This window comes from Nonomuraea phyllanthi (genome assembly GCF_006334985.2).
GTDB lineage: Bacteria > Actinomycetota > Actinomycetes > Streptosporangiales > Streptosporangiaceae > Nonomuraea > Nonomuraea phyllanthi.
In genome coordinates this window covers 115344-230686 of the sequence record NZ_VDLX02000014.1, presented here as the reverse complement: position 1 = coordinate 230686, position 115343 = coordinate 115344, and the positions used below count along the sequence as shown (strand labels likewise).

Below are 115343 nucleotides of genomic sequence, written 5' to 3'. Positions count from 1 at the left end.
GATCATGGGGCGTGACGGCGACTACGACCGTTACCTGCGCGACCTGGCCAGGCCGGGCGCGCTGACCGCCGGGCTCAACTGGTACCGCGCCAACCGCTCGCCCGCCGCCGAGCTGCGCCCGGCGCGGCCGTTCCCGCCCGTGCTCGCGCCGACGCTCGGCATCTGGGGGAGCGGGGACAAGGCGCTGCTGGAGGAGGGCATGACCGGCTCCGGCAAGTTCGTCAAGGGCCCCTGGCGGTACGAGCGGATCGACGGCGCCGGTCACTGGATCCCGCTCGACGCCCCCGACCAGGTCAACAAGCTGCTGCTCGGCTTCCTCGGCACGGAGCGGCCCGCGCACGAGGAACGGCGACCGCGGCGCCGCTTGTAGGGGCGCCGCCGCGAAGGGAGTTGGACGTTTGATGCTCGGCTATCTCTTCCCCGGGCAGGGGACGGTTCGCGTCGGGATGGGCGCGTGGATGCGCCGCAGGCCCGCCGCGCGGGAGCGGCTCGACCAGGTCGACGCGCTGCTCACGCGGCCGATCACCCCGCTGTGCGCCCGGGGGCCGCTCGACCGGCTGGTCGCCACCGAACACGCCCAGGTGGCGGTGACGGCCTGCAACCTCGCGGCGCTGGCCGTCCTGGAGGAGGAGGGGTACGAGCCCGCCGTCGTGGCCGGGCACAGCGTGGGCGAGCTGACCGCGCTGCACGCGGCCGGCGTGCTCGACCTCGCCGCGACCGTCCGGCTCGTCGAGACCCGCGCCCGGCTCATGGCCGGCGTCGGCGCGACGGGCGGCATGCGGGCCGTGATGGGCCTGCCGGTCGAGCGGGTGGAGGAGCTGGCCGAGGCCGCCTCCGCGCCCGGCGAGCCGGCCGTGGTGGGGCTGGAGAACGCTCCCGGCCACGTCGTCGTCTCCGGCGCGCCGCCCGCGCTCGACCGGGTGACCGCGCTCGCCACGGACGCCAACAAGGTCGTGCCGCTCCAGGTCGGCAACGCCTTCCACTCGCCGCTCATGGCCGACGCCGTGCCCGGATGGGCCCAGGCGGTACGGGCCGCGCCGATGCGGGCGCCGCGCGTACCCGTCGTGCCCAACGTCACCGGCGAGCCCACCACCGACCTCGCCACGCTGCGCGAGGCCCTGATCGCCCAGCTCACCGGGCGGGTGCTGTGGACCCGTACGGTCGCCGCGATCGAGGCGTGCGCGCCCGGCGTGGAGGTGGGCGACAGCAAGGTGCTCACCGGGCTCTCGCGCCGCGCGGAGGCCCGCTGCCTGAGCATGTCCGACCCCGGCACGCTGCGCCGCCTGGCCAAGGCGGTCGCCGCGTGAACCGCTGGGGCAGCGCCATGGTCGGGTACGCGGGCCTCACCCGGCCGCGGGACCTGCTCGAAGGCGCGTCGCTGGAGCAGGTGTTCACCCGCGCCGAACGGGTGCGGTCGGCGCGCGGGCGCACCCTCCAGCACTGGGCGGGGCGGCTGGCCGGCAAGCGGGCGGTGCTGCGCCTGCTCGGCCTGGCCCCCACCGCCGAGCGCCTCGGCCAGGTGGAGGTGCTGCCGCGGCCCACCACCGCCTGCCGGGGGGACGCGGCCTGCCTCGACGGGCACCCGCCGGCCGTACGCCTCACCGGTGAGCTGGCCGGCCTGGCCGGACCGGGCGGGCAGATCCGGATCTCGCTCAGCCACACCGCCCAGCGCGCGCTCGCCGTGGCCCTGCGCGCCCCGCGGCTTCCGGACGCCGGGACGCGGTCACCCTACGACGAGGACGGATGACGATGGACGCGAGGAAGCTGGCGGAGGAGCACCTGCAGGCGTGGCGCGACGGCGACGCAGGCGCGGTCGCCGCCACCGCCGCCACCTACGCCGACCCGGACACCGGGGGCGTGCTCTCCGGACCCGCGCTGGCCGCCCACGCCGCGGCGACGCTGGCCCGGTTCAGGAACCCGCGCTTCGAGGTGGAGCGCGTGGCCGGCGACCAGGACGCGGCCGCCGTCTTCTGGACGCTCCGCGCCGACCACCGTGACTCCTACCTGGGCATGCCCGCCACCGGCGGCGAGGTCACCGTGACCGGCACCGACCTGGTGACGGCCGGCCCGGACGGGGCTCACGTGCGGCGCGCGTTCGACCGGCTGGCGCTGGCCGGATCGCTCGGCTACACCGCCAGGTTCGTGCCGGAGGCCGACGAGGTACGCCAGTTCGGCGTCAGCGCCAGGGCCTCCAGCGGGCGCACCGAGCGTCCCGGCGCGCTCGTCCTGACCTGGCTGGAGGTCCGCGACGACGCCGAGGCCGCCGAGGTGGACCTGCTCAGCGTCGAGGTCGTCAAGTCGCTGCGCGCCGCCCGGGGCTTCCTCGGCGTGACCACCTTCGACCTCGGCGACCGCAAGTTCACGCTGAGCGCGTTCGACCGGCCCGAGTCGGTGCGCGCCATCCACGCCCGGCCCCACCAGCGGGCCATGCGCCGCTTCTTCAAGGGCGGGCTGTGCACGCGGGTGCACACCAGCGTCTGGCGTCCCATCAGCGCCCGCGACCTCGCCCGCTGCCCTGACTGCTCGGCCCTCGTCCAGGTGGGCACGGACGCGGCCTGCGACTGCGGCTGGAGCCCGGCCGCCGAACCCACCCTCTGACCCCGCCCTCTGACCCCGTCCCCGACCCCGGCCCGCTTCCTCTGACACGACCCGAGCAACTGGAGACCTGATGATGCGATTCACCGCCGAGCACGTGCCCGGCGACGGCAGGCCGGCCGTGGTGTTCATGTCCGCGCTGTTCGCCGGTGGCTGGATCTGGGACCACCCCTTCCACCGGCTGGCGGCGGACGGATGGCCGGTGCTCCGGACGAACGAGGCGATCTGCGCGCTCGACCGCCAGGTGGCCGGGTCGATCGAACGGCTCGGCGACGCGCTGCTGCGGGCCTGCGACGAGGCCGGCGTGTCGGACGCGGTCGTGTGCGCCAACTCGCTGGGCGGCCTGGTGGCCATCGACCTGGCGGGCCGCCGCCCCGACCGGGTGCGCGGGATCGTGGTGAGCGGCGCGCCCGGCCTCACCCCCGACCCGGACGTGGGGCTGAGCTTCGACCGGCGCGGAAGCGTGCGGCCGTTCGGCGACGAGTTCGGCGAGCGCATGGTGGCCGCCCTCTTCCACAGCGGGCGCAGCCACTTCGCGCCCGAGCGGATGGCGGAGGCCGGCGCCATGCTGCAGCGCCCGGAGTCGATGGTGAGCATGGCGCGCAGCATCAAGGCCACCCGCAGGTATCAGGTCAGGCCGGCGCTGGACCGGGTCACCTGCCCGTCCCTGTACGTCTGGGGGCGCCACGACCGGATGACCCCGGTGGACCCCTGGCTGGAGCTTCTCACGAAATATCCGGACAACGAGGTCCTGGTGGTCGAGGAGAGCGGCCACATCCCCATGGTGGAGTGCGCCGAGCGGTACACCACGGCCCTGGAGTCCTTCGTCACCCGCTGCGCCGGAGCCCTCACATGAGCGCCCCGGCCGTCCTGATGGGCGTGAACCCCGGCGTCCTCATGGGCGTGGAGTCCGCCGTCCTCATGGGCGTGGACATCGTGGAGGCCGACCGGCTCGCCAGGGCGGCGGAGCGCGGCGGCGAGGTGTTCGCCCGCCACGTCACCACCCCCGCCGAGCGCGCGTTCGGGCCGGGCCTCGCGGCGTTCTCCGTCAAGGAGAGCCTGATCAAGGCGGTCGGCGTGCGCCCGCCCGGCTTCACCTGGCAGGACTTCGAGGCCGTGGCGGACGCGCCGTCCGGCTGGCCCGCCGGACTGCTGGACGAGGCGGCGGAAGAGCTGAGCGCGTCCACGGGCGTCTCCATGACCGGCGGCACGACGTACGCCGTGCGCGGCGCCAGCGCCCGGGCCGCCCTCCAGCAGCTCCGGGCGGGCGCGAAGGAGGCGGCGGGCGCCGCCAGGTGGGGGGAGGGCGGCGGGCTGTTCGTGTCGCTGGCCGTCGTCTACGCCGTCGATGCCTCCCTCGATGCCTCCCTCGAGGCCTCCCTCGAGGCCACCGTCGAGGCCACCGTCGAGGCCACCGTCGAGGCCACTGTCGAGGCCACTGTCCGCGTCGAGGAGGAGGGGAGCCCGTCATGATGAGACCGGTCGCGCCCGGGGAGTCGATCCAGCGGGCGCTGGACGAGGCAGGGCCGGGCGCGCGGATCGTGCTGGCCGAGGGCGTGCACGCGGAGAACGTCTGGATCCGGCACCCCGGCGTGACGCTGACCGGCGCGGGACCCGGCAGGACCGTCCTGGTCCCGGGCGAGGGCGTGCCGTCCGGCGTGCCCAGCCTGCACGACGCGCCGGACGACGTGGTCAGCGGCGTGACCGTCTACGGCGAGTCGGTGTCCGACGTCCGGATCCAGGGGCTGACGGTGCGCGGCTTCACCGGCGCGGGCGTCTACGCCCACTCGGCCGACGGCGTCACCGTCCACGACGTGACGGCCGAGGACAACGCCGTCTGGGGCGTCTACCTGCGCGAGTGCGTCAACGGCCGGATCACCGACTGCCGCGCGAACGGCAGCCAGTACGGCGGCGCCGCTTTCAGCTTCTGCCCGCTCTCCGACCACCTGCTCGCGGGCAACGAGACCCACGGCAACGCGTTCGGCGTCTTCATCGACAACTCCTCCGGCGTCAAGGCCGTGCGCAACACCTGCCACGGCAACGCGATCGGCATGATGCTGCTGAACCAGGTCTACGAGGGCGAGCCCGAGGGCGGCGTCACCGACTGCCTGGTGGCGGCCAACGACTTCTACGACAACGGCCTGGTGGCCGGCGTCGAGCCGGACGGGCTGGGCGCGGCGGGCCCGCCGATCTCCGGCGTCGGCCTCGCGCTGATCGGCACCCACCGGGTCAGCGTCGTGGACAACCACATCCACGACAACCACCCCGGCGGCGAATCGGTCATGGGCGCCGCCCTCGTCATCAGCTCCTCCAGCGGGTGGGGCGGCGACCACGCCCTGGACAACCACGTCCTGTGGAACCGGGTCTACGGCAACACCCCGCTGGACTACCAGTTCGACGCGGACCTGGACCGGCAGACGCTCGCCGCCAACACCGCCGACAAGGGCGATCCGCCCGACGCGCGGGGGTGGCGCCGATGACCCCGCCGTCCATCTCCCCGCCCGCCATCACAGAGACCGCCATCACAGGGCCCGCCATCGCCGCCCTCGCCTGCGAAGGGCTGAGCAAGCGGTACGGCGAGCTCGTCGCGGTCGAGGACGTCGGCTTCGCCATCGCCCCCGGCCAGGCGTACGGGCTGCTCGGACCCAACGGCGCGGGCAAGACCACCACGATCTCCATGCTCGTGGGGCTGCTGCGCCCGGACGCGGGCACCGTCACGGTCGGCGGCGTGGACCTGGCCGAGGACCCGATGCGCGCCAAGGCCGGGATCGGCTACGTGCCCCAGGAGATCGCCCTCTACCCGGAGCTGACCGGGCGCGAGAACCTGCGCTTCTTCGGCCGCCTCTTCGGCCTGCCCCGCCGCGAGGTCGCCGGGCGGATCGAGGAGGTGCTCGACCTGGTGGGGCTCACCGGCCGCGCCGACAGCAGGCTCAGCACGTACTCGGGAGGGATGCGGCGGCGCATCAACATCGGCGCCGCGCTCCTGCACCGGCCCCAGGTGCTGATCCTGGACGAGCCCACCGTGGGCGTCGACCCGCAGAGCCGCAAGGCCATCCTCGACGGCGTGGAACGGCTGGTGGAGGAGGGCATGGCGCTGCTGTACACGTCCCACTACATGGAGGAGGTCGAGCGGGTCTGCGACCGCGTGGCGATCATCGACCACGGCCGGATCATCGCGGACGGCACCCGCCAGGAGCTGATCTCCCTGGTCGGCAGCGCCGACAAGGTGGAGCTGTCGCTCGACGGCGACGTCGACACCGCCCTGGCCAAGCTCCGCGTGGTCGAGGGCGTCATCGAGGCGGCCAGGACCGGCGCCACGTCCATCCGGCTGATCACCGAGGGCGGCAGGTACCTGCTGCCCTCGCTCATCACCGCCGTGGACGGCTGCGCCACCGTGACGGCCACCCAGGTGGTCGAGCCGGACCTGGAGGCCACGTTCCTGCACCTCACCGGCAGCACCCTGCGGGACTGACCATGTGGAGAGCACTCGTCGCGGTGAGCGCGCTGGAACTGCGCACCCGGCTGCGCGACGGCACCGCCCTGGTCATCGCGCTGCTCGTGCCCGTCACCCTGGCCACGCTGTTCAGCCTCGCGCTCGGCGGCGACGACCCGCCGCTGCGGGCGACGGTCGGGTTCGTGGACCTGGACGGCGGCGAGTTCCCCGCCGGCGTGCGCCGCGAGGTGCTGGCCTCGGAGGAGCTGAAGGGCAGCGTGACGCTGCGCGACCTGCCCAGCAGGGAGGAGGCGGCCCGCGCGCTGGACGCCGACGAGATCGGCTCGGCGATCGTCTTCCCCGCCGGTTTCAGCCGGAACGTGGGGGACGGCCGGGGCGGCGACGTGGCCGTGCTGACCTCGCCCAGGTCACCCCTCGCCGGGGTGGTGGCGCGGGCCATCGTGGACCGCATCTCCGCGCTGGTGGACGCCAGGACGCTGGCCGTACGCGCCGTGCTGCTCGCCGGGGTGCCCGGTGACGAGGTCAAGGAGCTGGTGGAACGCAACGGCGCGGCCGGGCCGGCGCTGACGCTCTCCGACGACCCGCTGTCCGGCGGCAAGGTCGACCTGGCCGTCTACTACGGCTCCGGCATGGCGGCGCTGTTCGCCTTCTTCGTGGTCGGCGCCTCGTTCCGCGGCCTGCTCACCGAGCGCAAGCTCGGCACGCTCGACCGGATGCGCGCCGGGCCGCTGGCCCCCTGGGTGCCGTTCGCCGGCAAGGCGGCCGTGGGCTTCACGCTGGCCCTGGTGAGCGTCTGCGTCACCTGGGCGGCCTCCGTCCTGGTCTCCGGCGCGACGTGGGGAGACCCCCTCGCGGTGTTCGCGGTGCTGCTGGCGCACGTGCTGGCAGCGACGGCGATCACCATGCTGGTGGCCGGCCGCGTCAGGACCGACGCCCAGGCCGACGGCGTGATCATGGTGATCTCGTTCGTCATGGCGTTCCTCGGCGGCAGCCTCGTGCCGATGCACAACCTGCCCGAGGTGCTCCAGGGCGTCGCGCTGCTCACCCCCAACGGATGGACATCGACGGCGCTGACCGAGCTGGCCGGATCCGGCGCGGGCCTGGCCGCCGTGGCCGGGCCGATCGCCGTCCTGTGCGCGATCGCGCTGGTCGCGGGCGGGCTCGCGGTGATCGGGCTGAAGAAGGGAATGCTGCTGTGAGCGCGACTCCACGGCCCGTCCTGGCGCTGGTGGCGGCCAACCTGCGCCGCCACGCCCGCGACCGGGTCGGCCTGTTCTTCATGGTCGTCATGCCGTTCGTCTCCATCGTCTTCGTCGGGATGGCCATCGGGAACGTCTCCGACCGGCTGCCCGTCGGCGTGGTCGCCCACGGCTCCGACCCCGTCACCACCGCCCTGCTGGCCGAGCTGCGCCGCCGCCCCGACCTGGAGGTCAGGCCGGTCGGCTCGGCGGCCGAGCTGCGGTCGGAGGTGCGCGCCGGCTCGCTGGCCGCCGGCCTGGTGATCCCGCCGGGCTCGACCCGGCTCGACCTGGTGGTGACCCAGACCAACGGCAGCGGCCTGGCCGCCCGCAGCGCCATCGACGTCGCGGTGGGCCGCGCCGCCGCCGTCCAGGAGGCCACCAGGGCGGCCGTGGCGGCGGGCGCCACCCCGGCCCAGGCCGCCGAGTACGTACGGCGCGCGCAGGCCGAGTCCGGCCGGGTCGCGGTTCGGGACTCCGCCGCCGCCACCGCCGACCCGCGGGGCTTCGCCTACACCGCGCCCGCCAACCTGCTGCTCTTCACCTTCATCAACTCCATGGCCGTGGCCGCCGCGCTGGTCGAGAGCCGCCGGCTCGGCATGCTCCAGCGGGCGCTCACCGCCCCCGTACGCCGCCGCTCCGTGCTGCTCGGCGAGGCGCTGAGCCGCTTCCTCGTGGCCCTCGCGCAGGCCGTGCTGATCGTGGTGGTCAGCGCGCTCGCGTTCGACGTCTCGTGGGGCGACCCGCTCGGCGTGGCGGCCGTCGTGGTGGTGTTCTCGCTGGTGGCCACCGGCGCCGCGCTCCTGGTCGGCACGCTGCTGCGCTCGCCCGACCAGGCGCCCGCGATCGGCCCGCCGCTCGGCGTGGTGCTGGGCATGCTCGGCGGCTGCCTGTGGCCGCGCGAGTCGTCCGGCGAGGTCATCAACGCCATCGGCCACCTCTTCCCGCACGCCTGGGGGATGGACGCGCTGCTGACGCTCGCCCAGCCCGGCACCGGCCTCGTCGAGGTCCTGCCCCAGCTGGCCGTGCTCGCCGGGATGGCCGTCCTGCTGCTGGGCGGCTCGCTGGCCCTGTTCGGCCGCCGCGCACTGACCGCCGTCTAGAAAGGAGGGTTCGCGATGAAGGGCATCCTGCTGGCCGGGGGAAGAGGCACCCGGCTGCTGCCCACCACGCTCGCGGTCTCCAAACAGCTCCTGCCGGTCAACGACAAGCCGCTGGTCTACTTCCCGCTGTCGGTGCTCATGCTGGCCGGCATCACCGACATCCTGGTGATCACCACGCCCGAGGACCGCCCCCAGCTCCAGCGGCTGCTGGGCGACGGCTCCCAGCTCGGCCTCGCCCTGTCGTACGCCGAGCAGCCCGAGCCGAACGGCATCGCCGAGGCCCTGGTGATCGGCGCCGACCACGTCGGCGGCGAGCCGGTCGCGCTCGTGCTCGGCGACAACGTCTTCCACGGCTACTCCTTCCAGGAGCTGCTGCGGCAGGAGTGCCGCGACGTGGACGGCTGCGTGCTGTTCGGCTACCCGGTCAGCGACCCCCACCGGTACGGCATCGCCGAGGCCGACGCCGACGGGCGGCTGCTGTCCGTCGAGGAGAAACCCGACCATCCCCGCTCGAACCTGGCCGTCGTCGGCCTCTACCTCTACGACGGCGACGCCGTCGACATCGCCAAGAACCTCACCCCCTCGGCCCGCGGCGAGCTGGAGATCAGCGACGTCAACCGCGCCTACCTGGAACGCGGCAAGGCGAAGCTGGTCCACCTCGGCCGCGGCTTCGCCTGGCTGGACGCGGGGACGCCGGAGTCCCTCCTGCAGGCCGGGCAGTACGTCCAGCTCCTCGAACAGCGGCAGGGCGTCCGGATCGCCTGCCTGGAGGAGATCGCCCTGCGCATGGGCTACATCGACGCCGAGACCTGTCACCGGCTCGGCGCAGCACTCGGGAATTCCGCCTACGGCCAGTACGTGATGTCGGTGGCCGAGCAGTTCGGGAACAGATAGCAGGAGGCACGACCATGACGTTGACGACGTCGTCCACGGGGGAGTTCACGGGCCGCTCGTCCGCGGACGGGGACCATGTGACGGACGTGTACCGCTACGCCGCCCGCAAGGGCGCCATCGAGGCGATCGAGGTGGCGGCGGCGGATCTCGGGATCGGAGCCGCTGAGGTGCGGGAAGCGGTGCGGCACCTGGTGGAGAGCCGCCTGTTACGGCTCGACCACGGGCTGGGCGAGCGGTACGTGCCAGTCGATCCCGAGCTGGCGGCCGCCTCGCTCGTCTCCACGGTGGAGCGGGAGATCTACCGGCGCCGGGAGCTGATCGACCAGATCCGCGCCCGCATCGGGCTCTTCGGGGGCGAGGGCGACGGCTCCGACCGCACCACCGTCGAGTACCTGGCGGGCACCATGGAGGTGCGCGGCTTCCTGAAGACGGCCTCCGACGCCTGCCGCGACGAGGTGCTGGTGCTGCAGGCCGGCGGCGTGGTCGAGGACCTGTCGGAGACGTACATCGCCCTGGTGGCGAGGGGCGTGACCGTGCGCGTCATCTGCCAGCACCGCAACCGGGCCGACGTGCCGACGCGGATGCGGATGAAGCGGCTGGCCGACGCGGGGGCGGCCGTCTACACGGTGAGCCACGTGCCGAGGTCGGCGATCGTCTTCGACCGGTCGCTGGTCGTGCTGTTCGGCGTGGAGGACGCGGAGGCCAACGTGGCGCGCGTGCACAACCAGGGCATCGCGCAGTTCTTCCTCGACCTGTTCAACCACCTGTGGGAGATGGCCACGCCGCTGGAGGGCATCGACTTCGGCTACGCGGGCGTGGCCGACGACCTCCAGCAGTCCATCGCCGCGCTGATGGCCAAGGGCTACACCGACGAGGTGGTGGCCAGGAAGCTCGGCATGTCGGTGCGGAGCTGCCGCAGGCACATCGCCACGATGATGCGCGACCTCGACGCGACCAGCCGCTTCCAGGCCGGGGTGCAGGCGGCCAGGACCTTCCTCCGGACCGGCTGAGCGCCGCGGCACGCCGGGCACCGCGCGGCACGCCGGGTGGACGACGTGCCGCGCGGTCCCGTCATGGGTGGGTGCCGTCCCGTCATGCCAGGGCGCGGTCCCGTCATGCCTGCCCCGGTGTCGCGACGGCGACGCCGGACAGGTCGCGGGCCCGCTCGACCAGCGTCTCGACGCCGAGCACCAGGTCCTCGAACGGCATGCGGGGGTTCAGGCAGATCCGGATCGAGCTGTTGGCGTCCTCGGCCGAGCAGCCGATGGCGGTCAGCACGTACGAGGGCTCCTGCGAGCCGGAGTTGCACGCCGACCCGGTGGAGACCGCGACCGACCGCAGGCTGGAGACCAGGCTCTCGCCGCGCACGCCGGGCAGCACCACGTTCAGCACGTGCGGCACGCTCGCGGCGGGGTCGCCGTTGACCCGCAGGCCCGGGATGCCGGCCGCCAGGATGTCCAGCGCCGTGGCGCGCAGCTCGCGCACCCGTCGCCACTCGGCGTCCAGCCGCCGCGCGGCCAGCTCGCACGCCTTGCCCAGCCCCACGACCAGGTGGGTGGGGATGGTGCCGCTGCGCAGCGCGTGCTGGCCGCCGCCGAACATCACCGGGCGCAGCCGGTGGCGGATCTCGGGACGCACGTAGAGAGCACCGACGCCCTTGGGGCCGTGGATCTTGTGCGCGGAGACGGACAGCGTGTCGATCCCCGCCTCGCGCACCTCGATCGGGATGCGGCCGGCGGCCTGGGCGGCGTCCACGTGCAGCATGGCGCCCACCGCGTGGCAGAGCGCCGCCATGGACGCCACCGGCTGCACGGTGCCGATCTCGCTGTTGATCCAAGCGGCCGTGGCGACCCGGGTGTTCAGGTCGAGCCGCCCCGCCAGGTCGTCCAGGTCCACCTGGCCGCCGCGCCGTACGCGCATGGTCCTGGCGTCGACGCCGCGGGCCGCCAGCGCCTGACCGACGGCCAGCGAGGACTTGTGGTCGATGGGGCAGAAGAAGCCGTTGACCGGGGCGCGGTCGTCGTGGGCGAACATCCCGAGCAGCGCGATGTTGTTGCTCTCGGTCGCGCCCGAGGTGAACACGACGGAGCCGGGGTCGGCGCCGATGAGCGCGGCCACGGCGTCCGTGGCGTCGTCCACCGCGCGCCTGGCCCGCTTGCCCATGACGTGGGGGGAGGACGGGTTGCCGTACTCGTCCCGCAGGAACGGCAGCATGGCCTCGAGCACCTCGTCGTCCACCCGGGTGGTGGCGCAGCCGTCCAGATAGATGACCTTCATCCCGTCACCGCCTGAACGTGCTGACGTTGACCAGGTTGCCGTAGATCTCGTCGGCGGACATCTCGCCGCTGCCGCCGGGGTCGGCGACGACCACCCGCATGCCGGGCAGGTCGTAGAGGTTGAGCGCGATGTCCACGCCGGTCTCGACCGGCATCATGCACTCGCCGGGCGCGAAGATCAGCAGGTTGGTGTAGCCGGCGCGGTGCACCTCGGAGACCATCTCCGTGATCTCGCCGGCGCAGCCCGTGATGCCGCAGCTGATCAGCGTGCGGTAGTTGCCCTCGGCGTCCAGGAAGGACACCTCGGTGTCGCGGGGTCCCGAGTCGAGGTAGCGCTTCTCCAGCCGGCCCTCCTTGACGAAGCGGTCGGCCGCCTTCTGGAAGCGGTACTTCAGCCAGGTCTCGGGGAACGCGATCGGGTGCTTCCTGCTCGGCAGCACGCTGTCCTGCGACAGCCCGGCCTCGCACAGCACCTTCTCGTACGACGCGGGCAGGGTGCCGAGGCCGGCGAAGAACTCCGCGCGGAGCTCGCTGGCGGGGCGGCCCGCCGTGGGCACGTACTGCCAGTCGTTGATCAGCAGCAGCAGCCGGACGTCCACGCCCGCCGCCGCGTACTCCTGGAGCAGCTCGACCGACATCCGCCAGGTGTAGCCGGGGAAGACGCCCACGCGGCCGGCGACGCGGCGGCGCATCTCCTCGTCCTGCTGCTCCTCGATGACGCCGGGCGTCAGCCGGCCGGACGACGGGTCCTCGAACAACATGAAGTGGCCGCCCATGATGACCAGGTCGCCGAGATCGGCGCCGGGCAGCTCGCGGGCGATCACCTGGCGGAGCTCCTGCTCGGAGCCGACCAGACGGCGGCTCTTGACCACCTGGCCGGTGAGGGCGTGGTTCATGATGCGTTCACTCCCTGTTGCTTGGGACTGGCTATCTGGTGGACGGCGCCCTCCGGTCGAGGGGACAGCCGGGAGGCCAGCGCGGCGAGCGGCGCCGGGCCGGCGAGCTGGTGCAGGGTCAGCCCGTCCCAGCCGCGCCCGCGCAGCTCGGCCAGCACGCGCGGGATGCGCAGGGCCTGGCCGCCGGCGAGGACGTAGCTGTCCGAGGGGTCGACGTGGGGCAGGTCGTGCGCGGCCCGTACGGCCTCGACCAGCGCCCGCACGGCCGCCTCCGAGGCCGCGGGCGCCGCCGGGGGGCCGGACGCGACGCTTGGGTTCAGGGGTGGGAAGGGGGCGAGCCGGGCCGCCTCGCTGATCCGCAGGCCGGCCGCCGGGTCGTCGTGCGCGAGCACCAGCGCCTCCATGCCGCGCAGGAACAGCTCGACCGCCCCGGCGTCCATGACCGGGGACGCGGCGTGCAGCGAGAGGGAGACCGCGTCGCCCCACTCGTCGACCCGCAGGTAGGTGTCCAGCTCGCAGCGCGCCCACGACTCGGGCGCGGGATTCCAGGTGAAGGTGGTGCGCCTGCCGCCGTACCGCTTGCCGCGCTGCTTGATGAAGTTGACCTCGGACCCCAGCCGCACCTCACCGCCGCGCCTGGACCCCTCGCGCGACACGGTCTCGACGACCTTGTCGTACGGCAGGTACGAGTGCGCCTCGGCCCGCTCGAAGCCCTCGGACACCCGCCGCAGCAGCTCGCCGAACGCCGGGTCGTCCGCGCAGTCCACGCTCACCAGCATCGGGGAGAACATGCAGGTCAGCACGTCGGGGTACGGGTGCGAGCCGCGGTTGCCGCCGAACGCCAGATAGCCCACGGTGCCCTGACCGGTGTAGAGGGCCGCCATGGCCGTGTACGCGGCCATGTGCACGGTCGACGGCCACACGCGGTGCCGGGCCGCCACCCTGCGCGCCGCCTCCAGCAGCGCCGGCGAGATGAGCGTCGCGTGCCGGGCCGCCGGCGATCCGGCCCGCGGCTCGGCCGGGCCGCGCCGCCGGGCGAACGGGTCGAGCGGCAGCCGCGCCGCCTGCTCCTGCCAGTACGCCATGGCCCGCGCCGCCGCGATCGCCGCGTCCGCCGACGCCTCGTGGCGGGCCAGGTCCGACGGCCGGTGGCGGACCGGCGGCAGCGCGGCCGGGCGGCGGGCGGCCAGCCCGGTCACCTGCGCCTGCAGCTCCCGCTTGAGCTCGCCCAGCGTCCAGGCGTCCACGGCCAGGTGGTTGAAGACCAGCACGCACTGCCGGGGCGCGCCTCCCGTGGTGATCAGGCAGGCCCGGACCGGCCACTCCCCGGCCAGGTCGAACGGCCTGCGGCTCAGCTCCTCGACCACCTCGGCGGGACCTGCGGTGCCGTCCCGCTCGGTGGTGACCTCGACCACCGCGAGCGGGCGCGGCGGCTCCACCCGCTGCTCGCCGGCGTGGTCGCCGTCGAGGTGGCCGTCGAAGTGGTATGTCGTGCGCAGGATCTCGTGCCGGCGGGCCAGCTGGGTGAGCAGCGCCCGGCCCTGCGCGACCGTGATCCCGGCGGGCACCTCGAAGCGCATCACGACATGGGTCTCGTGCTGATGGGCCGGCGGCAGCTGGTGGATGCGCAGCCACATATATCGCTGCCCCCAGCACAGGCTCGCGGATTTCATCAGGCATTCACCCCAGCGGATCTCGCGATATCCGAATACCATTTGAGAATCCGGCCTCCTCGGCCGCCGGGGCAACGGGTGGCCAATGGCAGGATCGGCGTGGCACAACCTGCCAGCGGGCGCCGCTTGACCGTGGTCCTCGATTTTCGGCAGCCTCGACGCGAAGGGAAAGATTTCGCGAGAGGGGGCAGCGCCGTGCTGGACATACCCGACGGTTTTCAGGGCCTTTTGCGGGCGCATTTGCCGTACGCCGATGCGGGGCGGCTGACCGCGCACGACGAGCTCGGCGCTCTCGGGCTCGACTCGATGGGCGTCGTGCGGCTGGTGGTGGACGTCGAGCAGGCGTACGGGGTCGAGCTGCCCGACGAGCTGCTGAACGAGACGACCTTCGCCACGGTCGGCTCCCTCTGGCAGACGCTGTCCGGCCTGTGGCCGCCGCTGCGCTGACCCGTAGGGCGAGCGCCGATCCGCGCGGCGGGCGCTGATCCGTACACCGGCCGCGGTTCCTCAGCTGTGGAGGGCCGCGGCCGTCGCGCGCCGGTCCACCTTGCCGTTGGCGTTCAGGGGCAGCTCGTCCAGGAGGGTGACCGAGCGCGGCACCATGTAGCCGGGCAGCAGCGCCGCGACCCCCTTGAGCAGCGCCACCGGGTCCAGGCCCGCGCCCGTGCAGGCGGCCTCCAGCGCCGGCTCGCCGTCCTCGCCGGGCACCGCCAGCACCACCGCCTCGTGCACGCCCGGCTGGTCGCGCAGCGCGGCCTCGACCTCGCCCAGTTCCACCCGGTGACCCGAGATCTTGACCTGCTGGTCCAGGCGGCCCAGGTGCACCAGCAGGCCGTCACGCCAGGCCACCCGGTCGCCGGTCCGGTACCACAACTCCGGTGGCACGCCGTCCCCCGTCCGTGGGGGCGCCGCCACCTGGCCGTCGAAGCGGACGAACCGGCCCTCGTTCACCCCGGGGTCGGCGTACCCGGGGAAGCGCTGCACGCCGCGCAGGCACAGCTCGCCCTCGCCGGCGGGCCGTCCCTCGCCGTCCAGCACCAGGTGCTCCACGCCCGGGTACGGCAGCCCGATCGGCACCGTGCCGTTGGCGGTGCGCGGCCAGCGGTCCCGGTCGGCCGGCAGCCGGTACTCGGCGCAGCTGATGGTCAGCTCCGTCGGGCCGTACAGGTTCTCCAGCACGCTGCCCGGCGCGGCCAGCGCCCACGCCCGCGCCTGCCGCAGCGTCAGCGGCTCCCCGCAGAACAGGCTCCAGCGCAGCGACGGCATCGACCCGGGCGCCAGCCTGCGCAGCCGCATCGCCAGCGACACCACCGACGGCACGCTGAACCAGTGGGTCAGCCGCTCGCGGTTGACGAACGCCACCGGCTTGACCAGGTCGTACGCGCCCGGCACGACCAGCGTGGCGCCGCTGCCCCACGCGGCGAACATGTCGAACACCGACAGGTCGAAGGTCAGGTCGAAGGTCTGCGACAGGCGGCACCCGGGGCCCAGCTCGTAGCGGGGGATCACGTGGCGCAGGTACGCGTCCACGCTGCGGTGGCGCAGCGGCACGCCCTTGGGCACGCCGGTGGAGCCCGAGGTGAACAGCACGTACGCCAGGTCGTCGGGGCGGGCGGCGAGCGTGTCGGGCATGCCGCGCGGCGGCTCGTCCAGCCGGTCCAGGCGGAGCGCCAGCGTGGCGGCGGGCAGCACGGGCGGCCGGAGCGCCGCGTCGGCCAGCACGAGGTCGAGCCCGGCCGCCTTCGCGATCGCCCGGTTGCGCGCGTCCGGCGCGGCCGGGTTCAGCGGTACGACGGTCGCGCCGAGCCGCTGGACGGCCAGGTAACCGGCGTAGGCGAGGACGCTGCGGGCGGCGTACAGCCCCACCCTGCCCGGCGGCTCGCCGCACGCCGCCACGATCTCGGCGGCCAGCCGACGGGAGAGCGCGTCGAGCTCGGCGTAGGTGTGCCGGCCGCCGCCCACCTCCAACGCGACCCGCCCGCCGTGACGCGCGGCGGAGTCGGCGAACCACTGGTAAAGAGTGCGTTCCACGGCCTTCTCCACAGGACGGCCCGGCCACCGGCACGGCGACTCGGGCAAGGGAACTTCGACGGCGGCTCATGCGAGGCCACCGGACGCCTCATTCGGGTGACCATGGCGGTCGTCCCCGGCATGGGGCAACCACGGCAGGGCGCCTCGGACGGATGACCACGGCAGGCTTCCCAGGCGAGGGGCCACCACGGCGGGGCCTCAGGCGGGGGTGACCGTGGCGGGTGGCTCGGGCGGGAAGAGTGACGGCGGGGGTGCGGCGCCCGCGCTCCACAGGTCCTTCAGCGCGCGTCCCGGATCGCTCACCGCCAGCTGCACGCCGACCGCGAGCGTCCGCATCATGTCGGTCATCGCCTCGGCCGGCAGCACCTCGGGATCGGCCAGCATCAGCACGCTGGTACGGCCGCCGCGCACCTCCACCCGCACCCGGAACGCCTGCCCGTACTGCTGGGCCAGCGGGCTCCAGGCCAGCTCGGCCGGGCTCGGGTCGTGCGGGTCGCTGGGCCGGCGGTCCACCTGGATGTAGTTGAACCAGGCGCGGAACAGGTGGTTCATCCAGCAGCCGTGCTCGGGCCGCTCGCCGTGCGCCGCCGCCATGGCGGCGACCTGGTCGAAGTCGTAGCACGAGTGCCGGTAGGACTTGGCGCTCGTCCAGTGCAGGCGCTTGATGTGCTCGGCGAGCGTGGCGCGCATGTCCACGCCGGTGACGAACGGGATGAGCTGGTTCATCGTGCCCACGTTGTGCTGGTCCTCGGGGGCGAACCGGTTGGAGGACATCAGGCTCATCGTCACCCGGTCGGTGTCCAGGTGCCGGGCCAGGCCCGCGGCCAGCAGCGCCATCACCACCGCCGGGGCCGTCACGCCGTGCCGCTTCCCGGCCTCGGCCGCCCACCCACCGAGGGCGCGCGAGTGCAGCGTCAGCTCCAGCCGGTTGCGCTCCACCCTGGCCGGCAGCGTGGGCAGCACGTCCATCAGCCCGTCGTCCAGCACGCCGCGCCAGTAGCGCTCGGAGCTCTCCTGCCGGGGCCGCCAGGACTCCTCCCGCTGCCGCCGGGCCAGCTCGCGCGGTGCCGGCCCCATGGCCGCCACCGCCCGCGGGTCGGCCACCAGCGCCTTGAACTGGTCGTGCAGGTGGTGGATCGACCACAGGTCGACGATGAGGTGCGAGAAGGTCAGGGACAGGTAGACCGGGGCGCCGCCCGAGGCGACCATCCGGCCCCGCCAGTTGAGGTCGCCGCTCATCGCGAACGGCAGCGCGACCAGCTCCTCCTTGGTCCGCTCGTGCTCCGAGGGATCCTCGATCACCCGGTCGACCAGCTCGATCGGCAGCTCGACCGCCTCGTGGACGCGCTGGACCGGGCGCCCGCCGTCGCCGGCGTGGTAGGTGGTGCGCAGCGCCTCGTGACGGTCCACCAGCCGCCGCAGCAGCCCGTACGCCTGCTCGACGGAGAGCCCGCGCATGTCCCAGGTGCTGGCCAGGTTGGCCTCCGTCAGCCAGCCCTCCGGATACCGCTCCACTTCTCGCCAGCTGAAAAGCTGGCCGTGACTCAGAGGCGCCTCGACGGACATGTCATCCCCTTCGCAGCTTTCTCCGTCCGTCATTCATCGCGGACGGGATCGCCCCGGGTCAATAGCGTGGCCGGTGGCCGCCGGTGGCCACAAAGGGTGGCAACTATATGTCGGCGGCGCGGGCGTGTGCCGGTCCGGAAAAGGACCCTAAAGTCGCACTCACCAGGTAATAGCCGCGAACTCCACGGCTGTCGAGTAATTCCGCACGGCCGTCCGGAAGAACCGTCGGCGTCGTATTGACGATCCCCGAGGCTTGAGGTGGCGCATTGATGGCTGGTGAGTCGGCGCAGCGGGCCGTGAATGACGAGCGGGTGGCCGTCGCCGTCGTCGGCATGGCCTGCCGGCTCCCGGAGGCCGCCGATCCTGGGCGGTTCTGGCGGCTGCTGCGCGAAGGCGTGGACGCGGTGACGGAGGCCCCCGAGGGGCGCGGCGGGTCCGCGTACCGGCGGGGCGGCTTCCTCCAGGATGTGGAGGGTTTCGACGCGGCCTTCTTCGGCATCTCGCCCAACGAGGCCGCCGTGATGGATCCGCACCAGCGCCTGGCGCTCGAACTCGCCTGGGAGGCGCTGGAGAACGCCCGCGCCGTGCCGTCCGCGCTGCGCGGCAGCGCCGCAGGCGTCTTCCTGGGCGCCATCTCCAACGACTACGCCGCTCTCCAGGACCGGCTCGGCGTCGGAGAGCTCGGCCGGCACGCCTACACCGGCGCCAACCGCGCGATGATGGCGAACCGCGTCTCGTACGTCCTCGGCCTGCGCGGCCCCAGCCTCACCCTCGACACCGGCCAGTCGTCGTCGCTCGTGGCCGTCTGGATGGCCGCCGAGAGCCTGCGGCGCGGCGAGAGCGAGCTGGCCCTGGCCGGCGGCGTGAACCTGAACCTGCTGCCCGACACCACCACCGCGATCGGCAACTTCGGCGCGCTGTCGCCCGACGGCCGCTGCCACGTCTTCGACAGCCGGGCCAACGGCTACGTGCGCGGCGAGGGCGGGGCGCTCCTGGTGCTCAAGCGGCTGCAGGACGCGCTGGCGGACGGCGACGCCGTGCACGCCGTGATCCTCGGCGGGGCGGTCAACAACGACGGCGGCGGCGACGGCCTGACCGTGCCCAGCTCGCGCGCCCAGCAGGAGGTCATCACGCTCGCCTGCGAGCGCGCCGGGGTGCGGCCGGAGCAGGTGCGCTACGTCGAGCTGCACGGGACCGGCACCAAGGTCGGCGACCCGGTGGAGGCCGCGGCGCTCGGGGCCGCGTACGGCGCCGCCCGCCCCGCCGCCGACCCGCTGCTGGTGGGCTCCGTCAAGACCAACATCGGCCACCTGGAGGGGGCGGCGGGCGTCGCCGGGCTGCTCAAGGTGGTGCTGTCGCTCAAGCACCGGGAGCTGCCGCCCAGCCTGCACTTCGCGTCGGCGCCGCCGGAGATCCCGCTGGAGGAGCTGCGCCTCCAGGTCGTCAGCTCCGCCCGGCCCTGGCCCGGCGGTGACGACGGCGGGGCGGCGGTGGCGGGGGTCAGCTCGTTCGGCATGGGCGGCACCAACTGCCACCTCATCCTCGCCGCACCCCCCGAGCCGTCGGACTCCTCCGCGTCTGTTGCGCAGTCCCCATCCGTGGGCGTTTCTCTTCACGAGGCGCCGTGGGTGCTGTCGGCGCGGTCGGAGGGGGCGCTCCGGGAGCAGGCGGAGCGGCTCATGCCGCTGGCCGAGGCCGATCACGGGAACGACCCGGGCGCCGTGGCGCTGAGCCTGGTGCGCAGCCGGGACACGTTCGAGCGGCGCGCGGTGGTCCTCGCCCGGGACCGCGCCACGCGGCTGGCCGCGCTCGGCGCCCTGTCCGCCGGGCGGCCGCACGACGCGCTGGTGACCGGGACCGCCACCGGCGGCGGGCGGGCGTTCGTCTTCCCCGGGCAGGGCTCGCAGTGGCCCGGCATGGCCCGCGACCTGCTGGCCGTCTCACCGCTGCTCGGGGACCGCATGGTCGCCTCGCGGGTCTTCGCCGCCAGGCTGGCCGAGTGCGCGGACGCGCTGGCGCCCTTCACCGGATTCTCCCTCATGGACGTGCTCCACGAGCGGCCCGGCGCCCCCGGCCTGGACCGCGTGGACGTCGTGCAGCCCGCGCTCTGGGCGGTCATGGTCGGTCTCGCCGAGGTGTGGCGCGCCCACGGCGTCGAACCCGACGTCGTCGTCGGCCACTCCCAGGGCGAGATCGCCGCCGCCACCGTCGTCGGCGCCCTGTCCCTGTCGGACGCGGCCAGGGTCGTCGCCCTGCGCAGCCGCGCCATCGCGGGCATCGCGGGACACGGCGGCATGATGTCCGTCGCCGCCCCGTTCGACCTGGTGGAGCGGGCCATCGCCGGACTGTCCGAGCCCGTCACCGTAGCGGCCTTCAACGGGCCGCGCTCCGTCGTGGTCTCCGGCCCGCGCGAGGCGCTGTCGGAGCTGGCTGCCCGGCTGGGCGACCACCCCACCAAGATCCTCCCTGTCGACTACGCCTCCCACTCGCCCGAGGTGGAGGGCGTACGCGACGAGGTGCTGGCGGAGCTCGCCCCGATCAGGCCGGTGAGCAGCGCGACGACGTTCGTCTCCACCCTCACCGGCGAGCCGATGGACACCGCCGGGCTCGACGCCGACTACTGGTACCGCAGCCTGCGGCAGCCCGTGCGCTTCGCGCAGGCCGTACGGGCGGCGCTCGACGGGCGCTGCGAGCTGTTCGTCGAGTGCAGCCCGCATCCGGTGCTGGTGACCGCCGTGGAGGAGACCGCCGAGGCGGCCGGCCATGAGGTGGCCGCGGTCGGCACGCTGCGCCGCGGCGACGGCGGGCACGAGCGGGTGGTGCGGTCGTTCGCGCAGGCGTACGCGTGGGGCGCGCCCGTGGACTGGCCCGGCCTCTGTGCCGGGGACGGCACCGCCCGGCTCGTCGACCTGCCCACCTACCCGTTCCAGCGCCGCCGCCACGCCCCGAAGGTGACGGCAGGCCGGACCCCCGCGGGCGGCGGGGCGTCCGAGAGGCCCGCCGCGCGGCCCGAGGCACCCGCCGGGCAGGCCGATGGGCTTGGTGGGCGGGCCGAGGAGCCCGTGGCGGCACGCGCCTGGCCGAAGGAGGACCTCCGCGAGCTGGTGTCGTCCACCACCGCGCGGCTGCTCGGCTACGAGGACGCGGCCGACGTGGAGCCCGGCAGGACGTTCAAGGACCTGGGCCTGGAATCGGGGGGCGCCGTCGAGTTGCGCGACCGCCTGCGCGCGGCCACCGGCCTGCGGCTGCCGACCGGGCTGCTGTTCGATCACCCGACCCCCGACCGGCTCGCCGGCCACCTCCACGCCCTGCTGACCACCACGCCGGTGGGCCCTTCGGGCGGGGTATCGGACGATCAAATCGCGTCGGCCGGTGCCGCGACGGCGGGCACCTCGGGCGGGGTATCGGGCGATCGAACCGTGCCTGCTGGTGCCGCGACGGCGGGCACCTCGGACGATCGCATCGTGTTGGCTGGCGCGACGGAGAGCGACCCGATCGTGGTGGTCGGCATGGGATGCCGGTACCCCGGTGGCGTCGCCTCGCCGGAGGACCTGTGGCGGCTGGTCGCGGACGGCGTGGACGCGATCGGCGAGTTCCCCGCCAACCGCGGCTGGGACCTCGACACGCTGCTCGCCACCGGCTCCGACCGTACGGGCACCAGCGACACCAGGCACGGCGGGTTCGTCCACGACGCGGACCTGTTCGACGCCGCGTTCTTCGGCATCAGCCCGCGCGAGGCGGCGGCCATGGACCCGCAGCAGCGGCTGCTGCTGGAGATCTGCTGGGAGGCCCTGGAGCGGGCCGGGATCGACCCCGCCGGCCTGCGCGGCTCGGCCACCGGCGTCTTCGTCGGGGCCATGGCCCCCGACTACGGACCACGACTGCACCAGCCCACGGGCGTCGCCGACGGGCACCTGCTCACCGGCACCGCGCTCAGCGTCGTCTCCGGCCGCATCGCCTACACCCTGGGCCTGCGCGGACCGGCCATCACCACGGACACGGCCTGCTCGTCCTCGCTGGTCTCGATCGTGCTGGCGACGCAGGCGCTGCGGCGCGGCGAGTGCTCCATGGCGCTGGCGGGCGGCGTCACCGTGATGTCGAGCCCCGGCATGTTCGTGGAGTTCAGCAGGCAGGGCGGGCTGGCCGCCGACGGCCGGTGCAAGGCGTTCTCCGCCTCGGCCGACGGGACGGGCTGGGCCGAGGGCGCGGGCGTGCTCCTGCTCGAACGCCTCTCCGACGCCCGCCGCCTCGGCCACCCCGTGCTGGCCGTGATCAGGGGCGGCGCGGTCAACCAGGACGGCGCCAGCAACGGGCTCACCGCTCCCAGCGGCCAGGCGCAGCAGGAGGTCATCCAGCGCGCCCTCGCCGACGCCGGGCTCGCGGCCGGCGACGTGGACGCGGTGGAGGCGCACGGGACGGGGACGCGGCTGGGCGATCCGATCGAGGCGGAGGCGCTGCTGGCGACCTATGGTCGGGGGCGTCCGGCTGATCGGCCGTTGTGGCTGGGGTCGGTGAAGTCGAACATCGGGCACGCGCAGGCGGCCGCCGGGGTGGCCGGTGTCATCAAGATGATCATGGCGATGCGGCACGCCCTCCTGCCGAGGACCCTGCACGTCACCGAGCCCTCCCCGCACGTCGACTGGTCGACGGGTGAGGTACGGCTGCTGACGGAAGAGGTCGAGTGGCCCGGTTCCGTCAGGGCCGGAGTGTCGAGTTTCGGGGTGAGCGGGACGAACGCTCACGTGATCGTGGAAAGTGCGCCGGATCGGCCAGACCGGGAGGAAAGTCCGGAGGGCTCGGACGTCCTGGTGTGGGCGGTGTCCGGCAAGAGTGCGGGGGCGTTGCGGGCGCAGGCGGGCCGGTTGCGTGAGTACGCCGCGCGGCTCGTGGACGGGGAGCTGGCGGGGGCGGGCAGGGTGCTGGCGGGGCGGTCCGCGATGGCGCATCGGGCGGTGGTGGTGGCCGCGGACCGTGAGGAGTTGCTGGCCGGGCTCGACGCGGTGGCGGCGGGTGAGTCGCATCCGTCGGTGGCGTCGGGGGTGGCCGCTCCTGGCGGGGTGGTGCTGCTGTTCCCGGGTCAGGGGTCGCAGTGGCCCGGTATGGCCGTGGAACTGCTGGACGGCTCGGAGGTCTTCCGTGTGGCGGTGGAGCGCTGTGATCGGGTGCTGGGGCCGCTGACCGGGTGGACGGCCTCGGACGTGTTGCGGCAGGCCGGGGGCGCTCCGGAGCTGGAGGGCTCCGAGGTGGTGCAGCCGGTGCTGTGGGCGGTGATGGTGGGGCTTGCGGAGGTGTGGGCCGCGGCCGGTGTGGTGCCGCAGGTGGTGGTGGGCCAGTCGCAGGGGGAGATCGCGGCGGCGTGCGTGGCGGGTGTCCTGTCGCTGGAGGACGCGGCGCGGATCGTGGTGGTGCGCAGCCGGAGCCTGACAGCACTGGCCGGGTCGGGCGGGATGGCGTCCGTGGGCATGCCGGCCGATCAGGCGCGGGAGCTGCTGGAGTCCCGGTGGCCGGAACGGTTGTGGGTGGCGGTCGAGTCGGGTCCGTCCAGCTGCGTGGTCGCCGGAGACGGAGACGCCCTGGACGAGCTCGCGGAAGCCGTACGGGTGCGGCGGATCAAGGTGGATTACGCCTCCCACACACCGCACATGCGGAAGATCGCCGAAGACCTGGAGAAGGAACTGGCCTCGGTCCGGCCCGCAGAAGGAACGGTCGCGTTCTGCTCCTCGGTGGCGGGCCACCTCGTCCCCGCTGAGGAGCTGTCGGGACGGTACTGGGTGGAGAACCTGTGCCGGCCGGTGGTGTTCGAGCGGGCGGTCCGAGCGGCTGTGGCGGAGGTACCGGGCCGGGCGGTGGTAGTAGAGGCCAGTCCGCATCCGGTGCTGGTGGGAGACGTGGAGGAGATCTGCCCGTCGGCGGGGGTCTACGGCTCGCTGCGGCGCGGTGAGGGTGGCCCGCACAGGATGATGGCGTCCCTGGGGCAGGCGTGGGTGTCCGGTGCCCCCGTCGTGTGGTCGCGGGTGCTGGGGGACGGCCCGCGTCCGGCGGTCCTGCCTCCCACGTACGCCTTCCAGCGCGAACGCTACTGGCTCGACGCCGGCACCGGCGGAGCCGCCCCGTCCAGGCACCCGCTGCTCGACCAGGCCGTGCCGCTGGCCGCGGACGACGGGTTCCTGCTGACCGGCCGCCTGTCCCTGGCCACGGCCCCCTGGCTGGCCGACCACGCCGTGGACGGAGTCGTGCTGCTGCCCGGCACGGCCTTCGCCGAGCTCGCGCTGGAGGCCGCCGCCGCGGCCGGGTGCGACCGGATCGAGGACCTGACGCTGGAGGCGCCGCTCGTCCTGCCCGCGCCGGGCGCCGTACAGGTGCAGGTGACGGTGGGCGGGCCGGACGAGCAGGGCCGCCGCACCGTGGGCGTGCACGCCCGGCGGGCCGACGACGACCCCTGGACCAGGCACGCGAACGGCCTGCTCGGCACCGCGCCGGACGCCCCGCCCGAGCGGCTGACGTCCTGGCCTCCCGAGGGGGTCGCGATCGGCCTGGACGACGTGTACGACCGGCTGGCCGAGCGCGGCTACGAGTACGGCCCCGCCTTCCAGGGCCTGCGGGCCGCCTGGCGCGCCGACGGCCACGCCTACGCCGAGGTGGCCCTGCCCGAGCCCGTACGCGCGGACGCCGGACGCTTCACCCTGCACCCCGCGCTCCTGGACGCCGTGCTCCACCTGGTGGTGTCCGAGACGCACGACGACCAGGGCACCCTGCTCCTGCCGTTCGCCTGGAGCGGGGTGCAGGTGGCCGCGCTGGGCGCCGACACGCTCCGGGTGCGCGTCAGCGACCACGGCGACGACCGGATCTCGCTGGCCGTCTTCGACGGGGCGGGGGAGCGGATCGCCGGTGTCGAGAGCCTGGCCCTGCGCAGGACGCCGAGGGACGCGGCCCGCGCCGCCACCGCAGCCACGCCGTACACCGTCGAATGGATCGAGACCGCCACGAAGGACCCGGTCGAGCAGCGGTGGGCCGTGGTCGGGGCCGACGTGCTCGCCGACGAGATCGAGGCGGAGCTGGCGGCGGCGGGTGTCCACGCGCCGCGCTACTACGACCTGTTCTCCCTGGCCGACATGAGCGCCGGCGAGGTCCCCGGCCTGGTGCTGGCGCCCTGCCAGGCGGACCCCGACGACCTGCCGTACTCGGCGCACGAGGGTCTCCACCAGGCGCTCGACCTCGTGCAGGGCTGGCTCGGCGACGAGCGGTTCGCGAGCTCGCGGCTGGCGTTCGTGACCCGGCCGGGAGATCTGGCGGGCGCGGCGCTCCGGGGGCTGGTGCGGTCGGCGCAATCGGAGCACCCGGGACGGTTCGTGCTGGCCGAGGTGGCGGAGGGCTTCTCGGACTGGGGGCGGGTGGCGGCCGCGGTCGCGGCGGGCGAGACCCAGCTCGCGGCCACGCCGGACGCTCTCCTGACGCCCAGGCTCGCGCGCCGCGAGACCGCCTCCCAGGCGGTGGAGCTGCCGGGGACGGTGCTGGTGACGGGCGGGACCGGCGGCCTCGGCGCGCTGGTGGCGCGGCGGCTGGTGGAACGGCACGGCGTGCGCGACCTGCTGCTGCTGTCGCGGCGCGGCCCCTCGGCGCCCGGCGTCGAGGAACTGGTGGCCGGGCTGGAGGAGCTGGGCGCGCGGGTCACCGTGACGGCCTGCGACGTCTCCGACCGCGCCGCCCTGGCCAGGGTGCTCACCGCGACCCCGGATCTGTCCGGGGTGGTGCACGCGGCCGGGGTGCTGGACGACGCGCTGGTGGAGGACCTGACCCCGGACCGGATCGCCGGAGTGCTCGGACCCAAGGCGGACGCCGCCTGGCACCTGCACGAGCTCACCCGGGACCGGCCGCTGTCGGCGTTCGTGCTGTTCTCCTCGCTGGCGGGCGTGCTGGGCAACGCCGGGCAGGGCAACTACGCCGCCGCCAATGCCTTCCTGGACGCGCTGGCCGTGCACCGGCACGAACACGGGCTTCCCGCCGTCTCCGTCGCCTGGGGGCTGTGGGACACCGAGTCCGGCATGACCGGCGGCCTCAGCCAGGCCGACATCGCGAGACTCGCACGGGCCGGCATCGCCGCGCTCAGCGCCGAGCAGGGGCTGGAGCTGTTCGACGCCGCTCTGACCGGCGATGAGCCCGCCGTCGTGGCCGCCCGCTGGGACGGCGCGGGCCTGCGTACCAGGGCCGGGAACGGCGACCTGCCGCCCGTGCTCCGCGGCCTCGTCCGCGCGCCCCGCCGGGCCGCGGCGAGCCCGGCCACGGCCACGGGCGCGGGACCGGCCACGGGACCCGCCGCGGGGCCGGAGCTGGCCGAGCGGCTGGCGGTGATGCCCGAGCCGGACGCGCGGGCCCACCTCACCCACCTCGTACGCGGCCACGTGGCCGCCGTGCTCGCGCACCCCAGCCCCGACCAGGTGGATGTGGACCGCGCCTTCAACGAGCTCGGCTTCGACTCCCTGACCGCCGTCGAGCTGCGCAACCGGCTCAACACCGACACCGGCCTGCGGCTGCCCGCCACGCTCGTCTTCGACCACCCCACCGTCAGCTCCCTGGCCGGCTACCTGTTCACCTCGCTGGCCTCGGAGGGCCCCTCGCCCGAGGACGCCCTGCGCGCGGCGGTGGACCAGGCCGAGGCCACGCTGCTGGCCGCCAACGGCCAGGCCGACACCGTACGCCGCCAGCTGGTCGCCATCCTGCAGAGCGCGCTGGCCAGGATCGGCGCCACCGCGCCGGCCACCTCGGCCGCCGCGCGGAACGGCTCCAACGGAGCCGCGGAGGAGATTGTTTCCGCCTCTGACGAGGAGATCTTCGCCTTGATCGACAACCGAGCCATGACATCGACCTTGAGGACCTCGCTGGAAGGGCCCGGCCATGGCGAATGAGGACAGGCTGCGTGAATACCTGAAGCGGGTCGCCGTCGAGCTGACGGAGGCTCGCCAGCGGCTGGCAGAGGACGAGGACCGCCGGCACGAGCCGGTGGCGATCGTCGGCATGGCGTGCCGCTACCCGGGCGGCGTCGGCAGCCCCGAGGAGCTGTGGGAGCTGGTGGCGTCCGGGCGGGACGCCATCGGCGAGTTCCCCGCCGACCGGGGCTGGGACGTGGACGGCATGTACGACCCGGACCCCGAGTCGGTGGGCACGTCGACGACCAGGCACGGGGGCTTCCTGTACGACGCGGGCGACTTCGACGCGGCGTTCTTCGGGATGAGCCCGCGCAGCGCCCTGGCCACCGACCCGCAGCACCGGCTGTTCCTGGAGACGAGCTGGGACGCCCTGGAGCGGGCCGCGATCGACCCCGTGACGCTGCGCGGCGGCGACGTCGGCGTCTACGCGGGCAACATGTTCAACGACTACTCCTCGCGGTTCATGCACGGCGCGGTGCCCCCCGGCATGGAGGGGACGCTGCTGTCGTCCAGCACGCCGAGCGTGCTCTCCGGCCGCGTCTCGTACACGTTCGGCCTGGAAGGCCCCTCGCTCACCGTCGACACGGCCTGCTCGTCGTCGCTGGTGGCGATGCACCTGGCGGTCCAGGCGCTGCGGCGCGGCGAGTGCACGCTGGCGCTGGCGGGCGGCGTCACCGTGCTCGCCTCGCCGGACGCGTTCATCGAGTTCTCCCGCCAGCGGGCGCTCTCCCCGGACGGGCGGTGCAAGTCGTTCTCGGCCACGGCCGACGGGGCGGCGTGGGCCGAGGGCGTCGGGGTGCTGGTGCTGGAGCGGCTGTCGGAGGCCCGGCGCAACGGGCGGCGGATCTTCGCGGTCATCCGGGGCACCGCGGTCAACCAGGACGGCGCCAGCAACGGCATGACCGCGCCCAGCGGACCCGCGCAGGAACGGGTCATCCGCCAGGCCCTCGCCGACGCGCTGCTGGACACCCGGGACATCGACGTCGTGGAGGCGCACGGCACCGGCACCCGGCTCGGCGACCCGATCGAGGCGCAGGCGCTGCTGGCCACCTACGGCCGCAGGCGCCCGGCCGGCCGGCCGCTCTGGCTGGGGTCGGTCAAGTCGAACATCGGCCACACACAGGCCGCCGCCGGGGTGGCCGGCGTGATCAAGATGGTGATGGCGATGCGGCACGCCGTACTGCCGAAGACCCTGCACGTCACCGAGCCCACCTCGCACGTGGACTGGTCGGCGGGTGACGTGCGACTGCTGACCGAGCAGGCCGAGTGGCCGCGCGGGGAGCACCCGCGCCGGGCCGGCGTCTCGTCCTTCGGCATCAGCGGCACCAACGCGCACGCGATCGTCGAGGAGTACGTCCCCGACCCCGAGCCGCCGGTCGCCCCAGCCTTCACGGGACCGCTGGCCTGGACGATCAGCGCCCGCGGCCCCCGCTCGCTGGCGGCCCAGGCCGGGCGGCTGCACGAGTACGTCACCGCGGGCGAGGAGCACGACCCGGCCGACGTGGCGTACTCGCTGGCCGGCCGCCCCGCCCTCCCGCACCGCGCGGTCGTGCTCGGCCGCGACCGCGCCGCCCTCACCGAGGGCCTCGCCCGGTACGTGCGGGGCGAGCCCGGCGCGGACGTGGTCGAGGGCGTCGCGGGCGAGTCGCCCCGCGTGGCCTTCCTGTTCACCGGGCAGGGCGGCCAGCGGCCCGGCATGGGACGCGGGCTCGCCGCCGCCTCGCCGGTGTTCGCCGCCGCCCTGGACGAGGTGTGCGCGGCGCTCGACCGGCACCTCGACCGGCCGCTGCGCGACATCATGTGGGCCGAGCCCGGCACGCCCGGGTCGGAGGCGCTGGACGACACCGCCTACACCCAGCCCGCGCTGTTCGCCTTCGAGGTGGCCGCCTGCCGGCTGCTGGAGTCGCTGGGCCTGACGCCGTCGGTGCTGACCGGCCACTCGGTGGGCGAGTTCGCCGCCGCGCACGTGGCCGGCATCTGGTCGCTGGACGACGCGGCCCGCCTGATCGCCGCCCGGGGCCGCCTCATGCGGGAGCTGTGCGAGCCGGGCGCGATGGTGGCCGTGGCCGCCACCGCCGACGAGGTCGGCCCCACCCTCGCCGGGCTGGAGGACCAGGTCGGGATCGCCGCCGTGAACGGCCCCGCGAGCGTGGTCCTGTCCGGGGCCGAGGAGCCCTGCCTGGCCGTGGCCGAGCACTGGAAGCGGCTCGGCCGGCGCACCCGCAGGCTGGCGGTCAGCCGCGCCTTCCACTCGCCGCTCATGGAGCCGATGCTGGCCGCGTTCGCCGACGAGCTGAAGAGCGTGACGTTCGGGCAGCGCCGCCTGCCGTACGTCTCCGGCCTCCCCGGCTCCTGGAGCACCCCCGACTACTGGCTGGACCAGATCAGGCAGCCCGTCAGGTTCCACGCGGCGGTCACCGAGCTGGAGGAGAGCGGCGCCGGCGTCCTCCTGGAGGTGGGGCCCCAGGCCGTGCTCTCCGGCATGGCCCACGACTGCGTCACCGGCGAGGACACCACGATTTTGTCCCTGCACCGCAAGGACCGCGACGAGCCGGACGCGCTGGCCGCCTGCCTCGCCGGGGCCTGGACCGCCGGCGCGACCGTGGACCGGGCCGCGCTGTCGCGCCACGGCCACCGCCTCGACCTGCCGCCGTACGCGTACGAGCGAGAGCGCTACTGGCTCGGCGCGCCCGCCAGGGGCGCCGACCTGTCCGCCAGCGGCCTGCAGGAGGTCGGTCACCCGCTGCTCGGCGCGGCGGTCGAGCTCGCCGACGACGGCCCGATCGTGCTCACCGGCCGCCTGTCGGTCGCCGACGCCCCCTGGCTGGCCGACCATGCCGTCGCCGGGGCCGTCGTGCTGCCCGGCGCCGCGCTGGCCGACCTGGTCCTGGAGGCGGGCACGCGGGCCGGGCACGGCCTGGTGGAGGAGCTGACGTTCGAGGCGCCGCTGGTGCTGCCGGCGCGCGGCGGAGTGAGCGTCCAGGTCGTCGTCGACCCGCCGGACGGCTCCGGCTCGCGGCCGGTCCGGGTCCACTCCCGCCCCGACGACGACCCCGCCGCCGGATGGACCCGCCACCTGTCCGGCGCCGTCGCGCCGGACCGGGAGGGCGACGCCCGGCCCGGCTGGGCCGCCGCCTGGCCGCCCGCCGACGCCGCGCCCGTGGACGTCGCGGGCGGCTACGAGCGGCTGGCCGAGCAGGGCTACGAGTACGGCCCCGCCTTCCAGGGGCTGCGTGCCGTGTGGCGGCGGGGCGAGGAGCTGTTCGCCGACGTGTCGCTGCCCGACGACGTGGACGTGACCGGGTACGGCATCCACCCGGCCCTGCTCGACGCCATGTTCCACCCGCTGCTGGTCGCCGACGAGGCCGGGGGCCTGCGCCTGCCGTTCCAGCTGCGCGGGGTGCGGCTGCTCGCCGCCGAGGCCAGGACCCTCCGGGTGCGGCTGGTCAGGGACGGCGACGACGGATGCGCGGTGGAGGCCGCCGACGCCTCAGGGAGGCTGGCGTTCTCGCTGGCCTCGATCAGGACCCGCCCGATGCCGGCCGGCGCGCTCGGCCGCTCCGCCGGCCCGGCCTGGTACGGGCTGGACTGGGTGGAGGCGGCCGCCGAGCCCGGCGACGCTGACGCGGTCGTGATCCCGTGCGCGGGCGGGCAGGAGGACGTGCCCGCCGCCGTGCGGCGGCTCACCGCGCGGGTGCTGGACGCCGTCCAGGACCCGCACCTGGCCGACTCCCGGCTCATGTTCGTGACCCGGCCGGGGGATCTGGCGGGTGCGGCGGTGTGGGGCCTGGTGCGGTCGGCACAGTCGGAGCAGCCTGGCCGGTTCGTGCTGGCCGAGGCGGAGGAGGGGTTCGCTGACTGGGGGCGGATCACGGCGGTGGGCGAGCCGCAGGTCCGGGTGTGTGAGGGCCGGCTTCTGGTGCCCCGGCTGGCGCGTCGCAAGGCGGGCTCTCCGGTGGTGGAGTTGCCGGGGACGGTGCTGGTGACGGGCGGGACGGGCGGTCTGGGTGCGTTGGTGGCGCGGCGGCTGGTGGAGCGGCATGGCGTGCGTGACCTGCTGCTGGTGTCGCGGCGTGGCCCCTCGGCGCCCGGTGTCGGGGAGTTGGTGGCCGGGCTGGAGGAGCTGGGCGCGCGGGTCACCGTGACGGCCTGCGACGTCTCCGACCGCGCCGCCCTGGCCAGGGTGCTCACCGCGACCCCGGACCTGTCCGGGGTGGTGCACGCGGCCGGGGTGCTGGACGACGCGTTGGTGGAGGATCTGACTCCGGACCGGATCGCCGGAGTGCTGGGGCCGAAGGCGGATGCGGCCTGGCATCTGCACGAGCTCACCCGGGACCGGCCGCTGTCGGCTTTCGTGCTGTTCTCCTCGCTGGCGGGCGTGCTGGGCAATGCCGGGCAGGGTAATTACGCGGCGGCCAATGCCTTCCTGGACGCGCTGGCCGTGCACCGGCACGAGCACGGGCTGCCTGCCGTCTCCGTCGCCTGGGGACTGTGGGACACCGACTCCGGCATGACCGGCGAGCTGAGCCCGGCGGACGTCGCCAGGCTGGCGCGGGCCGGCGTGGCGCCACTGAGCGTCGAGCAGGGCCTGGAACTGTTCGACGCCGCCCTGACCGGCGCCGAGCCCGCCGTCGTCGCGGTCCGCTGGGACGGCGCGGGCCTGCGTACCAGGGCCGAGAACGGCGACCTGCCGCCCCTCCTGCGCGGCCTCGTGCGCGCGACCAGGCGGGCCGCGACCCAGACCGCCGGCGGCCAGGACTCGCTCATCTCCCGGCTCGCCGAGCTCACCAGGGAAGAGGGGCTGCGCCTGCTCACCGAACGGGTACGCGGCCACGTCGCCGTCGTCCTCGCCCACGGCAGCGCCGAGAAGATCAGCGTCGACCGGGCCTTCACCCAGCTCGGCTTCGACTCCCTGACCGCCGTCGAGCTGCGCAACCGGCTCAACACCGACACCGGCCTGCGGCTGCCCGCCACCCTCGTCTTCGACCACCCCACCGTCAGCTCCCTGGCCGAGTACCTGTTCAGCACGCTGGCCCCCGACACGCCCTCCCCCGAGGAGACGCTGCGCGGCGCACTCGAACGCGTGGGATCCATGCTCACCAGCGCCAAGGACGACGGCGAGGCCATCCGGGGCAAGCTCGTCGCCGTGCTGCAGAGCGGCCTGGCCATGTTCCGCGAGCCCCAGGGCACCCCCGACACCGTGATGGACAAGATCGACTCAGCCTCCGACGAAGAGATCTTCGATCTCATCGACAACGAACTGTGAAGTGGAAGGCCGACCGATGACGACCGAGGACAGGCTTCGCGACTACCTCAAGCGCGCCACCGTCGAGCTGGCGGAGACCCGCCGGCGGCTGGCGGAGGACGCCGGTCGCCGGCACGAGCCCGTGGCGATCGTCGGCATGGCGTGCCGCTACCCGGGCGGCGTCTTCGGACCTGAGGAGTTGTGGGACCTGGTCGTCTCGGAGCGGGACGCCATCGGGGAGTTCCCCGCCGACCGGGGCTGGAACCTGGACAGCCTGTACGACCCGGACCCCGAGGCCGTGGGCACGACGTACACGAGGCACGGGGGGTTCCTGTACGACGCGGCGGACTTCGACGCGGCGTTCTTCGGGGTCAGCCCGCGCAACGCGCTGGCCACCGACCCGCAGCACCGGCTCTTCCTGGAGACGTGCTGGGACGCCCTGGAGCGGGCCGAGATCGACCCGGTCACGCTCCGCGGCACCCGTACGGGCGTCTACGCCGGCAACATGTACGACTACTACTCCACGCGCTTCCTCGACGGGGCACCCGAATCCGTCGAAGGCACCCTGTTCACCTCCAGCGCCCCCAGCGTCCTGTCCGGCCGCGTCTCGTACACGTTCGGCCTGGAAGGCCCCTCGCTCACCGTCGACACGGCCTGCTCGTCGTCGCTGGTGGCGATGCACCTGGCGGTCCAGTCGCTGCGGCGCGGCGAGTGCACGCTGGCGCTGGCCGGGGGCGTCACGGTCATGTCGTCGCCGGTGCCGTTCGTGGAGTTCTCGCGCCAGCGGGCGCTCTCCCCGGACGGGCGGTGCAAGTCGTTCTCGGCCTCCGCCGACGGGGCGGCGTGGGCCGAGGGCGTCGGGGTGCTGGTGCTGGAGCGGCTGTCGGAGGCCCGGCGCAACGGGCGGCGGATCCTGGCGGTGATCCGGGGGACGGCGGTCAACCAGGACGGCGCCAGCAACGGCATGACCGCGCCCAGCGGACCCGCGCAGGAACGGGTCATCCAGCAGGCCCTCGCCGACGCGCTGCTGGACACGCGGGACGTGGACGTCGTGGAGGCGCACGGTACCGGCACCCGGCTGGGCGATCCGATCGAGGCGGAGGCGCTGCTGGCGACCTATGGTCGCGGGCGTCCGGCTGATCGGCCGTTGTGGCTGGGGTCGGTGAAGTCGAACATCGGCCACGCGCAGGCGGCCGCCGGGGTGGCGGGCGTGATCAAGATGGTGATGGCGATGCGGCACGGGGTGCTGCCCCGGACGTTGCACGTGACCGAGCCGTCCCCGCATGTGGACTGGTCGTCGGGGGGCGTGCGGCTGCTGACGGAGGCGGTCGAGTGGTCCGGTCCCGTCAGGGCGGGGGTGTCGAGTTTCGGGGTGAGCGGGACGAACGCTCACGTGATCGTGGAGAGCGCGCCCGAAGCCGGCGAGGAGCCCTTGAGCCCGGGGGGCTCGGACGTCCTGGTGTGGGTGGTGTCCGGCAAGAGCGCGGGGGCGTTGCGGGCGCAGGCGGGCCGGTTGCGTGAGTACGCCGCGCGGCTCGCGGACGAGGACCTGGCCGCGGCGGGACGCGCGCTGGCGGGGCGGTCCGCGATGGCCCACCGCGCGGTGGTGGTGGCCGCGGAGCGCGAGGAGTTGCTGGCCGGGCTCGACGCGGTGGCGGCGGGTGAGGCGCATCCGTCGGTGGTGTCGGGGGTGGCCGCTGCGGGCGGGGTGGTGCTGCTGTTCCCGGGTCAGGGGTCGCAGTGGCCCGGTATGGCCGTGGAACTGCTGGACGGCTCGGAGGTCTTCCGTGCGGCGGTGGAGCGCTGTGATCGGGTGTTGGGGCCGTTGACCGGGTGGACGGCCTCGGACGTGTTGCGGCAGGCCGGGGGCGCTCCGGAGCTGGAGGGCTCCGAGGTGGTGCAGCCGGTGCTGTGGGCGGTGATGGTCGGCCTGGCGGAGGTGTGGGCCGCGGCCGGCGTGACCCCTGACGTGGTCGTGGGCCAGTCCCAGGGCGAGATCGCGGCGGCGTGCGTGGCGGGTGTCCTGTCGCTGGAGGACGCGGCGCGGATCGTGGTGGTGCGCAGCCGGAGCCTGACAGCACTGGCCGGGTCGGGCGGGATGGCGTCCGTGGGCATGCCGGCCGATCAGGCGCGGGAGCTGCTGGAGTCCCGGTGGCCGGAACGGTTGTGGGTGGCGGTCGAGTCGGGTCCGTCCAGCTGCGTGGTGGCGGGGGATGTCGCGGCTCTGGACGAGCTGGCGGAGGGCGTGCGGGTGCGGCGGATCAAGGTGGATTACGCCTCGCACACGCCGCACATGCGGAAGCTGGCGGACGGGTTGGAGGAGGAGCTGGCGTCGGTCCGGCCCGCCGAGGGATCGGTGGCGTTCTGCTCGTCCGTGGCGGGTGAGGTCGTGCCCGGCGGGGAACTGTCGGGACGGTACTGGGTGGAGAACCTGTGCCGGCCGGTGGTGTTCGAGCGGGCGGTCCGGGCCGCGGTGGGTGGGGTGTCGGGCCGGGCGCTGGTGGTGGAGGTGAGCCCGCATCCGGTGCTGGTGGGGGATGTGGAGGAGATCTGCCCGTCGGCGGGGGTGTGCGGCTCGTTGCGGCGCGGTGAGGGTGGTCCGCGCAGGATGATGGCGTCGCTGGGGCAGGCGTGGGTGTCGGGTGCCCCTGTGGTGTGGTCGCGGGTGCTGGGGGAGGGGCCGCGTCCGGCGGTCCTGCCTCCCACGTACGCCTTCCAGCGCGAACGCTACTGGCTCGGCGACGGCGTGGACGCCCGCCGCCCGACCGGCGCCGGCCTCGACGGCTCGCGCCACCCCATGCTCAGCACGGTCGTGTCCGTGGCCGACGACAGCTTCGTCCTCACCGGCCGGCTCTCGCCCAAGACCGTGCCCTGGCTGCTGGACCACGCCGTGGAGGGCGCTGCCCTCCTGCCGGGGGCCGCCTTCGCCGAGCTCGCGCTCGAGGCCGCCGCCCACGCGGGCTGCGACCGCCTCGACGAGCTGGTCATCGAGGCCCCGCTGCCCCTGTCCGCTGCCGGTACGGTCACCCTCCAGGTCACCCTCGGCCCTCCGGACGCGGGACGGCGCCGCTCCGTCGCCGTCTACTCCCGCCCCTCCGACTCCGACGGCTGGCAGCGGCACGCCACCGGCGTACTCGCGGAAGACCCCGCCCCCGCCGCCCCCTACGACTGGGCCACCGCCTGGCCGCCGCCCGGCGCGATCCCGGTGGACGTCGCCGACGGGTACGAGCGGCTGGCCGAGCAGGGCTACGAGTACGGCCCCGCCTTCCAGGGGCTGCGGGCCCTGTGGCGTACCGGCGGGGAACTGTACGCCGAGGTCGTCGCGCCAGACGGGGTCGACGTGACGGGCTACGGCATCCACCCTGCCCTGCTCGACGCCGCCTTCCACCCCCTCGTGCTGTCCCGTGACGACGAGGAGCTGCGGCTGCCGTTCGCCTTCGGCGGGGTGCGGCTGCACGCCGCGCAGGCCCCGGCCCTCCGCGTACGGGTCGTCACGGGACAGGACGCCGTCGTGGAGGCGGCCGACGGCACCGGCGCCCCGGTGCTCTCGATCGAAGCCCTGCGCACCAGGGCCGCCGCCGCCCGCCCCGCAGCGCTGACCCCGTACGGCGTGGACTGGGTGGAGGTCACGTCGCCGGCGGTCGCGGGCCCGGATCCCGTCGTGATCACCTGCGTGACGGAGCGGTCCGACGTGACCGCCGCCACCCGCGAGCTGACCGCCCGCGTCCTGGCCGCCGTCGCCTCTCAGCCGGACGACGCACCCCTGCTGTTCGTGACCCGTCCGGGGGATCTGGCGGGGGCGGCGGTGTGGGGGTTGGTGCGGTCGGCACAGTCGGAGCAGCCTGGCCGGTTCGTGCTGGCCGAGGCGGAGGAGGGGTTCGCTGACTGGGGGCGGATCACGGCGGTGGGGGAGTCGCAGGTCCGGGTGTGTGAGGGCCGGCTTCTGGTGCCCCGGCTGGCGCGCCGCAAGGCGAATTCTCCGGTGGTGGAGTTGCCGGGGACGGTGCTGGTGACGGGCGGGACGGGCGGTCTGGGTGCGTTGGTGGCGCGGCGGCTGGTGGAGCGGCATGGCGTGCGTGACCTGCTGCTGGTGTCGCGGCGTGGCCCCTCGGCGCCCGGTGTCGGGGAGTTGGTGGCAGGGCTGGAGGAGCTGGGGGCGCGGGTCGCGGTGCGGGCCTGCGATGTCTCGGATCGTGGTGAGCTGGCGTCCGTGCTCGCTTCGGTGCCGGAGCTGTCCGGGGTGGTGCATGCGGCCGGGGTGCTGGATGACGCGTTGGTGGAGGACCTGACTCCGGACCGGATCGCTGGAGTGCTGGGGCCGAAGGCGGATGCGGCCTGGCATCTGCACGAGCTCACCCGGGACCGGCCGCTGTCGGCGTTCGTGCTGTTCTCCTCGCTGGCGGGCGTGCTGGGCAATGCCGGGCAGGGCAACTACGCGGCGGCCAACGCCTTCCTGGACGCGCTGGCCGTGCACCGCCACGAACACGGGCTTCCCGCCGTCTCCGTGGCCTGGGGGCTGTGGGACACCGAGTCCGGCATGACCGGCGGCCTCGGGCGGGCCGACCTCGCCAGACTCGCACGAGGTGGCATCGCGCCCCTGAGTGCCGAGCAGGGGCTGGAGCTGTTCGACGCCGCCCTGGCCGCTGCCGAGCCCGTCATGGTGGCCGCCCGCTGGAACGGCGCCGGCCTGCGTACCAGGGCCGAGAACGGCGACCTGCCGCCCGCCCTGCGCGGCCTCGTCCGCGTGCCGCGCCCGGCGGCCGGCCCCGCGAGCCAGGCCCCCGCCACCCTCGGCGACCGCATGTCCGCCCTCACGAGACCCGACGCCTTACGCCTGCTCACCGACACCGTCCAGGCCCACGTGGCCGCCGTGCTCGCCCACGGCAGCACCGGCGACATCGACGTGGACCGCCCCTTCAACGAGCTCGGCTTCGACTCGCTGACCGCCGTCGAGCTGCGCAACCGGCTCAACACCGACACCGGCCTGCGGCTGCCCGCCACCCTCGTCTTCGACCACCCCACCGTCGCCTCGCTCGCCAACCACCTGTTCGGCGCCCTCGCCCCGCCCGAGGCCGCGCCCGAGGACACGCTCCGCTCCGCCCTGACCCGCATCGACCAGGTGCTCGAACAGGCCAACGGAGAGGCGGCCGCCATCCGCGACCGGCTCGTACCCATCCTGCAGAGCGCGCTCACCAGACTCGGCTCGGCCCCGGCCACCGCCGACGGCGTGATGGACAAGATCGACTCAGCCTCCGACGAGGAGATCTTCGCCCTCATCGACAACGAACTGTGACCACGACCGCGACCGGAAAGGCTCTTCCGATGGGGACCGAGGAAAAGCTCCGCGTCTACCTCAAGCGCGTAACCGTTGAACTGGCCCAGGCCCGCAAGCGCCTCACCGAGCTGGAGGAGCGCAGCCACGAGCCCATCGCCGTCGTCGGCATGGCGTGCCGCTACCCCGGGGGCGGAACGGTCGAGGACTTCTGGGACCTGCTGCGGCGGGGCGACAGCGCCGTACGCGAGGTGCCGCCCGCCCGCTGGGACATCGACGCCTACTACAACCCGGAACCGGGCGTACCCGGCGGCATGTACACCAGGTACGGCGCCTTCCTGGACGACGTCACCGGCTGGGACGCCGAGTTCTTCGGCCTCTCGCCCCGCGAGGCGCTGCGCATGGACCCGCACCAGCGGCTGCTGCTGGAGCTGGCCTGGGAGGGCCTGGAGAACGCCGGCCTGTCGCCGTCCCGCGTGGCCGGCAGCCGCACCGGCGTGATGGTCGGGTTCATGGACACCCTCCAGTACGGCAGGCTGCAGATCGAACGGCAGGGCGACGAGGCCGCCTCCGACCCCTACCTCGGCCAGGGGGCGGTGCCCAGCATCGCGGCGGGGCGGATCGCGTACCAGCTCGACCTGACCGGCCCCACGGTCACGGTGGACACCGCCTGCTCCTCGTCGCTGATCGCGATCCACCTGGCCGCGGAGAGCCTGCGCAGGGGCGAATGCGACCTGGCCCTCGCGGGCGGGGCGTCCCTCACCCTGCACCCCACCGTCTACCTGCAGGCGTGCGCCGGGCTGATGATGTGCTCCGACGGGCGGTGCAAGACCTTCGACGAGCGGGCCGACGGCTATGTCATGGGGGAGGGCGGCGGCATGCTCGTGCTGGAGCCGCTGTCCCGGGCGCTGGCCAACGGCCGCCGCATCAGGGCCGTGCTCCGGGGCTCCGCCGTCAACCAGGACGGGCGCAGCAACGGCCTCACCGCGCCCAGCCGGCGCGCCCAGACGGACGTCATCACCCGCGCCCTGGCGGCGGCCCGCGTGGCGCCCGACGAGATCGACTACGTCGAGGCGCACGGCTCCGGCACCCACCTGGGGGACGCCATCGAGCTGTCGGCGCTGCACGACGTCTTCGGCGGGCGTCCGGCGGAGCGTCCGCTCCGGGTGGGAGCCGTCAAGACCAACATCGGCCACACCCAGGCGGCCGCCGGAGTGGCCGGCGTCATCAAGACCATCCTCATCCTCGAGAACGGCCTCATCCCGCCCAGCCTCAACCTGTCCACCCCGGCCGCCGCCATCCCGGAGGACGGGACCGTGCAACCGGTCACCGCCGAGCTTCCGCTGCCGTCGCGGGAGGGGCCGAGGCTGGCGGGGGTCAGCTCGTTCGGCCTGTCCGGCACCAACGCCCACGTCATCCTCGAAGCGGCCCCCACCCCCCACCCGCTCCCGCCCACGGGGGACCTCCTCACCACCACGCCCGAACTCGCCGCCTCCATCGAGACCGCCTCCATCGAGACCGCCCCCATCGAGACCGCCCCCATCGAGACCGCCCCCATCGAGACCGTGACCGTCGCGGCGGAAGCCCCCAAGAAGGAGGCCGTTCCGGGAGGCTCCGCCGACCACACCGCGGCCGTTCGCGGACAGGTGGTGCCAGTGTCGGCGGCCAGCGACGCCGCGCTGCGGGAGCAGGCGACCCGGCTGGCCGACTGGCTGGACGAGCGGCCCGGCACGTCGCTGGACGACCTCACCCACACCCTCCAGACCGGCCGCGCCGAGCTGGACCACCGCCGCGCGCTGGTGTGCGCGGACCTCGGCGAGGCCGTACGCCGGCTGCGCGACATCGCCGGGAACGGCGGCGGGCACCGCGTCAAGGGCCGCCCCCGCATCGCCTTCCTGCTCCCCGGAGTGGGCGACCAGTACGCCGGTCTGGGCAGCGAGCTGTACACCCGCGAGCCCGTCTACGCCGAAGCCGTCGACCAGTGCGTGGACCTCGTGCGCCGGCACTCGGGCCTCGACCTGCGCCCCTTCTTCACCGCTGCCGGACCCGCCGCCGGATCCGCCGCTGGATCCGTCCAGGGCCGTCCCGACAGCCTCGCCGCCCTGCTGGGTCGCGGCGGCGACGCGCCCGCCCCCGCCGACGACCCCCTCGACCACGCCGCCACCGCACACCCGTTCCTCTTCACGGTCGAGTACGCGCTGGCCCGCCTCCTCCGCCACCGGGGCATCACCCCGGACCTGCTCATCGGCTACAGCCTGGGCGAGTACGTCGCCGCCTGCCTGGCCGGCGTGTTCACGCTGGAGGACGCCCTGCACGTCGTCATCGAACGGGCGCACCTCATCACCGCCGTCCCCGCCGGACGCATGGTCGCGGTCGCCGCGCCCGATGACCGCGTACGCGCCGCGCTCTCCGCGTCGGGGGTCGAGGTGGACGTGGCCGCGCGCAACGGCCCCGCGATGACCGTGCTCAGCGGCCCCCCTGCGGAGATCGAGGCGGCCACCGCCGTGCTGATGGGGGAGGGGCTGGCCTGCCGCCCGCTGCGGTCCGCGCACGCCTTCCACTCCGCGCTGCTGGAGCCCGCCCGCGAGAAGCTGGTCGCGGTGCTGGAGACGGTACGGCGGCAGGCGCCCGCCGTGACGATCGTGTCCAACCTCACCGGCGAGCCGCTCACCGCCGAGCAGGCCACCAGCACCTCGTACTGGGCGGACCAGCTCGTCAGCACGGTGCGCTTCGCCGACGGCGTGCGCCACTGCCTGGGCCAGGACGTGACGGCGTTCGTGGAGCTGGGGCCGGGGCAGACCCTGGGCGGGCTGGTACGCCAGAACCTCGCCGGCGGGTCCGCCGCCGTCCTCGGGACGCTGCCGCCGTACTGGACGGCCGGGCAGCCGCGAGACGCCCACGCCGAACTGCTGGCCTCGTGCGCCGCGCTCTGGGAGCTGGGCGTCGGGGTGTCATGGGAGCGCACCCGCCCGGCCGGTGGCCGCGTGCTGAGCCTCCCCACGTACCCGTTCCAGCGCACCCGCTTCTGGCCCGAGAACGGCGAGCTGACCGGGGCCGCACACGGGGAACTGACCGGGGCGGCGCACGGCGGGCAGGCCGGGGTCGCGCACGGCGGGCAGACCGATGTGGCGGATGCGGGCAGGCCCGAGGCGGGGGATGCCGGCGAGCCGGGCGACTTCACCTTCGTTCCCGGGTGGCGGCGCGACCCCGTATCAGGTGCGCTCCCCACCGCCCTGGCCCTGCCCGGCCCGCTCGTCGTCCTCGCCGATCCCGAGGGAGTGGGATCGGCGCTCGCCGACCTTGCGGACGCGTCCGGGACCCCCGTGGTGGAGGTCGTGGCCGCGCCCGGGTCGGAGGCGCGCCGTGAGGGCCGCCGCCTGACCATCGACCCGGCCGTGCCCGAGCACTACGCCGAGGCGTTCGCGCAGCTGCCGCCCGGTACAGTGCACGTGGCCCACCTCTGGAGCCTGGCGTCCTCGCCCGGGATGCCCGACGACGGCGAGCTGCAAGAGGCGCTCTCGAACGGCTTCCACAGCCTCATGCTGGCCGTGCAGGCGCTGGGCGAGCGGCCCGGGCGGCTGCTGACCGTGAGCCGGGGCGCGACCGAGATCATCGGCGGCGACGTGCCCGCCCCCCACCAGTCGCTGGCGCACGGGCTCGGCCGCGCCGCCCGGCACGAGTACGCCGAGCTGGCCTGGAGCGGCGTGGACCTGGACGCCGAGGCGGGCCATCCGGCCACGACGACGGCCGCGCAACTGGCGCACGAGCTGCTGTCCCGGCCCGAGGAGGACACCACCCCCGAGGCGCCCGACCCGGTGGCCGGATGGCGCAGGGGCCGTCGCTGGGTACGCGGCTGGACAGAGGTCCCCGCCCCGCCCGAGGCCGCCGGCGTCTGGCGCCCGGACGGCGCGTACCTGATCACCGGCGGCACCCGCGGCCTCGGCATGGCCCTCGCCAAACACCTGACGCGGGCAGGCGTGCGCCGCCTCGCCCTCGTCGCCCGCACCCCGCTGCCCCGCACCGCCACCGAGCACGCCCCCACCGCCACCGGGCACGCCCCCACCGCCACCGGGCACGCCCCCACCGGCGCCGAGCACGCTTCCTCCGCCACCGGGCACGCCCCCACCGGCGCCCCGCACGACGAAGGCCAGGAGCAGGACGGGGCCGGGCTCCTGTCACGCGACGCTGCCGGTTCAGGGGAGGAGGGGCCGCTGCCGGGCGACGGCGCCGGGGCGGATGAGGCGCGGGTGGCGGGCATGCTCCGGGACGTCGCCGAGCTGGAGGCGGCCGGGGCCGAGGTGCTGCTGCTCACCGCCGACACCGGCGTGCCGGACCAGCTCCGAGCCGCTCTGCGCCGCGCGCGGGAGCACTTCGGCGGCCTGCACGGCGTGATCCACGCCGCCGGCCTGCCCGCCGGAGGGATGCTGCGCCGCCGTACCCCAGACGAGGCCGCCCGGGTGCTGGCGCCCAAGGTGCTCGCCATGGGGCCGCTCGCCGAGCTGGTCGGCGCCGGCACCCCGCCCGAGGAGCGCCCCGAGGTGCTGGTGCTCTACTCCTCGGCCGTCACCGCGTACGGCGGCGTGGGCGAGGCCGACTACTGCGCCGCCAACACCGTGCTCGACGCCTACGGCCAGGCGCTGGCCGCCACCGCGCCCACCACCCGCGTCGTGTCGGTCGCCTGGGGCCCGTGGCGGCACGACGTCTGGCAGGCCGAGAACCTCAAGTCGAGCGGCGGCGGGCTGGCCGGCCGGGTGGCCGACTACCGCGCCCGCTACGGCTTCGCCGACGACGCCGGGTGCGCGCTCCTCGACCGGATCGTCGCCGGCGGGCACGGCGGCGTCCTGGCCGTCAGGCAGCCGCTGCGCGAGGTCCTGCGCGCCTGGACGAGCATGCTCGACCTGGACGATCTGGTAGGGGCCGCCGTGCCGCAGGGCCAGCGGTTCCCGCGCCCACTGCTGCGTACGGACTACGTGGCGCCGCGCACGGAAGCGGAGGCCGGAATCGCCGAGCTGTGGGGCGCCTACCTCGGCATCGACCGGGTCGGCGTGCACGACCCGTTCTTCGATCTCGGCGGCAACTCCCTGCTCGGCATGGCCATGGTGCTCGCCCTGGAGAAGCAGCTGGGCCGCCCCGTACCGCCGGCGCTGCTGTTCGAGCACCCGACCGTCGCCGAGTTCGCGGCGGCGATCGACGGCGGCGCGGACCCGCGGGAGGCGCTCACCACCAGTTCGGCGCGGGGGCAGCGGCGACGCCGGGCCCGTTCCAGCAACCGGAAATGAGGACGGTAGACGTGAACGACGACATCGAAAGCCCGGGGACCGACATCGCGATCGTCGGGATGTCCGGCCGCTTCCCCGGGGCGTCCGACGTCGCCGAGCTCTGGTCGGTCATCCGGGCGGGGAAGTCCGGGATCACCCATTTCGGCGACGAGGAGCTGCGCGCCGCCGGAGTGCCGGAGGAACTGCTCGCCGACCCCGCGTACGTGAAAGCCGGTTCCGTCATCGACGGCGTGGAGCTGTTCGACGCGGCCTTCTTCGGGTTCGGCCCCAAGGAGGCCCAGATCCTCGACCCGCAGCACCGGCTCTTCCTGGAGCACAGCTGGGCGGCGCTGGAGGACGCGGGCTGCGACCCCAAGCGGTTCGACGGCTCGATCGGGGTGTTCGGCGGCTGCGCGCACAGCTCGTACCTGCAGAACAACCTCGTCCCCAGCGGCATCGGAGCCGTCATGGGCGAGCTGGCGCTCGGGCTCGCCAACGACAAGGACTCGCTCACCACCCGCGTGGCGCACGCGCTGGGCCTGTCGGGCCCCAGCTACGGCGTGCAGAGCTACTGCTCGACCTCGCTCGTCGCGGTGTGCGCGGCGGCCACCAGCCTGGCGAGCTTCGAGTGCGACCTGGCCCTGGCCGGCGGCGTGGCCGTCAACGTGCCGCACCGCGTCGGCTACCTCTACCAGCAGGGCGGCATCGCGCCGCCGGACGGCGAGTGCCGCGCCTTCGACGCGGGCGGCCTCGGCGCCCCGCTCGGCAGCGGCGTCGGCGTCGTCGCCGTGCGGCGGCTGGAGGACGCGCTCGCCGACGGCGACCAGATCTACGCCGTCATCCGCGGCTGGGCCGTCAACAATGACGCCGGACGCAAGGTCGGGTTCACCGCGCCCGGCGTGCAGGGGCAGGCCGCCGTCATGGCCGAGGCGCTGGCCAGCGCCGACCTGACGGCCGCCGACATCGACTACGTCGAGGCGCACGGCACCGGCACCTCGCTGGGCGACGCCGCCGAGCTGGCCGCGCTGCAGCAGGTGTTCCGCGGCCAGTCGCTGCTGATCGGGTCGGTCAAGACCAACCTGGGCCACCTGGACCGGGCGGCCGGCGTGACCAACCTCATCAAGGCGGCGCTGGCCCTGTGCCACGACGAGATCCCGCCGACGATCAACCTGACCGAGCCCAACCCGCAGCTCCACGCGGGCGAGGCCGAGCTGCACGTGGTCACCGGGCTGCGGAGCTGGCCGCGCGAGGCGGGCCGTACCCGGCGGGCGGGGGTGAGCGCGTTCGGCATCGGCGGCACCAACGCGCACGTCGTGCTGGAGGAGGCGCCGCTGGTGCCGAGGACCGAGGAGCCGTCCAGGCCCGAGCCGCTGGTCTGGTCCGCCCGTACGGCCGAGGCCGCCGACGAGATGACCCGCCGCCTCGCCGCCCACCTGGACGGTGACGGGCAGGCGCAGCGGCTGGCCGACGTGGCCCACACCCTCCAGACCGGCCGCCAGGTGTTCGGCCACCGCAGGCTGCTCGTCGCCTCCTCCCCGGACGAGGCCGCCGCCCGCATGCGGGACGCGGCCGCGCTGGCCCGCGTGGAGAGCCGCTCCGACCGCCCGGTCGCCTTCCTGCTCGCGGGGACCGGCGAGCAGTACCCGGGCCTGGCCGAGGAGCTGTACCGCTCAGAGCCGGTGTTCCGCCAGGTGCTCGACGAGTGCCGGGCCGAGCTGCGCGGGCTCACCGGCTCCGGCGCGGACCCGCTCGCCGAGATGCTGGCCCCCCGCCGCACGGACGGGGACCGGCTCGGCCGGCTGCTCGGCCGCGGCCCCGCGCCGGACGCCGCCACGCCGACCGAGGTGCTGCAGCCGGCGCTGTTCGCGGTGGAGTACGCGCTGGCCAGGCTCGTGATGTCGTGGGGCATCCAGCCCGCGGCGCTGGCCGGGTACAGCCTCGGCGAGTACGTCGCGGCGACCCTGGCGGGCGTCCTGTCGCCCAAGGACGCCCTCGCCCTGGTCGCCTACCGCGCCCGCCTCATCGGCGAGCTGCCCGAGGGCGCGATGAGCGCCGTCCCGCTGCCCGCCGCCGACCTCCTGGACCGGCTCCGCCGGGCCGGCATCACCGGCGTGGACGTGGGCGCCGTCAGCGGACCCGAGCTCACCGTGCTGTCCGGCGAGCCGGGGGCCATGCGGGCCGCGAAGGCGCTGCTGGAGTCCGAGTCGGTGCCGAGCCGCCCGCTCGCCACCACCCACGCCTTCCACTCCGCGATGATGGAGCCGATCCGGGCCCGGCTGACCGCCTGGATCGCGGCGAACGTCCCGCTCCAGGCGCCCGGCATCCCGTACGTGTCCAACGTGACGGGGGAGCTCGTCACCGCCGCGCAGGCGACGGATCCCGCGTACTGGGCCGAGCACATGTGCGCGCCCGTCCAGTTCGACCGCGTGCTGCGTACCCTGCTGGCCCTGGACGGCGATGCCGTGCTGCTGGAGCTCGGGCCCGGCCGGTCCCTGGGCGCGATGGCCCGAGGACACCGCGACTGCCCGCCCGAGCGCTGGCCCCTCATCGTGGACACCCTGCCGGGCGCCGACGACCCCCGTACGGCGCAGGCCTCGCTCGCGGAGGCGGCGGGGCGGCTGTGGCTGGCGGGCGCGCCGATCGACTGGTCCGGGTACCGCCAGGACCGGCCGGTGGCCAAGGTGGCGCTGCCGACCTACGCCTTCCAACGCCGGCGCTACTGGGTGGACGCCCCCACTTCCATGAGCGCCCCTGGTTCCACGAACGCCTCTGGTTCCACGAGCGCCCCCTCTCTCACGAGCGCCCCCTCTCTCACGAGCGCCACCGCCTCCACGGGCGCGGTCGCTCCCACGGGCACTGCCGGCGCGGGTGCGGCCGCCTCCACAGGTGCCGCCGCCGCGGCCGGCTCCGCCGCGGCCGGCTCCGCCGCGGCCGGCTCCGCCGCGGCCGCCGCCCACTCGGCTGGCGCCGGCGTGCCTGGCGCGCCTCCCACCGATGCCCAGCCCGCACACGTCCGCCTCATGGCCCCCCGCTGGACCCCCGCCCCGCTCCCGTCCGGATCCGTCGAGCAGGGCGGGCGGTGCGTCGTGCTGGCCGGACGAGCCGAGACGGCCGAGCCGGTGGCGCGGGCCCTGCGCGCCGCCGGGACCGAGACGGTGACCGTGCTGCCGGGTCCGTCGTTCGCCGAAGCGCCGGGCGGCGGTCACACCATCGACCCGGGGTCGGCGGCGGACCACGCCGCGCTGGCCCGCCACCTGAGCGCCGCCGCCGTCGTCCTGGACCTCCGCCTCCTCGACCACCCCCTCACCCCCCGGCTTCCCGGGGACGGCGGGTTCGCGGACGGGCGGGGGAGCGTGCTCTCCGTGGCGCGGCTGCTGCACGCCTGGGGCGAGGAGGGCGGCGACGGCACCCGCGTCGTCGTCGCCACCAGAGGCGGCCAGGCGGTGGCCGACGGCGAGATCCCCGACCCCGGGCAGGCCGCCGCCGCCACCCTCCCCATGGTCGCCAACCAGGAGTACCTCACCCTCGACTGCGCCACCGTCGACTTCGCCGCCGACGCCGCCCCGGAGGCGGTGGCCGAGGCGCTCGCGACCGAGGCCCGCCACAGGAGCGACGACACCTTCGTCGCCTACCGCGACGGGTCCCGCCTCGCCCGCACCCACGCCGACGCCGAGCCGGAGAGCCCCGCCGAGGTGCGGGATCACCCCGTGCCCGCCGTCCAGGCCGGCCGGACGTACGTGATCACGGGTGGGCTCGGCGACGTCGGGCTGCTCCTGGCCGAGCACCTGGTACGCGCCGGAGCGGACAGCCTGGTCCTGACCAGTCGCGGCGGCGTGCCCGACGACGCGGGCGACGCGCGGCACCGTGCCGTGCGGCGGCTGCGCGAGCTGGGGGCGCGGGTGCGGACCCCGCGCGTGGACGTCACCGACGCCGCCGCCATGCGGGCCGTGCTCGCCGACGCGCTCCAGGACGGACCGCTCGGCGGCGTGATCCACGCCGCGGCGGAGACGTCCCCCGGCACGTTCCGGCCGCTGCGCGACCTCGACGAGGCCGCCGTCGCCCGGCACTTCGCGGCCAAGGTGACCGGCGCGCTGGTCCTGGAGCGGGTGCTGGCCGACCTGGGGGCCGAGCCCGGCTTCTGCGTGCTGTTCTCCTCGACGTCGGCCGTCCTCGGCGGCATCACGTTCGGCAGCTACGCCGCCGCCAACGCCGCCCTCACCGCGCTCGCCCACCGCGACCCGCGCTGGGTGGCCGTGAGCTGGGACACCTGGGCGGTCACCCTCGACAGGATCGAGGGCGGCATGGGCGCCGCGATGGCCGCGCACGCGATGCGGGCGGAGGAGGCGCTGGCGGCGTTCGACCGGGTGCTGGCCGCCCCGAGGCCCTCGCTGGTGGTGGCGGCCGGAGGACTGGAGGACCGGCTGCCCAGGAGGACGCCTCCGGCGCCGGCCGGGAACGGCAGCCGGTTTCCGCGCCCCGAGCTGCCCCAGCCGTACGCGCCGCCGCTCACCGGGACCGAGCGGGACCTGGGCGAGCTCTGGTCCGAGGTGCTCGGCGTGGAGCCGGTCGGCACCAGGGACAACTTCTTCGACCTCGGCGGCAACTCCCTGGTGGCGCTGCAGATGCTGGCGCTGGTGAAGCAGCGGTTCGGCGTGGCGGTCCCGACCGTGATGCTGTTCGAGGCGCCGACGGTGCAGACCCTGGCCGCCATCCTCGACGAGCGCTCGGCGCCGGCCCCCGCCCCGGTCGTCCCGAGCGCGCCGGTACGCGTGGAGGAGCGCACCACCGACGACGACCGGCGCATCGCGATCGTCGGCATGGCGGGCCGCTTCCCCGGAGCGCCGGACGTGGAGGCGTTCTGGCGGAACCTGCGTGACGGGGTCGAGTCCATCAGCTTCTTCACCGAGGAGGAGCTGCTCGCCTCGGGCGTGGACCCCGAACAGGTCAGGGATCCCGCGTACGTGCCGGCCCGCCCCGTCCTGGACGACGTCGGCGGCTTCGACGCGGCCTTCTTCGGCATGAGCCCCCGCATGGCGGCGATCACCGACCCGCAGCAGCGGGCCTTCCTGGAGGTGTGCTGGGAGGCGCTGGAGCAGGCGGGCTACGCCGCGCCGGAGCACCGGGGCCGGGTCGGCGTGTTCGGCGGCGCGAACATCAGCACCTACCTGCTCCGGCTGACCGGGCAGCTGCTCGGTGGCGGCCAGCAGGAGTTCAGCGACTTCGAGGTCATCATGGGCAACGACAAGGACGCCCTGACCACGACCGTTTCGTACCTCTTCGACCTGTACGGCCCTAGCGTCGCCGTACAGACGTTCTGCTCCACGTCCCTGGTCGCGGCGCACCTGGCCGTGCAGAGCCTGCGCAACGGCGAGTGCGAGCTGGCCCTGGCCGGGGGCGTCTCCATCCGCGTGCCCGACCGGGTGGGCCACCTGTACGGCCCGGGCGGCCAGGAGTCGCCAGACGGCCACGTCCGGACGTTCGACGCCCAGGCCAAGGGCAGCATGTTCGGCGACGGGGCGGCCGTGGTGCTGCTGAAGCGGCTGACCGACGCGGTCCGCGACGGCGACCACATCTGGGCCGTCATCCGCGGCTCGGCCATGAACAACGACGGCGCGCTCAAGGTCGGCTACACCGCTCCCAGCGTCGTCGGCCAGGCCAGGGTGATCGCCGACGCGATGGCCGACGCGGGCGTCACCGGGGACGACATCAGCTACGTCGAGGCGCACGGCACCGCCACCGAGCTGGGCGACCCCATCGAGGTGGCCGCGCTGACCCGGGCCTTCGGGCCGACCAGCGACAAGGGGTACTGCTCGATCGGGTCGGTCAAGACCAACGTCGGGCACCTCGACCGGGCGGCGGGGGCCAGCGGCCTGATCAAGACCTCGCTGGCGCTGCGCGAGGGCGTGATCCCGCCCAGCCTCCACTACACCAGCCCCAACCCGGAGATCGACTTCGACGACAGCCCGTTCCGCGTCAACACCGAGCTGTCGCCCTGGCGTACCCGGGACGGCCGTCCCCGCATCGCCGGGCTCAACTCCCTGGGCATGGGCGGCACCAACGTCCACATGGTGGTCGAGCAGCCGCCCGGCAAGGCGGTGGGCGAGCCGGCCGCGCACCGCCACCACGTCCTGCCCGTCTCGGCCCGCGCCGCCGCCGCGGCGGACGAGGCGTGCACCCGCCTGGCCCAGCACCTCTCCACCGCTGCCGGGGAGGGGCTGCGGCTGGCGGATGTGGCGTACACGCTGCAGGCCGGGCGCAAGACGTTCGAACACCGGCGCGCCGTGGTCGCCGACGGGACCGCGACGGCGGCGCGGGCGCTGGGCGGCGAGGGCGGGGTGCTCGGCCGGGTCGAGACCGCGCAGGGCCGCCAGGTCGCCTTCCTCTTCGACGGCGTGGGCGAGCAGTACCCGGGGCTGGTGGCCGATCTGTACCGGTACGAGCCCGCCTTCCGGGCCGCGTTCGACGAGTGCCTGGGCCTGCTCGGCGAGGCCGCCCCCGAGGTGGCCGACCTGCTCACCGGCGAGCGCGGCGACCCTGGCCCGACCCTGGCCGCCCTCCTCGACCGCACCGGGACGGGCGACGTGCGGGACGGCGGCACCGGGACGGGCCACGCATCCGAGCGGCCGGGCGACCGCGGGCGGGCCGGCGCGCTGGAGCGAACCGAGGTGGCGCAGCCCGCCCTCTTCGCCGTCGAGTACGCCCTGGCCCGCACCCTCATGGCCTGGGGCCTGCGCCCGAGGCTCATGCTCGGCTACAGCCTCGGCGAGTACGTCGCCGCGACCCTGGCCGGCGTTCTCTCCCTCAAGGACGCCCTGGCCCTCGTCATCCACAGGGCGGCCCTCATCGCCGGGCGGCCGGCGGGCGGCATGCTCGCGGTCTCGCTCCCCGAGGACCGGCTGCGGCGCCGCTTCGGGCTGGACGCGCGCGGACTGGACGTGGCCGCCGTCAACGGCCCCCAGGTCACCGTCGTGGCGGGCCCCGGCGAGGCCGTCGCCCGGCTGGCCGGGGACCTGCGGGCGGCCGAGGTCCCGTGCCGCCCGCTGGAGACGTCGCACGCCTTCCACTCCCGCATGCTGGAGCCCCTGAGCCACGAGCTGACTCAGTGGATCAAGGAGAACGTGCGGCTCAACCCGCCCGCGCTCCCGTACGTCTCGAACGTGACCGGCGAGCTCGCCGACGCCGGGCTGGTGTGCGACCCCGGCTACTGGGCCAGGCACATGTGCGGCACCGTGCGCTTCGCCGACGGGATCGAGCGGCTGCTGGCCGACCCCGAGCTGGCCGTGGTGGAGATCGGCCCTGGACAGTCGCTCGGCGCGCTGGTGCGCGGGGCCGGCTGCCCGCCGGAGCGCTGGCCGCTGATCACCCACACGCTGCCCGCCGCGAGCGACCCCAGGCCGGGTGACCAGGTGCTCGCCGACTGCCTGGCCAGGCTGTGGCTGTGCGGCGTCACCCTCGACTGGGACGCCTACCACGGCAGGACGGAGGGGGCGGACCCCGCGGCGCTGCCCGGCCGGATCCCGCTGCCCACCTACCCCTTCCAGCGGCAGCGCCACTGGATCGACCCGCCGGCGCAGGGGCCGCGGCTCCAGGCCGAGCCGGACAACCTGTTCGACGCGATCACGAGCCTGCCCAAGCTGCCGGAGGAGAGCTGGCTCCACCTGCCCGTATGGCGGCAGAGCGCCCCCGCGGCGCCCGATCCGGACGGCCCCGGCTCGTGGCTGGTCTTCACCCGCGACGGGCTCGCCGACGCCGCCGCCGAGCGCCTGCGGGCGACGGGCGCGAACGTCACGCTGGTACGGCCCGGCGACGCCTACGCCGCCACCCCCGGCGGCCACACGGTCAGGCCGGGCAGCGCGGCCGACCTGCGCGCCCTGCTCCGCGACCTGCGCGCCGCGGGCCGCCCCCTGGACCGGGTGCTCCACCTGTGGACGCTGGAGCCGGGCGACGACACCACCGCGTACGGACTGCACACCCTCGTCGCCCTCGCCAGGGCGGCGGGCGAGTCGGGTATCTCGAATTGGTCGCTCGACGTGGCCGTGGCCGGCACCCAGCAGGTCGTCGGGGCCGAGGTCACCCACCCGGATGGCGCCACCCTGACCGGCCCCTGCCTGGTGATCCCGCTGGAGTACCCGGACGTGACCACCCGCCTCGTCGACCTGCCGGGGAACCCGGCGGAGGCCGACCTGGCCGCGCTGGCGGCCGAGTTGGCCCGCCCGCAGGCCGACCGCATCGTGGCGCTGCGCCACGGGCGCCGCTGGCTCCCCGGCTACGAGCAGCTGCCCGCAGGCCCGGGCGAGGAGCCGTTCCGCGACGGCGGCGTCTACCTGATCACCGGCGGGCTCGGCGGCATCGCGCTCGGCCTGGCCGGGCAGCTGGCCCGCGACCACCGGGCCAGGCTGGTGCTGCTCGCCAGGCACGGCCTGCCGCCGCGCGAGCGGTGGGCGGGCGTCCTCGCGGGGCAGGAGGCCGACGAGACCACCCGGCGGCGCGTCGCCCAGGTCTCCGAGCTGGTCGAGCTCGGCGCCGACGTCGAGATCGTCACCGGCGACGTGGCCGACCCGGCGGACGTCCGCCGCGCCGTGGACACGGCGCTGGCCCGCTTCGGCGCGCTGCACGGCGTCCTGCACGCGGCGGGCGTCCCCGGCATGGGGCTGATGCAGTTCAAGCGGCCCGAGGAGCTGGACGAGGTGCTGGCCCCCAAGGTCGCCGGCACGCTGGCCATCGCCGAGGCGCTCAGGATCGGCCGTACGGACGAGATCGAGCTGGACTTCCTCGCGCTGTTCTCCTCGATCACCTCGGCCACCGGCGGCGGCCCCGGACAGGTGGACTACTGCGCCGCCAACGCCTACCTGGACGCCTACGCCTGCGAGCTGGCCGCCACGGGCCGCCGGGTCGTGGCCGTGGACTGGGGCGAGTGGACCTGGAACGCCTGGGAGGCCGGGCTCGCCGGGTACGAGGAGGAGCTGCGCGACTTCTTCAAGGAGAACCGCGCCAGGATCGGCATCGACGTCGCGGGCGGCTGGCGCGCGCTGCGGCGGGCCCTGGCCACCGGCGAGCCGCGCGTCGTGGTCTGCACCCAGGACTTCCCCACGCTGGTCAGGGGCAGCTCCCGGTTCACCCTGGAGGTCGTCACCTCGCCCGCCGTGGGCGGCGCGAGCGGCGAGCTGCACCCGAGGCCCGAGCTGGTCACCTCCTACCAGGAGCCGGCCGGACCCACGGAGGAGGGCGTCGCCGCGATCTGGCGCGAGTCGCTGCGGCTCGACCGCGTCGGCGTGAACGACAACTTCTTCGAGCTCGGCGGCAACTCGCTGCTCGGCGTGGCCATCGTCGCCGCGGTGCGCCGCGCGTTCGACCTGGACGAGCTGCCGCCGCACATCCTCTACGAGGCGCCCACCGTGGCCGCGCTCAGCCAGACAGTCGAGGCCCTCGCCGCCGGCACGGCACCCGCCCTCGCCGACGCGGACGGAGGCAGCCAGGTACGCGCCCAGCTGCGCCGCTCGGGCCTCGAAGCCTCGGCCGCCCGCAGGCGCGGCCGCCAACCGCAGGAAACGCACCGATGAAGGAGCCACCTTTGAGCCGAACGGAGCGGACATGACCGTCATAGGAGTGATCGGCGCCGGCGTCATGGGCGTCGGGGTCGCCCAGAACCTCGCCCAGACCGGGCACGACGTGGTGCTCGTCGACAAGGACGAGCGCATCCTCAGCGACGCGCTGGCGACCATCGCCCGCAACACCAGGATGAGCCGCCTCATGGGCGGCCCCGCCCTCGACGCCGACGAGGTGCTGGCCAGGATCACCACCGCCGTGGGCGCGGCGGGCGCGGCCAAGTGCGACCTCGTCATCGAGAACGTGACGGAGAACTGGGAGACCAAGCGGCAGGTGTACGAGGTGCTGGACGCCGAGTGCGGCCCCGACACCGTCTTCGTGGTCAACACCTCCGCCATCCCCATCACCAAGGTCGCGGCCGTCACCGGCCGCCCCGACAAGGTCGTCGGCGTGCACTTCATGAACCCGGTGCCCGCCAAGCCCGCCGTGGAGCTGATCCCCGGCTTCCACACCTCGCCCGAGACGGTCCAGCGCACCAGGGACCTGCTGACCGCCATGGGCAAGAAGTCCATCGACGTCAAGGACTCCTGCGGCTTCGTCTCCAACCGGGTCCTGATGCTCACCGTCAACGAGGCCGCCTACCTCGTCCACGAGGGCGTCGCCGACGCCGAGTCGGTCGACGAGGTCTTCAGGAGCTGCTTCGGCCACCCGATGGGGCCGCTCGAGACCGCCGACCTGATCGGCGTCGACACGATCCTCTACAGCGTGGAGGTGCTCTACGAGCACTACGCCGACAGCAAGTACCGCCCCTGCCCGCTGCTGAAGCAGATGACCGACGCCGGGCTGCACGGCCGCAAGACCGGCCGCGGCTTCTACACCTACGCAAGCAACTGAGAAGGAGAGTCATATGTCGAACACCCCCACGCAGCAGATCCTCGACTTCGTGCGCGGCAGGTACCCGCAGGCCGAGATCGACGAGACGCAGGACATCTTCGCCCTCGGCTTCGTCAACTCGCTGTTCGCCATGGAGCTGGTGATGTTCGTCGAGAAGACCTTCGGCGTCACCATCCCCAACGAGGAGCTGCGGATCGACAACTTCCGCACCGCGAGCACGATGGCCGCGCTGGTGGGCCGGCTCTCACCGACCCTGGCCGTCGCGTGACGCTCACCGTCACGGCACCGGCCGCGGTCACCGACAGGCGCTCGGCCCGGGCGTTCGTCGACACCCACGTCGTGCCGTACGCCGACGACTACGACAGGAACGGCCGGGTCCCCGAGGACCTGCTGCGGCAGGTGGCCGCCGCGGGCCTGTGGGCGCCGTTCCTGCCGGTCGAGTCGGGCGGGGCCGGGATGGACCTGGTCACGCTCGGCGAGGTGCACGAGGAGGTGGGCCGCGGCTGCTCCTCGCTGCGCAGCCTGCTGACCGTGCACACCATGGTGGCCTGGACGGTGCAGCGGTGGGGCACCCCCGGCCAGCGCGAGCGCTGGGAGCCGGCGCTCGCCGCCGGCGAGGCGCTGGGCGCGTTCTGCCTGTCCGAGCCCGGAGCGGGCAGCGACACGGCGGCGATCACCACGACCGCCGTCGAGCACGGCGACGGGTGGCTGCTCAACGGGGTCAAGAAGTGGACGACCGGCGGGCAGCGGGCGGACCTGTTCCTGGTGTTCGCCCGCACCGGCGCCAGCATCGGCGCCTTCCTCGTGCCGAGGTACGCGCCGGGCGTCCAGGTCAGGCCGATCGACGACATGCTCGGCACCCGGGCCTCCATGCTGGCGGAGATCTCGTTCCAGGACGTCGCGCTCGGCCCCGACGCGCTGCTCGGCCCGAGCGGCTTCACGGCGGGCATGGTGCTGACCGGCACGCTCGACCTGGGCCGCTACAGCGTGGCGGCCGGCTCGGTCGGCATCGTCCAGGCGTGCCTGGAGGCGTCGGCCGCGTACGCCGCGCACCGCCGGGTCGGCGGCAGGCCGCTCGCGGAGCAGCCGCTGATCCAGGCCAAGCTCTCCGACATGGTGACCGACGCGCGGGCGGCCCGGCTGCTGCTGGCCGAGGCCGGCCGCCTGAAGGACGCGGGGGAGTCGAGCACGATCATGGCCACCTGGATCGCGAAGTACTTCGCCTCCACGGCCGCGGCCCGGCACGCCGCCGAGGCCGTCCAGATCCACGGCGCCAACGGGTGCAGCCCCGACTACCCCGTGGCGCGGCTGTACCGGGACGCCAAGGTCATGGAGATCATCGAGGGCAGCAACGAGATCCAGCGCATCACCATCGCCGGCCAGGCAGAGCGGGAGACGACGAGATGAGCGTGAGCACCGAGCGCCCCGATCCCGGCGCCGTCGTGGTGCCGGAGAAACCCCGGCGGGGCCGCGTCAAGTGCATCGTGTGGGACCTCGACAACACCCTGTGGAACGGGGTGCTGCTGGAGGACGGCGACGTCACCGTACGGCCGGCGGTCGTCGAGCGCATCCACGAGCTCGACCGCATGGGCGTGCTGCACTCGATCGCCAGCAAGAACGACCACGACGCGGCGATGGAGAAGCTGACCGAGCTCGGGCTCGCGGACATGTTCCTCTATCCGCAGATCAACTGGAACCCCAAGTCCGACTCGATCAGGAACATCGCCAAGGCGCTCAACCTCGGCGTGGACGCCTTCGCGTTCATCGACGACCAGGAGTTCGAGCGCGCGGAGGTGGCGCACGGTCTGCCCGAGGTGATCTGCGTCGACGTCCTGGAGCTGGAGGAGGCGCTGGCCAGGCCCGAGTTCCGGCCGAGGTTCGTCACCGACGAGTCGGCGCGGCGGCGCGAGATGTACCGCGGGCAGCTCGCCAGGGACGAGCTGGAGGGCGAGTTCGTCGGCACCAACGAGGAGTTCCTCGCCAGCCTGGAGATGGCCTTCACCATCGCGCCCGCCCGCAGGGAGGACCTGCAGCGGGCCGAGGAGCTGACGGTGCGCACCAACCAGCTGAACTCCACCGGGCGCACCTACTCCTACGAGGAGCTGGACGAGCTGCGCGAGTCGCCCGACCACCTGCTGCTGGTGGCCTCGCTGACCGACCGGTTCGGCGGGTACGGCAAGATCGGCCTCGCCCTGGTCGAGAAGGGCGAGGACGCCTGGTGGCTGCGCATGATGCTGATGTCGTGCCGGGTGATGTCGCGGGGCGTGGGCATGGTGCTGCTCAACCACATCCTGCGGCAGGCCGCCGAGGCCGGGGTGACGGTGCGGGCCGACTTCGTGGAGACCGGGCGCAACCGGATGATGCAGGTGACCTACGCCTTCGCCGGTTTCCGCGAGGTCAGCAGGGACGGCGCGCACGTCGTGCTGGAGGCCGACCTGGGCGCGGTGCAGCCGCCGCCGCCCTACGTCCGCTTGGAGATCGAGACATGAGCATCACCACCAGCGACGACGTGCTGTCCCGGTGGCTGCCGTTCCGCACGCTGACGGGTGCGGAGCCCGGCGCGCTGCCGCTCTACTGCCTGCCGCACGCCGGCGGCGCCGCCTCCGCGTTCCGCGCCTGGCAGCGCAAGCTCCCCGGCGTGGCCGTGCAGCCGGTGCAGCCGCCGGGCCGGGAGTCCAGGCACCGGGAGCCGCCGTACCTGGAGATGCCGCCGCTGGTGTCCGACCTGGCCGACGCCGTGCTCGCGGACGTGGAGACGTCCGCGGCCGGGCGCAGGTACGCGCTGTACGGCCACAGCCTCGGCGCGATCGTCGCGTTCGAGCTGGTCCGCGAGATCAGGCGGCGCGGCGGGCCGCCGCCCGTGCACCTGTTCGTCTCCGGCTCCGACGCGCCCCACCTCACGTACGAGGACGGGCCGCCGGTGGGCGGGATGAGCAGGGACGAGGTCGTGGCCCTGCTGCGCAGGCTGGGCGGCACCCCCGAATGGCTGCTGGCCGACCCGGAGGCGCTGGCCATGATCCTGCCCGCGGTGCAGGCGGACTTCACGGTGAAGGAGACCTACGTCTACCGCGACGAGCCGCCGCTGGACGTGCCGATCTCGGCACTGCTGAGCAGCGCCGACCCGCGCATCTCGCCCGCCAAGTCGGCCGGGTGGCGGGCGCAGACCAGCGTGCGCTACGTGGCGCACCCGTTCGACGGCGGCCACTTCGCCGTCTTCGAGCAGGCGCCCCGCACCCACGCGATCGTGTCCGAGGCGCTGCGCCCATGGGTGTGACGCCCGTGGGCGGGAGGTCCGCGGGTGCGGGGTCCGTGGATCCGACGGCCGCAGGCGTGACGTCCGTGGCCGGGACGCCCTGGGGCGCGGCGGCGTGGCCCGGCGGGGTGCGGGTCTGGAAGGTGTTCCTCGACCGGCCCGAGCGGCCGCAGTGGTGGCGCCGCCTCTCGCGCGCCGAGCGCGAGCGGGCCCTGGCCCTGGCCGGCCCGCTCGACCGGCGCCGCTACGTGGCGGCGCACGCCGCCCTGCGCACCGTCCTCGGCCGGGCCTGCGCCGTGCCCGCCGACCGGCTGCGCCTGACCGTGGACGACGCCGGCCGCCCCAGCCTGGACCAGGGCGAGGGGCGGCCGGCGCCCGACTTCAACCTGTCGCACTCCGATGCCTGGGCGCTGGTCGCGCTGGCGCCGCCGGGGGTGCGGGTGGGCGTGGACGTCGAGCGGGTCCGCTCCGACCTCGACCATCTGGCGCTGGCCCACCGCCTCTACCAGCCGGAGGAGAACGAGCGCCTGCTCGCCGCGGGCGACGGCCTGGCCGGGTACTTCCGGCTGTGGACCGCCAAGGAGGCTTTCGTCAAGGCCACCGGCAACGGCCTGGCGGGGCTGTCCGACGTCCTCGTCCACGAGGGGGAGGCCGGGGCATGCGAAGGGAGCGCGACCTCCGTACGGTCACGCTCCCTCAACGGTCCTGTCCGCTGGCTCGACGTGGCGCCCGGCTACGCCGCCGCGGTGGTCACGATCGCTTCGACACCGGCACCACGTACCGGCTGAACACCAGGTCGCGCAGCACGTCGTCGCCGCCCTCCACGATCGACACGTACCGCATGTCCCGCAGCAGCTTGCCGATGACGCTCTCGTGCGTGTAGCCGAGGCCGCCGAACATCTCCGACGCCGTCGAGGCGATCTGCCAGCCGGTCTGCCCGCAGAACATCTTCGTCGTCAGCGCCTGCTTCAGCGTCCCCACGCGCAGGAACTCCTCGCCCGCGTCGGGCCGCGCCGCGATCTCGTCGTACGCCCTGGCCGCCGCCAGGCACTGGTTTGCCATCACCTCGATCTGCATCTCGAACTGCCCGAGCCGGCCGGCGAAGACCGCGTTGGCCGTCAGCGGCGCCCCCTTGACCGACTTGGACTTGGCGTACTCCATGCACACGTCCCGCACCCGGCGGGCGATGCCGAGCGCGGTGGTGGCGATGAGGACGCGGCTGGCGTTCAGCCCGATCTCCAGCAGGCGCAGCCCGTTGCCGCGCAGCACGTTCGCCGCCGGCACCCGCACGCCCGACAGCGACACCTGGTACGTCGCCGACGAGCGCAGCCCGATGACGTCCCACCGCTTCTCCACCGTGATGCCCGGCGTGTCGCGCGGCACCAGGACGGCCAGGTAGCCCGACGGGTCGTCCTCGGCCCGCGCGATCACGACGACGAAGCGGGCGAAGTCGGTGTTGGTGGAGAACGCCTTGTGGCCGTCGAGCACCACCGTGTCGCCCTCGCGCCGCGCGGTGGTGCCGATCCTGGCCAGCTCGCTGCCTGCCGCGTGCTCGCTGCCGAGCGTGGCGCAGAAGCCGCTCTCGGCCACGAGCGGCACGAGGTGGCGCTTCTTCAGCTCGGCGTCGCCGTACCAGGAGACCATGCTGGTGGCCAGCACCGGGATGAACAGCGTGAAGGCCGCCCCGGCGTCGGCGTAGGCCAGCTCGGCGGTGATCCGCACGCTCTCCTCCAGCCCCATGCCGAGGCCGCCGAACTCCTTGGGCATCCACCAGTTCGCCAGGCCGGTGTCGGCGAAGCGCCGGTAGAGGGGGAGCGGCGCCTCGGCCAGCGAGTCCAGGTACGCCTCCTCGCCCAGCAGCTCACGCCGGGCGAAGCCCTGCACGGTCCGCAGGTAGTCGGGCTGCTTCATCGGCTGTTCAGTCCTCCTCGTCGCGGGTGTCGAGCAGCTCGGCGAGCTGGCGGACCGTGGGGCACTCCAGCAGCCCGGTCACCGGCACCGAGGCGGCCAGCGTCTTGCGGATCCTGGTGGTGAGCTCGATCGCCAGCAGCGAGTGGCCGCCGAGCTCGAAGAAGTTGTCCAGGGCCCCGATGGGGTCGATGCCGAGCACCCTGGACCAGATGTCGGCGAGCGTGGCCTCGGTGCCCTCGCGCGGCTCCACGTACGGGTTGTTCAGCTCGGGGCGGGGGTGCCGCTCGCGGTCGTCGAAGTCGTCGTCGCTCTCGTGGATGTCGCCGGTGACCCACTGGGCGATCCGCGCGTCGAGCGAGCCGGTCGAGATGACCAGGTGCCCGACGCGGTCGGCGGCCGACAGCGCCCGCTCCAGGACGTCCACGCCCTCCGCCGGGGTCATCGCGTAGTCCACCACCGCGCCGCTGTGCCCGGCGACCCGGTCGGGGTCGATGTTCCAGGTGTCCCAGTCGACCGTGACCCAGCGGCCGGCGCCCTCCGTCCTCGCGGTGCGGACGTAGGCGTCCAGGGCGGCGTTGGCCGCCGCGTACGGCCCCAGCGTCATGCCGCCGAGCACGGCGGCGATGGACGACAGCGTGATCCGCCGGTCGGGGCAGTGCCCGCCGAGCACCTTCTGCAGCACGTGGAAGCCGGTCACCTTGGCCGCCAGGTGCGCCTCGCACTGCGGGCGGTCCATCAGGTGGGCGAAGTTGAAGTACGCGCCGTCCTGCACGCCCGCGCCGTGCACCACCACGTCTATCCCGCCGAAGCGCTCGACCGCGGCCGCGACGACGGCCGCCATCTGCTCCTCGTCGGCCACGTCGGCCGACAGGGCGAGCACGGTCGCGCCCCGGTCCTCCAGGTCCCGGATGTTGCGGATGTGCCGGGCCGTGCGGTCCCCGCCGGGCGGCGAACCGGCCAGGTAGGCGTCCCACTCCTCGCGGGGCGGCAGCGGGGAGCGGGCGGTCAGGACCAGGCGGCAGCCGTACGTGCCGGCCAGGTGCCGGGACAGGACGAGCCCGACGTCGCCGAGCCCGCCGGTGATGAGCACGGTGTCGCCGTCGCGGAACGGCCGCCGCTCCGGCTCCTCCACCGGGTACGGCTCGTAGCGGCGCAGCCACGTCTCGCCCGCGCGCACCGCCACCGGGCCTTCGTGCGCGCAGACCGACGCGGCGAGCACCTGGACGGCCAGGGTAGCCGGGTCCGTGCCGGCGTCCACGTCGATGTGGCGGCAGCGCAGCCGCGGGTTCTCCTGCTGGAGGCTGGGCGCGAGCGCCGCCAGCGTGGCGTGCTCGGGGTGGCGCAGGTCGGCCCCGGCCACGTTCACGGCCTGCGGCGTGAGCAGGACCAGCTCGGCCCTGGGCGCCGAGCCGGTGTTGTCGACCAGCTCCCTGGCCAGCGCCAGCGCGGAGTAGAAGCCGCGGTGCTGCCCGGCCGTGAAGTGCTCGACCGGGTCCGTGCCGGGGGCGGGCGGGGCCGAGGCCAGGCTGAGCCCGTGCACGATGGCGCGCGGCATGGTCACCAGCGAGTACATGAGCTCGGCCATGTCGTCCGGCTTGTCCGCGCGGACGGTGAAGTCGCCGGTGTCCTCCTGGTGGAACCGCTCGCCGTGGCGCACGGCGGTCACCTCGGCCCCGGCCAGGGCGAGCCGCTCCACCAGCGCCTCGCCGCGCTCGTCGGCGGCGAACACCAGCCAGGGGCCGGCCTCGCGCAGCCGCTCGTCCAGGCCTGCCACGGGCAGCGGCCGGCGCCGCCAGACCGGCAGGTGCGTCCACTGGGCGCGGTCGAACGTCTTGCCCTCGCCGGCGGGCGCCTGCGCCTGCGCCGGGCTCGCCTTGACCCAGAACCTGCGCCGCTGGAAGGGGTACGTGGGCAGCTCGACCCGGCGTCCCTGGCCGCCGTGGAGCGCCGCCCAGTCCACGGCGCTCCCGGCCAGCCACAGCCTGGCCACCGTCGCCAGCAGCCACTCGGCGGCCGTGACGCCCTCCTCCGGCGCGACCGCGATCTCCTCGACCTGCCCGGCGGCCTGCCCCGCCTGTCCTGGCTGTCCTGCCTGTCCGGCCGCCTGACCGGCGGGACGGCCGACGGCGTCCTCGCGGAGCACGTGGACGCCGATGGCGCCCAGGGCGTCGGCCAGCGCGCCCACCGCCGCCTCGCGGGAGGAGCCCGCGGGCGCGGAGCCGTGCCGCAGGACGGTCCCGACCGCCTCGCGCAGCTCCGCCCACCAGGTGGGGGAGGGGTCGGCCGCGGGCGCGACCAGCCGTACCTTGGGGTTGCGCCGCTGGGTCTTGCCGTCGATCCAGCGGTCCGGGTCGCCCAGCGCCGCCACGGCGTCGTCGCGGTCGCGGCAGACCACCGCCCGCCGCCGCGCGAAGCCGCCCCGCGAGACCTGCAGCGTGAACGCCACGTCCGCCAGGTCGTCGCCGGTGCCCGCGGACAGGTGGGCGCGCAGCCGCTCGGTGGCATCGCCCAGCGCCGTCTCGTCGGCGGCGGAGAGGACCAGCAGGTGGGGTCCTGGCCGGGCGGTCCGCTCCGGGCGGGGCGGTGCCTGCTCCATGACCACGTGCGCGTTCGTGCCGCCGAGCCCGAACGAGCTCACCCCGGCCCGCCGCGGCCCCGCGCCCTCCGGCCAGGGCCGGTCCTCGGTCAGCACGGTGAACCGGTCGTGCGCGGAGGCGAGCGCCGGGTTGGGCGTCTCGTAGTCGGGGGTGCCCGGCAGCAGCTCGTGCTTGAGCGCCATCGCCGCCCGCATCAGGCCGGTGACGCCGGAGGCGCGGTCGAGGTGGCCGAGGCTCGGCTTGAGCGAGCCCAGCACGCACGGCGTCTCCCTGGGCTGGGCGAAGACCCGGTTCATGGCGGCCAGCTCGATCGAGTCGCCCAGCATGGTGCCGGTCGCGTGGCACTCGACGTAGCCGACGGTGTCGGGCTTGACCCCGGCCACGCCCAGCGCCGACTCGATCACGTCGGCCTGGCCGTCCACGCCGGGCGCGGTGTAGCCGGCGCGCAGGCGGCCGTCGTTGTTGGCGGCCGAGCCCAGGATGACCGCGTGGATGATGTCGCCGTCGGCCAGCGCGTCGGACATGCGCTTGAGCGCCACGGCGCCGGACCCGCTGCCCATCACGGTGCCGCCGGCCTCGGCGTCGAAGCTGCGCACCCGCCCGTCGGGCGACATGATGCCGCCCTGCTCGTACAGGTAGCCGGCCGGCTGGGGGAGCGGGGTGAAGGCGCCGCCCGCCACCGCCACGTCGCACTCGTACGTGAGCAGGCTCTGGCAGGCCAGATGCACGGCGACCAGCGAGGTCGAGCAGAACGTCTGCACCGACACGGCGGGCCCGCGCAGCCCCAGCTTGTACGACACCAGCGAGGCGAGCGAGTCGCGCTCGTTGCCCACGGCCATCAGCAGCGCGCCGCCCGGCTGGGAGCCGAGACTCTGCAGGTTCTGCACGATGTAGTCGGGGAACCCGCACCCGCCGAAGACCGCGACCTGCCCCGGCACGTCGGTCGGGCAGTAGCCGGCGCTCTCCAGCGCCTCCCACGAGCACTCCAGGAACAGCCGGTGCTGCGGATCCATGGTCTCGGCCTCGCGCGGGTTGATGCCGAAGACCGTGGCGTCGAAGCGGTCGAGGTCGTGCAGCGGGCCGCCGACGCGCACGTAGCGCGGGTCGGCGAGCATGCCCGGATCGACCCCGGACTCCCGCAGCTCCTCGTCGGTGATGGTCCGCAGGCCCTTGACGCCGGCGAGCAGGTTGTCCCACAGCTCGTCGACGCTCCGGGCGCCGGGGAAGCGCCCGGACATGCCGATCAGCGCGACCGCGGAGTCGTAGTCGGTTCCGGTCATGACGTCCTTCCGCTCCTGAGCATGTTGCGTCGCTGGGCGATGCGGGACCGCTGCTGGTCCCGGGCCTGGCTCGGCTGCTCGCCCGCGTCCTGGTCGGCCCTGGCCGCCTCGGCGAGCGAGGCGATCGTGGGCGCCTGGTAGAGGATGTGCGGCGGCAGGTACGACAGCTCCAGCGCCTTCCTGACCTCGGCGATGATCTCCATGCCGAGCAGCGAGTTGCCGCCCAGCTCGAAGAAGTTGTCGTGCACGCCGACCTGCTCCAGGCCCAGCGCGTCCGCCCAGACCCCGGCGATGGCCTGCTCGGCCGGCGACTGCGCCTCGACGTAGGCCGTGGACAGGTCGGGACGGGGGTGCCGCCCGAACGCGTCGCGGATCTTCTTCACCGTCGCCTGGTGGCTCTCGATCGACGACTTGCGGCTCATCGCCACCAGCGGCGCGAAGTCCTGCGTGGAGGCCACGACGTGCCGCTCGCCGCTGGCCAGCGCCCGCAGCAGCGTCTCCCAGCCCTGGTCGAAGGTGAGCCCGAAGTTCTCCCGGTACCAGGCGAAGTACTGCTTGGAGCCCTCGTCGTAGTTCTCCAGGCCCTCGGTCCAGCCGTTCCAGGTCCACTCGCACCAGTCGATCGAGGTGACCGTCACGCCGGGCAGCTCGTCGCCGAGCGCGAAGGCGTCCAGGAAGGCGTTGGCCGCGCAGTAGTCCACCTGGCCGGCGCCGCCGCCGGTGGCCGAGGTGGTGGAGGAGAACAGCGCCACGAAGTCCACGGGCCTGCCGCGCAGCGCCTCGGCCAGGGCGAGCGTTCCCATCACCTTCGGCGCGAGCACCCGGTCCATGTCGGCGATGGTCTTGAACTGCATGAGACCGACGGCCGGGACGCCGGCGCAGTGCAGTACGCCGTTCAGCTCGCCGAAGCGCTCGATCGCGGTGTCCACCGCGCGCCGCGCGTCCTCGGGCTTGGAGACGTCCCCGGCGACGGTGGCGACCTCGACGCCCGCCGCCTCCAGCCGGCGCAGGCCCTCCAGCCGCCTGCGCACCTCGGGCGCCGCGGTGTCGCTGGCCAGGATCGAGGCCCACTGCTCGCGCGGCGGCACGGGGGTGCGGCCGAGCAGCACCAGGCGGGCCTGATAGTGCTCGGCCAGCCGCTCGGCCATGGCCAGCCCGATGCCGCCCAGCCCGCCGGTCACCAGGTAGGTCCCGCCCCGCCGGACCTCGGCGGCGGGCGGCGCCGCCTCGATGACGGCGGCGTCGAGCACCTCGTAGTCGGGGATCCACCGCTGCCCGCCGCGCAGGCCGACCACCTGGTCGGCCGGCTCGGCGCGCAGCTCGGTCAGCAGCGCCCGCGCGCTGTCGCCGTCCACGTCGATCAGCCGGGTCCTGACCCTCGGGTACTCGACCGGGATCAGCCGGGCCGGGCCGAGCAGGGTGCCGAGCGCGGCGCGTACGCGGTCGCCGGGCAGCACCCGCTGGCCGCCGGAGGTGACGATGTCCAGCGTCCAGCCGGGCAGCCCCAGGTCTCCCGCGGCGCGGGCGAAACCGACCAGGGCGTGCAGGCCACGCTGCAGGCTCTGCTCGATCGGGCCGTCCCCGGCCGACCACAGGTGGACGACGTGCTCGGGCTCCCAGCCCCGGCCGGTCAGCTCGCGCAGGGCGGCCAGGGTGTCCTCGGGCGAGCCGGGACGGATCCGGAAGCCGTCGGGGTCGCTGGAGAAGCCGTCGCCCGGCCGTACCAGGACGACCTCCTTGCCGGTCTCGGCGAGGTGCGCGAGCAGCGGGGCGGCCAGCGTGCCGGCGAGCCCGTCGTCGGTGTAGACGAGCCAGCGGGTGGCCTGCTCCGCCTGCGCCGGGCGCGGCGTGGTCTGGCGCCAGACGGGCGTGTGGATCCAGCGCGTGTCGGGCAGGCGCGGGTACGCCTTGGCGATGCTCGTCGGGTCGCTCTCGTCGAAGGCCGCCGCGCCGCCGCTCATCGCCGTACGGTCGATCTCCAGCCAGTAGTCCTGGTGCTCGAACGGGTACGTGGGCAGCGGGACCCGGCCGGGCCGCCAGGCGCGGTCCTCGTGCAGCGCGGCCCAGTCGACCGGCGCCCCGGTCAGCCAGAGCCTGCCGACGGCCGTCGCGAGGGCGGCGCCCGCGTCCTGCGGGTCGTTCGCGGCGGGCAGCGTGGTCACGATGAGCGGCCACTGGGCACGGTCGCAGGCCGGGTGGCCGCGGGTCAGCGCGCCGAGCGACTGGCCTGGCCCGATCTCGACGAGGGCCAGGTCGGCCTGCCCGAGCACGTGCCCGAGGCCCCTGCCGAACTCGACCGTCTCGCACATGTGCCTGGCCCAGTAGCCGGGGTCGGTGACGACCTCGGCCGTGGCGACCTCTCCCGTCACGTTGCTCAGGTACGGCAGCTTCGGGGCGTTCAGCGTGATGTTGTCGGCGATCCAGGCGGTCAGCTCGCCGGCCACGGGCGCCAGCATCCGGGAGTGGAAGGCGTGCGTGGTCTCCAGCCGCCGATGCCCGATCTTGGCCTTCAGCAGCAGCGCGGCGGCCCGCTCGACCGCCTCCGCCGGCCCGGCCAGCACCACCTGGGAGCCGGTGCGCACGGCCACGTCGAGGTCGCGGGCGAACACCTCGCCGAGCACCGCGCTCAGGCGCTGCTCGTCGGCCGAGACCGCGAGCATCGCGCCCTCGGGCTGGGAGGTGATGAGCTTGGCCCGGTAGGCCACGAGCCGCAGCGCGTCGGGCAGCGACAGCACGCCCGCCAGGCAGGCGGCCACGTACTCGCCGAGGCTGTAGCCGATCATGATCTCAGGGGTCAGGCCCCAGCGGACGAGCTGCCGGGCCAGCGCGTACTCGGCCACGAAGACGGCCGGCTGGATGAGGTGGGCGTCGGTCGTGGAGCGCGGCGCCTCGGGCTCCGTGGCCCGGCCCAGCAGTCTGGCCAGGTCGCCCGCGCCGTCCGCGGCCTTCTGCGCGGGCACGAACACGTCGGAGAGCTGGCCCGCCTCGGTCAGGCCCAGCACGGACAGGCACTCGTCCACGTCGGCGCGGAAGCCCGGCTCCTCGGCGTACAGCTCGGCCACCATCCCGGGGTACTGCTCGCCCACGCCCGCGATCAGGAAGCCCACCTTCCTGCCGACGGTCGAGTCCGCGCGCCCCAGCGGCCCGGCGGGGTCGGCCAGCTTGGCGGCGGCCGCCTGCGCCGTGTCGGCGACCACGATCCTGCGGTGCCCGAACACCTTCCGCCCGGCCTGCAGCGTGTAGGCCACGTCACCGAGGTCTTCGGAGGAGCCCGCCAGGTGCTCGGCCAGCCGGGCGCACGACTGCTCGGCGGCGGCCTGGGAACGGGCCGAGACCGGCAGGATCTGCCAGCGGCGCGAGCGCGGCCCGCGCGGCTCGGGGATCGGCGCCTCGGTGACGATGGCGTGCGCGTTGGTGCCGCCCATGCCCAGCGAGCTGATGCCCGCGATCCTGGGCCGGTCGGCCGAGCGCGGCCACGGCGTGGGCTCGGCGGTGACGCGGAAGGGGCTGCTCTCGAAGTCGATCTCGGGGTTGGGTGAGCGGTAGTGCAGCGTGCCGGGGATGAGCTCGTTGCGCAGCGACTGGACGACCTTGATCAGGCCGGTCACGCCGGAGGCCCGGTCGAGGTGGCCCACGTTGGGCTTGATCGAGCCGAGCACGCAGTACTGCTTGCGCTCGGTCGGCCCGAACGCCCGGGTCAGCGCGGCCACCTCCATGGGGTCGCCGACCTCGGTGGCGGTGCCGTGCGCCTCGACGTACGAGATGTCGGCCGGGTCCACGCCCGCCCTGGCCAGGGCGGAGGAGACGCAGCGGCGCTGGCCGTCGATGCTGGGCGCCAGGTAGCTGAACTTGATCGCGCCGTCGTTGTTGACGGCCGAGGCCCGGATCACGGCGTGCACGGTGTCCCGGTCGGCGATCGCGTCCTTCAGCCGCTTCAGCGCCACGACCGCGGCGCCGTCGCCGAACATGCTGCCCCTGCCCTCGGCGTCGAAGGTGCGCACGTGGCCGTCGGGCGACTCCTGGCCGCCCTCCTCCCACAGGTAGCCGACGCGGTCGGGGATGCGCACCGACACGCCGCCGGCCAGCGCCATGTCGCACTCGCCGCGCCGCAGGCTCTCACTGGCCAGATGCACGGCGACCAGCGAGGTCGAGCAGAACGTCTGCACCGACAGGCTGGGGCCGTTCAGGTCGAGGCGGAAGGAGACGTTCGTGGCCAGGGAGTCCTTGTCGTTGCCGATCATCAGGGCGGAGGTGTCGACGCCCATCTCGAACGCCATGAGCCGGGTCAGCAGGTAGCCGCTGATGTTCATCCCGGCGAACACGCCCACGCTGCCCCGGCCCTCGGGGGCCGCGTACCCGGCCGACTCCAGGACCTCCCAGACGCACTCCAGGAAGATGCGCTGCTGCGGGTCGGCGAGCGCCGCCTCGCGCGGGTTGTAGCCGAAGAACCCGGCGTCGAAGCCGCGGACGTCGTCCAGGACCGGCCGCGAGCGCACGTAGTTGGGCTGCTGGAAGGTCGCGGGGGAGACGCCCGCCTCCAGCAGTTCCTCGTCGGAGAACCGGGTGAAGGACTCCACGCCGGTGCTGATGTTGCGCCAGAACGCCGGGATGTCGGGCGCACCCGGGAACCGGCCGGCCATGCCGATGACGGCGATCCCGGCGTCGTCTGGTGAACCGTGCTGATCCATCAACATGCCCTTCTTCACTGAGGTTGCTCTCACAGCAGCCCGCCCCTGCCCCAGCCGCGCGCCAGGCGGCGGGCGGCGAACACGCCGGCCAGCAGGCCGAGCGCCAGCAGCACGGCGGCGGGCGGCACGACCCCCGCCACGTCCGCGCGGACGGCGGCCTGCATCATCTCCAGCGCGTAGTAGCCGGGGGAGATGTGCGCGGCCGCCTGCGCCCAGTCGGGCATGATGCTCAGCGGCACCAGCGCGCCGCCCAGGGAGCTGAGGGTGAGCGCGCCCACGTCGGAGATCACGCTGAGCTCGCCGTGGCTGCGTACCAGGGTGGCCAGCGCCGCGCCGATCGACAGCAGCGCGAACGCCCAGATCACGATGGCCGCCAGCACCAGGAGCGGCGACGGCGGCACGGGCAGCCCGATGGCCAGGCAGCCGTACACCAGCAGGATCGACTGCTGCGCGACCATCACCACGAACAGCGGCAGCGTCTTGCCGATGAGCAGCTCCGGCGCCGGCGCCCTGCTGGTCCGCAGGCGGTCCCAGGTGCGCCAGGTGCGCTCCGACAGGATCGAGTTGCCCGCCATGGAGATGGCGAACACCGAGAACATCACCATCAGGCCGGTGGCGATCTGGGTGGCGCCGCCGTCCATCGCCCGCACGTACAGGGGTTTGAGCACCAGCATGAGCACCATCGGCATGACGACGTAGCTGATGATCTGCCCGGGGTCGCGTAACCGGATGATCAGGTTGTGCCTGGCCAGCGCGGAGATCCGGTAGACGGCGTCGAGCACGCCGAGCCCGCGCGGCGCGGGGTCAAGAAGCATCGTGGACCGCCAGGGATCGGTAGAGGTCGTCCAGGGACGGGTTGCGCACGTCCACCGCGGTGACCGGACGGTCCACCCGGCGGAGCAGGTCGATCAGGGTGGTGGCCGGGTCGGAGGTGGACAGCGCGATCTCCTCCTGGTCGTCCAGCGTCACCCGCACCTCGCCCGGCAGGCCCTGCAGCAGGTCGTCGCAGGCGCCCCTGGCGATGATCCGGCCGTCGCGCGCGACCGCGATCGTGGCCTGGAGCTCGGTCAGCTCGGGCAGGTAGTGGGTGGTGTAGACGACGGCCGCGCCCTCGCCCGCGCGCTGCTTGACCACGTCCAGCATGGCCTGCCGGGTCTCCAGGTCGGCTCCCGCCGTGGGCTCGTCGAGCAGCAGCAGCGCGGGCCGGTGCACGAGCGCGCTGGCGGCCTGCGTACGGCGCTGCTGCCCGCCGGAGAGCTTGCCGGCCCTCCTGTCCAGGAGCTCGGTGAGCCGCAGGACGACCGAGAGCTCCTCCATGGCCGCGCGGAGCGCCGCGCGCCGCAGGCCGGCGAGCCTGCCGTACAGCTCCAGGTGCTCGCGCACGGTGGCCGAGGGGTACAGCGCGATGTGCTGGGGCGCCACGCCGACCTCGCCGCGGGCGGCCGAAGGGGGCTTGCCGTCGATGCTCACCCGTCCGCCGTCCGGGCGGACCAGGTTGGAGACGATCTCCACGAAGGTCGTCTTCCCGGCGCCGTTGTGGCCGAGGAGCCCGACGATCTCACCGGGCGCCACGCTCAGAGTGAATCCGTCGAGGGCCTGGACCGTGCCGTACCGCTTGACGAGATCGGTTGCCACCAGCAACGTGTCACCTCCCTATATTTAATGGAATAGGCGGGCGAGTACGGTTAAAGACATCTTGGCCGGATGAGCACGCGAAATAAGGGGGCGACGGGTGGCAGCTAGTTGCCGGAAATACCGGCCAGCGGCCTGATATTTCACCCTCCGTGTTTACTGCCTAATCTGACCGATATGCAGGTTGGGTCGTTGATCGCCTCCGGATACGACTGCCAGATCTTCGAGGCCGGAGCAGGCAGGATCGTCCGGCGTGCCCGCGACGGCCGCAGCCTGGAGCGGGAGGCCGCCGTCATGCGGCACGCATTCCGCCACGGCTTCCCCGCCCCCGAGATCTTCGACGCCGACGGCGCCGACATCCTCATGGAGCGCGTGGACGGCCCGAGCCTCATGGACGACGTGATCCGCGACCCCGGACGGGCGCCGGAACACGGCCGGCTGCTGGCCTCGCTCCTCCGCGAGCTGGCCGCCGTGCGTGCGCCCGGCTGGCTCCAGGCCGCCGCCGGCTGCCCCGGCAACCGGCTGCTCCACCTCGACCTGCACCCCGCCAACGTGCTGCTGACCGGCGACGGGCCGCGGGTGATCGACTGGGCGAACGCGGCACGGGGCGCGGCGGGCGCCGACGTCGCCTGCACCTGGCTGGTCCTGGCCACCGTGCCCGTCGAGCCGCCGGTCGAGCGGGCGCGGGCCGGGCTGCTCGCGGCGTTCCTGGACGAAGCGGACACCGCGCGGGCGCGGCCGTACCTGCCGCACGTCGCCGGCCGCCGCCGCGCCGACCGGAACATCACGGCGGAGGAGCAGGGGCGCATCGACCGGTTCCTCGCCGGGGAGGCACCCGAGCTCCTCACCGGCCCCACGACGGGCGGCTGACCGCCAGGAGACTGACCGCCGGGACACTGACTGCCGGGACACCGGCGCCGGGAGATCGACATGGACCAGCATCGCGACGTACGGGCATCCGACACCGACCGCGAGGCCACCGCCGAACGGCTGCGGCTGGCCGTCGAGGAGGGCTGCCTCGACTTCGGCGAGTTCGACGACCGCGTGGGCCGCGCCTACCGGTCGGTGACCCGCGGCGAGCTCGTCGAACTGGTCGCCGACCTGCCCGCGCCGCACCGCCCGAGCCCGGCCCCCGCTCCCGTCCCGCGCGGGCTGCCCCGCTGGCTGAAGGTGCTCTGGACCGGATGGGTCGCCCTCCTCGGCGTCAACATCGCGGTCTGGGCGGCGGTGAGCGCGTCCGACCCCTGCCCGGTGGACTTCTGGCCCAAGGACCTGTTCCCGCCCGCGCTCATCCTCGCCGTGGTGACGACCGTCACCGTCGCCAGGAGGCGGGCGGCGACCGCGGAAGGACCCTGACATGGCTCTGCCATCCGTCCAGAAGCCCGCCAGGGACGCGGAACGCCGCACGGATCTGGACTCGCTGCGCATCCTGATGGTCGTCGGGCTGGTGTTCTTCCACTCGGCGCTGGTGTTCGACGCCCAGGACGACTTCTACGTGCGCAACGCCGAGACCGCCGACATCACCGTCGTGCTCGCCGCCCTCGGCGTGCTGTGGGCGATGCCGATGCTCTTCTTCGTCGCGGGCCTCGGCGCCTGGCACTCCCTGCGCCGCCGGGGCACCGCCGGGTTCGTCGCCGAACGCCTGCGCCGGCTGGGCGTGCCGCTGGTCGTCGCGACGGTCGCCATCGTGCCGGTGCCCCAGTGGTTACGGGTGCGCTCCGACCCCGCCCAGCAGCTGTCGTACCCGGAGTTCCTGTCCCGCTTCTTCCACGTGCACGTCGAGCTGCACAACTTCCCGTTCTTCCTCGAAGGGGAGTACTTCGAGACCGGGCACCTGTGGTTCCTCGTGATGCTGCTGACGTTCTGCCTGATGCTGGCCCCCGTCACGCACTGGGTGCGCTCCTCGGCCAGGACGCGCGCCATGGCGGAACGGCTCGGGGACCGCGCCGCCGCGTACGCGCTGCGCCGGCGCGGCAGCACGCTCCTGCCCGCCCTGCTGCTCGGGGCGTTCTGCGCGCTGGCGGGGCTGGAGCAGGAGTACGCCGGGTGGCACCGCTGGGCGTACCTGATCTTCTTCCTGCTCGGCTTCGTCTTCACCACCGACCCGCGCTTCAGGGCGGCGCTCCGCCGCGACACCCCGCTGGTCGTGGTGGCCGGCGCGGTGCTCTTCCTGGTCGGCGTGCCGGTGATGCTGTCGGCCGGCGACGGGGCCTTCACGGAGCTGACGCCGCTCGCGATGACCGGCCGTCTCCTGTACGGGGCCGCCGGCTGGTGCTGGCTGACGTCCATCCTCGGCGTCCTCGACCGCCCGCGCCGCGCTCGGCGCGGGCCCGCCGGCCCGCCCGCCGACCTGCCCGGCGCCCCGCCCGAGCCGCCCGGCCCCCGGCGGGAGCCGCGCCGGCCCGCCGGGGAGCCGTCCCGCTGGCGGGCCTACCTCGGCGAGGCCGTGCTGCCCCTCTACGTCCTGCACCAGCCGATCGTGGTCGCGGTCGCCTTCCTCGTGGTCCGGTGGGACGCGCCGATCGCCGTCAAGTACGTCGCGATCGTCGCGATCTCCCTCGCCGTGATCGCGACCACCTACCACTTCCTGGTGCGCCGCACCAGGGTGACCCGCTTCCTCCTCGGCATGCGCCCCAGGCCCTGACCCGGGAGGGTCACTTGCCGAACCCGGCGGTCAGGCCGGCCAGCAGCTGGCGGCGGCCCACCACGTACAGGACCAGGATGGGCACCGCGGTCAGCACGACGGAGGCGAGCACCGCGGGCACGTTGATGCTGTACTGGCCCTGGAAGCTCCACAGCGCGAGCGGCAGCGTGCGCTGCTCGGGGCTCTGCGTGAGGATGAGCGGCAGCAGGAAGCCGTTCCAGATCGTCAGCGCGTTGTAGATCGTCACGGTCACCACGGCCGGCCTGGTCAGCGGCAGCGCCAGGTGCCAGAGCGTGCCCCACTCGCTGGCGCCGTCGAGCCGCATCGACTCGAACAGCTCCTTGGGCACGTCCCTGATGAAGTTCGACAGCACCAGCACCGACAGCGGGATCGCGAAGGCGATCGACGGCAGGATCAGCGCCAGCAGCGAGTCGTACAGGCTCAGCTTGATGATGATCAGGTAGACCGGGATGATCGTCGCCTGGGTCGGGATGGCCAGGCCCATGAGGAAGAGCGAGTTCGTGGAGCGCAGGAACCGGCCCCGCGAGCTGCGGACGATCGCGTACGCCGCCATGAACGACACCGTCACGGCCGGCACCACCGCGCCGATCGTGACGACCACGCTGTTGAAGAAGTAGCGGATGAAGTCCGACTCGATGACCAGCTGGTAGTTGGCCATCGTGGGCTCGGCCGGCGGCACGAGCGGGTTCTCGGCGTAGTAGTTGCTCTGCGACTTGAAGCTCGTGATGACGATCCAGTAGATCGGCACGACCACGATGACCAGCCAGACCACCGACATCGTCCCGGCCACCCAGTTGGGCCGGCGGTTCACGCCCTTGCCCCTGGGGCGGCGCCGGCCGGCGTGCTTGGCCGCGGCCCGCGAAGAGTCCTTCGCGGTAATCGTCGCCATGTCAGGCCCCTTCCAGCTGGCTGTGGGTCTGGTCCCGGCCGCCGAGCCTGCGCAGCAGCAGCGCCAGCGCCAGGCCCACGAGGACGAGGATGACCGCGATCGCGCTGGCCGGCCCCATCAGGTTGGCCATGAATCCCCGCTTGTACATCTCCACGGCGAGCACCCGGGTGGCGTCTCCCGGGCCACCGGCGGTGAGCACGAAGATCAGGTCGAAGAAGACCAGCGAGCCCACGACCATGAGGGTCGACGACGTGATGATCGTGTACTTGAGCTGGGGCAGGGTGATGCTGAAGAACATGCGGATCCGGCCGGCCCCGTCCAGCTCCGCGGCCTCGTACATCGAGCGCGGGATCTGGCGCACGCCACCCTGGTAGAGCAGCGAGTGGAACGGGATGAACTGCCACGAAACCACGAAGATCACGACGCCGAAGGCGAGCACCGGGCGGCCGAGCCAGTCCTGCACGAGGATCGGGATGCCGAGGCCGGCGCCGAGCCCGAAGTTCGGGTCGAGCAGCGCCTTGAAGGTGATCGCGATGGCCGCGGAGCTCAGCAGCAGCGGGATGAAGTACAGCACCGCGAGCACCGCGCGATAGCGCTGGAACCCGGCGAGGAACGTGCCGAGCAGGAGGCTCGCGGGCGTCTGCACCGCCCACGACAGGGCGATGACGAGGAACGTCACCCACAGCGCGTGCGGCAGCCCCGGGTCGCTGAGCACGGCCTTCCAGCTGTCGAGACCGCTGAGGCGGATCTCGCCGAGCCCGTCCCAGGTGGTGAAGCTGAGGGCGAAGACACCGAAGAGCGGTATCACGGCGAACGCGACGAAGAACAGCAGGGCCGGCACGGCCAGCCAGGACAGGCCGCGCCCCTGGCCGCCCGGTGTGGCGGCCACGGACGCGCTGCCCCTGGCGGGGATCGGGGGGACGGTCACTTGCCGATGACCTCGTTGAGGTTCTTGGCGAACTGCTGCGGCGTGACCGACAGCTGGAAGAGCTTGGCGATGTTGTCGAGCAGCACCTCGGCCGCGGTCGGGCTGAGCGCCTGGTCCCAGGACTGCTGGAAGGACTTGGCGTTGGCGGCGGTGTCGTAGACGAACTTCTGCCAGGGCGCGTCCTCGCCGGTGCCGAACTGCGCGTCGATGCCCTTGACGATCGGCACCTGGGTGATGCCGACCCAGTCCTTGGACTGGGCGTCGGCGTTCATCTCGGTGAGGAGGAACTTCTTGGCGATCTCCTTCTCCTCGGCGGTGGCCTTGGAGGAGATCGACATGTACTGGGCCGGGTTGCCCACGGTGTTGCTGGGGTCGCCCTTGCCGCCGGCCACCGGCGGGAAGTTCATGTAGCCGAGGTTGCCGCCGGTCACGAAGTCGCCGCCGTCGGTCTTCATCGACCCGTACGTCCAGCCGCCGTGCAGCATCATCGCGGCCTTGCCGGTGTAGAGCAGCGCCTGGTCGGCGTTGGAGTCGGCGGTGATCGTCGAGAAGCCCTTGACGAAGCCGTTGGCCTTGATCAGCTCCTGCATCTTGGTCAGGGCGTCGATGGAGGCCGGGTTGTTCCAGGCGTCCTTCTCGCCGTCGTAGATGGCCTGGAACACCTCGGTGCCGCCGATGCGGTCGAAGAGGAACTCCAGCCACATCATGTTGGTCCAGCGGGACTGCCCGCCGAGCGAGAACGGCGCGATGCCGGCGGCGTTGAACTTCTTGACGAGGTCCATGATGTCGCCCCACTCCTGCGGGGCCTGCGCGCCGACCTTGTCGAAGATCTTCTTGTTGTAGTAGAGGACGATCGGCGTGACCGTCTCGACGGGCACCGCGTAGATCTTGCCGTCGACCGTGGCCGCCCCGAAGGAGGACGGGAAGAGGCGGTCCTTGTAGGCCGCGTTCTCGTCGAACCACGAGGTGAGGTCGTCGACCTGGCCCGCCTGCACGTAGCTGCGCAGGCCGCCGCCGCCCCAGCCCCAGATGATGGTGGGCGCCTCGCCGGCGCCGATCGCGGTCTTGATCTTCGCCTTGAACGCGTCGTTCTGGAAGGTCGTCGTCGCGAGCTGGCCGTTCGGGTTGGCCTTGTTGAAGCGCTCGACCGCGCGGGTGCGCACGCCTTCGTTCGGCTGGCCCGTGAGGTACCAGTAGGTGGCCTTGCCGGCGCCGCCGCCGGTGCCACCGGTGCCGCCGCCACCACCGGCCCCCGTCTGGGTGGGCCCCGAGCTGCCGCAGGCGGCCAGGGCGGCTCCCAGGGGCAGGCCCATGGAGAGGGTGAGGAATGTACGGCGAGAGGTTGTCCTGGTCTCCACGCTGATCTCCGTACTTGAACGCCGGGGGATGGGCCGCGCGAACTCGTCTTAAGTGAACTTGTCGAAACATTTGCGACATGCCGCGTGGCTCGCCAATTTAGGTTTCGCCCATGTACCTGTCAAGACTCTCGGGTACGGGGAATCTCCCCATTTCCGGAAGGCCTGTGTAAAGTACTCAGGCGCGGTGTCCAGCCTGGTCGTCCGGTGTCGGTAGCGGGTCTCGGGCAGGTCACGCAACGACATCGAAATATTTCGAAACCCCCTGTGGTCATCGCCATGAAGGAGCTCCGCAGATGACGGCTGTTGATCGGACGCCCGCGGTGGACGGTGTTCGCCGTCCATGGCAGGACCAGAGCCTCCCCGTGGCCGACCGGGTCGACGCCCTCCTCGCGGCGATGACGCTGGAGGAGAAGATCGGCCAGCTCGGCAGCCGCTGGGTCGGCAACGACATGCAGCACGAGCAGCCGCAGGACGCCGACACGCTGAACGTCGCCCCCATGCAGGACGTGTTCGCGGCCTCCGGCACGGTCCCCCTCGACGAGGCGATCGAGTACGGCCTCGGCCACCTGACCAGGGTGCACGGCAGCGGTCCCGTCACCGCCGAGCAGGGCGCCGCCGAGGTGGTCAGGTTGCAGCGGGCGGTGGTCGAGCGGTCGAGGCTCGGCATCCCGGCCATCGTGCACGAGGAGTGCCTGACCGGGTTCACGACGTACGGGGCGACGGTCTACCCCGCGGCCATCGCGTGGGGGGCCACGTTCGACCCCGGGCTGGTGGAGCGGATGGCCGCCGCGATCGGGCGCGACATGCGGGCCGTGGGCGTGCACCAGGGCCTGTCGCCGGTGCTCGACGTGGTGCGCGACTACCGGTGGGGACGGGTCGAGGAGACGATCGGCGAGGACCCGTACCTCGTCTCCATGCTCGGCTCCGCCTACGTGCGCGGCCTGGAGGGCGCGGGCGTCATCGCCACGCTCAAGCACTTCGCCGGCTACTCGGCCTCGCGGGCGGCCCGCAACCACGGCCCCGTCCCGATGGGGCGGCGCGAGCTGATGGACATGATCCTCCCGACGTTCGAGACGGCCATCGCGGTCGGCGGGGCCCGCTCGGTCATGAACTCCTACTCCGACGTGGACGGCGTGCCCGCCGGCGCGGACCCCTGGCTGCTGACCGAGGTGCTGCGCGAGGAGTGGGGCTTCACCGGCACGGTCGTGTCCGACTACTGGGCGGTCCCGTTCCTGGCCACCATGCACCGCGTCGCCGCCGGCACCGACGAGGCCGGCGTGCTGGCGCTGTCCGCGGGCATCGACGTCGAGCTGCCCGACACGCTCGGCTTCGGCCGCCACCTGGCCGGACGGGTGCGCGCCGGCGAGCTGCCCGAGTCGCTGATCGACCGGGCGGTGCGCCGCCTGCTCACGCAGAAGGTCGAGCTCGGACTGCTCGACCCCGACTGGACGCCGGAGCGGTCCGTGTCCGGGGCCGCCGCCGTGGACCTCGACTCGCCGGACAACCGGGCGCTGGCGCGCGAGCTGGCCGAGAAGTCGGTCATCCTGCTCGACGCCGGCGAGGCGCTGCCGCTGAACCCCGGGCTCCGGCGCGTCGCGCTCGTCGGGCCGTGCGCCGACGACCCCCGTACCTTCATGGGCTGCTACGCCTTCCCCAACCACGTGCTGCCCCGCCACCCCGGGCTCGGGCTCGGCATCGAGGCGCCCAGCCTCCTCGACGCGCTGCGGGCCGAGCTGCCCGGCGCCGAGATCGTGTACGAGCGCGGCTGCGAGGTGCAGGGCGAGGACCGCTCCGGGTTCGGCGCCGCGGCCGAGGCGGCGCGCGGGGCCGACGTGTGCGTGGTGGCCGTGGGCGACCTGGCCGGGCTGTTCGGCCACGGGACCTCGGGCGAGGGCTGCGACGCCGACGACCTGCGGCTGCCCGGGGTGCAGGAGGACCTGCTGGCCGAGCTGTCCGCCACGGGCACCCCGGTCGTCGTGGTCGTGGTCTCCGGCCGCCCGTACGCGCTGGGCACGGCCCACGCCGGCGCCGCCGCGCTCGTCCAGGCGTTCATGCCGGGGGAGGAGGGCGGCGGGGCGATCGCCGGCGTCCTGTCCGGCCGGGTGCAGCCCTCGGGCAAGCTGCCGGTGCAGATCCCGCGCGGGCACGGCGGGCAGCCGGGCACGTACCTGCAGCCGCCGCTGGGCGCCAACAGCGAGGGCATCAGCAACCTCGACCCGACGCCGCTGTTCCCGTTCGGCCACGGCGCCTCCTACACCACGTTCGAGGTGGGCGACCTGCGGATCAGCGACGCGGAGGTGCCGACCGACGGCGAGTTCTCGGTGACCGCCACCGTGCGCAACACCGGCGGGCGGGCCGGCGAGGAGGTCGTCCAGCTCTACCTGCACGACGTCACCGCCCAGGTCACCCGCGCGGTCCGGCAGCTGGCCGGGTTCGCCAGAGTCTTCTTGGAGCCGGGGGCGCGGGCCCGCGTGACCTTCCTCGTGCACGCCGACAGGACGGCCTTCACCGGACGCGATCTGAGGCGCATCGTGGAGCCAGGGGAGGTCGAGGTCCTCGTCGGAACGTCGGCGGCCGATCTGCCCTGCCGGGGTACGGTACGGTTGACCGGCCCGATCAGGGTCGTCGGCCATGACCGCCGCCTCGTCACCCCCGTGTCGGTCGAGCAGCGGGAGGGAAGCGATGCCGGTCAGTCCTAGGCGCGCCACGCTGGCCACGGTCGCGGCCTCCGCAGGCGTGTCGGTGGCGACCGTGTCCAAGGTGCTCAACGGCCGCAGCGACGTCGCGCCGGCCACCCGGTCCCTCGTGGAGTCGCTGCTGCGGGAGCACGACTACATCGCGTCGTCGCCGCGCCGCGGCGAGGCCGTCGCGACGGACACGGTCGAGGTGCAGTTCGACAACGACCTCAACGGCTACTCCACCGAGATCTTCCAGGGCGTGGTCGCGGCCGGGGCCGAGCTCGGCGTCGGGGTCGTCGTCAGCGTCAGGAAGAGCATCGACCACCCGGCGATGTGGGCCCGCGAGCTCGTCGCCTCCGGGCGCCGGGCGCTCATCTGGGTCACGTGCTGGGAGCTGACCACCAGGCAGCTGACCGCGCTGTCCCGCGTCCAGATGCCGCTGGTCGTGATAGACCCGCTCAACCTGCCGCACCGCCAGGTGACCAGCATCGGCTCCACCAACTTCGCGGGCGGGCTGGCCGCCACCCAGCACCTGCTGGCCCTGGGGCACCGGCGCATCGCCTACATCGGCGGGCCCGCCACCGCCACCTGCAACCAGGCCCGGCTGCACGGCTACCGCGCCGCGATGGAGTCCGAGGGGGTGCACGTGCCGCGCGAGTACATGCGGTTCGGGCACTTCCGCTACCAGGACGGCCTGGAGCACGGCGCGGCCATGCTCGCCCTGCCCGAGCCGCCGACGGCCATCTTCGTCGGCTGCGACGAGAGCGCGCTGGGCGTCATGGAGGCGGCCAGGGCGCGGGGCCTGCGCATCCCCGAGGACCTGAGCATCGTCGGCTTCGACGACACCCAGATCGCCCGCATGGCCTCGCCGCCGCTGACCACCGTGCGGCAGCCGCTGCGCGAGATGGGCGGCGTGGCCCTGCGTACGGCGCTGCGCCTGGCGGCCGGCGAGAAGATCGACTCCCACCACGTGGAGCTGGCCACCGAGCTGATCGTCCGCTCGTCCACGGCGGACGTGCGCTGCGCGGAGCACTGAGCCCGGGCGGTCCACCGGGTGGCACCCACCGCGCCGGGGCCGCGCGCCGGGCGATACGTTACCCGCATGCCCTCCACCCCCCGGCCGGACGACCGCGCCGCGTCCGCGTTCCGGTTCGCCACCGAGCTGGTCGCCTGGGTCGCGACCCCCTGGGCCCTCGCCCCGCACTCCGTGCCGCTGGCCGTGCTGTCGGTCGTGGTGCTGATCGGGTTGCCGACGGTGTTCTCCACCCCCGGTGACAAGCGCAACGTGATCGTCGCGGTGCCCGGAGCGGTGACGATCGTGCTGGTCGCGGTGCAGCTGGTGGCCGCGGTGGTGGCGGCGTGGGTGGCGTGGCACGTGGTCGCCGCCGCGCTGGTGACCGTGCTGGCCGCCGTCACGGTGGTGCTGGAGCTGCCGCGCTGGCGGTGGCTCGCCGCCCGATGACGCCTGATGGCGCCCGTGGCGTGCCCGGCGACACCCCGGGTCCCGGGGCGTCTCAGACGCGCAGCATCAGGTCGCTCTGGGTCATCGCGTCGAAGGACGGCGGTGTCAGGGGCTGCTCGGTCCAGATGCACTTGCCGGTGTCGGTGTAGCGGGTGCCCCAGCGGTGGGCGATCGAGGCGACCAGTTGCAGCCCGCGCCCTCCCTCGTCGGTCTCGGTGGCGCGGCGGATGCGCGGTGTGGTGAGGCTGCCGTCCGAGACCTCGCAGGTGAGCACGTCGCTGCGGAGCAGGCGCAGCCAGATGGGGCCCTTCGCGTGCCGGATGACGTTGGTGACCAGCTCGCTGGCCAGCAGTTCGGTGGTCATCGAGAGGTCGTCGAGCCCCCAGGCGTCGAGCTGGGCGCGGACGTGGTCACGGGCCTCGCCCGCGGCCTTGGGGTGTTCCGGAAGCTCCCAGGAGGCCATGTCCTCGCTCGGCAGCGCGTGGGTGTGGGCGATCAGCACCGCGGCGTCGTCGGTGGGCCCCTGCCGGAGGGGCGGCAGGGTGGTGAGGCTGTCGCAGAGGGCCTGGAGGCACTCGGTGCAGTGCGAGCCCGCCGCGTCCTCTCCTTGATGGGGGCAGGGCGTTCCGGGCAGGGCTCCTGACTTCGCGCCCTGAAGGGCCTCGGCCAGGATGGTCATGCCCTGGTCGATGTCGAAGGTGGAGGACTCGACCAGGCCGTCGGTGTAGAGCACCAGCAGGCTGCCCTCGGGCAGCTCCATCGTCAGGGTGTCGAAGGGCGGGGTGGCGGCGCCGAGGGGCGAGTTGGGGCCGATGTCGGGGAAGTACACGGTGCCGTCGGGGAGGACGACGGCGGGCGGGGGATGGCCGGCGCGGGTCAGGGTGCAGGAGCGGGTGGTGGCGTCGTAGACGAGGTAGAGGCAGGTGGCGTAGAAGTCGTCGCCGAGGTCGCTGACCAGGCCGTTGAGGTGGGAGAGCAGATCGTCGGGGGACAGCTCCAGGTCGGTGAGGGTGCGCACCGCGGTGCGCAGGCGGGCCATGGTGACCGCCTCGTCCACGCCGTGCCCCATGACGTCTCCGACGACGAGGGCGACCCGGTCCGCCGACATGGGGATGACGTCGTACCAGTCGCCGCCCACCTCCATGTCCTGGGCGGCGGGCACGTAGCGCGCGGCGGTGGTGACCGCGGGCAGCACGGGCAGGACGTGCGGCAGCAGCCCGCGCTGCAGTTCCTGGGAGCGCGTGTGCTCCCGGTCGTACAGGCGGGCCCGTTCCATGGCCTGGGCGATCAGGCCGCTGAGCGCGGTGAGCAGGTTGCGCTCCTCGCCGGAGAACAGGTGCGGCTCGGCGAAGGAGACGACGCAGGCGCCCACCAGCCGCCCGGAGGCGATCAGCGGCAGGAAGGCCCACGCGCCCTTGCCTCCCGCCGCCGGGAGGTCGGCCGTCGTGGGGTAGCGCTCCATGTACTCCTCGGCCGAGTTGATAAACAGCGGGGTGCGGTCGTGGAGGACCTCGGCGATCGCGTAGTTTCCCGTGGTGGGCAGCGGGGTGATCCGGTTGATGAAGTCCTTGGAGTATCCGGCGTGCCCGACGGGCCGCAGGTGGTCGCCCTCCATGTAGGAGAGCATCAGGCCGGCGGCGCCGAACGCCGGCAGGACGTGGTGGTTGGACGCGTCCACGACGTCCTGCACGCTGACCGCCTCGGCCAGCGCCTGGGTCAGCTCCCTGACGCGGCGCGTCCGCTCCGCCTCGGCCCGCTCCACGGCGGCGCGCTCGGCCGGGGTGGCCGGCGGCGCGGTGACGGTCTCCAGCACCTCGTGGGTCCTGCTGACGTCCCACATCGTGCCGATCATGCGGGTCGGCCCGCCGTACTTCTCGGGGAGCACCCGGCCGCGTGCCCGGACCCACCGCAGTGCCCCGTCCGGGCGGCACACCCGGTACTCGGTGCTGTACATCCGCCCCGCGCGGACCGCCTGGTCAAGATCGGCCAGCACCCACGGCAGGTCGTCGGGGTGGACGAGGCCGGTCCAGGTCTCGATCCGCCCGTCGAAGTCGTCCGGGTCGATGCCGAACACGGCGAACATCGCGTCGTTCCAGACGACGTCGCCGGTGCCGATGTTCCAGTCCCACGTGCCGACCGCCTGCAGGTCCTGCCCCATGCGCGCGCTGGTGGGCTGCTCCTGCGGGGTCGCGTGCATCGCGTCAGGCGGCTCCGAGGCCTTGTTCAGGCGCTCGCCGGCCCAGCGGCCCAGCGTCTCGAGGAAGGCCCGCCGCCGGGGCGGCGGCTCGCGAGAGGAGGCCGTCACGACCGACAGCGCCCCGATCGGCCCGCCGGGGGTGAGCAGGGGCACCGCCACCATCGCCCTGCCGACCGGCCAGGACTGGGAGCCGCCGGTGCCGGTGCCGTCCGTCTCCGGCAGCGGCGCCCGTACGAACGTGCCCTCGTGGAAGGCGCGCGCCGGGGCGAGCAGGTCGTCGCCGTCGAGGCGGTCCCACGCGTGCGCGTACGCCGGGGGCAGCCCGGTGGCCACGGCGAGGCGCAGCCCGCCGCCCCGGCCGGGACTGCCGAGGTGGGCCATGCCGCCCAGCCCGTTGAGCTCGGCCACCGCCTGCTGGGTCGCGAACCGCAGGAGCTCGATCCCCCACAGGTCCTCGCCCACCAGCGTCAGCAGGCGCTCGCGCTCCTCGGAGGACCGGGCCGTCCCCTTGTCACGCGGGCCTTCCGCACGCTGTTCGCCCATCCCTCTCCCAACTTCCGCCCCTCCGGGAGGCATCCGCGCTGTCGATATGGGAGGTGTATGCACACATGAGATGTATGTACCGAGTTTTAGCTACCCCACACCCGAGTCCTTCTCCCCTCGCGCCGTGACCGAAAGACGCTCATTCTCCGGCGGGCCGGTGGCGCCACCCGAGGTAGCCGCCGTCGAGGGTGCGCGCGTCGTAGCCGTGCTCGCCCAGCAGCCGCACGGCCTGAGAGGACACCGCGCAGTACGGCCCGCCGCAGTACGCCACGATCCGCGCCTGGCGCGGCAGCTCGTCCAGGCGCTCGCGCAGCTCGGCCAGGGGGAGCGAGATCGCGCCCGGCACGTGGCCGGCCGCGAAGTCCGTGACCGGCCGCACGTCCACGACCACCGTGCCGGGGTCGGCCAGCCGGGCGGCCAGCTCGCCGGCGGTCACCCCTTCCAGGGACCCGAGCCGCGCGCGTACGGCGTCGCGCAGGTCGGCGAGCCGGTCGTGGGCGAACCCGCGCAGCTCCGCCAGGAATCGCGAGACCCGCTCGTCGGCCACCCGGTAGTAGACCCGGGCGCCCTCCTTCCTGCCGGTCACCAGGTGGGCGGCGCGCAGCTGCTGGAGCTGGGCCGAGGTGTTCTTGAGCGGGACGCCTGCCGCCTGCGCCAGCTCCTCGACCGTGCGCTCGCGCTGGTCGAGCACGTCGAGCAGGCGCAGCCGCACCGGGCTGGCCAGCGCCTTGCCGACGCGGGCCAGCTGCTCGTAGATCGGCTCCTCTGGAAAGTCGGACATCAGACCATGTACTGGTCGTGGCGCAGGTAGAGCTCCGTCCACTCCTCGGCGGTGAGCTCCCGGCCGGTCTGGGCGATGTCGGCCAGCTCCTCGAAGTACGCCTCGCGGGGCGCGCCCGGCGTGAAGAGGATGAGCATCGTGGCGGGCTCGCCGGACTCGTTGCGGAAGGCGTGCACGCCGCCCTCGGGCACGTATAGGAAGTCGCCGGGCCTGCCGTCGGCCCACTTCTCGCCGTTGAACAGGCGGATGGTGCCGGACAGCACGTAGAACGACTCGGTCATCGTGCGGTGGAAGTGCGCGCCGGGGCCGGACGGCTTCGGGCCCATCTCCCATCGGTACAGGCCGAAGGCGCCGTTCGTGAGGCCGCCGGTGGCGAGGTAGCGCACCTGCGTGCCGCCCCTCGCCATCGACAGGTCGGGGGGAGCGTCCGCCGTGCGCAGGACGCCGCTGTGCTCGCCGGTCTCCTTCAGATAGCGGGCCTCGGGGTAGGACATCGCCGCCTCCTTCTAGGATTCTAAGGAATCTTAGAATACTCCGGCGCGCCCGATCACGCGATCCTGGGCAGATCGGCGAAGCGCACCTCCCCGCGCAGCGGCCGGCCCGTGACGAACCGCTCCACCTCGCCCACCGCGTATTCGCCCAGCGCGCGCAGCTCCCTGCCCCGCGCGCCGCTGACGTGCGGGGTCACCCAGACGCCCGGCGCGCCCAGCAGGGGATGGCCGGCCGGCAGCGGCTCGGGGTCGGTGACGTCGAGAATCGCGTTGAGCCGGCCGGACACGCACTCGTCGGTGAGCGCGTCGGTGTCGACGATCTGGCCGCGAGCCGTGTTGATCAGCGTGGCGCCGTCCGGCAGCAGCCCGAGCCGCCGCTTGTCCAGCAGCCGGTACGTCTCGGGCAGGGCGGGGGCGTGCACGCTCACCAGCCCGGAGCGGCGGCACAGCTCGTCGAGCTCGACCGGCTCGCAGCCGAGGGCGCGCGCCTCGTGCTCGTCCAGGTAGGGGTCGCTGAGCAGCGGCGTCACCCCGTACGCGCGGAGCCGCTCGATCACCAGCCGCCCGACCCGCGAGGCGCCGATGACGCCCACGGTCGCGTCGCCCAGCCCGGCGCGCTCGCCCGGGGACGGCACCCCGGGGCGCGGGCCGTCGGGCCAGCCGCCGGAGGCGTATCCGCGCACCCGGCGCGGCACCGACTTGGCGGCCAGGACCAGCATCGAGATCGTGTAGTCGGCCACGGGGACGGCGTTGGCGGCGGCGGCCGACGACACGAGGATGCCCCGCTCGAACACCTCGGGGGTGATGTGCCCCTTGACGCTGCCGGCGGCGTGCGCGATGGCCCGCAGCCTGGGGGCGCGGTCGAGCACGGCCGCGTCGATGCGGGGGCAGCCCCACCCGGTGATCAGCACGTCCACGTCGGCCAGCGTGCCGCCGAGATGGGGGAGCACGGCGTCGGGGGCGTCGACCAGCCCGGCCAGCCGGCCGCGCACGTCGTCGGGGAAGACCTCGGAGAACAGCCCGCGCTGCATCGCGAACGCGGCCCTCACGGGGCGCTCCGCAGGCGCCGCACCGACTGCCTGACCACGATGTGGGTGCCGAGCGTGAGCGGCGGCTCGACCAGCGGGTCCTTGCCGGACAGCGCCAGGCGCACGGCGGCCCGGCCCAGCTCGGCGTGCGGCAGGTGCACGGTGGTCAGCCCGATGTCCTCGGCCGGGGGGACGTCGTCGTAGCCGACCACGGAGACGTCGTCGGGGACGCTCAGCCCGTGCTCGTGGATCGCCTGCACGGCCCCGGCCGCGATCACGTCGGTGGCGGCGAAGACCGCGGTGAAGTCGTCGTGACCGGCGGCGAGCCGCTGCTTCATCGCCGCGTAACCGCTGCTCCGGTCGAAGCCGCAGGGCACCTCGAGCGCCGGGTCGCGGGGGATCCCGTGGTCGTCGAGCGCGGAGCGGTAGCCCGCCACCCGGCTGTCGGACGTGCTGTGGCCGGGGCGCAGCCCGAGGTAGAGGATGCGCCGGTGCCCGGCCGACAGCAAGTGGGCGGTGACCGCGTGGGCGCCGCCGGTGTTGTCGAACCCCACCGTGAGCGCCGGCACCCCCTCGCCGAGCGGCGGCCGCCCGCAGAGCACCAGGCGCGAGCCCGATGAGTCGAGCCCGTGGGCGTAGCGCGTCATGCGCTCGCGGTAGTCGTCGTCCACGACCACGCTGCCCACCAGGATCACCGCCTCGGCGCGCTGCTCCCGCATCATCTGGACGATGGTGAGCTCGCGCTCCTTGTCGCCGCCGGTGGTGCAGATGAGGCAGAGCCGCCTCTCCGCCGCGGCCTGCTCCTCGACGCCCTGCGCGATGTAGGCGTAGTAGGGCATGTCCACCGAGCCGACGACGATGGCCACGGCCCCGGGCGAGGCCACCGACAGCGCCCTGGCCTGGGCGTTGGGCACGTAGTCGAGCTCGCGTACGGCACGCAGCACCTTGTGTCTGGTGCTCGGCTGCACCGGGTAGTCGCCGGCCAGCGTGCGGGAGACCGTCGCCACCGAGACCCCGGCGTGTTTGGCGACGTCGCGGATGGTCACACGCTTAGCCGGTCCAGACAACGCGGTCCCCCACGGATCGGTTTCGGGCGTAGGAGGGCTCGCGGCCCAGGGTGACCGAGACCCGCGACCCAGCGGCATCATTCCACGAGACCCGATCGCCCTCCACGCGGATGTCGGGCGCCTGCGCGGGGGAGCCGCGGTCCAGCCGGACCGCCGAGACGAAGATCGCGTGACGGCCCGGGTGGGTGCCGACGAGGAACGGCGTGGCGGAGTGCGGGCCGTAGGCGTTCTCGTCCTGGCGCAGCGCGGCCTGGGCGGTGCGCCAGCCGTGCAGCCCGGTGATCTCGCTGGTCAGCGTGGCGGACACGGACGCGGTGAGCCCGTCCAGGGCGACGTCGCAGGGCTCGCCGGAGGCGAGGGCGTGCCCGCCCTCGCGCACCACGCTCCCGGCCGGGGCGGTGACGCGGTGCACGCGCACCTCCCACGGGCCGTCCAGCACGGACGCGCTCTCCACGACGACCTCGCCGTCCGTGTAGCGGGAGGCGGCGAAGCCGTCGGCGATCCCGATGCGCTCGATGCGGCGGCGCCGGGTGGCCCGCCCGTCGGGGAGGAGCACGGTGACGTGGTTGTCGATGTTCTCGGCCCGGCCGCCCGGCCCGGTCTCGGGCGCGGTGTGGGTGGAGTAGCCGAGCTTGGTGTAGTGCGGGTCGTCCTTGGCGCTGTCGGGGTCGTTGCCGTCGCTGCCGTGGTTGACCAGGCGGGTGACGCCGTCCGTCCGGTGCAGCAGCCAGCCGGGCGCGGGCAGGGCCAGCGCGAGGTCGCCGTCGCGCGGCTCCGTGGCGGGCGCCGACCACACCGGGTGATCGGGGCCGAGCAGCAGGCCCAGGAACCCCTTGCTCGCCCAGTACGGCGAGGCCGGGCCGGAGTAGCCCTGCGTCATCGGCAGGTACGGCCGGTGCCAGCCCAGCGTGAGCAGCCCGCGCTCGTCGGGCGCGCCGTGCGCGGCGAAGTGGTCGAGGGTGCGGCCCGCCATCAACCGGGTGGTGCCCGGCTCGATCGGCGAGGCGTCGAAGAGGGTGCCGAGCCAGAGCGGGGCCAGGCTCGCCATGCGGTACGTGAGCGAGCGCCCCTGGTGCATGGGGGCGCCGTCGGGGGCGAAGAAGTGCCGGTAGCCGTCGAGGAAGGTGCGCAGCCGCTCCTTGTAGACCGTGGCGTCGGCGCCCGACATCCTGGCCCACCAGAGCGTGTAGAGATGGATCGCCCAGCCGCAGTAGTAGTCGTAGTTCTGGCCGGCGCCGTCGGTGTACCAGCCGTCGCCGACGTACCAGCGCTCGACGTCCGCGAGGTGCCGGTCGATCTCGCCCTGGTCGTACGGTCCGCCGACGCCGGCGAGGAACTGCTCGACGATCACCTTGAACAGCACCCAGTTGCACGGCCAGGCGTGCTTGCCCACGATCCCGCCCAGCCAGGTCACCACGCGCTCCCGCACGTCCGGGTCGAGCCGGTCGAACAGCAGGGGCCGGGTCTCGTGCAGCGCGATCGCGATCGAGGCGGCCTCGACGATCGTCTGGTGGCCGTCGGCGATGGGCGGCCAGGCGTGCTCGTGGCCGGGGTCGGTGCCGTGCGCCAGCCCCTCGGCGTAGCGCTCCAGCAGGGTCGCGGGCGCGTTGGCCGGGTCGCCGGCCAGGCGGAAGGCGGCGATCAGGAAGGTGCGGGCGAAGCCCTCCAGGCCGTCGGACTCGGGGCCCGCCCAGCTCGTACGGCCCGGCAGGCGGTACTGGGCGAAGCCGGGGGTGGCGTACGGCGTGACGGCGTCGAGCAGTCCGTCGGCCACCTTCACCCAGTGATCGCGAGGGTGGTCAGCACGCACGACGCCTCCTAGTAATCGGTTACCTGGCTTCCGGCGCCGAAGATACGCAGGCTTCGCGACCGCCGTCAAGGGCGTTGTACGGCCAACGTAACGAGATGCTAACAACTCTGACGTCGTCGGAGCCGTATGCGCTGCTGAGTCCGGCATTCCGGAAATTGCGACTTTTGAGATGGGGGTTGACGGCCGTGTAACCGGCTCTTAACGTTCAGCGCAACCTGTCGGGTAACCGGTTACCATCCCGCCCCCAGCCGCTTGGAGTCTCGACATGGCTTACCGAATCGATCCGCACCGTCTCAGCCGTCGCGACCTGATCAGGCTCGGCGGCGGCGCTCTCCTCGTCACCACGTCGCTGACGGCGTGCAGCAGCGACGGGTCGCAGGGCGGCACGCAGGCGTCGAAGAGCGCGGCGCCGGCCAACCGCCCGCTGGAGTCGCCGATGCTCGCCGACCAGGTCAAGGCCGGCAAGCTGCCCGCGCTCGCCGAGCGGCTCCCGGAGGCGGCCGACCGCCTGGTGGTGGACGGGCCGGAGGGACTGGGCGCCTTCGGCGGCACCTACCACGGCGCCTGCCTCGGCGAGGGCGACGACCCGTGGCTGGAGCGCCTCATCGCGTACGAGCCGATGCTGCGCGTGGACCCCACGATGAAGACCACGATGCCCGGCACGATGAAGGAGATCACCGCCAACGCGGACGGCACCGAGTACACCCTCCACCTGCGCAAGGGCATGCGCTGGTCGGACGGGGAGCCGTTCACCGCGGACGACGTGATGTTCGCGATCGAGGACGTCTACTTCAACGACGAGGTCACGCCCACCGGGATTCCCCCGCTGCTGAGCGTGGACCAGGAGCCCGCCAAGGCCGAGAAGGTGGACGACCTCACCGTCAAGATCACCTTCCCCAAGCCGAAGGGCGACTTCATCGACGGCTGCCGCGGCGCCATCTGGTGGTCGGTCAACTTCGGGTTCTTCCCCAAGCACTACCTCAAGGACTTCCACCCCAAGTACAACAAGAACCTCAAGAAGGACATGAAGGCGAAGGGGTTCGGCGAGTTCACCCCGTTCTGGGAAGACCGCATCAAGTGGTGGAACAACCCCGAGCGGCCGACCCTGCACGCCTGGATCGTCACCGACCCGCTGAACACCGGCGACCGCGTGGTGGCCGAGCGCAACCCGTACTACTGGAAGGTCGACTCCGGCGGCGCGCAGCTCCCGTACATCGACAAGCTGGAGTTCGCGATCATCCAGGAGGCGGAGGTGATGCTGCTGCAGGCGGTGGACGGCAAGCTCGACTTCCACGCCCGGCACATCAACTCCGACGTCAACAAGCCGGTGCTGGCCGAGGGGCGCCAGAAGGGCGGCTACCACTTCACCACGGTCGAGACGACCTCGATGAACCGGATGATCATCTCGCTCAATCTGTGCCACAAGGACAAGGAGCTGCGCGAGGTCTTCAGGAACAAGGACTTCCGCATCGGGCTGTCCCACGCCATCGACCGCCAGAACATCATCAACACCGCCTACCAGCGCCAGGGCGAGCCGTGGCAGGCCGCGCCGCACCGCAACTCGGAGTTCTTCGACGAGGAGATGGCCAAGCAGTACACGCAGTACGACGTGAACCTGGCCAACCAGCACCTCGACAAGGCCGGGCTGACCGAGAAGGACGACGAGAACTTCCGCCTGCTGCCGAGCGGCGAGCGGCTGCGCTTCTCCCTCGACCTGGTCAGCCTCTTCCCCGAGTGGGCCAACGCGGCCGAGCTGGTCCGCCAGAACTGGCAGGCCGTCGGCGTCGAGATGCAGGTCAACCCGATCGAGCGCACGCTCTTCTACGACCGCAAGATGGCCAAGACCAACGAGCACGACGCGAACGTCTGGGCCGGCGACGGCGGCTACCGCGTCGAGATCGAGGAGGCCCGCTGGTGGTTCCCCAACGGGGAGGAGTCCAACTACGCTACCCCCTGGGGCGTCTACTTCCAGACCCACGGCTCCAGCCCCGACGCGCAGAAGCCGCCCGCCGAGACGCTCAAGCAGATGGAGCTCTACTGGCAGATGCAGACCGAGCCGGACCAGGCCAAGCGCAAGGACATGTTCCGGCAGATCCTGGCCATCGCCAAGGAGCAGTTCTACGCCATCGGCCTGGTCCTGCCCACCGACGGCTACGCGATCGTCAGCAACAAGCTGCACAACGTGGCCAAGAGCTACCCGGACGCGTTCCTGCACCTGGCGCCCGGCCCGACCAACGTGCCGACCTGGTACTTCGAGGCGTGAGCGATGCTCCGCTACATCGGCAGGCGCGTGCTCATCCTCATCCCGACGCTTGCCGCGATCTCCATCGTCACGTTCGTGGTGATCCAGCTGCCCCCGGGCGACTACCTGACCACGCTGACCGCGCAGCGGGCCTCCCAGGGTGACGGCGTGCCCACGGGCGAGATCGCCCGGCTGACCGAGCGGTACGGCCTGGACAAGCCGGTGATCGTGCAGTACTGGCAGTGGATCTCCGCCATCCTCTTCCACGGCGACTTCGGGGAGTCCTTCGACTACGCCCGTCCGGTGTCCGCGCTGCTCGCCGAGCGGCTGCCGCTGACGATCGCGCTGTCGCTCGTCACGCTCGTCTTCATCTGGGCGGTGTCGTTCCCCATCGGCGTCTACTCCGCGATCCGGCAGTACTCCGTGGGCGACTACACCTTCACCTTCTTCGGCTACCTCGGGCTGGCCGTGCCGAACTTCCTCATCGCGCTCGTGCTGATGTGGGTGGGCCTGCAGTTCTTCGACCTGAACGCGGGCGGCATCCTGTCGCCGGAGTACCGCGACGCCCCGTGGAGCCTGGCCAAGCTCGGCGACCTGGCGGCCCACCTGTGGATCCCGATCGTCATCTGGGGCACGGCCGGGACCGCGGGCAACATCCGCGTCCTGCGCGCCAACCTGCTGGACGAGCTGCGCAAGCCGTATGTGGTGGCGGCGCGGGCGCGCGGCATGCCCGAGCGGAAGATGACGATCATGTATCCGGTGCGGGTGGCGATGAACCCGTTCTTCTCCACCATCGGCTGGGTGCTGCCCGGTCTGATCGCCGCCGACGCGATCACCTCCAAGGTGCTGAACCTGCAGACCACCGGTCCGCTGATGCTCCGCGCGCTGCTCGCCCAGGACATGTACCTGGCCGGGGCCATCCTGCTGATCAGCGCGGTGCTGGTGGTGCTCGGCACGCTGGTCTCGGACATCGCGCTCGGCTGGCTGGATCCGCGCGTCCGGCTGAGGTACTAGGAAGGTCCCCTCCATGAAGGATGACACCCTCGCCGTCGCGTCGCAGTGGAAGCTCGTCTGGTGGGGCTTCAAGCGCCACCGGGTCGCGCTGGTCTGCGGCTTCGTCACGGTCGCCATCTACCTCGTGGCGGTGTTCGCGCCGTTCCTCGCGCCCGGCTCCGGCCAGAAGACCAACGCCGACTACACCTACGCCCCGCCGCAGGCGCTCCACTTCGACTGGGACACCGGGCTGTACGTCAACCCGTACACGTTCAAGCAGGACCCCGAGACGCTGGCGCTGTCCTTCGAGGCGGATGAGAGCAAGAAGGCGCCGGTCGGGTTCTTCGTCAAGGGGGAGCCGTACGACCTGCTCGGGTTCATCCCGTGGGACCGGCACCTGTTCGGCCCCGAGAACCCGGACGGGCCGCCGATGTACCTGCTGGGCACCGACTCGGTGGGCCGTGACCTGCTGTCGAGGATCATCAGGGGCACCACGGTCTCGATGTCGATCGGGCTGGTCGGGGTGCTGCTCTCGCTGGTGCTGGGTGTCGTCCTGGGCGGCGTGTCCGGATATGTCGGTGGACGGACGGACACATTGATCCAGCGGGTCATCGAGATCATCATGTCGATCCCGACGATCCCGCTGTGGATGGCGCTGTTCGCCGCCGTGCCGGCCTCGTGGAGCCAGCTCGAACGCTACTTCGCGCTCACCGTCGTCATCTCACTGGTCGGCTGGACCGGCATGGCCAGGGAGGTGCGCGGCAAGTTCTTCGCGGTGCGCGGCGAGGAGTACGTCATGGCCGCGACCGCCGACGGCGCCGGCCGCCTGCGCATCATGTTCCGGCACATGCTGCCCTCGTTCACCAGCCACATCATCGCCAACCTGTCGCTGTCGATCCCGACGGTGATCCTGGCCGAGACCGCGCTGTCGTTCATCGGGCTCGGCCTGCAGACCCCGATGATCAGCTGGGGCGTGCTGCTGCAGGAGGCGCAGAACATCCGGGCGGTGTCGACCGCGCCCTGGATGCTGATCCCCGGCGTCGCGGTGGTGGTGACCGTGCTGGCCATGAACTTCTTCGGCGACGGCCTCCGCGACGCGGCCGACCCGTACAAGCACTGATCCCTGGGAGGACCCGTGGAAGAACCGCTGCTCAGGATCGAGGGGCTGCGCACCCACTTCTTCACCTCGGAGGGCGTGCTGAAGGCCGTCGACGGGGTGGACCTGTCGGTGCCGGCGGGGAAGACCGTCTGCCTGGTCGGCGAGTCGGGATGCGGCAAGTCCGTCACCGCCCGCTCGATCCTCCAGCTCGTGGACAAGCCGGGGCGGATCGTCGGCGGCTCGATCCGCTGGAACGGCGCCACCGAGCTGGCCACGCTGGACCCGGCCGGCGAGGAGCTGCGGCGGGTGCGGGGCGGCGAGATCGGCATGATCTTCCAGGAGCCGATGGCCTCGCTGTCGCCCATGTACACGGTGGGCGCGCAGCTGTCGCAGGCCCTGCGGCTGCACCGCGACCTCACCAAGCAGGAGGCCAGGGAGGAGGGCGTGGCGCTGCTGCGCAAGGTCGGCATCCCCAACGCCGAGCAGCGCTACGACACCTACCCGTTCCAGCTGTCGGGCGGCATGTGCCAGCGCGTGATGATCGCGATCGCGCTCTGCTGCGACCCTGCGTTGCTGATCGCCGACGAACCGACCACCGCGCTCGACGTCACCACGCAGGCGCGCATCCTCGACCTGATGATGGACCTGCGCGCGCAGAACGACATGGCGATCCTGTTCATCACCCACGATCTCGGCGTGGTCGCGGAGGTCGCCGACGAGGTGGCCGTGATGTACCTCGGCAGGATCGTCGAGCACGGCACGGTGGAGCAGATCTTCTCCGACCCGCGCCACCCGTACACGCGGGCGCTGCTGCGCTCCATCCCGGAGCTGCGGGGGAGCGGGGCGCGCCGGCGGCTGACCGCGATCCGCGGCATGGTGCCGTCGCTGCGCCAGGTGCCGGCCGGGTGCTCGTTCCACACCCGCTGCGACCACGCGGTGGAAGGGCTCTGCGAGGTCACGCCGCCCCCGCTCAGGAAGTACGGCGAGGCGCACGTGGCCTCCTGCCACCTCGACGAGGTCCCCGCCGCGCCGGCCGCGCCGGCCGCGCCGGTCCTCCAGGTCACCGAGCGCGTCGCCGCGGAAACGGCCGCCGAGCCGCTGCTCAGGGTCGAGGGGCTGGCCAAGCACTACCCGATCGGCGGCGGCCTGTTCCGCAAGCCGTCCGGCGTGGTGCGCGCCGTTGACGGGGTCGACCTGACGATCCTGCCCGGCCAGACGGTCGGCCTGGTGGGCGAGTCGGGCTGCGGCAAGACCACGCTCGGCCGCTGCGTCGCACGGCTGGCCGACCCGACCGCCGGGCGCATCCTCTACCGCACCGAGCAGGGGGACGAGGTCGATCTCGCCACGGTGACGGGGGCCCGGCTGAAGGACTTCCGCCGGCAGATCCGGGTGATCTTCCAGGACCCGTTCTCCTCGCTCAACCCCCGGATGACGCTCCAGCAGATCGTCGGCGAGCCGCTGCGCACCCACGGCATCGCCTCCGGCGGCGAGCTGAGGGACCGCGTCGCGGACATGCTGACCCGCGTCGGGCTGCGCCCCGAGTACATGCAGCGCTACCCGCACGCCTTCTCCGGCGGGCAGCGGCAGCGCGTCAACATCGCGCGGGCGCTCATCACCGGCCCCCGCCTGGTGGTCGCCGACGAGCCGGTCTCCGCGCTGGACGTGTCCGTACGCGCCCAGATCCTGAACCTGCTCACCGACCTGCAGGAGGAGCTGGGGCTCACCTACCTGTTCATCTCGCACGACCTGTCCGTGGTCGAGCACATCAGCGACCGGGTCACCGTCATGTACCTGGGCAAGGTGGTGGAGGACGCCGACACGGCCGACCTCTACCGGCAGCCGCGCCACCCGTACACCGAGGCCCTCATGCACGCCGTGCCGGTGCCCGACCCGGCGCGGCGGCGGGAGCGGCACGCGTTCGAGATCGCCGACGACCTGCCCGACCCGGCCGCGCCGCCGCCCGGGTGCCGCTTCCACACGCGGTGCGCGCACGTGCGCGCCGAGCTGTGCCGTACGGACGTGCCCGAGCTGCGGGAGTACGGCGAGCGGCGGTCGGCGGCCTGCCACCACGCCGCCGGGCTCACCCTCGCCGGGGTCGGATCAGTGGCACGTGAACCGCAGGTCGACGGCCGGATGGCCGGGCGGGACGCGTAGCCGCAGCCGGTAGACCGTGTCGGGGCGGCCGAAGTGGTCACGGGTGTCGATCGCCTCGACCGTCGCGGCGAACCCGGGATGGTCGAGGACGACCAGGCCGCCCCAGCTCACCTGGCTCCCGCGCGGCTCGGGGCGGACCCGGCTGACGAACACCTCCTCGACCGCGTGCTCGCCGGTGAACTTGTCACGCAGGTCGAGGCGGCCGTGCCGGTGCCAGCGGAAGCGCCGGATCACCCGTGAGGGGTAGGCCGAGCCGAGGTCGAGCGCGAAGACCACCCCGTCGGGCGTCTCGGCGTATTCCAGCACCTCGGCCCGGCCGCCGCGCTGCGGGACGCCGCCCACGACGGGCAGCGAGTGGCCCTCGGCCGACGGGTGCAGGAAGGTGTAGCGCTTGTCGGTGAAGTAGTCGCGGGTGTACTCGCCGGCGCCGAGGTCGTCGAGCACGTTGCGGCCGGCGACCCTGAGGACGAAGTGGCCCAGGTCGTCGTGGTTGTGCGGCTCGTCGTTGTGGCCGCCCTTGGCCGCGAAGGCGTACCTGCCGGCTCCCCGGTCGATCACCCAGGCCAGGTCGGGCAGGTAGCTCGTGGTCTCCAGCGGGCCCCCGCCGCCCGGGCGGCTCCAGGCGAGGGTCCTCGACAGGTGGGCCCAGCGGTAGCAGTGGTCGGCGTGGAACGAGGGCACCACGTCCGGGCCGGGCGTGCCGAACCGCTCGGCCAGCCGGCTCAGCAGCCCGGCCGGGAGGAACGTGTCAGGCGTCGTGTCGGAGAACGGCACGTGCCCGCCGTCGGCGAAGCGCACCCGGTGGGGGAACGCGGCCATCTCGGCCACCTTGGGGTCGTCGAGCAGATCCTCCCCGGCGTGCTCGCGCAGCGCCTCGGCGAAGTAGACGAAATAGCCGAAACCGTAGACCCAGTATTCGACCCCCTCGACACAGCCGCCGTCGGCCCCGTACCCGTCCAGGAACCGCCGCATCGCGGCCCGGCACCGCTCCACCACCGGCGCGGGATCGTCCAGCACGGCCAGCGCCGCCATCCCGGCGGCCCCGGCGCACACCGCCTCCCAGTTGTTGGCGAACCCCTCCCACTCCATCGGGCGCGGGTCGAGGAACCGGTCGAGCACCCGCCGCACCACCTCGGCACGGGCCCGCCCGCCCACCTCAGGGTCGAGCCGCGGGGCGATCTCGGCGAGGGTGTGGGCGGTCTCGCAGGCGAACAGGTCGACGGGCATCCGCTGGTGCGCGGGCAGCACCCACGTGTACTCGTCGCAGGTCGCCCACACCACGTCGTCGAGCTCGCGCGTGCCCGCCGCGGGGTCGAGCAGCGCCCGGGCCGCCAGCGCCGCGAGCCTGGCGCGGCGCCCGAAGTAGCGCCGCTCGTAGCCGAGCCGGTCTCCGGTGAGCCGGAACTCCCGGAAGGCGGACCAGGGCAGCGTGGGCAGTGGCTCGTCGCTCGCCGCGACCTCGCGGATCTCGCGCTCCAGACCGGACAGCACGTGATCGAGCATAGGGGCTACGCTGCTCCGACGCGCTCGTTACCGTTTTGTGACCTTATGGAAGGTGAGATGGGCGTCCTCAGCGGGCACCCCTGATCACGAAGTCCAGCAGAGGGCTTCTGACCCACGCTCATCACGGCGTGCCTCTGCCTGGGCTCATTTCCATGGACGGGGCCGCCTGCACCGCTTGGAGCCAGCACATGCCCGTCCTGAACCTCTCCCGCGAGCAGCTCACCGCCGAGGAACTCCTCACCTGCCTGGCCGACCCCGAGACCTCCGACATGGAGGCCGTACGCATCCGCGAGCGCCTCGTCGAGATGCACGAGGGCCTGGTGGCCGACGTCACCCGCCGCTACCGCTACCGCGGCGAGCCCATGGAGGACCTGCGCCAGGCCGCGTACGTCGGTCTCATGAAGGCCGTCAACGGCTTCGACCCCGACCTCGGGCACGACTTCCGCGGCTACGCCATGATCACCATGATGGGCGAGGTCAAGCGCCACTTCCGCGACCGCACCTGGGCCGTCCGGGTGCCGCGCGTCTACCAGGAGCGCCGCATCGAGCTCAACAAGGCCAGCGCCGAGCTCACCCAGACCCTCGGCCACGCGCCGACCGTGGCCGAACTGGCCGAGAAGCTCGGCATCTCCGAGGAGGACGTCCTGCTCTCCCTGGAAGCGTCCACCGCCTACAGCGCGCTGTCGTTGGACGCGCCGGTCGGGGACGGCGAGGACTCGGCGGAGCTGAGCGACTTCCTGCCGGCCCAGGACGAGTCGCTCAACACCCTGCTCGACCGGCACGCGGTCAAGCCCCTCATCGACGCCCTGCCGGTCCGGGAGCGGACCATCCTGCTGATGCGGTTCTACGGCAACATGACGCAGTCGGAGATCGCCAAGGAGTTCGGCATCTCGCAGATGCACGTCTCCCGCATCCTGCGCGCCGTCCTCACCAAGCTCCGCACCGCCCTGACCGACTGACCCGCCCCACACCCACGGCCGCCCTCCCGGGGTCCCCGTCCCGCCTGCCGGGTCGCGACGGGCCGGGCGCTAGGATTTCAGCTGATGCGCAGGTCAGGCAGGGGGGCGTGGCCTGCGCGGGAGACACGGACCGGGAGCCGGCGATGGGGAGCGGCCTGACCCAGCGCGCGGTGGCCGCGGGGATCGTGCACGCGCTGGTCGTCGGGGTCACCTTCGGGCTGCTGCTGTGCTCGATGGCCGACATGCGCCGCGCCCAGCTCCGCGCCGGCCACTCCACACAGGTCCTGGTGGCGGCCAACCGGCTGGAACGCCTGACCGTCGACATGGAGACGGGCCTGCGCGGGTTCGCCCTGACGGGCCAGGACCGGTTCCTGGAGCCCTGGCGCGCGGCCGTCGCCGCCTACTCCGGGCAGATCGGCGAGCTGCGGCGACTGGTCGCCGACGACGCCGCGCAAAGGGCACGCGCCGAGCGCCTCGCGGCCGCGGGGAGCTCCTACGTCCACGACTACTCGATGCCGCTCGTGGCCGCCGCGCACCACGAGCCGGCCTCGGTCACGACCACGGCGGTGGCCGAGGGCAAGCGGCGTGTCGACCTGATGCGGGCGGACTTCCGCGCGCTGGTGAGCGACGAGCAGTCGGAGGTCCGGGCCCAGGAGCTGCGCTCCGAGGCCGCCACGCGCGAGGCCAGGACCGTCGGCGCGGCGGGGCTCATCACCTCCGTCGCCCTCATCGCCGCCTGCACGGGCTACCTCACCCGCGTCGTGGTCGCCCCGGTACGCCGCGTGGCCGCGACCGCCGGGCGGATGGCCCGCGGCGACCTCGCGGCGCGCGTGCCGGGCGGGGGTCCCGGCGAGGTGGGCCTGCTGGAGCGGGCGTTCAACACGATGGCGGACACCCTCGCGCGCAACCGGGAAGAGCTGGCCGCCTCCCGCTCCCGCATCGTGACCGCCGCCGACCAGGCCCGCCGGCGCATCGAACGCGACCTGCACGACGGCATCCAGCAGCGGCTGGTCTCGCTGGCGCTGGACGTGCGCACCGCGCAGACCGCGGTGCCGCCCGGGCGGGGCGAGCTCGGCGAGCGGCTGGACCGGCTGGCCGACGGGCTGGGGGAGGCGGTGGACGAGCTGCGCGAGATCTCCCGCGGCATCCACCCGGCGGTCCTGAGCCGCGCCGGCCTGGGCCCGGCCCTGAAGGCGCTCGCCCGGCGCAGCCCGCTCCCGGTCGAGCTGGACCTGAACGTGCCCGACCGGCTGCCCGAGCCGGTGGAGGTGGCCGCGTACTACGTGGTGTCCGAGGCGCTGGCGAACACGGCCAAGCACGCCCGCGCGACGGCCGCGACGGTGCGGGCGGAGGCTCGGGAGGGGCTGCTGCGACTGGAGGTACGCGACGACGGCGCGGGCGGTGCGGCGGCCGGCGGGGGATCGGGGCTGATCGGGGTCACCGACCGGGTGGAGGCGCTGGGCGGCACCCTGACCGTCACCAGCCCGCCCGCTCAGGGCACGACGCTCGTCGCCGACCTCCCCACCACCGGACACTGACCCGCCGCGGCCCCGGCTTCCGTCCGGCCGAATCCACCGGGCGCGGCGGGGAAGGGGAAGCTCATGCGGGACGGGGACACGAACGGGGACGCGAGGGACGCGAGCGGGGACATGGACGGGGACCGCACGCGGGTGGCGCTGGCGGATGACGACGTCCTGCTGCGGGAGGGGCTGGCCAGCCTGCTCGCGAACGCCGGGTTCGAGGTCGTCGGCCAGGCGGGCGACGCGCCGGGCCTGCTCGCCGTGGTCCGCGACCGATGTCCGGACCTCGTCGTCGTGGACATCCGGATGCCGCCGGGGCAGACGACGGAGGGCCTGGAGGCGGCCCGGGTCGTGCGCGAGGAGTCGCCGGAGACGGGCATCCTGCTGCTGTCGGCCCACGTCGAGGTGGACCAGGCCATGGAGCTGCTGGCGGCCGGGCGCCGGGTGGGCTACCTGCTCAAGAGCCGGGTGATCGACGTGGACGACTTCGTGGGGACGCTGCGGCGCGTGGCGGAGGGCGGCTCGGTGGTGGACCCCGGCCTCGTGCAGGAGCTCATCACGGCCCGCCGCAGGGACGACCCGCTGCGCACGCTCACCGAGCGGGAACGCGAGGTCCTCGCCCTGATGGCCGAGGGCCGCTCCAATGCCGGGATCGCCCACCGGCTGTGGATCACCGAGGGCACGGTCGAGAAGCACGTGCGCAGCATCCTGGCCAGGATGCGGTTGCCGGAGACGGAGGACGACCACCGGCGCGTGCTGGCCGTGCTCGCCTTCCTCGACTCCCGCTGACCGGCGGTGTCGCGGGGCCGGCCCGGCTCAGGCCGCGCCGAGGAGGTCGTGGATGGTCCGCGCCGACAGCGCCGACTTCGGCAGGAAGGCCAGCGCCGGGCTCTCGTCGATCAGGTCGGCGAAGTCGCTCTCGTCGTACGCCGAGATGAGGATGACCCTCGACGGCCCCCCGTCACCGGCCTCCAGCATCCGCCGCGCCAGGTCGAAGCCGCTCTCCCCGCCGAGGTCGATGTCGACCAGCGCCACGTCCGGGCGGGCCGCCTCGTAACGCGCCAGCGCCCCGGCGCCGGTCGAGGCCACGCCGACCACGTCGATCCCCTCCCGTTCCAGCAGCCGGCGGGCCGACTGGAGAAAGTGATCGTTGTCGTCGACGATCAGGCACCTCAGACCCACGCCACCAGGATCTCAGCAGGAGGCCCCCGCGCGCATTGCAGCTAGCTGGAATCGCCGGAGCCGCCCCGGCGGTGTGACCCATTCATGAGGCTCGGGCGTGGTTAGTCGGGCGGCGTATCGGGAAGTGCGACTTCGTGTCCCCCCGGCAGCCGTCGGGAGGAAACACGCCGTGACCAGGATCGAGCCGAAGCCGGAGCGCAGGACCTCTGTCCGGGCCCGCCGGCCCAGCGCCGGGCGGGTGCTCGCCTCGTGGTTGTCCACCACCGATCACAAGAAGATCGGCGCCCTGTATCTGGCGACCAGCTTCGTGTTCTTCCTGATCGCCGGAATCATGGCGATGCTGATCCGGGCCGAACTGATGAGCCCGGGCCTGCAACTGGTCACGAACGAGCAGTACAACGAGCTGTTCACCATCCACGGCACGATCATGCTGCTGCTCTTCGCCACCCCGCTCTTCGGCGGGTTCGCCAACGCCATCATGCCGCTGCAGATCGGCGCCCCCGACGTCGCCTTTCCCCGGCTCAACATGGTGGGCTACTGGTTGTTCTTGTTCGGCGGGATCATCGTGCTGTCCGGCCTGGCCACGCCCGGGGGAGCCGCCGCCTTCGGCTGGTTCGCCTACACGCCGCTGTCGGGCATCGACTTCAGCCCCGAGATCGGCGGCGACTTCTGGCTGATGGGGCTGGCGCTCAGCGGGCTCGGCACCATCCTCACCTCCGTCAACTTCATCACCACCATCATCTGCATGCGGGCGCCCGGCCTGACCATGTTCCGGATGCCGATCTTCACCTGGAACACCCTGCTGACCAGCATGATGGTGCTGATGGCGTTCCCGGTGCTGGCCGCCGCGCTGCTCGTGCTGGAGCTGGACCGCAAGGTCGGCACCCACGTCTTCGAGGCCGCCAACGGCGGCCCGATCCTCTGGCAGCACCTGTTCTGGTTCTTCGGCCATCCCGAGGTCTACATCATCGCGATCCCGTTCTTCGGCATCATCACCGAGGTGATCCCGGTGTTCAGCCGCAAGCCGCTCTTCGGCTACGTCGGGATGATCGGCGCGACCATCGCGATCGCCGGGCTGTCGATGACGGTGTGGGCCCACCACATGTTCGTGACGGGGCAGGTGCTGCTGCCGTTCTTCTCGTTCATGACGTTCCTCATCGCCGTGCCGACCGGGGTCAAGTTCTTCAACTGGACCGGCACCATGTGGCGGGGCCACCTGTCGTTCGAGTCGCCGATGCTCTTCGCGGTCGGGTTTCTCGTGACGTTCCTGCTCGGCGGGCTCACCGGCATCATCCTGGCCTCGCCGCCGCTCGACTTCCACATCAGCGACACGTACTTCGTGGTCGCCCACTTCCACTACGTCGTCTTCGGCACCGTGGTCTTCGCGATGTTCTCCGGCTTCTACTTCTGGTGGCCCAAGTTCACCGGGAAGATGCTCAACGACATGCTCGGCAAGATCCATTTCTGGTTGCTGTTCATCGGCTTCCACACGACGTTCCTCATCCAGCACTGGCTCGGCATGCTCGGCTTTCCGCGCCGCTACGCCGACTACAGCGCCGTCGACGGCTTCACCGACCTCAACCTGATCTCCTCGCTCGGCGCGTTCCTGCTCGGGTTCTCCACCCTGATCTTCCTCTACAACCTCTACTGGACGCACCGCCACGCGCCCAAGGTGGAGGTGGACGACCCGTGGGGGTTCGGCAACTCGCTGGAGTGGGCCACCTCGTGCCCGCCGCCGCGGCACAACTTCACCTCGCTGCCGCGCATCCGTTCCGAGCGCCCGGCCATGGACGCGCACCACCCGCACACCGGCCGGCGGGAGCTTCCCGAGCCGAAGTGAGGCCGGCCGGGTCAGAACGTCCAGAACTCGTTGGCGTTCTCCTTGGTCGCCACCTTCACGGGGACCGCGACCGAGCGGGCGACGGTCTGGCCCCTGGCGGCCTTGATCGCGTTGTCCACGGCGTTCCAGCCCAGCAACCGGGGCTGCTGGGCGACGGTGGCGGCCATGGTGCCCGCACGCACGGCCTTGATGCCCTGGGGGGTGCCGTCGAAGCCGACGACCTTGACCTGACCGGCCTTGGTGCCGGCGCGGGGACCGAGCGCCTGGACGGCGCCCAGGGCCATCTCGTCGTTGTGGGCGAACACGCCGGTGATGTCCGGATGCTTGCGGAGCAGTTTCGCCATGACCTCCTGGCCCCTGGCCCGGGAGAAGTCGGCCCTCTCCCGGGCGACGACCTCGATCTTCGGGTACGCGGCGATGCCCTTGAGGAAGCCCTCCCCGCGTTCGCGGGCGGCCGAGGTGCCGGCGGTGCCCTGGAGCGTGACCACCTTCCCCTTCCCGCCGATCTGCCTGGCCAGTTCCTGGGCGCCGAGCTTGCCTCCGGCCAGGTTGTCGGAGGTGATGGTCTGCGTCACGTCGTCGGCGGCGATGCTGCGGTCGGCGGCGATCACAGGGATATGGGCCTGCGTGGCGGCGTTGACGGCCTGGATGAGCCCGTCGGAGGCGACGGGGTTGATGATGATCGCGTCCAGGTGTCGGCTGGTGAAGTCCCGGATCTGGCTCGCCTGCTTGGCGGGGTCGTTGGCGGCGTCGGCGACGTTCAGCCTGACCCCGAAGTTCTCCGCCGCGGCCTCGGCCCCGTCGCGGAACTGCAGGAAGTAGGGGTTGTTCTGGGTCGACACGGTCAGGCCGAGCTCCAACCCTTCCGTCGGCTTCTCGGCACCGGTCGACCCACAGGCGGCCAGGCCGATCAGGACACCGGCCAGGGTGACCGCGAGACTTCGCATGATCTTTCCTCTGTCGCGGGAATGGTCAGGACGAGCGGCCGCGCCGAGGCCGGGCGGCCGGCTGGCGCGATCCCGGTCTGTCACGAAACCCCTGGTCAGAGCGTACGTGCTGAGGTCGCGCCAGACCGAACGTCACGTCCGTTGTTCGGCGGGAACGGATCGCACGAACAGGGTGGCGATGTCGTCGTTCAGCCTCCCGCCCTGGTAGTCCAGCGCCGCCTGGCTGACGATGTCGGCCAGGTCCGGCAGCGGCGTCCGCGCGGCGCGCTCCAGCAGCGCGGGGAGCATGGTCTCCCCGAACAGCGGGCCGTGCCGGCGGGCCTCGGTGATGCCGTCGGTGAAGAGCATCAGCGTCTCGCCCGGCGACATCGTGAAGTGCGCGGTGTGCACCGAGGGCTGGGGGAGGACGCCGACGAGCGTGCCCGGCTCGCCGACCTCGCGTACGGTGCCGTGCCGGTCGACGTGGAGCGGCAGCGGGTGCCCGCAGACCACCATGTCGACGCGGGGCCGGTCCTTCCTCAGGCGCAGCGTGAGGTAGACCAGGGTGCAGAACCGGTCGGTGGAGTGCGTGCGCACGGCCTCGTTGAGCACCATGGCGACGTGCTGCGGGTCCGGGTCGATCATCACGGCCGTGCGGGCGGTGTGCCGGACCAGCGCGGTGAGCGCCGCCGCCTCGGCGTCCTTGCCGCAGACGTCACCGAGGATGATCCCCCAGCGGCCGTCGCGTGACTGGAACACGTCGTAGAAGTCGCCGCCCACCTGGGAGTCGTCGGCGGCCGAGTGGTAGCGCGCGGCCAGCTGCACGCCCGGGATGTCGGGAAGATGTGGAGGCAGGAGGCTCTTCTGGAGGGTGCGCGCGATCTGGCGCTGCCGGTCGAGGGCGGCGGTCTTCTCGATGCAGGCGGAGGCCAGCTCGGCGAGCTGGGTGAGGATCGCCTCGTCGTCGATGGTGAAGTCGCCGCCGTCCATCTTGTCGGAGACCTGGATCACGCCCAGGTTGCCGCCGTCGGAGCCGATCAGCGGCACGGCCAGCCAGCCGCGCATCGGCGGGTGCCGGTCCGCGTGCTCGCCGAAGCCGCGCCAGGCCGGGTGCGCTTCGAGCTCGCTCTGCCGCAGCCGCATCGGCTCGTTGTTCCTGCACACCTCGGCGTAGACGCCCTGGCCGGTGTGGGGCTCGGAGAAGTCGCGGTAGGCGGCGTACTTGTCGGTCAGCGACGTGGCGGTGATACCGCTGTCGCGGGTCAGGCTCGACGCCGCCTGGTGCGCGCCGATCAGCCGGCGCGCCTTCTCTGTGAGCGTGTTGAGCGTCTCGGCGAGCGAGCTGGCCGAGTTGATCTCGACGCTGGCCTGCGCCAGGCCCTGGAGCTGCTGCGAGCGCCGCTGCACGGCCTCGGCCTCCGCGTTCAGCCGGGCCGACTCCGAGAACTCCAGCTGCAGCCTGATCTCGGTCATGGCCGCCGTGACGAGCTCGCCGAGGGTGCGCAGCTCGTCCATGCTCCAGCGGTGCGGGCGGGTGTCCACGGCGCACAGGGCCCCGAGGACCTGCCCGTCCAGGACGAGCGGGACGCCCATGTAGGCCCGCATGCGGGTCGGCGCGACGGCGGGGTTGGCCGCGTGGTCGGGGTTGGATCTGACGTCGCAGATGACGATCGGCTGCCCCTGCGTCACCACGATCGGGCAGAACCCCCAGTCCAGGGGCAGCACGCGCTCGGCGGTCCTGGGATGGCGCGCGCCCACGTACTGGATGACGCGCTGCCGGGCGCCCTCGACGAACGTGAGCAGCACCACGGGGACGTCGAGGAGCCGCGCGACGAGGCGTGCCGACCGGTCGAGCGTCTGCCTGGCCATCTCGTCGGCCAGGCGCAGCCGTTCGAGGGCGGCGAGCCGAGCGGGATCGCTGAACACGTCGCCGGAGCTCGGTCCGCTCATATATCGGCTCGTCCGCTCGGGGCGTGCCGGTTCTGTGTGCTCCACACCATCTCGCCTCCCTGATGCCACGTGGTCCCTGTGCGGGGGGCTGGTCGGTGAGAATTCGGCTCGTACGGTGACCGTCCCGCAGATGAGCGCCGAGACCGGGCGCATCAGAGAGAATATGACTGTTTTATCGGATAACGGGCATAATTGTCCCGTTTTTGCGCCCTAATGGCCTACGACCTTCAGGCGGCCCGCGGCCGGAGCGGTTCTTGACAACAATCTTGACTCGCCAGTCCCGCTCTTTGCGATACCTTGAGTACCGAATGATCACGATTGGAGGCCGTGTGATGACGGAGCAGGGCGGGGACGCGTCGAAGGGGATCGACGTCACCAGGCCGAGCGTCGCCCGCATGTATGACTACTACCTCGGAGGAAAGGACAACTTCGAGATCGACCGCGAGGCCGTGCGGCGGGTCGAGCGGGCGATGCCCGAGATCCGTCAGCTGGCCCAGGAGAACCGCGCCTTCCTGCGCCGCGCGGTGCGCCACATGGCGCGGCAGGGCATCCGGCAGTTCATCGACATCGGCTCGGGGCTGCCGACCGTGGGCAACACGCATGAGATCGCGCAGCAGATCGTCCCGGACGCCCGGGTGGTCTACGTCGACAACGACCCGGTGGTGCTGCAGCACGGCCGCGCGCTGCTGGCGACCGACGCCAACACCACGGTGGCCGCCGCCGACATGCGGCGCCCGGCCGACGTCCTGCGGCACGAGGAGACCGCCAAGCTCATCGACTTCGGCGAGCCCGTCGGCGTGCTGATGATCGCCATGATCCACTTTCTCACCCTGGAGGAGCGCGGCCTGGTCATGGGCGAGTTGCTCGACGCCCTGCCGTCCGGCAGCCGGCTCACGGCGACGCACGTCACCGGCGACGGTCACTCGGCGGACGCGGTCGCGCAGATCGAGTCGGTCTACGCGGCCACGCCGACCCCCATCTATTTCCGCGGGCACGCCGAGGTGGCGCGCTTCTTCGAGGGCTTCGACCTGGTGGAGCCCGGCCTGGTCACCATCGACAAGTGGCATCCGGATCCGGAGGACCCGGCCCCGACGGCCACGAGGTGGCTGTACGGCGGTGTCGGCCGTAAGCCGTAAGAGCGCCTTTTCATCCGAGAAGCCCGGCGTCCGTCACTTTATGTGAAAACCCTCACCATTACGATCACGAACCGTGTGCTGACAAAGAGTCAACCCACCATTCGCGTTGATTCTTCGCATCCGTAGCTTGAAGTACATAGGTCCCATCGGCATAGTGGACGGGAATCACAGGCGTCACAGTCGTGGCGGACGCTCCCGGGGGCGGTGCCGGTTCGCGACTGCCAAGCGGCGCATATCACCATGCGCGGAATTGGACTTGATGGATGAGCTCGCCCCCGCCGATCCGTACCAAGCTGCTCAGGATCCTCCTGCTTCCGCTGGTCTCCATGGTCGCCCTGTGGGGGTTCATCGCCTATTCCAGCGTGGAGGAGATCGTCACGGTCTCCCAGACGCAGGACCGCTGGGAGGCCATCGGCTCGCCGGTGCTGCAGCTGATCGTCGAGCTGCAGAAGGAGCGCCAGCTCTCCGCCGAGGCGCCGCGCGGCACCGGCAAGTACGCGCCGCTGGCCGAGCAGCGCAAGGTCACCGACGCCAAGGTGCAGCACCTGCGTGAGGTCATCGGCTCGGTCGACGCCGGGTCGGCGGACGCGCAGACGCCGGCCCAGGTGCGGGCGCTGGAGGAGGCGCTCGACGGGCTCCAGTCGCTGCGGGCCTCCGCCGACGGCGGCGTGCTGGCCCCGCCGCTGGCCATCATCGAGGCCTACAACAACGTGATCAGCGTGGCCAACCGGCAGTTCAACGACCGCGACGCGCTGAGCAGCGTCTCGTCCTTCCGTTCCGTGCGCGGTATGGCCGCCTACAACGCCACGGCCGAATACCTGGGCCAGGAGCACGCCATCCTCACCAGCACGATCGTGCAGCGCAGGATGAGCCCCACCGACCGCGCGGCGTTCGTCGCCGCCATGACCAACCGCCGCATCGTCTTCGCCAACGCCGAGCGCGACGCCGGCCCCGAGCTGCGGGCCAACTACGACAAGCTGGTCGCCGGCGCCCCGTACACGCGGCTGGTGGACTCCGAGGACGAGCTGTTCTCGTGGGACACCAGCGGCGGCGGGCCGCCGGTGGAACCCGCCGTGTGGAAGAGCGACGCCGAGGCCCTCCTCGCCGCGATCAACCGCGACACGCAGGCGGAGCTCAACCGGGCCGCGATGGAGGCGCAGGACCAGAAGGTCGGCGCGTACTGGCGGATCGGCATCGTCCTGCTGCTGGGCCTGGCCGCGGTCGTCGTGTCCGTGGCGCTGTCGCTGCGGTTCGGCCGCTCGCTGATCGCCGAGCTCAGCCGGCTGCAGGCGTCGGCGGTGGAGCTGGCCGAGCAGCGGCTGCCCCGGCTGGTCGAGCGGCTGCGCCGCGGCGACGACGTGGACCCGGCCACGGAGGCCCCCGGCCTCGATCCCGCCGACACCGCCGAGGTGAACCGGGTGGTGAACGCCTTCTCCGCCGTACGCAGGACCGCGGTCGAGGCGGCGGTGGGGCAGGCGACCCTCCGCAAGGGCGTCGGCCTGGTCTTCCTCAACCTGGCCCGGCGCAACCAGGCGCTGCTGCACCGCCAGCTCGGCCTGCTCGACACCATGGAACGCCGCGTGGACGAGCCGGACGTCCTGGAGGACCTGTTCAAGCTCGACCACCTGACCACCCGCATGCGGCGGCACGCCGAGAACCTGATCATCCTGTCCGGCTCGGTCCCGGCGCGCCGCTGGCGCGACCCGGTGCCGCTGTTCGACGTCGTACGCGCGGCGGTGCTGGAGGTCGAGGACTACACCCGCGTCACCGTCGTGCCGATGCCCGACGCCCCGCTCCTCGTCGGCGCCGCCGTCACCGACGTGATCCACCTGGTCGCCGAGCTGGTCGAGAACGCCACCGCCTACTCGCCGCCCGACACGACCGTGCACGTCCGCAGCATGACGGCGGCCAACGGCTTCGCGCTGGAGGTCGAGGACCGGGGCCTGGGGCTGAACCAGGCGACCCTCGACGAGCTCAACGCCCGGCTCGCCGACCCGCCGGAGTTCGACCTGGCCGACAGCGACCGGCTCGGCCTGTTCGTGGTGGCCAGGCTGGCGGCCCGGCACGGCATCAAGATCTCGCTGCGCCGCTCGCCGTACGAGGGGACCACCGCGATCGTGCTGCTGCCCACCATGCTGCTCGCCGAGGGCGGGATCCCGGCCGTCGCCGCCGGGGTCCGGCAGCCGGAGCCGGCCGTCGCCCGCGTGGCCAAGCCGGTGCGCGCGCTCGGCGCGGGCCCCACGTCCTCCGCCGAGCCGGTCTGGCCTCCCGCCCCCGAACAGGGCGGCGGCCCCGAGCCGGTGCGCGCGACCTGGTTCGATGCCGCGCCCGCGCCCAGGACGCCACCGATGACGACCCCCATGACGCCGCCGATGACGCACCTGACACCACCGCACCCGACACCACCGCACACGACGCCGTCACACCCGGTGCCATCACAACCGGTGCCGTCACAACCGGTGCCGTCACAAGCGGCGCCGCCGCCGACGGCCGAGACCGGGCCGACTCCTCAGGAGCCGGCGAACGGCCACCCGGCCGGCGGCTCCAACGGCCATCCGAACGGGGCGTCCAACGGCCACCCCAACGGCCACCCCAACAGCGGGGTTAACGGCGCGAACGAGACCGGCGCGGCCCAGGAGGCGGACGACGACCTCGACGGGCTGCCGATGCGGGTGCCGCAGACCAACCTGGCCCCCCAGCTGCGCGCCGACAGCAGGCGCCCGGAGCGGCGCTCCGCCCCGGCACGCTCGCCGGAGGAGCTCGCCCAGCTCATGTCGTCCATGCAGAACGGCTGGCGGCAAGGCCGCCGCCAGGCGGAGCAGGGACAAGATTTGTGGAACCGAAAGGACGACCATCCCGATGCCCGACCCCAGAAGTGAACTGAGCTGGCTGCTCGACGACCTCACCCAGCGTGTTCCCGGCATCCGGCACGCCATCGTCCTGTCCGCCGACGGCCTGGCCATGGGCGGCTCCCGCGAGCTGACCCGCGAGGACGCGGAGCACCTGTCCGCCATCTCCGCGGGCAGCCACAGCCTGGCCATGGGCGCCGGACGGCACTTCGGCCTCGGCGGTGTACGCCAGACCATCATCGAGATGGAGGAGGGCTTCCTGTTCGTCACCGCCGCCGGCCAGGGCGCCCGGCTGGCCGTGCTCGCCTCGGCCGACGCCGAGCTCGGCATGGTCACGTACGAGATGGCTCTCATGGTCAAGAGGGTCGGCGAGCACCTCTCCGCGCAGCCGAGGGGAGCGGCACCGGCACCCGCCTGGAACGGCGCGAGACCGTGACAGAGGAGGATCCCGGCCCCCTGCTGCGGCTCTTCGGGCTGACCGGGGGCCGGGCGCGCCCGCAGGGAGAGGCGTTCGACCTGGTGGCCATCGTCGTGACGGTCAGCGGCTCGTACGAGCCGGCCGAGCTGATCCCGGAGCACCGCGCCGTGCTGTCGTTGTGCCGCAGGCCCACGCCCGTGGCGGACGTCGCGGCGCACCTCGAGCTGCCGCTCAACATCACCCGGGTGATCCTCGGCGACCTGCGGAGAGAGGGCCTGATCAACATCGAGCGCCCGGGCCCCGTCGCGCAGACGATCGACGAACGCATCTACAGGGAAGTTCTGCATGGACTACGCAGCCTCTGAGCCGGGGACCACGGCGGTCGCCTCCGCCCTGGCCATCAAGATCCTCATCGCGGGCGGCTTCGGTGTCGGCAAGACCACCATGGTCGGCACGATCAGCGAGATCCGGCCGCTGCACACCGAGGAGCTGCTGAGCGAGCGGGGCGTCGGGGTGGACGACACCGCGGGCGTGGAGTCCAAGACCACCACCACGGTCGCGCTGGACTTCGGCCGCATCACCATCCGCGACGGGCTGTGGCTGTACCTGTTCGGCACGCCGGGCCAGGACCGCTTCTGGTTCATGTGGGACGAGCTGGCGGTCGGCGCGCTCGGCGCGGTCGTGCTGGCCGACACCCGCCGCCTGAAGGACTGCTTCCCCGCGGTCGACTACTTCGAGCAGCGGGGAGTCCCGTTCGTGGTCGCCGTGAACTGCTTCGACGGCGCCCGCCGCTACGACCCGGCCAAGGTGCGCAGGGCGCTCGCGCTGAAGGAGAACATCCCGGTCGTGCTGTGCGACGTGCGCAGGCGCGACTCGGTCAGGGACGTGCTCACCACGCTCGTCACGTACGCGGTGAAGGGCGTCTGACCCCTCCCAGGGCGCGGTCAGGTGGTGATGACCTCCCGGCAGACGTCGGGCGGCAGGACCTCGTGGCCTGAACCGTGCCATTCGGTCACCAGCACGGTGGCGTCGTCGTGCAGCCTGCCGCCGTGGTATTCGAGGATGTTCCTGATCAGGCGGCGCAGCGTCTCCGGGACCGGCAGGCCGGAGGCGCTGTGCCGGATGATGAAGTCGACGAACCGCGTCAGCCCGAACTCGCGGCCCTGGGCGGCGCCGGCCTCGACGATGCCGTCGGTGTAGAACAGCAGCCGGTCGCCCGGCTCCAGCTGCTCGTGGCAGACGGTGACGGGCAGGTCGATGTCCAGGCCCAGCGGGTGGGCGGGCGGGCAGGCCAGCATGGTGGTCCAGCGGCCGCCGCGGATCAGCACCGGCGCGGGGTGACCGCGGTTGATCCAGGTGAGCAGGCCGGTGCGCAGGTTCAGGTCGGCCATGACGGCGGTCACGTACCGCGTGGCGCGCCCGAACTCGTTGATCAGCACCTGCTCGATGGCCTGGCTGTTGGCGATCAGGTCCATGTCCTGGCGGCGGTGGTTGCGGCTGGCGGCCATGGCGAGGTTGGCGGTCAGGCCCGCCGAGACGTCGTGGCCCATCGCGTCGTAGACGGCCACGTGGAGGATGTCACCGTACAGGGAGTAGTCGAACACGTCGCCGCCGACCTCGTAGGCCGGCTCGATCACGCCGCCCACGGTGACGTCGGGCGAGGCGAAGGTCAGCGGCGGCAGCAGCTGCCACTGCATCTCGGCGGCCACGTTCATCGACCGCGACCGCACCATGCGCTGGTACCCGTCGCTCTGCGTGCGCCGGCTCACCACCAGGAGTGCCATCAGGCCGGCCAGGTGCACGGCGGCCTCCGGGCAGTCGTCCGCGTCGCTGGCGACCCGCAGCAGCCCCAGCCGCTCGGTGCCGTCCAGCAGCGGGATCCACCAGCAGGGCTCGCCGCCGTCGCCGCGCTGCGGCAGGGCGCGCACCTCCTGAAAGGCGCGCCCTCCCAGGCTGCCGTCCACCCGCAGCTCGCCGGCCGGCTCCGCGTCGGCGTGGTCGGCCCGCAACCGGCGCAGCACCCGCTGCTGCAGGTCCGCCAGGTACAGGGTCACCTCGCCGAGGCCGGCCCGCGTGGCGGCCTCGGTGGCCAGCGCGGGCAGGCGGTCGAACGTGGTCGTGTGGCTGGCCTTGAGTATGTCGACCAGCATGCGCTCGGATCCTCCCGCTTCACTCATGCCCGCTCCTACCGGTACGTCCCCGATCTTTACGGTCTGGTCACTGCCGTTCCCGCTGACAGCGGCTGAAACCCGTACGAGACCGCCGTCAGGCTGTGGCCACCCAGGGCATGTCCCGGACCGACGGGTGCTGGCGGGTGGCCGGGCCGGAGGGGGCTTCCTGGGCGCCGCGCCGCCCGCCCGGCGAGCCGGTGCAGATCGGGCACGGGCCGCCGTCCGCGGCCGGATGGGAGCAGCGCCCGTCGGCGCCGAGAATGCGCCGCAGGTCGTCCTGGTGGATGGGCTGGACGGTGATGAGCAGGTCGGCCAGCGCGGCATGGGCGTAGGCGATGGCCCGGGTCAGCTCCTCGCGTTCGGCCGCGACCACCGGGGCGCGCCCGAGCAGGAGCGTCAGCTCCCGCAGCCGCGCGCCGAACCGCGCGCACTCGCCGATGACCTGTGGGGCCACTTCGGCGGTATCTGGTGATTTCATCGGCTCACAGTAGGGTGATCCGTACGAGATGGCCGCAAGACGCGCATGCCGGTGGCGAGAACTTGACCGCGCGCGGCTTAACCATTTGTCGGCGATGCGGCGCTTCGGAGACGATCAAGTATGACCGTGACACCGGAGCTGCTCGCCTACTACGGACAGGACAGGGAGCACGCCCGGCTCCGCGAGGGGCGCGGGCGGCTGGAGCTGTGGCGCACCCAGGACGTGCTGCGCCGGGTGCTGCCACCGGCTCCGGCCAGGGTGCTCGACGTCGGCGGCGGGCCCGGCACGCACGCGGAGTGGCTGAGCGCCGACGGCTACGAGGTCGAGCTGCTCGACCCGATCGCGCTCCACGTGCGGCACGCCTCGCGGCTGAGCGGGGTGACGGCCCGGCTGGGCGACGCCCGGCACCTGCCCGTGCCGGACGCGAGCGTGGACGCGGTGCTGCTGCTCGGCCCGCTCTACCACCTGCACGAGCGGGCCGACCGGGTGCGGGCCCTGGCGGAGGCCCGGCGCGCCGTACGGCCCGGGGGCGTGGTGGCGGCGGCGACCATCAACCGCTACGCGGCCATGCACGACACGATCTACCACGGTCACTACCTGCAGGAAAGGGAGCGGCGGGCCGTCCACGCGGCCCTCGCGGACGGGATCATGCTCTCTCCGGGGCATGGCTTCACCGCGTACATGCACGATCCCGAGGAGGTGCCGGGGGAGTTCGCCGACGCCGGCTTCGCCGAGGCCGTGCGGTACGGGCTGGAGGGGCGTTCTGGCTCTACGGCGACGTCGGCGACTGGCTCGACGACCCGGAGCGCCGGGAGCTCATGCTCGACGCCCAGCGCTCGATGGAGTCGGTGCCGTCGCTGCTCGGCGTCAGCGGCCACCTGCTCACCGTGTCGCGGCGCGATCGCTGATCCAGGGGCCGCCGAGGCGCCCCGCCCCGCCCGCGCGCCCGGAGGCGCGGGAGCGGGCCGGCCGTCACTTGCTCGCCGTCACTTCTTGAAGGCGTCCTTCATCTTCTTGCCGGCGTCCTTGATCTTCTCGCCGGCCTGCTTCATGCTTCCCTGCGCCTGGTCGGCGCGTCCCTCGGAGCGCATCCGCTCGTCGTCGGTGGCGCGTCCCGCGGTCTTCTTCGCCCGCCCCTTGAGCTCTTCGCCCTTGTTGCGCATCTTGTCCTTGCCGGCCATGTGCGTGCCTTTCTGGTCGTATCCCCCGGAAGCTCGTATCCCCCCGGACGCGCTGTCACCTTTCCGAACGAAAGGCCAGGAAACGCATCATGTCGGGCAGGCCGACAGGTACGGCTCAGTTGACGGGAGTGACCGGTGCGCGCCCGGCCAGCACGGCGGCCACGTTGTCCACCGCCAGGCCGCACATCCGCTCCCGCGTCGCCGTCCCGGCGCTGCCGATGTGCGGCGTGAGCACGGTGTTGGGGAGCTTGGCCAGCTCGGGGTCCACGTGCGGCTCGTTGTCGAAGACGTCCAGCCCGGCGGCGGCGATCGTGCCGGAGCGCAGCGCCTCGATCAGGGCCCGCTCGTCCACGACGCCGCCCCTCGCGGTGTTGACCAGGACCGCCGTGGGCTTCATGCGCCGCAGCGCGGCGGCGTCGATGAGGTGGCGCGTGCGGGGCGTCAGCGGGCAGTGCAGAGTCACCACGTCGCTGCGCTCAAGCAGCTCGGGCAGCTCGACGAACTCGACGCCCCGGCGGTCCTCGTCGCTGAGCGGCGAGGAGGTGGGCGTGGCCAGCACGGGCATGTCGAAGGCGCGTGCCCGGCGGGCCACCGCCCGGCCGATCCGGCCGTAGCCGACCACGCCGAGGGTCGCGCCGGCGCTGAGGTCGATGCCGAGCATCATCCGCGGGCCCCAGATCCACGGAGTGCCCTCGCGGATCAGCCGGTCACCGTCGAGCACCCGCCGTGAGGCGGCGAGGATCAGCGCGAACGCGAGGTCGGCCGTCGCGCCGTCGAGCACGCCCGGGGTGTTGGTCACGCGCACCCCGCGCTCGGTGGCCGCGGCCACGTCGATGTTGTCGTAGCCGACGGCCACGTTGGCGACGACGCGCAGGCCGGGCCCGGCGGCGTCCAGCAGCTCCGCGTCGATCCGCTCGGTCAGCGTGCACACCACCGCCGCCGCGCCCGCCACCTCGCGCAGCAGCGTGGCTCGGCCGGGCGGCTCCTCGGCGCCGATGATCGCGGGACGGTCCAGCTCACGGACCCTGGCCAGGGCGGCGTCGGTCAGCGTGCGGGTGACGTAGATGTGGTCGTTCATCTGCCCTTCTCCGTGGATGTCGGCGGCCATCCATTACTACACCGCCGTCAGGATTCGTCCGCGACCGCGTAGGTGCTCGACCGGAACAGGAAGGAGGCCCAGGAGCGGTAGGGGCGCCAGGACTCGGCCAGCTTCCGGTAGGCGGACGGCGGCGCGTCCTCGGGCAGGCCGTACGCCTCGCGCAGGATCGCGAACAGGCGCGGCTCGTCGCCGGGGAAGGCGTCGGGCGCGCCCGCGCCGCGGATGAGGATCAGGCCCGCCGAGAACGGCCCCACCCCGGGCAGGGCGCGCAGCTCCGCCAGCGCCTCCTGCGGGTCGAGGGCGCGCAGGTGCTCGGTGGTGAGCAGGCCGTCGAGCGCGGCCCTGGCCAGGCCGCGCACCCACTCCTCCTTCTGCGGCGGCAGCCCGAGCCCGCCCGCGTCCACGAGCGTCATGGGCGGCGGGAAGGCCGCGTACGCCTGCCCGTCCACCTCGACCCGCGCCCCGTGGCGCTCGGCGATGCGCTGCTTGATCCGGGAGGCGATGAGCATCGACGACCGCTGCACGATGACGGCCCAGCAGGCCGCCTCCCACGGGCTCCAGAAGCAGACCGGGCGCAGGCCGGGGGAGCGGCGCTGCAGGTCGCCGAGCACCGGGTCGGCCTCGCCCGGCGCGGCGAAGCCGCTGCCGTCCACGTCGAGGGAGAGGATGCGCGCCACCTCGCGCCGGATGCCCGGCCCGGCGGGGCGGGTGGTGGCGACGGCCACGCCGCCCGGCGCCGCGCTCACCCGCACGCCGATCGGCAGCCAGTCGGACTCGGCGCAGTAGGCGAAGCGCAGCGACCGCCCGTCGGAGGGCAGCGCGCTGGTGGCCGGCCAGTCCTCGACGAAGCGCAGCGCGGCCGCGAAGTCGTACGGGCCGTCGGCGGTGAGCGTGAATCCGTGCGTGGTCATGCGCCGCATGGTAGGGGCCGGAACCGACTGCTGGTGAATGTGCTGGATCCGGGGGTAGGGGGGCGCGTGACGCCGGAGAAGAAACGGGGGAACGTCATGAGCCGCATCCAGGAATGGCTGAGGAAGGCGGAGGACTTCGCCAGAGGGCACTCCAAGCAGGCCGACCAGATGGTGGACCGGGCCGAGGAGTTCGCCAAGGAGCGGACCGGTCACAAGTACGACGACCAGATCGGGAAGGGCGCCGACACGGTGCAGCACCGGTACGGCGGCGGCCAGGGCGAGGGCGCCCCTCAGGAGCCGCCGACGTCCGACCCTCAGCAGCCGCCGAGGTCCGACGGAGAGAGGTGAATCCGCCTCACCTGTCCTCGGCGAAGGCGAGGTAACGCTCGGCTGAGCGGCGGACGGCCCGTGCGCCGTCCTCGTAGACGACGCGTTTCCACCAGCCTCCGTACACCCTGTCGAAATCGTACGGCTCCAGGAGGTCCAGGGCCCGGCGCACTACGTGCGGACGCTCCGGGATGTAGTTGGGGTAGCTGTACATGAAGCTCACCCAGCGCCGGTCCTGGACGACTCCAAGGATGTCTCCTGAGAACAGGACGTTCTGGGACGACCAGTGCAGCACCTGGCCGCCCGGGAAGTGGACCCCCGCGTTGACCAGCGTGAGGTCCTCGGACAGCCGGTGCGTGTCGCCTTCCCAGAAGACCACCGCGTCGTCCGGCCTGGCCACCCACTGCCGGTCGGAGGCGTGGATGTACACCGGCGCGTCGAAGGCGTGCGCCCACTCGATCATGGAGCCGTAGAAGTGGGGGTGGCTGATGGCGATGGCCGCCACCCCGCCCAGCTCCTTGACCTGCGCGACCAGCTCGTCGTCCAGGTAGGAGACCATGTCCCAGAGCACGTTGCCCTCCGGCGCGCGGACGAGCAGCGCGCGCTGGCCGATCGAGGTCGGCGGGGCGGTGCCGATGCCGATCACCCCCGGACCCTCCTCCTCCACCCGGCCCCGGTGACCCTCGGCCGCCAGTTGCGCCATGGTGGTCCACTGCTGGCCGTCCCAGCCGACGTACTGGCGCTCGTCCTCGCAGATCGGGCAGTCCGGGCGCGGCTCGGCGTACTGGACACCGCAGGTGCGGCATATGGGTAGATCGGGCATGCGGTCAGCATAGGACGGCACCCGCTCCGATACGGTGATCGCATGGTCAAGGGCGGGTTACTGGTCGCGGGCACCACGTCCGACGCGGGCAAGAGCGTGGTGACGGCCGGGATCTGCCGGTGGCTGGCCCGCCGGGGCGTGCGCGTCGCGCCGTTCAAGGCCCAGAACATGTCGCTCAACTCGTACGTCACCGCCGACGGCGCCGAGATCGGCCGGGCGCAGGCGGCGCAGGCGCGGGCCGCCGGCCTGGAGCCGGTCGCGGACATGAACCCCGTCCTGCTCAAGCCGGGCAGCGACCGCCGCAGCCAGGTCGTGCTCATGGGCAGGCCGGTGGCGGACGTGGACGCGATGGAGTACGGCGCGCTCCGTGACCTCCTGCGCGGCACGGCGCTGGAGGCCCTGGAGCGGCTCAGGAAGCAGTACGACGTGGTCATATGCGAGGGCGCCGGCAGCCCCGCCGAGATCAACCTGCGGCGCGGCGACCTCGCCAACATGGGCCTGGCCAGGGCCGCGAACCTGCCCGTGATCGTGGTGGGCGACATCGACAGGGGAGGGGTGTTCGCCGCGTTCTACGGCACGGTGGGCCTCCTGGACGCCGCCGACCAGTCGCACATTTCAGGATTTGTCGTGAACAAGTTCAGGGGTGCGCGGGAGCTGCTGGAGCCCGGCCTCGACCAGCTCAGGCGGCTGACCGGGCGTGCGGTGTACGGCGTGCTGCCCTGGCTCGACGGGCTCTGGCTGGACGTCGAGGACTCACTGGCCCTGGACGGCCGCCAGGTCGCGGCGCGCGGCCCGTACGGCAGGCAGACCCTCCGGGTGGCGGTCGTGCGGCTGCCCAGGATCTCCAACTTCACCGACGTGGACGCGCTGGCCGCCGAGCCGGGCGTCGTGGTGCGCTTCGTGACGGAACCGGTCGAGCTGGACGACGCCGACCTGGTCGTGCTGCCGGGGTCGAAGGCCACGGTCCACGATCTGGCGTGGCTGCGCGAGCGCGGGCTCGCGGCGGAGATCGCCGAGCGCGAGCGGCCCGTGCTGGGCATCTGCGGCGGGTTCCAGATGCTCGGGCGGGAGATCGTGGACACGGTCGAGTCGGGCGAGGGCCGGGTCGAGGGGCTCGGCAGGCTGCCGGTACGCGTGGAGTTCGCCGAGGACAAGCGGCTCGGGCGGCCCGAGGGCAGCGCGTACGGGCAGCCGGTGCGCGCGTACGAGATCCACCACGGGCGGGCCACGGTGGAGGGCGGCGAGCCGTTCCTGGACGGCTGCCGGGCCGGGAACGTGTGGGGCACCACCTGGCACGGCGCGCTGGAGAACGACGGGTTCCGCCGGGCCTTCCTGGCCGACGTGGCCGAGCGGGCCGGGCGCGACTTCACCCCGGCGCCCGACACGGACTTCGCGCGGCTCAGGGAGGAGCGGCTCGACGCGCTGGGGGACCTGGTGGAGCGGCACCTCGACACGGACG

Annotated in this window: 74 protein-coding genes and 1 pseudogene (2 of these 75 cut by a window edge); 46 read left to right on the top strand and 29 right to left on the bottom strand. The window is 73.3% G+C overall.

The annotated features are described in order from the left end of the window. The 12 genes from FH608_RS33440 to FH608_RS33385 form a co-directional block, all read left to right on the top strand. Positions 1-370, top strand: the final stretch of a protein-coding gene (locus FH608_RS33440) for an alpha/beta fold hydrolase (protein WP_139634357.1). It extends 500 nt beyond the left edge of the window; only the last 370 of its 870 coding nucleotides appear in the window; its start codon lies beyond the left edge, outside the window; it ends in the stop codon at positions 368-370. Between the two features lie 31 nt (positions 371-401). Then, positions 402-1307, top strand: coding sequence for an ACP S-malonyltransferase (locus tag FH608_RS33435; RefSeq protein WP_193318771.1), 906 nt, complete (start codon positions 402-404; stop codon positions 1305-1307). Further along, positions 1304-1747, top strand: a complete 444-nt coding sequence (locus tag FH608_RS33430) for a holo-ACP synthase (RefSeq protein WP_226900126.1) — start codon at positions 1304-1306, stop codon at positions 1745-1747. The genes FH608_RS33435 and FH608_RS33430 overlap by 4 nt, the downstream gene beginning before the upstream one ends. A gap of 2 nt (positions 1748-1749) precedes the next feature. Continuing rightward, entirely contained in the window at positions 1750-2598 is an 849-nt protein-coding gene (locus FH608_RS33425) for an ester cyclase (protein WP_139634421.1), read from the top strand. Positions 2599-2668: 70 nt separating this feature from the next. After that, the gene (locus FH608_RS33420) at positions 2669-3451 is read left to right on the top strand and encodes an alpha/beta fold hydrolase (protein ID WP_139634355.1); all 783 of its coding nucleotides are present in this window, start codon (positions 2669-2671) and stop codon (positions 3449-3451) included. Further along, positions 3448-4068, top strand: coding sequence for a 4'-phosphopantetheinyl transferase superfamily protein (locus FH608_RS33415; RefSeq protein ID WP_139634354.1), 621 nt, complete (start codon positions 3448-3450; stop codon positions 4066-4068). The genes FH608_RS33420 and FH608_RS33415 overlap by 4 nt, the downstream gene beginning before the upstream one ends. Continuing rightward, positions 4065-5075, top strand: a complete 1011-nt coding sequence (locus FH608_RS33410) for a right-handed parallel beta-helix repeat-containing protein (RefSeq protein ID WP_139634353.1) — start codon at positions 4065-4067, stop codon at positions 5073-5075. The genes FH608_RS33415 and FH608_RS33410 overlap by 4 nt, the downstream gene beginning before the upstream one ends. After that, a complete protein-coding gene (locus tag FH608_RS33405; protein ID WP_139634352.1) occupies positions 5072-6067 on the top strand; it encodes an ABC transporter ATP-binding protein in 996 nt (331 codons plus the stop codon). The genes FH608_RS33410 and FH608_RS33405 overlap by 4 nt, the downstream gene beginning before the upstream one ends. 2 nt (positions 6068-6069) lie before the next feature. Beyond that, positions 6070-7248, top strand: coding sequence for an ABC transporter permease (locus FH608_RS33400; protein WP_139634351.1), 1179 nt, complete (start codon positions 6070-6072; stop codon positions 7246-7248). Next, positions 7245-8390 carry an ABC transporter permease gene (locus FH608_RS33395; protein ID WP_139634350.1) on the top strand — a complete coding sequence of 382 codons (1146 nt, stop codon included), beginning with the start codon at positions 7245-7247 and terminating at the stop codon, positions 8388-8390. Before FH608_RS33400 ends, FH608_RS33395 begins: the two co-directional genes overlap by 4 nt. Before the next feature lie 15 nt (positions 8391-8405). Then, entirely contained in the window at positions 8406-9284 is an 879-nt protein-coding gene (gene rfbA / locus FH608_RS33390; RefSeq protein ID WP_139634349.1) for a glucose-1-phosphate thymidylyltransferase RfbA, read from the top strand. Positions 9285-9298: 14 nt separating this feature from the next. Further along, positions 9299-10294: a hypothetical protein gene (locus FH608_RS33385; RefSeq protein WP_139634348.1), complete on the top strand. Its 996-nt coding sequence runs from the start codon at positions 9299-9301 to the stop codon at positions 10292-10294. Positions 10295-10397: 103 nt separating this feature from the next. Here FH608_RS33385 and FH608_RS33380 read toward each other — a convergent pair whose 3' ends face one another. The 3 genes from FH608_RS33380 to FH608_RS33370 are packed head-to-tail and all read right to left on the bottom strand — an operon-like array spanning position 10398 to position 14129. Continuing rightward, the gene (locus tag FH608_RS33380; RefSeq protein ID WP_139634347.1) at positions 10398-11561 is read right to left on the bottom strand and encodes a cysteine desulfurase family protein; all 1164 of its coding nucleotides are present in this window, start codon (positions 11559-11561) and stop codon (positions 10398-10400) included. Positions 11562-11565: 4 nt separating this feature from the next. Beyond that, a complete protein-coding gene (locus FH608_RS33375; RefSeq protein WP_139634346.1) occupies positions 11566-12456 on the bottom strand; it encodes an LPD16 domain-containing protein in 891 nt (296 codons plus the stop codon). After that, positions 12453-14129: a condensation domain-containing protein gene (locus FH608_RS33370; protein ID WP_226900125.1), complete on the bottom strand. Its 1677-nt coding sequence runs from the start codon at positions 14127-14129 to the stop codon at positions 12453-12455. Before FH608_RS33370 ends, FH608_RS33375 begins: the two co-directional genes overlap by 4 nt. 195 nt (positions 14130-14324) lie before the next feature. Here FH608_RS33370 and FH608_RS53135 point away from each other — a divergent pair, with 195 nt between their 5' ends. Then, complete coding sequence (locus tag FH608_RS53135; protein WP_226900124.1) at positions 14325-14576, top strand: phosphopantetheine-binding protein; 252 nt, start codon at positions 14325-14327, stop codon at positions 14574-14576. Between the two features lie 60 nt (positions 14577-14636). Here the strand turns inward: FH608_RS53135 and FH608_RS33360 are convergent, their stop codons facing one another. Both FH608_RS33360 and FH608_RS33355 read right to left on the bottom strand, forming a co-directional pair. Continuing rightward, a complete protein-coding gene (locus FH608_RS33360; RefSeq protein ID WP_139634344.1) occupies positions 14637-16160 on the bottom strand; it encodes an amino acid adenylation domain-containing protein in 1524 nt (507 codons plus the stop codon). Between the two features lie 198 nt (positions 16161-16358). Next, positions 16359-17726 (bottom strand): condensation domain-containing protein, encoded by a 1368-nt coding sequence (locus FH608_RS33355; protein WP_193318769.1) that lies wholly within the window; start codon positions 17724-17726, stop codon positions 16359-16361. 269 nt (positions 17727-17995) lie between these two features. Between FH608_RS33355 and FH608_RS53935 the strand changes: the two genes are divergently transcribed. The 11 genes from FH608_RS53935 to FH608_RS33300 are packed head-to-tail and all read left to right on the top strand — an operon-like array spanning position 17996 to position 56906. Then, entirely contained in the window at positions 17996-26629 is an 8634-nt protein-coding gene (locus FH608_RS53935; RefSeq protein ID WP_139634342.1) for a type I polyketide synthase, read from the top strand. After that, entirely contained in the window at positions 26619-31916 is a 5298-nt protein-coding gene (locus tag FH608_RS33345) for a type I polyketide synthase (protein ID WP_139634341.1), read from the top strand. The genes FH608_RS53935 and FH608_RS33345 overlap by 11 nt, the downstream gene beginning before the upstream one ends. A gap of 16 nt (positions 31917-31932) precedes the next feature. Next, positions 31933-37188 carry a type I polyketide synthase gene (locus tag FH608_RS33340; protein ID WP_139634340.1) on the top strand — a complete coding sequence of 1752 codons (5256 nt, stop codon included), beginning with the start codon at positions 31933-31935 and terminating at the stop codon, positions 37186-37188. Positions 37189-37217: 29 nt separating this feature from the next. Further along, positions 37218-42446, top strand: a complete 5229-nt coding sequence (locus FH608_RS33335; protein ID WP_139634339.1) for a type I polyketide synthase — start codon at positions 37218-37220, stop codon at positions 42444-42446. An 11-nt stretch (positions 42447-42457) separates the two neighbouring features. Further along, positions 42458-51985, top strand: a complete 9528-nt coding sequence (locus tag FH608_RS33330; protein ID WP_193318768.1) for a type I polyketide synthase — start codon at positions 42458-42460, stop codon at positions 51983-51985. Between the two features lie 31 nt (positions 51986-52016). Continuing rightward, complete coding sequence (locus tag FH608_RS33325) at positions 52017-52865, top strand: 3-hydroxyacyl-CoA dehydrogenase family protein (RefSeq protein ID WP_139634337.1); 849 nt, start codon at positions 52017-52019, stop codon at positions 52863-52865. 13 nt (positions 52866-52878) lie between these two features. Then, entirely contained in the window at positions 52879-53133 is a 255-nt protein-coding gene (locus tag FH608_RS33320; RefSeq protein ID WP_139634336.1) for an acyl carrier protein, read from the top strand. Beyond that, on the top strand, positions 53130-54272 hold the full coding sequence (locus FH608_RS33315) for an acyl-CoA dehydrogenase family protein (protein ID WP_139634335.1): 1143 nt from the start codon (positions 53130-53132) through the stop codon (positions 54270-54272). Before FH608_RS33320 ends, FH608_RS33315 begins: the two co-directional genes overlap by 4 nt. Continuing rightward, positions 54269-55354 (top strand): HAD-IIIC family phosphatase, encoded by a 1086-nt coding sequence (locus tag FH608_RS33310; RefSeq protein ID WP_139634334.1) that lies wholly within the window; start codon positions 54269-54271, stop codon positions 55352-55354. Before FH608_RS33315 ends, FH608_RS33310 begins: the two co-directional genes overlap by 4 nt. Beyond that, the gene (locus FH608_RS33305; RefSeq protein ID WP_139634333.1) at positions 55351-56139 is read left to right on the top strand and encodes a thioesterase II family protein; all 789 of its coding nucleotides are present in this window, start codon (positions 55351-55353) and stop codon (positions 56137-56139) included. The genes FH608_RS33310 and FH608_RS33305 overlap by 4 nt, the downstream gene beginning before the upstream one ends. A 35-nt stretch (positions 56140-56174) precedes the next feature. Further along, positions 56175-56906 carry a 4'-phosphopantetheinyl transferase family protein gene (locus tag FH608_RS33300; RefSeq protein ID WP_153264516.1) on the top strand — a complete coding sequence of 244 codons (732 nt, stop codon included), beginning with the start codon at positions 56175-56177 and terminating at the stop codon, positions 56904-56906. On the opposite strand, the gene FH608_RS33295 is transcribed toward FH608_RS33300, so the two are convergent. From FH608_RS33295 to FH608_RS33275, 5 genes are read right to left on the bottom strand one after another with little or no spacing between them, the layout of a single operon-like run. Further along, positions 56869-58029: an acyl-CoA dehydrogenase family protein gene (locus tag FH608_RS33295; RefSeq protein ID WP_139634331.1), complete on the bottom strand. Its 1161-nt coding sequence runs from the start codon at positions 58027-58029 to the stop codon at positions 56869-56871. The two genes, FH608_RS33300 and FH608_RS33295, sit on opposite strands and share 38 nt — an antisense overlap. A 7-nt stretch (positions 58030-58036) precedes the next feature. Then, positions 58037-61906: a type I polyketide synthase gene (locus tag FH608_RS33290; RefSeq protein ID WP_139634330.1), complete on the bottom strand. Its 3870-nt coding sequence runs from the start codon at positions 61904-61906 to the stop codon at positions 58037-58039. Further along, a complete protein-coding gene (locus FH608_RS33285; protein WP_193318767.1) occupies positions 61903-66594 on the bottom strand; it encodes a type I polyketide synthase in 4692 nt (1563 codons plus the stop codon). Before FH608_RS33285 ends, FH608_RS33290 begins: the two co-directional genes overlap by 4 nt. Before the next feature lie 29 nt (positions 66595-66623). Then, complete coding sequence (locus FH608_RS33280; protein WP_139634328.1) at positions 66624-67409, bottom strand: ABC transporter permease; 786 nt, start codon at positions 67407-67409, stop codon at positions 66624-66626. Beyond that, positions 67399-68229, bottom strand: a complete 831-nt coding sequence (locus FH608_RS33275) for an ABC transporter ATP-binding protein (protein ID WP_226900123.1) — start codon at positions 68227-68229, stop codon at positions 67399-67401. The genes FH608_RS33280 and FH608_RS33275 overlap by 11 nt, the downstream gene beginning before the upstream one ends. Positions 68230-68403: 174 nt before the next feature. On the opposite strand from FH608_RS33275, the gene FH608_RS33270 reads away from it, so the two are divergent. Genes FH608_RS33270 through FH608_RS33260 form a run of 3 tightly spaced genes read left to right on the top strand, consistent with a single transcriptional unit; the run spans position 68404 to position 70870 of the window. Next, the gene (locus FH608_RS33270) at positions 68404-69096 is read left to right on the top strand and encodes a phosphotransferase (RefSeq protein ID WP_139634326.1); all 693 of its coding nucleotides are present in this window, start codon (positions 68404-68406) and stop codon (positions 69094-69096) included. Between the two features lie 60 nt (positions 69097-69156). Then, positions 69157-69582: a DUF1707 SHOCT-like domain-containing protein gene (locus FH608_RS33265; protein WP_139634325.1), complete on the top strand. Its 426-nt coding sequence runs from the start codon at positions 69157-69159 to the stop codon at positions 69580-69582. Between the two features lies 1 nt (position 69583). After that, entirely contained in the window at positions 69584-70870 is a 1287-nt protein-coding gene (locus FH608_RS33260; RefSeq protein WP_139634324.1) for an acyltransferase family protein, read from the top strand. A 10-nt stretch (positions 70871-70880) separates the two neighbouring features. Here FH608_RS33260 and FH608_RS33255 read toward each other — a convergent pair whose 3' ends face one another. From FH608_RS33255 to FH608_RS33245, 3 genes are read right to left on the bottom strand one after another with little or no spacing between them, the layout of a single operon-like run. Beyond that, on the bottom strand, positions 70881-71780 hold the full coding sequence (locus FH608_RS33255; protein WP_139634323.1) for a carbohydrate ABC transporter permease: 900 nt from the start codon (positions 71778-71780) through the stop codon (positions 70881-70883). 1 nt (position 71781) lies between these two features. Further along, on the bottom strand, positions 71782-72708 hold the full coding sequence (locus FH608_RS33250) for a carbohydrate ABC transporter permease (protein WP_193318766.1): 927 nt from the start codon (positions 72706-72708) through the stop codon (positions 71782-71784). After that, positions 72705-74066 (bottom strand): extracellular solute-binding protein, encoded by a 1362-nt coding sequence (locus FH608_RS33245; RefSeq protein ID WP_226900122.1) that lies wholly within the window; start codon positions 74064-74066, stop codon positions 72705-72707. Before FH608_RS33245 ends, FH608_RS33250 begins: the two co-directional genes overlap by 4 nt. A gap of 293 nt (positions 74067-74359) precedes the next feature. Between FH608_RS33245 and FH608_RS33240 the strand changes: the two genes are divergently transcribed. The 3 genes from FH608_RS33240 to FH608_RS33230 all read left to right on the top strand — a co-directional run bounded on the left by FH608_RS33240 (position 74360) and on the right by FH608_RS33230 (position 78206). Further along, positions 74360-76765 (top strand): glycoside hydrolase family 3 N-terminal domain-containing protein, encoded by a 2406-nt coding sequence (locus FH608_RS33240; RefSeq protein ID WP_139634322.1) that lies wholly within the window; start codon positions 74360-74362, stop codon positions 76763-76765. Continuing rightward, positions 76749-77780 (top strand): LacI family DNA-binding transcriptional regulator, encoded by a 1032-nt coding sequence (locus FH608_RS33235; protein WP_139634321.1) that lies wholly within the window; start codon positions 76749-76751, stop codon positions 77778-77780. Before FH608_RS33240 ends, FH608_RS33235 begins: the two co-directional genes overlap by 17 nt. 66 nt (positions 77781-77846) lie before the next feature. Further along, positions 77847-78206 (top strand): hypothetical protein, encoded by a 360-nt coding sequence (locus tag FH608_RS33230; protein WP_139634320.1) that lies wholly within the window; start codon positions 77847-77849, stop codon positions 78204-78206. A gap of 52 nt (positions 78207-78258) precedes the next feature. On the opposite strand, the gene FH608_RS33225 is transcribed toward FH608_RS33230, so the two are convergent. From FH608_RS33225 to FH608_RS33200, 6 genes are all read right to left on the bottom strand, one after another. Next, the gene (locus tag FH608_RS33225) at positions 78259-80946 is read right to left on the bottom strand and encodes a SpoIIE family protein phosphatase (protein ID WP_139634319.1); all 2688 of its coding nucleotides are present in this window, start codon (positions 80944-80946) and stop codon (positions 78259-78261) included. Positions 80947-81085: 139 nt separating this feature from the next. Beyond that, positions 81086-81727: an ArsR/SmtB family transcription factor gene (locus tag FH608_RS33220; protein WP_139634318.1), complete on the bottom strand. Its 642-nt coding sequence runs from the start codon at positions 81725-81727 to the stop codon at positions 81086-81088. Next, positions 81727-82221 (bottom strand): cupin domain-containing protein, encoded by a 495-nt coding sequence (locus FH608_RS33215; protein WP_139634317.1) that lies wholly within the window; start codon positions 82219-82221, stop codon positions 81727-81729. Before FH608_RS33215 ends, FH608_RS33220 begins: the two co-directional genes overlap by 1 nt. Positions 82222-82274: 53 nt before the next feature. Continuing rightward, the gene (locus FH608_RS33210) at positions 82275-83267 is read right to left on the bottom strand and encodes a hydroxyacid dehydrogenase (protein WP_226900121.1); all 993 of its coding nucleotides are present in this window, start codon (positions 83265-83267) and stop codon (positions 82275-82277) included. Continuing rightward, a complete protein-coding gene (locus FH608_RS33205) occupies positions 83264-84292 on the bottom strand; it encodes a LacI family DNA-binding transcriptional regulator (protein WP_226900120.1) in 1029 nt (342 codons plus the stop codon). The genes FH608_RS33210 and FH608_RS33205 overlap by 4 nt, the downstream gene beginning before the upstream one ends. A 4-nt stretch (positions 84293-84296) precedes the next feature. Continuing rightward, positions 84297-86123, bottom strand: coding sequence for a DUF2264 domain-containing protein (locus FH608_RS33200; protein ID WP_226900119.1), 1827 nt, complete (start codon positions 86121-86123; stop codon positions 84297-84299). Positions 86124-86388: 265 nt separating this feature from the next. Here FH608_RS33200 and FH608_RS33195 point away from each other — a divergent pair, with 265 nt between their 5' ends. The 4 genes from FH608_RS33195 to FH608_RS33180 are packed head-to-tail and all read left to right on the top strand — an operon-like array spanning position 86389 to position 92611. After that, positions 86389-88386, top strand: coding sequence for an ABC transporter substrate-binding protein (locus FH608_RS33195; RefSeq protein ID WP_139634314.1), 1998 nt, complete (start codon positions 86389-86391; stop codon positions 88384-88386). A gap of 3 nt (positions 88387-88389) precedes the next feature. Beyond that, positions 88390-89379, top strand: a complete 990-nt coding sequence (locus FH608_RS33190) for an ABC transporter permease (protein ID WP_139634313.1) — start codon at positions 88390-88392, stop codon at positions 89377-89379. Positions 89380-89392: 13 nt separating this feature from the next. Then, positions 89393-90478: an ABC transporter permease gene (locus FH608_RS33185; RefSeq protein ID WP_139634312.1), complete on the top strand. Its 1086-nt coding sequence runs from the start codon at positions 89393-89395 to the stop codon at positions 90476-90478. Between the two features lie 15 nt (positions 90479-90493). Next, complete coding sequence (locus tag FH608_RS33180; RefSeq protein WP_226900118.1) at positions 90494-92611, top strand: ABC transporter ATP-binding protein; 2118 nt, start codon at positions 90494-90496, stop codon at positions 92609-92611. On the opposite strand, the gene FH608_RS33175 is transcribed toward FH608_RS33180, so the two are convergent. After that, complete coding sequence (locus FH608_RS33175; RefSeq protein WP_139634310.1) at positions 92558-94114, bottom strand: heparinase II/III family protein; 1557 nt, start codon at positions 94112-94114, stop codon at positions 92558-92560. The genes FH608_RS33180 and FH608_RS33175 overlap by 54 nt on opposite strands. Positions 94115-94302: 188 nt before the next feature. On the opposite strand from FH608_RS33175, the gene FH608_RS33170 reads away from it, so the two are divergent. The 3 genes from FH608_RS33170 to FH608_RS33160 all read left to right on the top strand — a co-directional run bounded on the left by FH608_RS33170 (position 94303) and on the right by FH608_RS33160 (position 97382). Next, a complete protein-coding gene (locus tag FH608_RS33170) occupies positions 94303-95073 on the top strand; it encodes a SigB/SigF/SigG family RNA polymerase sigma factor (protein WP_193318765.1) in 771 nt (256 codons plus the stop codon). 143 nt (positions 95074-95216) lie between these two features. Next, the gene (locus tag FH608_RS33165; RefSeq protein ID WP_139634309.1) at positions 95217-96611 is read left to right on the top strand and encodes a sensor histidine kinase; all 1395 of its coding nucleotides are present in this window, start codon (positions 95217-95219) and stop codon (positions 96609-96611) included. 63 nt (positions 96612-96674) lie between these two features. Beyond that, positions 96675-97382: a response regulator gene (locus tag FH608_RS33160; protein WP_455430073.1), complete on the top strand. Its 708-nt coding sequence runs from the start codon at positions 96675-96677 to the stop codon at positions 97380-97382. 27 nt (positions 97383-97409) lie between these two features. Here the strand turns inward: FH608_RS33160 and FH608_RS33155 are convergent, their stop codons facing one another. Beyond that, positions 97410-97775, bottom strand: a complete 366-nt coding sequence (locus tag FH608_RS33155) for a response regulator (RefSeq protein ID WP_226900117.1) — start codon at positions 97773-97775, stop codon at positions 97410-97412. Between the two features lie 238 nt (positions 97776-98013). Here FH608_RS33155 and ctaD point away from each other — a divergent pair, with 238 nt between their 5' ends. Further along, positions 98014-99615: an aa3-type cytochrome oxidase subunit I gene (gene ctaD, locus FH608_RS33150; RefSeq protein ID WP_394367717.1), complete on the top strand. Its 1602-nt coding sequence runs from the start codon at positions 98014-98016 to the stop codon at positions 99613-99615. 11 nt (positions 99616-99626) lie between these two features. On the opposite strand, the gene FH608_RS33145 is transcribed toward ctaD, so the two are convergent. Continuing rightward, positions 99627-100562 (bottom strand): substrate-binding domain-containing protein, encoded by a 936-nt coding sequence (locus tag FH608_RS33145; RefSeq protein WP_226900116.1) that lies wholly within the window; start codon positions 100560-100562, stop codon positions 99627-99629. Positions 100563-100694: 132 nt separating this feature from the next. Beyond that, positions 100695-102491: a SpoIIE family protein phosphatase gene (locus FH608_RS33140; protein WP_193318764.1), complete on the bottom strand. Its 1797-nt coding sequence runs from the start codon at positions 102489-102491 to the stop codon at positions 100695-100697. Positions 102492-102823: 332 nt separating this feature from the next. On the opposite strand from FH608_RS33140, the gene FH608_RS33135 reads away from it, so the two are divergent. The 5 genes from FH608_RS33135 to FH608_RS33115 all read left to right on the top strand — a co-directional run bounded on the left by FH608_RS33135 (position 102824) and on the right by FH608_RS33115 (position 107821). Further along, positions 102824-103627 (top strand): SAM-dependent methyltransferase, encoded by an 804-nt coding sequence (locus tag FH608_RS33135; protein WP_139634307.1) that lies wholly within the window; start codon positions 102824-102826, stop codon positions 103625-103627. A gap of 263 nt (positions 103628-103890) precedes the next feature. After that, positions 103891-106506, top strand: a complete 2616-nt coding sequence (locus tag FH608_RS33130; protein WP_139634306.1) for a sensor histidine kinase — start codon at positions 103891-103893, stop codon at positions 106504-106506. Beyond that, positions 106487-106912, top strand: a complete 426-nt coding sequence (locus tag FH608_RS33125) for a roadblock/LC7 domain-containing protein (protein ID WP_139634305.1) — start codon at positions 106487-106489, stop codon at positions 106910-106912. Before FH608_RS33130 ends, FH608_RS33125 begins: the two co-directional genes overlap by 20 nt. Next, positions 106909-107259 (top strand): DUF742 domain-containing protein, encoded by a 351-nt coding sequence (locus FH608_RS33120; RefSeq protein WP_226900115.1) that lies wholly within the window; start codon positions 106909-106911, stop codon positions 107257-107259. The genes FH608_RS33125 and FH608_RS33120 overlap by 4 nt, the downstream gene beginning before the upstream one ends. After that, on the top strand, positions 107240-107821 hold the full coding sequence (locus tag FH608_RS33115) for a GTP-binding protein (protein ID WP_139634303.1): 582 nt from the start codon (positions 107240-107242) through the stop codon (positions 107819-107821). Before FH608_RS33120 ends, FH608_RS33115 begins: the two co-directional genes overlap by 20 nt. Positions 107822-107838: 17 nt before the next feature. Here the strand turns inward: FH608_RS33115 and FH608_RS33110 are convergent, their stop codons facing one another. Together FH608_RS33110 and FH608_RS33105 are read right to left on the bottom strand one after the other, a co-directional pair. After that, a complete protein-coding gene (locus tag FH608_RS33110) occupies positions 107839-109071 on the bottom strand; it encodes a PP2C family protein-serine/threonine phosphatase (protein ID WP_226900114.1) in 1233 nt (410 codons plus the stop codon). Positions 109072-109159: 88 nt separating this feature from the next. Next, on the bottom strand, positions 109160-109543 hold the full coding sequence (locus tag FH608_RS33105) for a hypothetical protein (protein WP_139634302.1): 384 nt from the start codon (positions 109541-109543) through the stop codon (positions 109160-109162). Between the two features lie 120 nt (positions 109544-109663). Between FH608_RS33105 and FH608_RS54500 the strand changes: the two are divergent. Next, positions 109664-110092, top strand: a pseudogene (locus FH608_RS54500) (class I SAM-dependent methyltransferase); the annotation flags it as partial. Between the two features lie 437 nt (positions 110093-110529). Here FH608_RS54500 and FH608_RS33095 read toward each other — a convergent pair. From FH608_RS33095 to FH608_RS33085, 3 genes are all read right to left on the bottom strand, one after another. Continuing rightward, positions 110530-110724 carry a CsbD family protein gene (locus tag FH608_RS33095; protein ID WP_139634301.1) on the bottom strand — a complete coding sequence of 65 codons (195 nt, stop codon included), beginning with the start codon at positions 110722-110724 and terminating at the stop codon, positions 110530-110532. A gap of 115 nt (positions 110725-110839) precedes the next feature. Beyond that, on the bottom strand, positions 110840-111802 hold the full coding sequence (locus FH608_RS33090) for a 2-hydroxyacid dehydrogenase (protein WP_139634300.1): 963 nt from the start codon (positions 111800-111802) through the stop codon (positions 110840-110842). Between the two features lie 47 nt (positions 111803-111849). Then, positions 111850-112734 carry a DNA-3-methyladenine glycosylase family protein gene (locus tag FH608_RS33085; protein WP_139634299.1) on the bottom strand — a complete coding sequence of 295 codons (885 nt, stop codon included), beginning with the start codon at positions 112732-112734 and terminating at the stop codon, positions 111850-111852. A gap of 96 nt (positions 112735-112830) precedes the next feature. On the opposite strand from FH608_RS33085, the gene FH608_RS33080 reads away from it, so the two are divergent. After that, positions 112831-113082 (top strand): antitoxin, encoded by a 252-nt coding sequence (locus tag FH608_RS33080; protein WP_226900113.1) that lies wholly within the window; start codon positions 112831-112833, stop codon positions 113080-113082. Between the two features lie 7 nt (positions 113083-113089). Here the strand turns inward: FH608_RS33080 and FH608_RS33075 are convergent, their stop codons facing one another. Then, complete coding sequence (locus FH608_RS33075) at positions 113090-113884, bottom strand: MBL fold metallo-hydrolase (protein WP_139634298.1); 795 nt, start codon at positions 113882-113884, stop codon at positions 113090-113092. Between the two features lie 42 nt (positions 113885-113926). Here FH608_RS33075 and FH608_RS33070 point away from each other — a divergent pair, with 42 nt between their 5' ends. Further along, positions 113927-115343 carry the 5' portion of a cobyric acid synthase gene (locus FH608_RS33070; protein WP_139634297.1) on the top strand. The gene runs 68 nt beyond the window's last position, so 1417 of the gene's 1485 nt are visible here — the first part of the coding sequence; it begins with the start codon at positions 113927-113929; its stop codon lies off the right edge, out of view.

What these genes read in the sequence shown, in the direction of transcription:
- FH608_RS33435 (WP_193318771.1), top strand. Translation starts at nt 402, where the DNA reads ATGCTCGGCTATCTCTTCCCCGGGCAGGGGACGGTTCGCGTCGGGATG.
- FH608_RS33425 (WP_139634421.1), top strand. Translation starts at nt 1,750, where the DNA reads ATGGACGCGAGGAAGCTGGCGGAGGAGCACCTGCAGGCGTGGCGCGAC.
- FH608_RS33420 (WP_139634355.1), top strand. Translation starts at nt 2,669, where the DNA reads ATGATGCGATTCACCGCCGAGCACGTGCCCGGCGACGGCAGGCCGGCC.
- FH608_RS33415 (WP_139634354.1), top strand. Translation starts at nt 3,448, where the DNA reads ATGAGCGCCCCGGCCGTCCTGATGGGCGTGAACCCCGGCGTCCTCATG.
- FH608_RS33410 (WP_139634353.1), top strand. Translation starts at nt 4,065, where the DNA reads ATGATGAGACCGGTCGCGCCCGGGGAGTCGATCCAGCGGGCGCTGGAC.
- FH608_RS33405 (WP_139634352.1), top strand. Translation starts at nt 5,072, where the DNA reads ATGACCCCGCCGTCCATCTCCCCGCCCGCCATCACAGAGACCGCCATC.
- FH608_RS33400 (WP_139634351.1), top strand. Translation starts at nt 6,070, where the DNA reads ATGTGGAGAGCACTCGTCGCGGTGAGCGCGCTGGAACTGCGCACCCGG.
- rfbA (WP_139634349.1), top strand. Translation starts at nt 8,406, where the DNA reads ATGAAGGGCATCCTGCTGGCCGGGGGAAGAGGCACCCGGCTGCTGCCC.
- FH608_RS33385 (WP_139634348.1), top strand. Translation starts at nt 9,299, where the DNA reads ATGACGTTGACGACGTCGTCCACGGGGGAGTTCACGGGCCGCTCGTCC.
- FH608_RS33380 (WP_139634347.1), bottom strand. Translation starts at nt 11,561, where the DNA reads ATGAAGGTCATCTATCTGGACGGCTGCGCCACCACCCGGGTGGACGAC.
- FH608_RS33375 (WP_139634346.1), bottom strand. Translation starts at nt 12,456, where the DNA reads ATGAACCACGCCCTCACCGGCCAGGTGGTCAAGAGCCGCCGTCTGGTC.
- FH608_RS33370 (WP_226900125.1), bottom strand. Translation starts at nt 14,129, where the DNA reads ATGAAATCCGCGAGCCTGTGCTGGGGGCAGCGATATATGTGGCTGCGC.
- FH608_RS33355 (WP_193318769.1), bottom strand. Translation starts at nt 17,726, where the DNA reads ATGTCCGTCGAGGCGCCTCTGAGTCACGGCCAGCTTTTCAGCTGGCGA.
- FH608_RS53935 (WP_139634342.1), top strand. Translation starts at nt 17,996, where the DNA reads ATGGCTGGTGAGTCGGCGCAGCGGGCCGTGAATGACGAGCGGGTGGCC.
- FH608_RS33345 (WP_139634341.1), top strand. Translation starts at nt 26,619, where the DNA reads ATGGCGAATGAGGACAGGCTGCGTGAATACCTGAAGCGGGTCGCCGTC.
- FH608_RS33340 (WP_139634340.1), top strand. Translation starts at nt 31,933, where the DNA reads ATGACGACCGAGGACAGGCTTCGCGACTACCTCAAGCGCGCCACCGTC.
- FH608_RS33335 (WP_139634339.1), top strand. Translation starts at nt 37,218, where the DNA reads ATGGGGACCGAGGAAAAGCTCCGCGTCTACCTCAAGCGCGTAACCGTT.
- FH608_RS33325 (WP_139634337.1), top strand. Translation starts at nt 52,017, where the DNA reads ATGACCGTCATAGGAGTGATCGGCGCCGGCGTCATGGGCGTCGGGGTC.
- FH608_RS33320 (WP_139634336.1), top strand. Translation starts at nt 52,879, where the DNA reads ATGTCGAACACCCCCACGCAGCAGATCCTCGACTTCGTGCGCGGCAGG.
- FH608_RS33310 (WP_139634334.1), top strand. Translation starts at nt 54,269, where the DNA reads ATGAGCGTGAGCACCGAGCGCCCCGATCCCGGCGCCGTCGTGGTGCCG.
- FH608_RS33305 (WP_139634333.1), top strand. Translation starts at nt 55,351, where the DNA reads ATGAGCATCACCACCAGCGACGACGTGCTGTCCCGGTGGCTGCCGTTC.
- FH608_RS33295 (WP_139634331.1), bottom strand. Translation starts at nt 58,029, where the DNA reads ATGAAGCAGCCCGACTACCTGCGGACCGTGCAGGGCTTCGCCCGGCGT.
- FH608_RS33290 (WP_139634330.1), bottom strand. Translation starts at nt 61,906, where the DNA reads ATGACCGGAACCGACTACGACTCCGCGGTCGCGCTGATCGGCATGTCC.
- FH608_RS33285 (WP_193318767.1), bottom strand. Translation starts at nt 66,594, where the DNA reads ATGGATCAGCACGGTTCACCAGACGACGCCGGGATCGCCGTCATCGGC.
- FH608_RS33280 (WP_139634328.1), bottom strand. Translation starts at nt 67,409, where the DNA reads ATGCTTCTTGACCCCGCGCCGCGCGGGCTCGGCGTGCTCGACGCCGTC.
- FH608_RS33270 (WP_139634326.1), top strand. Translation starts at nt 68,404, where the DNA reads ATGCAGGTTGGGTCGTTGATCGCCTCCGGATACGACTGCCAGATCTTC.
- FH608_RS33265 (WP_139634325.1), top strand. Translation starts at nt 69,157, where the DNA reads ATGGACCAGCATCGCGACGTACGGGCATCCGACACCGACCGCGAGGCC.
- FH608_RS33260 (WP_139634324.1), top strand. Translation starts at nt 69,584, where the DNA reads ATGGCTCTGCCATCCGTCCAGAAGCCCGCCAGGGACGCGGAACGCCGC.
- FH608_RS33255 (WP_139634323.1), bottom strand. Translation starts at nt 71,780, where the DNA reads ATGGCGACGATTACCGCGAAGGACTCTTCGCGGGCCGCGGCCAAGCAC.
- FH608_RS33240 (WP_139634322.1), top strand. Translation starts at nt 74,360, where the DNA reads ATGACGGCTGTTGATCGGACGCCCGCGGTGGACGGTGTTCGCCGTCCA.
- FH608_RS33235 (WP_139634321.1), top strand. Translation starts at nt 76,749, where the DNA reads ATGCCGGTCAGTCCTAGGCGCGCCACGCTGGCCACGGTCGCGGCCTCC.
- FH608_RS33230 (WP_139634320.1), top strand. Translation starts at nt 77,847, where the DNA reads ATGCCCTCCACCCCCCGGCCGGACGACCGCGCCGCGTCCGCGTTCCGG.
- FH608_RS33225 (WP_139634319.1), bottom strand. Translation starts at nt 80,946, where the DNA reads ATGGGCGAACAGCGTGCGGAAGGCCCGCGTGACAAGGGGACGGCCCGG.
- FH608_RS33220 (WP_139634318.1), bottom strand. Translation starts at nt 81,727, where the DNA reads ATGTCCGACTTTCCAGAGGAGCCGATCTACGAGCAGCTGGCCCGCGTC.
- FH608_RS33215 (WP_139634317.1), bottom strand. Translation starts at nt 82,221, where the DNA reads ATGTCCTACCCCGAGGCCCGCTATCTGAAGGAGACCGGCGAGCACAGC.
- FH608_RS33195 (WP_139634314.1), top strand. Translation starts at nt 86,389, where the DNA reads ATGGCTTACCGAATCGATCCGCACCGTCTCAGCCGTCGCGACCTGATC.
- FH608_RS33190 (WP_139634313.1), top strand. Translation starts at nt 88,390, where the DNA reads ATGCTCCGCTACATCGGCAGGCGCGTGCTCATCCTCATCCCGACGCTT.
- FH608_RS33185 (WP_139634312.1), top strand. Translation starts at nt 89,393, where the DNA reads ATGAAGGATGACACCCTCGCCGTCGCGTCGCAGTGGAAGCTCGTCTGG.
- FH608_RS33175 (WP_139634310.1), bottom strand. Translation starts at nt 94,114, where the DNA reads ATGCTCGATCACGTGCTGTCCGGTCTGGAGCGCGAGATCCGCGAGGTC.
- FH608_RS33170 (WP_193318765.1), top strand. Translation starts at nt 94,303, where the DNA reads ATGCCCGTCCTGAACCTCTCCCGCGAGCAGCTCACCGCCGAGGAACTC.
- FH608_RS33165 (WP_139634309.1), top strand. Translation starts at nt 95,217, where the DNA reads ATGGGGAGCGGCCTGACCCAGCGCGCGGTGGCCGCGGGGATCGTGCAC.
- FH608_RS33160 (WP_455430073.1), top strand. Translation starts at nt 96,675, where the DNA reads ATGCGGGACGGGGACACGAACGGGGACGCGAGGGACGCGAGCGGGGAC.
- FH608_RS33145 (WP_226900116.1), bottom strand. Translation starts at nt 100,562, where the DNA reads ATGCGAAGTCTCGCGGTCACCCTGGCCGGTGTCCTGATCGGCCTGGCC.
- FH608_RS33140 (WP_193318764.1), bottom strand. Translation starts at nt 102,491, where the DNA reads ATGAGCGGACCGAGCTCCGGCGACGTGTTCAGCGATCCCGCTCGGCTC.
- FH608_RS33135 (WP_139634307.1), top strand. Translation starts at nt 102,824, where the DNA reads ATGACGGAGCAGGGCGGGGACGCGTCGAAGGGGATCGACGTCACCAGG.
- FH608_RS33130 (WP_139634306.1), top strand. Translation starts at nt 103,891, where the DNA reads ATGAGCTCGCCCCCGCCGATCCGTACCAAGCTGCTCAGGATCCTCCTG.
- FH608_RS33125 (WP_139634305.1), top strand. Translation starts at nt 106,487, where the DNA reads ATGCCCGACCCCAGAAGTGAACTGAGCTGGCTGCTCGACGACCTCACC.
- FH608_RS33115 (WP_139634303.1), top strand. Translation starts at nt 107,240, where the DNA reads ATGGACTACGCAGCCTCTGAGCCGGGGACCACGGCGGTCGCCTCCGCC.
- FH608_RS33110 (WP_226900114.1), bottom strand. Translation starts at nt 109,071, where the DNA reads ATGAGTGAAGCGGGAGGATCCGAGCGCATGCTGGTCGACATACTCAAG.
- FH608_RS33105 (WP_139634302.1), bottom strand. Translation starts at nt 109,543, where the DNA reads ATGAAATCACCAGATACCGCCGAAGTGGCCCCACAGGTCATCGGCGAG.
- FH608_RS33095 (WP_139634301.1), bottom strand. Translation starts at nt 110,724, where the DNA reads ATGGCCGGCAAGGACAAGATGCGCAACAAGGGCGAAGAGCTCAAGGGG.
- FH608_RS33090 (WP_139634300.1), bottom strand. Translation starts at nt 111,802, where the DNA reads ATGAACGACCACATCTACGTCACCCGCACGCTGACCGACGCCGCCCTG.
- FH608_RS33085 (WP_139634299.1), bottom strand. Translation starts at nt 112,734, where the DNA reads ATGACCACGCACGGATTCACGCTCACCGCCGACGGCCCGTACGACTTC.
- FH608_RS33080 (WP_226900113.1), top strand. Translation starts at nt 112,831, where the DNA reads ATGAGCCGCATCCAGGAATGGCTGAGGAAGGCGGAGGACTTCGCCAGA.
- FH608_RS33075 (WP_139634298.1), bottom strand. Translation starts at nt 113,884, where the DNA reads ATGCCCGATCTACCCATATGCCGCACCTGCGGTGTCCAGTACGCCGAG.